Source organism: Pseudomonas sp. NPDC098740, from assembly GCF_044760065.1.
GTDB classification, from domain to species: Bacteria; Pseudomonadota; Gammaproteobacteria; order Pseudomonadales; family Pseudomonadaceae; genus Aquipseudomonas; species Aquipseudomonas rossensis.
In genome coordinates this window covers 1-115343 of record NZ_JBIWAM010000002.1, presented here as the reverse complement: position 1 = coordinate 115343, position 115343 = coordinate 1, and the positions used below count along the sequence as shown (strand labels likewise).

The following is a 115343-nucleotide window of genomic DNA, read 5'->3' as shown; positions in this document are numbered from 1 at the left end:
GCTGATTCAGGTGGCGGAGCAGATTATCGCCATGAGCGAGTTGTTGGGTTGAAGAGCAAAAGATCGCAGCCTTCGGCAGCTCCTACATCGGATGCGTACACCCTGTAGGAGCTGCCGAAGGCTGCGATCTTTTTGCCTTAACAAAAATTCCGGATGTGGCACAGATCTCGCTAGGTAATCACTACAGGTAACCAACGGCGGTTGCCCCACCTACGACAAAGACGTCGCTCACCTCATTTGCCCTTTGGCGAATCCGGTGGCGGCGTTTTTTTGTTTTGGCCCCACAGACCGGGGCCGGTGGTGCGGCCGATGCGGCGCCCCACCTGCAAGCTCATGACTCCTTCTCGAGACTCCTAACAGCTGAGGTGCGCGATGAATTCAAGCTTCTGGAAATCCGGCCATACCCCGACACTGTTCGCGGCCTTCCTCTATTTCGACCTGAGTTTCATGGTCTGGTACCTGCTCGGTCCAATGGCGGTGCAGATCGCCGCCGATCTGCAGCTGACCACCCAACAGCGCGGACTGATGGTGGCCACGCCGATTCTGGCCGGGGCGGTATTGCGCTTTGTAATGGGCTTGCTGGCTGATCGCCTGTCGCCGAAAACCGCCGGGCTGATTGGCCAGGTGATCGTCATCTGCGCGCTGTTCGGCGCCTGGAAACTCGGCATTCACAGTTACGAACAAGCGCTGGTGCTGGGCCTGTTCCTCGGCATGGCCGGCGCATCCTTCGCCGTCGCCCTGCCGCTGGCCTCGCAATGGTATCCACCACAACACCAAGGCAAAGCCATGGGCATCGCCGGTGCCGGTAACTCGGGCACCGTGCTCGCTGCACTGATCGCCCCGGTACTGGCCGCTGCATTTGGCTGGAGCAACGTGTTCGGCTTCGCCCTGATCCCGCTGATTCTGACCATCATCGTCTTCGCCTGGCTGGCCAAAAACGCACCTGAGCGGCCGAAAGCCAAGTCCATGTCCGACTACTTCAAGGCCTTGGGCGACCGCGACAGCTGGTGGTTCATGTTTTTCTACAGCGTGACCTTCGGCGGCTTCATCGGCCTGGCCAGCGCCCTGCCCGGCTATTTCAACGACCAATATGGCCTCAGCCCGGTGACCGCCGGTTACTACACCGCCGCCTGCGTGTTCGGTGGCAGCTTGATGCGTCCGTTGGGCGGCGCTCTGGCCGACCGTTTCGGTGGCATTCGCACCCTCTTGGGGATGTACACGGTAGCGGCGGTCTGCATCGCAGCGGTGGGTTTCAATCTGCCGAGTTCCTACGCGGCACTGGCACTTTTCGTCTGCACCATGCTCGGTTTGGGTGCCGGTAACGGCGCAGTTTTCCAATTGGTGCCGCAGCGTTTTCGTCGGGAGATCGGTGTGATGACCGGTTTGATCGGCATGGCCGGCGGTATTGGTGGATTTGCACTGGCTGCGGGCATGGGCGCGATCAAGCAAAGCACCGGCAGTTATCAACTGGCCTTGTGGTTGTTCGCCAGCCTTGGCGTTCTGGCCTGGTTCGGTCTGCACGGCGTGAAACGTCGCTGGAGAACCACTTGGGGTTCGGCAGCCGTGACCGCCGCTCGGGTCTGAGGCCTCAATGAGCCTGCAACTGAGTTTTGCCGAAGCGAGCGCCATCGGCCCTCGCGAGGAGAATCAGGACGCCCTGCGCCTGGTGACTCCGGCCCCGGCGCTGGCGGCGAGCAAGGGTTACCTGTTCGCCATCGCCGATGGCGTCAGCCAGTGCGCCGATGGTGGCCTCGCCGCCCGCTCGACGTTGCAGGCTCTGGCGCTGGATTACTACGCCACGCCGGAAACCTGGGGCGTCGCGCAGGCATTGGATCGCCTGCTGCTGGCACAAAATCGCTGGTTGCAGGCCAATGGCGGTGGGCAACCGTTGCTCACCACCGTCAGTGCTTTGGTCATGCGCGGCAGGCGATTTACCTTGGCCCATGTCGGCGATTGCCGGGTTTATCGCTGGCACGCCGACACTTTGCAGCGGGTCAGCGAGGATCACGTCTGGGACCAGCCGGGCATGCAGCATGTGCTCAAACGGGCGCTGGGGCTCGATCAGCATTTGGTGCTGGATTTTCTCGATGGCGAACTGCGGCTGAACGAAAGTTTCGTACTGCTCAGTGATGGCATTTGGGCCGTGCTGGGCGACACCGCAATTGCGGCAATTCTGCGCGATCAACCGGATCTGAACAGCGCTGCGCAGACCTTGGTCAATGCAGCGCATCTGGCCGGCAGCCAGGACAACGCCAGCGCCTTGTTGGTGCGGGTCGATGCCCTCGGTGAAACGAGCATCGGCGATGCGTTGATTCATTTGCAGCAATGGCCGCTGCCGCCAGCCTTGAAACCAGGTCAGACTTTTGAAGGTTGGCAGGTCGAAGGGATACTCGGTCAGAGTCAGCAGTCGTTGCTCTATCGGGTGCGCGATGGGCAACAACAACCCTGGCTGCTGAAAACCTTGCCCGGTGCACTGCGCGACGATCACTTGGCCGGGCAGGCGCTGCTGTCGGAAGAATGGTTTCTCAAGCGCGTGGCCGGGCGGCATTTCCCTGAAGTCCATGCCGCCAGTCAGCGTCAGCATTTGTACTACGTGATGCGGGAATATTCCGGATCTACCTTGGCGGAACTGCACGCCGATGTCGGACCGCTGCCTCTGCCCCAATGGCAGGATTTGGCCGAACGCCTGCTGCGCGCCGTTGGCATGCTGCATCGACGGCAGATTCTCCATCGCGACATCAAACCGGAGAACCTGCTGCTGGGGGACGACGGCGAATTACGCCTGCTGGACTTCGGTCTCGCCTACTGCCCAGGCCTGTCCGAAGACCAGCCTTCTGCCCTGCCCGGAACGCCCAGCTATATCGCGCCGGAAGCCTTTCGCGGGGAAGCGCCGACACCGCAACAGGACTTGTATGCCGTCGGCGTGACCTTGTATTTCCTGCTCACCGGGCATTATCCCTACGGCGAAATCGAAGCCTTCCAGCGCCCACGGTTCGGGGTCTCTGTCAGCGCCAGTCGCTATCGACCCGACCTGCCGGAATGGATTGCACAAAGCCTGGAGCGCGCCGTGGCGGCGGATCCGGCTCAACGCTTTGAAACGGCGGAAGAATGGTTGCTGCTGCTGGAACAGGGCGAGCGGCGCAGTTTAAGCGTGCGACCCAGACCGCTGCTGGAGCGCGAACCGTTGAAGGTCTGGCGGACCTTGGCGCTCGTGTCGTTACTGGTGAACCTGGTGCTGCTGTTTTTACTGTTTCATGGCTGAGTTTTTCACTGCACCCAAAAGATCAAAAGATCGCAGCCTGCGGCAGCTCCTACGGGTGCCCACGATCTCCTGTAGGAGCTGCCGTAGGCTGCGATCTTTTGACTTTTCTGCTTCAAAACCGGGCATCGCGCATTGAACCGGTGCACGGAAATACCCTCCCCCCATGCCAAGAGCCCATAAATTCCGCATTTTTGCGACTTGGCACAACCACTGCATTACATCTTTCAACTTACATAAAGCCCAGCCTTCAACGACGAAGGATGCGCTTCCCGAGAGAACGGGACCAGGACAAAGGCGTCCTCGCTAGGCAACTAGCGGGACGCCTTTTTTTGTTTGCGCAAATTTTGTCGAGCAAGACCTGAAAGCCCTGATGAGGCGGGTCTGAGCTCCCCGGAGAACCTGATGAAAAAACTAAAACTGGTGATGATCGGCAACGGCATGGCCGGGGTTCGCACCCTGGAAGAACTGCTCAAGCTGAGCAATGAGCTGTACGACATCACGGTCTTCGGCGCCGAACCCCATACCAACTACAACCGCATCCTGCTATCACCGGTGCTGGCCGGTGAACAGACCTTCGAAGAGATCGTGCTCAACGATCTGGACTGGTACCTGGACAACAACATCAAGCTGCTGCTCAACCGCAAAGTGGTGGAGATCGACCGGGTCAAACGCCGCGTGATCGCCGAAGACGGCAGCGAGGCCGAATACGATCGCCTGCTGATCGCCACCGGCTCGACTCCGTTCATCCTGCCGATCCCCGGCAACACCTTGGACGGTGTGATCGGCTACCGCGACATCGCCGACACCCAGGCAATGATCGACACCGCGAAAACCCACAAGCACGCCGTGGTGATCGGTGGCGGCCTGCTCGGTCTGGAAGCCGCCAACGGCCTGATGCTGCGCGGCATGCACGTCACTGTGGTGCACATCGGTGAATGGCTGCTGGAACGGCAACTGGACAAAACCAGCGGTCAGTTGCTGCAAACCGCCCTGGAAGCCCGCGGCCTGCACTTTCGTCTTTGCGAGCAAACCCAGGCGCTGCACGATGCCGGCAATGGCCGGGTCGGCTCGGTTGAGTTCAAGAACGGCGACATCATCCCCGCCGACCTGGTGGTGATGGCCGCCGGTATTCGCCCCAACACCGAACTCGCGGAAAAATCCGGCATTCCCTGCAACCGCGGGATTCTGGTCAACGACACTCTGCAAACCTACGACCCACGCATCTACGCCATCGGCGAATGCGCCAGTCACCGCGGCATCGCTTACGGTCTGGTGGCGCCGCTGTTCGAACAGGCCAAGGTCTGCGCCAACCACCTCGCCCAACTGGGCTTCGCCACCTACAAAGGCTCGGTGACGTCGACCAAATTGAAAGTCACCGGCATCGACCTGTTCTCCGCCGGCGACTTCATGGGCGGCGAAGGCACCGAAACCATCACCCTCTCCGACCCTATCGGCGGGGTCTACAAAAAACTGGTGATCAAGGATGACGTGCTGGTCGGGGCCTGTCTGTACGGCGATACGGCAGACGGTGGCTGGTATTTCCGGCAGATCCGTGAGAACCACGCCATCGACGAGATCCGCGATCATTTAATGTTTGGTGAAAACTCCATTGGCGACGTAGGACATCAAGGCCAGGACAAAGCCATGAGCATGGCCGACACCGCCGAAGTCTGCGGCTGCAACGGTGTGTGCAAAGGCACCATCGTCAAGGCGATCCAGGAACACGGGCTGTTCAGCGTCGATGACGTCAAGAAACACACCAAGGCTGCCAGCTCCTGCGGTTCCTGCGCAGGCCTGGTGGAGCAGATACTGATCAACACCGTGGGCGGCGCAGCAGACGTCAAACCGAAAAGCGAAAAAGCCATTTGCGGTTGCAGCGACTTGAATCACGGGCAAATCCGCCAGGCCATCCGCGAGCAGCATCTGCTGACCATCGCCGGCACCATGAGCTATTTGAACTGGCGCACGCCGAACGGCTGCGCCACGTGCCGCCCGGCGCTCAACTACTACCTGATTTCCACCTGGCCGGGTGAAGCCAAGGACGACCCGCAATCGCGCCTGATCAACGAACGTGCCCACGCCAACATTCAAAAAGATGGCACTTACTCTGTAGTCCCACGGATGTGGGGCGGTGTGACCAATCCCTCGGAACTGCGGCGCATTGCCGACGTGGCCGACAAATACAACGTGCCAATGGTCAAGGTGACCGGCGGTCAGCGTATCGATTTGCTGGGGATCAAGAAGCAGGACCTGCCGGGCGTCTGGAAGGACCTCGACATGCCGTCCGGCCACGCCTACGGCAAATCCATCCGCACCGTGAAGACTTGCGTCGGCAGCGAGTTCTGCCGCTTCGGCACCCAGAATTCCACGCAACTGGGCATTGAGCTGGAGCACGACCTGTTCAACATGTGGTCGCCGCACAAAGTGAAACTGGCCGTCTCCGGTTGCCCTCGCAACTGTTCGGAAGCGGGCATCAAGGACGTCGGAATTATCGGCGTGGATTCAGGCTGGGAGATGTACATCGGTGGCAACGGCGGGATCAAAACCGAAGTCGCGGAATTCTTCGTCAAGCTCAAGACCGCCGAAGAAGTGCGTGAATACAACGGCGCGTTCCTGCAGCTCTATCGCGAAGAAGCTTTCTACCTCGAACGCACCGTGCACTACCTGCAACGGGTCGGCATGGAACACATCAAGAAAGCCGTGCTGGAAGACCCGGAGCGGCGCAAAGCGCTCAACGATCGCTTGCAATTCTCCTTGTCGTTCGAACAGGACCCGTGGAAGGAACGCCTGGAACAACCGCTGCTGAAAAAAGAATTCGACGTCATCACGGTGAAGAATCTGGAGGTGCCGGCATGAACTGGCTGGATATCTGCGCACTGGAAGAAATCAATGCCCTGGGCTCCCGGATCATTGCCGGCCCCAAAGGCGACATCGCGATTTTTCGTACCAGCGATGATGAGGTTTTCGCACTCGACGACCGCTGCCCGCACAAGGGCGGACCACTGTCCCAAGGTTTGATCTACGGCAAACGAGTCGCCTGCCCGCTGCATAACTGGCAGATCGACCTGGAAACCGGTGAAGCCCAGGCCCCGGACATCGGTTGCGCTCACCACCATTCGGCACGGGTCGAGAATGGCCGGGTGTTGCTGGCCCTGCGGGAAGCAAGCTGATGAACCAGATCACCGCTTCCACCTGCTGCTATTGCGGGGTCGGCTGCGGCGTGCTGATCGAGCATGACGGCGAGCGCATTCTCGGCGTCAGCGGCGATCCGGCCCACCCGGCCAACTTCGGCAAACTGTGCAGCAAAGGCTCTACATTGCACCTCACCGGCGACCTCGCAGCCAGGGCGTTGTATCCCGAACTGCGCCTGGGCAAAGGCCTGGCCCGCAGCCGCACCGACTGGGACACCGCCCTCGATCACGCCGCCAGCGTTTTTGCCGAGACCCTCTTCGAACACGGCCCGGACAGCGTGGCGTTCTATATCTCCGGGCAATTGCTGACCGAGGATTACTACGCCTTCAACAAACTGGCGCGAGCGCTGGTGGGCACCAACAACATCGACAGCAATTCGCGCCTGTGCATGTCTTCGGCAGTGGTCGGTTACAAGCGCAGCCTGGGCGCCGACGCACCGCCGTGCAGCTACGAAGACCTGGAATTGAGCGACTGCGTGATGATCGTCGGCAGCAACATGGCCTACGCCCACCCGATACTTTTCCGTCGTCTGGAGGAAGCGAAATCCCGCCGACCACAGATGAAAGTCATCGTCATCGACCCGCGTCGTACCGACACCTGCGATCTGGCTGACCTGCACCTGGCGATTCTGCCAGGCACCGATGTCGCCTTATTCCATGGGATTTTGCACCTGCTGCTGTGGGAAGACTGGGTCGACCGCGACTTCATCAAGGCCCACACCGAAGGCTTGGCCGAACTGAAAAACCTGGTGCGCGATTACACGCCGCAGATGGTTTCGCAGCTCTGCGGGATCAGCGTCGAGCAACTGCAGCAATGCGCCGAATGGGTTGGCACTTCACCGAGTTTCCTGTCGCTGTGGTGCATGGGCTTGAACCAGTCCACCGCCGGCAGCGCGAAAAACAGCGCACTGATCAACCTGCACCTGGCCACCGGGCAAATCGGCCGCCCCGGCGCAGGACCTTTCTCGCTGACCGGTCAGCCGAATGCCATGGGTGGCCGCGAAACCGGCAGCTTGTCGAACCTGTTGCCAGGCCATCGCGAGGCTGCCAATGCCGAACATCGCGCGGAAGTGGCAGCCTATTGGGGCGTTGAACAACTCCCCGAAAACACCGGGCTTACCGCCATTGAACTGTTCGATCAGGTGCGCAGTGGCAAGATCAAGGCGCTGTGGATCGCCTGCACCAACCCTGCGCAATCAATGCCGGATCAAACCGCCGTGCGCGCGGCACTGCAAGCCTGCCCGTTCGTGGTGTTGCAGGAGGCCTTCCGCACCACCGAAACCGCCGCGTTTGCCGACCTGTTGCTGCCCGCCGCCAGTTGGGGCGAAAAGGACGGCACGGTGACCAACTCTGAACGTCGCATTTCCCACGTTCGCCGAGCCATCGTCGCGCCCGGTGAAGCACGCTCTGACTGGTCGATCACGGTGGATTTCGCACAGCGCCTGGAAAAATATCTGCGTCCCGGGCAAACCAGCCTGTTTGCCTTTGAAAACCCGGCGCAGGTCTTCGACGAGTACAAGCAATTGACCCGCGGGCGTGATCTGGACTTGTCCGGCATCAGTCATGAACTGATCGACCGCCTCGGTCCGCAGCAATGGCCCTTCCCCACTGGCGCCAGCGAAGGCACAGCTCGACTGTATCTGGACGGAGTTTTCCCGACTGCCAGTGGACGTGCGCAATTCGTGGCCGACCCGTATCGCGCAGCCAAGGAACAACGCGACGCGCGCTTCCCGCTGACCTTGATCACCGGCCGCCTGCGGGATCAATGGCATGGCATGAGCCGCACCGGCACCGCCGCGCAGCTATTCGGCCATGTCAGCGAAGCTGTGTTGAGTTTGCACCCGGATGAACTGCGCCGGCATCGGCTGCAATCGGGCGACCTGGTCAGCCTGAAAAGTCGCCGTGGCGCAGTGATTGTCGCCGTCGGCGCTGACGATAGCGTGCGACCCGGCCAGGCATTTCTACCGATGCATTGGGGTGATCGCTTCCTCAAGGGCGGCGTAAATACCCTCACTCTTCCCGCCTTCGACCCGCTATCCAAACAGCCCGAACTCAAACACAGCGGCGTGCGCCTGGAACCGGTGCAACTGCCGTGGAACCTGTTCGCCCTGATCGAGGGCGATGTTCAACAGCACTTTGAGACGCTACGACCGCTCTGCGAGGCGTTTTCCTACGTCAGCCTCAGCCTGACTGGCCGTGAACGCCCCGCGCTACTGATACGCGCTGCCAGCTCCGTCGCGCCCGATCCGCAACTGCTGCGTGATATCGATCAATGCCTGGGACTCAACGATGGCCCGGTTTTGGCTTACGACGACCCACGGCGCTCCATCGGTAAAAGGGTTCGGATCGAAAATGGCCGGATCACCGCGATTCGCCTGGCCGGTGAAACCCTTGCCCGACACTGGCTGCAAAGCCTGTGGCTGGAAGGTCGCGCCGACGAACAATTGAGGCGCTGGTTGCTGGCACCGCTGAGCGCCCCACCGGGCAACGCCAATACGCCGACCGCCGGTAACAAAACCCTGTGCAACTGCAAAAACGTCAGTCAAAGCGCGGTCTGCGCCGGCATTAGCCGCGGCATGGACCTGCAGGGTTTGAAACAAGAATTGGGCTGCGGCACGCAATGCGGCTCCTGCGTCCCGGAAATCAAGCGTTTGCTGGCCGCCACTACGCAGCCGGTCGCCGTCACCTCGTGAGGAAAACACTATGAGCGCAAAAGTCTGGCTGGTGGGTGCGGGTCCTGGCGATCCGGAATTGTTGACCCTCAAGGCCGTGCGGGCGTTGAGCGAAGCGGATGTGGTGCTGATCGATGACCTGGTCAACGACGCGGTGCTGGAGCATTGCCCGCAGGCGCGGATCATTCCCGTGGGCAAGCGCGGCGGCTGTCGCTCCACACCTCAGGCATTCATTCATCGCCTGATGCTGCGTTACTCCCGCCACGGTAAATGCGTGGTGCGGCTCAAGGGTGGCGACCCGTGCATTTTTGGCCGGGGCGGCGAAGAGGCGCAGTGGCTGCGTGAACATGGGGTCGAAGTCGAACTGGTCAACGGCATCACTGCCGGGCTTGCCGGCGCAACGCAATGCGATATTCCGTTGACCCTGCGGGGTGTTGCGCGCGGCGTGACGCTGGTCACCGCCCACACTCAGGATGGCAGCAGTCTGAACTGGCAAGCCCTGGCCCAAGGTGGCACGACGCTGGTGGTGTATATGGGTGTCGCAAAATTGAGCGAGATTCGTGAGCAGTTGCTCGCCGGAGGAATGGCGGCGGATACACCGGTGGCAATGATTGAAAACGCTTCCCTGCCATGCCAACGGGAATGTCGGAGCGACCTGACGGCGATGGAAGAAGACGCCTGCAGCTTCGAGCTCAAAAGCCCGGCGATCCTGGTGATCGGTGCGGTCGCGGCCTGCGAAGAAAGTCAGAAGATCGCAGCCTTCGGCAGCTCCTACACAGCTTCTGCGTTCAACCTGTAGGAGCTGCCGCAGGCTGCGATCTTTTAAAAGCGACGCAAACCCCAATCTGAAACCCAAAATCGCAGACAAAGAAAAGCCCGGCCTAAGCCGGGCTTTTCAGAGCTGCGCGCTAATTACTTAGCGTTAGCTTCAACCTGCGCTTCTACGCGACGGTTTACAGCGCGACCAGCGTCAGTTTTGTTGTCAGCAACTGGGCGGGATTCGCCGTAGCCAACAGACTGAACGCGGGACGATTCAACACCGTACTGGTTGGTCAGAACTTGCTTAACGGCGTTTGCACGACGCTCGGACAGTTTCTGGTTGTAAGCGTCAGGACCGACGGAGTCAGTGTGACCTTCAACAGTAGTGCTGGTGGATGGGTACTGCTTCATGAAGTCAGCGAGGTTTTTGATGTCGCCGTAGCTGTTAGGCTTGACTACCGACTTGTCGAAGTCGAATTTCACGTCCAGCTCAACACGAACAACTTCAGCAACTGCTGGGCAGCCATCAGCGTCAACAGTTACGTTGGCTGGGGTGTCCGGGCACTTGTCAACGTTGTCGCAAACGCCATCGTTGTCACTGTCGGAGCAGACTTCAGCTGGTGCTGGAACTGGAGCAGCAGCAGGCTTGGAGCCGCCACCGAAGTTCACACCGATACCGACGCTTGGAGCCCACTCGGTGTCGCCCTGGTCGATGTTGTATTGAGCTTCAACGCCAGCACGGGCGTAGAAGTTCTCGGTGAAGTACAGCTTGGCACCGCCGCCAACGTTGGCGAAGGTGGAACGGTTACGACCGCCGGAGCCGTTCTGACCGATGCTTTGATCGGAGAAGCCAGCCGATACGTACGGACGCAGCATGTCGCCCGGGTTGTTGAAGTGGTACAGAGCGTCCAGAGCGGTGTTAGCGCCCTTGATGTTACGACCGTCGTCGGAACGCACGTTGTGCACTTCGTCGTAGCCCAGACGCAGTTCAACGTCGTCGGTCAAGAAGTAACCAACCGAACCACCGAACAGGTTGCCGTTGTTCTTGAAGTTACGAGCGCTGTCGAATTGTTCTTTCTTGGCGAAGCCTTCGATTTCAACTGCGCCTTGGCCTTGTGCCAGAGCGCCGAACGAAGTGGCGGCAATCAAAGAACCAATGGCCAAGCCCAAGGTGTTTTTCAGTTTCATCCGTTAAATCCCCATCTGGTGATTGTGAAGCAGTCCCGCAACCCGGGGGACAACTCGGCGGCAAGTCTATCAGAACTTGCCTACACGTAAGAGATATTTGCGCCGAACTAAGTTTCAGCAATGCCTGCAAATTTCTCACGCAATTTATCTAGAGCGCGTTTGTAACGCATTTTTGTCGCACTCAAACCCATATGCATGATATCCGCGATCTCTTGAAATTCCAGCTCTGCGACAAATCGTAGCACCAGAATTTCACGGTCAATCGGGTTCACATACACTAACCAGCGATCGAGTCCACCCTTGTCCTCGGGTTTCGGCGCCTTTTCTTCAGACGCTTCCTCGAGGGGGTCCAGACTCAAAGCATCCATCAAGCGACGCTTTCGCCGTTCTTTCCGATACTGCGTGATGCACTCGTTGTACGTGATGCTATATAGCCATGTCTTGAACTTCGATTTGCCCTCGAAGTTCTTCAGGCCATACAGCACCTTCAACATCACTTCCTGACAGACATCGTCTGCGTCACGATCGTTCCCAAGATACCGTGCACAGACGTTAAATAATGTTCGCTGGTAACGCCGCATCAGTTCTTCATAGGCGCGCGTTACGTGAAACAGCTCGGTATGCGAGCGCGCGACCAACTCCTCATCAGAGAGCTCGCGGGGGTCGTAGCGCGTGGACAGCGATTGAGCTTTATTCAAAACAAGTCGGGCCGACAGTCAGGTCAATGTCCGCCGCAACCCTTTTCAGGGCATTTTTGCGGCGGCATACATTAGCAGGGTTTGCCGGGTTAGCGGCTACTCACATGCTGTTCCAGGAGGATCCGATTGGAGAGAGAGACTAGCTCACCCTCATCGGTCAGCAATGTGGTTTTAACCGTGCCGATCTCTTCGATCTGACCTTCGACCTCGCCAACACGCACTTGTTGCCCAACCTGATACAACTCACGCACATAGATTCCCGCAAGAATCTGACCGGCAATTTCCCGGCTTCCCAACCCCATGGCCAGCGCAACCGCCAGACCAACGGTAATCAATACGATCACAATTACGTGGTTGAGCAGGTCAGTCTTGACCTCCAACTGGCTGATTGCGACCGAAATACTGATGATAATCACCAGGCCCTGGGCAATTCTCCCCAGTCCCGCAGCGTAATCCAGCCCTACGCCCTCTGCCGCACCCCGCACCAGCCCATTGGCCAGTTGCGCGAGCAAAACACCCACCAGCAGCACCAGCGCAGCGCCGAATACTTTCGGCAAATACAGCGCAAGCATGTCAAGCGTAGCCGAAACCCGCTCAAGTCCAAGGGATTCTGCGGCAGAAACCAGAAAAATAAGCAGAACGAACCAATAGACAATCTTGCCGATCAAGGTCGAGATCGGTACCTGAAGGCCGGCGCGGGACAGTAATTTTGTCAGACCGGTACCGCCCATCAGGCGATCGAGCCCCAGCTTGGCGAGCAACTTGGACAACAAAGTGTCCAAAAGTTTCGCAACGACGAAACCCAACAGCAGCACAACCAGTGCGCCGAACAGGTTCGGGATGAAATTTGCAACCTTGGTCCATAACGCGGTCATTGCAGTGACGAGGCTCTGAGTCCAGAGATCAAGTTCCATATTCAATCAGCCTTATCAGCAGTGCGAACGGTAGGTTTACGGTGGCGGGAAACCGGAGCGACATGGGCCGATCCGTTATTCAGGGCGATCATCAGCGCGGGCAGCCAGCGGCCCAGCAGGCTGAACAGATCACCGGCGCCGACCTGGCGGTTGGCGGTTTTCAGTACACGCCCAAGGCACGCATCATCGTCCCGGGTGGACGGTGATGCCTTGAGCATGTCACGCAAAGACTGTTCAAACGGATCGTGCATACGCACCTCTCGTGATGTCTGTGAAAGACGCGGTCAAATTTGCTCGGGTCACATGGCTCACCCTCAGACCCAGCGCAAACGTCGGAATAACCACCACTGCCCCAGTGCCACCGAGACCATCATCAGGCACGCGATCAGGAAGCCATAGGGGCTTGCAGAGAACGGAATTCCTCCGACATTGATACCTAAAAGACCCGCCAGAAAACTCATCGGCAAAAAGATCCCGGTGATGATCCCGAAGCGGTACATCGTGCGGTTCATTCGCACGCTCAAACGTCTATCTTCGGCCTCGAGGACCAACCCCACCCGCTCCCGGGTCAATTCCAGCTCCTCGAGATGCCGGGTCAGGCTGTTGTTCAATTCGTTCCAGTAATCACCGTCGTCTTCGACGAACCAAGGCAGTTTTATCCGTGTCAGCTGTCCGAATATTTCCCGCTGCGGCGCAAGAAAACGTTTCAGCGCAGCGGCCCTGCGACGGATCTGCAAAACGGCGCCGTGCTCGGGTGTATACCGTTCGTCGGCATCCAGCTTTTCTTCTTCCTCATCGACTACTTCCGAGAGGCAACTGACCAGATCCTGCACCTTGTTGGTGAGGTATTGCGCCATATAAAGGATGAGTTCTGACGCCGTTTTCGGTCCTTTGCCTTCGGCGAGCTGCACCAGCAAATCATCGGTGGCGCGCAACGGACGCAAACGCAGAGAAATAACCCGCTGGGCTGACCCAAAAATCCGCACCGAAACCATGTCTTCCGGCTCGGCGCCCGGATTCAGGTTGACCCCACGCAAAAATAGCAGCAGTTCGCTGTCCGAAAGCTGTAAAAGACGCGGTCGGGTATTTTCTTCAAGCAACAGATCACAGCTGAATTCGCTCAGACCGCTGGATTTTCGCAACCAGGTCCGGGTTTGCGGGTGACTGCGATCCCAATGCAGCCACAGGCTTTCATGGGCCTGCAGCTGCAAGCCATCGAGTTCAGTCCGGGCTATCGAACGCGCACCGCCTTTACCGTCCAGCACCAGAGCATGCACCAGCCCCCACTGCGCGTTTTCTTCCTCGAACATCCTCATCCCTATTCTTGAAACAAAAAGTCAGCGGTGCTTTATTCAGGCATCGCAAGCGGACTTGGCGAGATGATCACGCCGTTGTTGTCCGCATAGATGTAGTGACCTGGATGGAAGGTCACGCCAGCAAAGGTTACGGCTACGTTGAGATCGCCGATGCCGCGTTTGTCGGTTTTCATCGGGTGGCTGGCAAGGGCCTGAACCCCCAGGTCGGTTTGCGCAATGACGTCGACGTCACGGATGCAACCGTAGATCACCAGCCCTTCCCAACCGTTTTTCGCGGCTTTCTCGGCGATCAGGTCGCCCAGCAGCGCACGACGCAGGGAACCACCACCGTCGACCACCAACACCTTGCCATTGCCCTTGAGCTCGGCTTGTTCTTTGACCAGCGAGTTGTCTTCGAAGCATTTGATGGTCACGATTTCGCCGCCGAAAGAATCACGGCCACCGAAATTGCTGAACATCGGTTCCAGCACCTGCACCAGCTCCGGATAGGCGTCGCACAGGTCAGGCGTGAGGTAATGATTCATCGAGAAACTCCTGTAAAGAGGAAGACAATCGAGGGTGTCGAAACGTGACCAGAACAGCTCAATGCGTCATATCTTAGCCGCAAGCCGAACAGAGCGAAATGCCCTTGTTAGAGCATCAGGCTCAGACCGCCGCAGCCAGATCCGGTTTTTCATCCAGCAATGGCGTCTGCTGATCTGCCAACCAGCGCGCCACCAGCGGCCAGACTTCAGTCTGGGCGGCTTTGCTGACGAGCATCTCCACATGACCGAAATTATCGCCAAAGCCCTGCTCGCGACCCAGGTTGATAAATTGCTTATGCTCGGAACCCACCTGATCGAACAGCTTGCGACAAGCCCAGGTCGGGTCCTGATGGTCACCTGCGGCACTCACGGCCAATACCGGTAACTGAACGTCGGCCAATCCGGCCCACCAATCCTTGTCGGCATCGCCAAAGCGCCCGAACAGGCCATACCAGCGCATGCTTTCCAGGGCCAGGCCAATGGGCTCGTCCTCCGGGCCGCGCTTAAGCCGGGAACCGGACAGCTGGGCAAAGCGTTTGAGAATGAAGCGCCCGCTCCACTCCACCGGCGGAATCTTCAATGGCCAGTAGGTGCGACTCACTTGCGTACCGAAAAACGCCGCGGAAGCCACCACCGGCTCGCCGATGTACTCACCACCCAACGCCGCCGCCAGGGTAATCCCGCCCAGCGAGTGACCGATCCAGTGCGGGATCTGGCCGCTCTGCTCGCGCACGAACGCGCCAATGGCCGGCAAATCGTAACGGGCGTAGTCGGCAACGCGGTTCTTGCGGTAGTTCTGGTTACGCTGGGACAGGCCATGGCCGCGCATTTCGGGAATCCATACATCGAATCCCAGACGCGTCAGATAGGCGCCCAGCCCGAGCCCCTTCGGGGAAAACCAGAACCGGCGATTGGAAAAGCTGCCGTGAAGCAAAATAACCGGAACGCCACGCGCGTCTGAGCCATCCGCCATGCCCAGGCGCGTCACAGCCAGTTCGACGGTGCCGTCAGGGCTGTTGCCGGGTTTCAGACGATAGACGTCTTCGCTCAGATCGCCGCGCCGCTCGGCGCTGATCAGGGCGACAGGAAATAGGTTGCTGCTGCTTTGCATAATGCTCTTGCACAAAAAAGGGCGGCATACAAAGGAGCCCGCCCTACTTGATTCTTAAAGCCTCGGCCACTTGACCGAGGCTTCATTCACATCAAGCCGAAGCTTGACCTTCAGCCAGGAAGAACCAGGTTTCCAGTACGGAATCGGGGTTCAACGAAACGCTTTCGATGCCCTGCTCCATCAGCCATTTGGCCAGATCAGGGTGGTCCGAAGGACCCTGACCGCAAATACCGATGTACTTGCCAGCCTTGTTGCAGGCCTGAATCGCGTTGGCCAGCAGCTTCTTGACCGCCGGATTACGCTCGTCGAACAGGTGCGCGATGATCCCGGAGTCACGGTCCAGGCCCAGGGTCAACTGGGTCAGGTCGTTGGAACCGATGGAGAAGCCGTCGAAGAATTCGAGGAACTCTTCGGCCAGGATCGCGTTGGACGGCAGCTCGCACATCATGATGATGCGCAGACCATTCTCGCCGCGGGCCAGGCCATTTTCGGCCAACAGATCGATCACTTGGCTAGCTTCACCCAGTGTACGGACGAACGGCACCATGATTTCAACGTTGGTCAGGCCCATCTCGTTGCGCACACGCTTGAGGGCGCGGCACTCGAGCTCGAAGCAGTCACGGAACGCTTCGCTGATGTAACGCGAAGCACCGCGAAAGCCCAGCATCGGGTTTTCTTCTTCCGGCTCGTAGAGCTTGCCGCCGATCAGGTTGGCGTATTCGTTGGACTTGAAGTCCGACAGACGCACGATGACCTTTTTCGGGGTGAACGCAGCGGCCAGGGTGCTGATGCCTTCAACCAGTTTGTCGACATAGAAGCCGACCGGATCGTCGTAACCGGCGATGCGCTTGTCGACGCTGTCCTTGATGTCCTGCGGCAGACCGTCGTAGTTCAACAGCGCTTTGGGGTGAACACCGATCATGCGGTTGATGATGAACTCCAGACGGGCCAGGCCCACACCGGCGTTCGGCAGCTGTGCGAAATCGAAGGCGCGATCCGGGTTGCCGACGTTCATCATGATCTTGAACGGCAGATCAGGCATGGCGTCCACGGAGTTTTTCTTGATGTCGAAGCCCAACTCGCCTTCGAAGATGTAACCGGTGTCACCTTCAGCGCAGGAAACGGTCACGCCCTGGCCGTCTTTCAACAGCTGGGTGGCGTTGCCGCAACCGACCACGGCCGGGATGCCCAGCTCGCGAGCGATGATCGCCGCGTGGCAAGTACGGCCGCCACGGTTGGTGACAATGGCGCTGGCGCGCTTCATGACCGGTTCCCAGTCCGGGTCGGTCATGTCGGAGACCAGTACGTCGCCGGGCTGGACTTTGTCCATCTCGGACACGTCCTTGATGATGCGAACCTTGCCCGCGCCGATGCGCTGGCCGATGGCGCGACCTTCAACCAGCACGGTGCCGGTTTCTTTCAACAGGTAGCGTTCCATGACATTGGCCGAGGTGCGGCTCTTCACGGTTTCAGGACGGGCCTGAACGATGTAGAGCTTGCCGTCGTCGCCGTCTTTGGCCCATTCGATGTCCATCGGGCACTTGTAGTGCTTCTCGATGATCATCGCTTGTTTGGCCAGTTCGCTGACTTCGGCGTCGCTCAGGCAGAAACGTGCGCGGTCAGCCTTGTCGACGTCGATGGTCTTGACCGACTTACCGGCCGTGGCGACTTCGCCGTAGATCATCTTGATGGCTTTGCTACCCAGGTTGCGACGCAGGATGGCCGGACGACCGGCTGCCAGCGTGCCTTTGTGGACGTAGAACTCATCCGGGTTCACCGCGCCTTGTACGACGGTTTCACCCAGGCCGTAGGCGCCGGTGATGAACACCACGTCACGGAAGCCCGATTCGGTATCGAGGGTGAACATCACGCCGGCGGTGCCGGTTTCGGAGCGGACCATGCGCTGCACGCCGGCCGACAGGGCCACCAGCTTGTGGTCGAAGCCCTGGTGCACGCGGTAGGAAATGGCGCGGTCGTTAAACAGCGAAGCGAACACCTCTTTGGCGGCGCGAATGACGTTTTCGACACCACGGATGTTCAGGAAGGTTTCCTGCTGACCGGCAAAGGAAGCGTCCGGCAGGTCTTCGGCGGTAGCGGAAGAGCGCACGGCAACGGCCATGTCAGGGTTGCCGGCCGACAGCGTGGCGAACGCGGTGCGGATCTCGGCGTTGAGCTTCTCGGGGAATTCGGCTTCCATGATCCATTGACGGATCTGGGCGCCGGTCTTGGCCAGGGCGTTGACATCGTCGACGTCCAGGGCGTCGAGGGCGGCGTGGATCTGATCGTTCAGGCCGCTCAGCTCGAGAAAATCACGATAAGCCTGAGCTGTCGTGGCGAAGCCACCGGGCACCGATACACCGGCACCTGCAAGGTTACTGATCATCTCGCCCAGGGATGCGTTCTTGCCCCCTACGTGCTCTACATCATGGACGCCGAGCTTATCGAGGGAAACTACGTACTCTACCAAGGTGATCTCTCCACTAACTGTGTTGGAAAAGCTCAGAAGCTGGCTGCTCTAAGGAGCGTTTGCCAGCTGTATGGCCTGGACCTGGAAAATAAGTGAGAATGCGGGCCACTGGCGGCCGGCAAATCGCGCCTACTATATCCAAGATTCGTCACAAGTGTCCTGTGTCGCAAGTGCGTGCCTTTTTGGCGAGTGACTGTTGTTGCCAGACAAGGCGCCGTGACAAGTCATAGCTGGCTATGGCGAGGAGCGGCAACGTAGTATGGCGACAACAGGCGCCGCCAAAAAGGTACGCACTTGTGATACAGGACACTCACTTAAGGCCCAAGGTGCAAATGAAACGATCTGCTTTCTTTATTTCCGACGGCACCGGCATCACAGCCGAGACCCTCGGCCAAAGCCTCCTGGCGCAGTTCGAAAACATTACCTTCAGCAAATTCACGCGGCCATACATCGACAACGTGGATAAAGCGCGGGCCATGGTACAACAAATCAACAAAGCCGCCGAAACCGACGGCTTTCGGCCGATCATCTTCGACACCATTGTCAATCAGGACATCCGTGAGATCCTCGCAACGTCCAATGGTTTCATGATCGACATTTTCTCGACCTTCCTGGCGCCTCTCGAACAGGAACTGACCGAACATTCTTCCTACACCGTCGGCAAGTCCCACTCGATTGGCAGCAACTCCAATTACATGGAGCGGATCGAGGCGGTGAACTTCGCCCTCGACAACGACGACGGTGCGCGCACGCATTATTACGACAAGGCGGACCTGATCCTAGTGGGCGTGTCGCGTTGTGGTAAGACGCCGACGTGCCTGTACATGGCCATGCAATTCGGCATCCGCGCGGCCAACTACCCACTGACCGAAGACGACATGGAACGCCTGCAACTGCCTGGCACCCTGCGTGCCCACCAGCACAAACTGTTCGGCCTGACCATCGACCCGGACCGCCTCACCGCGATCCGCAACGAGCGCAAGCCCAACAGCCGTTATTCGAGTTATGCCCAGTGCGAATTCGAAGTGCGTGAGGTGGAGAATCTGTTCCGTCGCGAGAACATTCCGCACATCAATTCCACGCACTTCTCCGTTGAAGAAATTTCCGCGAAGATTTTGGTGGAGAAAGGTGTGGAGCGGCGCTTTAAGTAGGTTTTCGGCGACAGCAACACCGCTATCGCGAGCAAGCTCGCTCCCACAGGGGGATCAATGTCGAACACAACCTCTGTGTTCACTGAAGATCAAATGTGGGAGCGAGCTTGCTCGCGAAGAACGATTACACGGTCTCTGCCAATGCTGCCGCCAATGCGTCAAACCCACCCAGCAACAACCGATCATCCCCCGCCGAATTACAAACACTCGCCCTGATGAACTGCGGCACCGCCCCATGCCCGACCGCAAACATCTCGGCAGTAGCCACCAGATAATTTTTTTCCTTAAGCTCCTCAGAAATCTGCGAAGCCCGCCACGGCTCTGGCACCTCGACCCAGAAGTGCGGGCTATGGGAATGGGTTTTGTACGCCAAACCCTCCAGCACACCACTCACCAACGCCTTGCGCCGACCGATCTCGGCAATCTGCTGGCCCAGCAACTGCTCGGCAATGCCGTTTTCTATCCACAGACTCGCCACCTCCAGCGACAGCGGGCTGGCCATCCAGCACGTCCCGCGCACGGCTGCGCTCAAGCGTCCGATCAACGGTTGCGGCGCATGCAGGTAACCGACTCGCAAACCCGCCGAAACCGCCTTGCTCAGACTGCCGATCAGCACCGAGCGCTCCGGGGCGAAATGGCTCAAGGGTAACGGTCGCTGTTGAGCTAATACCGCGTGGGCTTCGTCTTCAAAGATCAACAGATTGTGCTGCCGACAGACCTCTGCAATCGCCTCCCGCCGTGCGACGGACATCACGGCAGCCGTAGGATTCTGGATCGTAGGTGTGCAATACAGCGCCGACACACGATGGTGGCGGCAAACCTCCTCCAGGGCATCGGGCATCAGTCCTTCATCATCCATCTCGACGCCGATGAGTTTTATCCCGAGCTGGCGTGCGACGCTGATCAACCCCGGGTAGGTCAGGTGCTCCGTCACCAACGTATCACCTGCCTTGAGCAACCCCATCAAGGCACACAACAGACCGTGCTGACCGCCGTTCACGCAAACGACCTGCTCGGCATTCGGTACAAACTCTTTATGCCTGAGCCAGTGCGCGCCCGCCGCACGATAGCGTGGCAAACCGACATCGGCGGTGTAGCCGCTGATGTGTTGCAACGCCTCAGGATCAAGGGACAACGCTTGCAGGCTCTGACTCAAAAAAAGCGTTTCCTGCCCCGGAATCGGTTGATTGCGGCTCATGTCAAAAAACGCCCGAGGCTCATCACTGACATTGCGAAAGCCACCGTCCCGCGGTCGTTCCATCCCGCGCTGACGCACATACGTGCCGTCTCCTACTCGCGCGACCACCAATCCCACACGTTCGAGTTCACCGTAAGCGCGGCTGATGGTACCGATGGTCACGCCGAGGCTATCCGCCAGCAACCGATGAGGCGGCAATTTGCAGCCGGGCTCGATCAGCCCTTCAGCGATGCCTTTTTCGATCGCGTCGGCGAGGCGTTTGTATTTCACACCCAGACCGTTCGCCAGGCCGTCGCGCAGGATTGACACCATGGCAATACTTGTTTTGACAGTCATTCCAGCCCCGAATAGCGTGCTTGAAACAGGTCAATCAGGGATAGACCTTTTGCAGATGAAGGTCAATTCCGAACACAAAAGGAGCTCGCTCATGTCCATTGCCGTCAGTGCACCTTCATGTACTGCAAAACCCTGGCTCGCCGCCTTGGTCACCAGCGTGCTGTTCCTGATCGTGTGCCTGAGCTGGGGCACCACCTGGCTCGGGATCAAGATCGCCGTTGAAAGCGTCCCGCCGCTGACCGCCGCCGGCCTGCGGTTCCTCATCGCCTTCCCACTCTTTCTCGGCTTCGCCCTGATCCGTCGTGAACCGCTGCTGTTTCCCAAGGAAAGCCGCTGGTTCTTTGTCTTCGTCACGTTGACGTATTTCAGCCTGCCGTATTACTTGCTCAACTACGGCGAGATGCACGTTTCGTCCGGCCTGACGGCGCTGCTGTTCAGCTGCATGCCGGTGTTCATCCTGCTGTTTTCCGCGCTGTTTCTGCGGGAGAAAATCTACCCCTCGCAAGTGCTCGGCATCGCTATCGGTTTCGGCAGCCTGTTCATGATCATCCGCCGCCAGGGGTTGCATCTGGACCATGCTGAATTGTTCGGGGTGTTGGCGATCCTCTTCGCCGCGGTGATGCATGCGCTGTGTTACGTGGTGACGAAAAAACACGGTACGGCGATCAGCGTCATCACCTACAACACGCTGCCCATTGGCATCGCCGGGCTGATGCTGCTTGTCGCCGGATTGAGTGTCGAAGCACCGGTGTTCGATGCCATCACCGCGCGTTCGTGGAGCGCCCTGCTTTATCTGGGACTGGTGGCGTCGGTGGGCGGGTTTATCGTTTACTTCCTGCTGCTCAAGCGACTGAGCCCGATCATTCTGTCGTTTGTGTTCATCATTTTTCCGGTGTTCGCGGTGGTCATTGGTGCCTGGTACGAGGGGCAAGCTTTATCCCAGGAACTGATGATGTACTCGGCGATTTTGCTGACGGGGTTTGCGATCACCAAATTGCCTGTGGAAAAGTGGCTCAACGGATAAGCACGCTCCCCCGTAGGAGCTGCCGAAGGCTGCGATCTTTTGATTTTGCTTTTAAAAACAGGATCAAAAGATCGCAGCCTTCGGCAGCTACAGGGTTTTTTGCATCATCCAAATGGGTTGTCCCGATCAAATGACTAACATGTCCATGAAGCGGTTGACCGGTGTCGCCTCAAGCGCAGCCGGGTCCTTGCACAACGCAAAAATCTCGGCGCATCGCTGGGCGGTGAAGCGCGTCGCCAGGTTGGCCTTGAACTTGTCTTCCAGCAGCGGAATGCCGTCGGTGCGGCGACGGCGATGGCCGATCGGGTATTCCACCAACACGTTCTCGGTGCTGGAGCCATCCTTGAAGAACACCTGTATTGCATTGGCGATGGAGCGTTTGTCAGCCTCCAGGTATTCGCGGGTGTAGCGCGGGTCTTCGACGATGACCATTTTTTCGCGCAGCACGTCGATGATCGGATGCGCCGCGTGGAAGTCGTCCTCGTACTGCTCGGCCACCAGATTGCCGAACGCCAGCGGCACGGCGGTCATGTACTGGATGCAATGGTCACGGTCCGCAGCGTTGGCCAGAGGGCCGACCTTGGAGATGATGCGGATCGCCGATTCGTGGGTGGTGATGACGATTTTGTCGATTTCGTGCAGGCGATTTCTGACCTGCGGATGTAACGTCACGGCCGCTTCGCAGGCCGTTTGTGCGTGGAATTCGGCAGGAAAGCTGATTTTGAACAGCACGTTTTCCATCACGTAGCTGCCGTACGGCCGGGAGAAGCTGAACGCGCGTTTGTCTTCAGGCTTGAGCGCCAGGTTGTTGTTGGTGTGGCTGAACAGCACGTCGTAGAAGCCCCATTGTTTGGCGGTCAGTACGCCGGGGATGCCCATTTCGCCGCGCATCGCGATGTCCGCCAGACGCACGCCACGGCTGGACGCGTCGCCGGCCGCCCAGGATTTACGCGATCCGGCATTCGGCGCATGACGGTAAGTGCGCAGCGCCTGACCGTCGGCGAACGCATGGGACAACGCGGACAACAACTGCTCGCGATTGGCGCCCATCAGCTTGGCGGTGACAGCGGTCGAGGCGACTTTCACCAGAATGACGTGATCCAGGCCTACGCGATTGAAGGAGTTTTCCAGCGCGATCACGCCCTGAATCTCGTGGGCCATGATCATGGCTTCGAGCACCACGCGAACGGTCAGCGGCGCATCGCCATTGGCCAGGCGTTTTTGCGACAAGTGGTCCGCCACCGCGAGAATGCCGCCGAGGTTATCGGACGGATGGCCCCACTCGGCCGCGAGCCAGGTGTCGTTGTAGTCGAGCCAGCGAACGATGCAGCCGATGTCCCACGCTGCCTTGACCGGGTCGAGGCGATAACTGGTGCCGGGGACGCGCGCGCCGAACGGGACGACGGTGCCTTCCACCATGGGGCCAAGGTGTTTGGTGCACTCGGGGAAGCGCAGGGCCAGCAGGCCACAGCCCAACGTGTCCATCAGGCAGTTGCGGGCGGTGTCGAGGGCTTCGACGGATTGGATCTTGAAGTTGAGGACGTAGTCGGCAATGTCCTGCAGGACCGTGTCGTAGTCGGGGCGGTTGTTCTGGTCGACGTTGGTGCTCATGTTCGATTCACTCTTGAAGTGGTTCGTTGATGGGACCTCGGTTCAGGGATCTAACTCAGTCGGTTACTGCTTTCTTATTTTGGCAACGGGATCAAATGTAGGAGCTGCCGAAGGCTGCGATCTTTTGATTTTGCTTTTAAAAGGCAAGATCAAAAGATCGCAGCCTTCGGCAGCTCCTACAAGGTATGTGTCGGTTAGAAAGAATCGCCGGGAATACGGACAAACCCTTCCATCAACACCCGCGCGCTGCGGCTCATGATGGCTTTGTGCACGGTCCATTCACCGTTCACCTGGCTGGCTTCAGCACCCACGCGCAAGGTGCCGGACGGATGCCCAAAGCGCACGGCATTGCGTTCGATACCGCCCGCTGCGAGGTTCACCAGCGTGCCGGAAATCGCAGCTGCCGTACCAATCGCCACCGCCGCCGTGCCCATCATCGCGTGGTGCAACTTGCCCATGGACAGCGCCCGCACCAGCAGATCGACATCACCCGCCGCAATCGCTTTGCCACTCGAAGCAACGTAGTCCGCAGGCTTGGCCACAAAGGCAACCTTAGGCGTGTGCTGACGCTTGGCCGCTTCGTCCAGACCCTTGATCAGGCCCATGCGCAATGCGCCGTAAGCCCGAATGGCTTCAAACATCAGCAACGCTTTCGGATCACTGTTGATCGCGCCTTGCAGCTCGGTGCCGGTGTAACCGATGTCTTCGGCATTAACGAAAATCGTGGGAATACCGGCATTGATCATGGTCGCCTTGAAGGTTCCGACACCGGGCACTTCGAGGTCATCCACCAGGTTGCCGGTAGGGAACATCGAACCGCCGCCGCCCTCTTCTTCCGCCGCTGGGTCCATGAATTCGACCTGCACTTCAGCGGCCGGAAAGGTCACGCCGTCGAGTTCGAAATCGCCGGTTTCCTGCACTTCACCGTTGGTGATCGGCACGTGGGCGATGATGGTCTTGCCGATGTTGGCCTGCCACACGCGAACCACGGCAACGCCGTTATGCGGGATACGGCTGGCGTCCACCAAACCATTGCTGATGGCAAACGAACCGACCGCCGCCGACAGGTTGCCGCAGTTGCCGCTCCAGTCGACGAAAGGCTTATCGATGGACACCTGACCGAATAGATAGTCGACGTCGTGATCGGCCTTGATGCTTTTCGACAGGATCACGGTTTTGCTGGTACTGGAGGTCGCGCCACCCATGCCGTCGATTTGCTTGTCGTACGGGTCGGGGCTGCCGATCACGCGCAGCAACAAGGCATCGCGCGCCGGGCCTGGAACCTGTGCCGCTTCGGGCAGGTCTTTCAGGCTGAAGAACACGCCTTTACTGGTGCCGCCACGCATGTAGGTGGCGGCGATTTTAATTTGAGGGGCGATTTGAGGTGCGTGAGCCATGATGTTCCTTTTAGGATCGAGCGGGACCGCATGGCCCCGCCCGAACTCATCGTGTTAAACGGCAACCGCCGATTCTTCGAGGAAGTCCTGAGCGAAGCGTTGCAGCACGCCGCCCGCCTCATAGATCGACACTTCTTCGGCAGTGTCGAGGCGGCAGGTCACCGGCACTTCGACGCGTTCGCCGTTCTTGCGGTTGATCACCAGCGTCAGCTCGGCACGCGGGGTGCGCTCACCGATCACATCGTAGGTTTCGCTGCCATCGATGCCCAATGTCTTGCGGTCGGTGCCCGGTTTGAATTCCAGCGGCAACACGCCCATGCCCACCAGATTGGTGCGGTGAATGCGCTCGAAGCCTTCGGCTGCAATCGCTTCCACACCCGCCAGACGCACACCTTTGGCCGCCCAGTCGCGGGACGAGCCCTGACCGTAGTCGGCGCCAGCGATGATGATCAGCGGCTGCTTGCGCTCCATGTAGGTTTCGATTGCTTCCCACATGCGCATGACCTGGCCTTCCGGCTCGACGCGAGCCAGCGAACCCTGCTTGACCTTGCCGTTTTCCTGAACCATTTCATTGAACAGTTTCGGGTTGGCGAAGGTGGCGCGTTGCGCGGTCAAGTGGTCACCGCGGTGCGTTGCGTAAGAGTTGAAGTCCTCTTCCGGCAAGCCCATTTTCGCCAGGTATTCGCCGGCGGCGCTGTCGAGCATGATCGCATTCGAAGGCGACAGGTGATCGGTGGTGATGTTGTCCGGCAGCACCGCTAGCGGGCGCATGCCCTTGAGCGGACGAGCCCCGGCCAGCGCGCCTTCCCAGTACGGCGGACGGCGGATGTAGGTGCTCATCTCGCGCCAGTCGTACAGCGGCGTCACTTTCGGACCGGTGTCTTCGTGGATGGCGAACATCGGGATGTAGACCTGACGGAACTGCTCAGGTTTGACCGATGCCTTGACCACCGCGTCGATTTCTTCGTCGCTCGGCCAGATGTCTTTCAGGCGAATTTCCTTGCCCTCGGCGTCCAGGCCCAGCACATCTTTTTCGATGTCGAAACGGATGGTGCCGGCGATGGCGTAAGCCACGACCAACGGCGGCGAAGCGAGGAAGGCGTTCTTGGCGTACGGGTGGATCCGGCCGTCGAAGTTGCGGTTACCGGACAGCACCGCAGTGGCGTACAGGTCGCGGTCGATGATTTCTTGCTGAATCACCGGGTCCAGCGCGCCGGACATGCCGTTGCACGTCGTGCAAGCGAAGGCGACGATGCCGAAACCGAGTTGTTCCAGCTCGCTGGTCAGGCCGGCCTCGTCGAGGTACAGCGCCACGGTTTTCGAACCCGGCGCCAGGGACGACTTGACCCACGGCTTGCGGGTCAATCCGAGCTTGTTGGCATTGCGCGCCAGCAGGCCGGCGGCGATGACGTTGCGCGGGTTGCTGGTGTTGGTGCAACTGGTGATGGCGGCAATAATGACCGCGCCATCCGGCATCTGGCCGGGCACTTCGTCCCACTGACCGGAAATACCTTGAGCGGCGAGGTCTGAGGTAGCGACGCGGGCGTGCGGGTTGCTTGGACCCGCCATGTTGCGCACTACCGAGGACAGGTCAAAGGTCAACCCACGCTCGTATTGCGCACCCTTCAGGCTGTCAGCCCACAGGCCCGTGGTCTTGGCGTAGCTCTCGACCAATTGCACCTGCTCGTCTTCGCGGCCGGTGAGTTTCAGGTAGTCGATGGTCTGCTGATCGATATAGAACATCGCTGCAGTGGCGCCGTACTCCGGAGCCATGTTGGAAATGGTCGCGCGGTCGCCGAGGGTTAGCGCGGAGGCGCCTTCGCCGAAGAACTCCAGCCACGCACCGACGACTTTTTGCTGACGCAGGAACTCGGTCAGCGCCAGCACCATGTCGGTGGCGGTGATGCCCGGTTGCAGCTTGCCGGTCAGTTCAACGCCGACGCTTTCCGGCAGACGCATCCACGACGCGCGGCCGAGCATCACGCTTTCCGCTTCCAGACCGCCGACACCGATGGCGATCACGCCCAGTGCATCGACGTGCGGAGTGTGGCTGTCGGTGCCGACGCAAGTGTCGGGGAACGCCACGCCGTCGCGCACCTGGATCACCGGAGACATTTTCTCCAGGTTGATCTGGTGCATGATCCCGTTACCCGGTGGAATCACATCAACGTTCTTGAACGCTTTTTTAGTCCAGTTGATGAAGTGGAAACGGTCTTCGTTGCGACGGTCTTCGATGGCGCGGTTCTTCTCGAACGCCTCCGGATCGAAACCACCGCGTTCAACGGCCAGGGAGTGGTCGACGATCAATTGCGTCGGCACCACCGGGTTCACTTGCGCCGGATCGCCACCTTGCAGAGCAATGGCGTCACGCAGGCCGGCGAGGTCGACCAGTGCGGTCTGGCCGAGAATGTCGTGGCACACCACACGGGCCGGGAACCATGGGAAGTCGAGGTCGCGTTTGCGCTCGATGAATTGCTTCAGGGATTCGGTGAGCGTGGCCGGGTCGCAGCGACGCACCAGGTTTTCCGCCAGCACGCGGGAGGTGTACGGCAGGGTGTCGTAGGCGCCAGGCTGGATGGCTTCGACAGCCGCGCGGACGTCGAAGTAATCCAGATGGCTGCCGGGCAGCGGTTTGCGGAATTCAGTGTTCATCGTCAGGACTCGGTCACGGTGGTTACAAGAGGTGGGGCCTGACGCTAGCTCTGAAATTCACACAATCCACTGTGGGAGCGAGCTTGCTCGCGATGACTGAGTCACATCCGACATTGATGTCGACTGACCCGACGCTATCGCGAGCAAGCTCGCTCCCACAGGGATCTTCGTTCAATTCAGATCCCGGCTTGGCCCCCACCATTCAGCGTTGTTCGATTGGCACGAACTTGCGCTGTTCGACGCCGACGTACTCGGCGCTCGGGCGGATGATGCGGTTGTTGGCACGTTGTTCGAACACATGCGCCGCCCAGCCGGTCAGGCGCGAGCAGACGAAAATCGGGGTGAACAACTTGGTCGGGATGCCCATGAAGTGGTACGTCGACGCATGGTAGAAGTCGGCGTTCGGGAACAGTTTTTTCTGCTCCCACATGGTCTTGTCGATGGCTTCGGAAACCGGGAACAGCACGGTGTCGCCCACTTCGTCAGCAAGTTTTTTCGACCAGCCCTTGATCACCTCGTTGCGCGGATCGTTGTCCTTATAGATCGCGTGGCCGAAGCCCATGATCTTGTCCTTGCGCTCGAGCATGCCGAGGGTGCCTTTGATCGCCTCTTCCGGCGAGCTGAAGCGCTCGATCATTTCCATCGCCGCTTCGTTGGCGCCGCCATGCAGCGGACCACGCAGTGAGCCAATGGCGGCCGTGACGCAGGAATACATGTCCGACAGGGTCGAGGCGCACACCCGTGCGGTGAAGGTCGAGGCGTTGAACTCGTGTTCCGCGTAGAGGATCAGCGAAACGTTCATCACTTTGACGTGCAACTCGCTCGGCTTCTTGTCGTGCAGCAGGTGCAGGAAGTGGCCGCCGATGGATTGTTCGTCGCTCACGCAGCTGATGCGTTTGCCGTCATGGCTGAAGCGATACCAGTAGCACATGATCGCCGGGAATGCCGCCAGCAGGCGGTCGGTCACGTCGTGTTGTTCGCTGAAGTCTTTCTCCGGCTCGATGTTGCCCAGGAACGAGCAACCGGTGCGCATCACGTCCATCGGGTGGGCGTCGGCGGGGATGCGTTCCAGCACTTCTTTCAGCGCTTGCGGCAGGTCGCGCAGCTTGCTCAGTTTGCTGATGTAAGCGGCGAGTTGTGTTTTGGTCGGCAGTTCGCCGTAAAGCAGCAGGTAGGCCACTTCTTCGAATTGTGCGTCAGCCGCCAGTTCGCGAACGTCGTAGCCACGATAGGTCAGGCCTGCGCCCGACTGGCCCACGGTGGACAGTGCGGTTTGCCCGGCAACCTGGCCACGGAGCCCGGCGCCACTGAGTACTTTTGCTTCGGCCATTGCTGTCTCCAATCTTGAATTTGTTAGGGAATCGGCAAGTTCTACACGGTTACATTCTTTTCGTAGCAGCTGTCGAGCCTGCGAGGCTGCGTCCGGCTGCGCAGCAGTCGTAAACCTGCTTACGCGATCGCCCGGCTTGGCGAGTCCTTCGGCCTCGAACGCAGCCTCGCGCTGCTCGGCAGCTGCTACAGAAGTGCGTTCGTCATTACTTCTTCGCTGCAAACAACGCATCGAGCTTCTGCTCGAAGGTGTGGTAGTCGATGCGATCGTAAAGCTCCATGCGGGTCTGCATGGTGTCGATGACGTTCTGTTGCGTGCCGTCGCGGCGGATCGCGGTGTAGACGTTTTCTGCGGCTTTGTTCATCGCGCGGAACGCCGACAGCGGGTACAGCACCAGCGACACATCGGCAGCGGCGAGTTGCTCGGTGGTGTACAGCGGCGTCGCGCCGAATTCGGTGATGTTGGCCAGGATCGGCGCTTTCACGCGGTTGGCAAACAGCTTGTACATGTCCAGTTCGGTGATGGCTTCCGGGAAGATCATGTCGGCGCCAGCCTCGATGCAGGCGGCGGCGCGATCCAGTGCAGATTCCAGACCTTCCACTGCGAGGGCGTCGGTACGGGCCATGATCACGAAGCTGTCATCGGTGCGCGCATCAACAGCAGCCTTGATCCGATCGACCATTTCCTGCAGGGACACGATCTCTTTATTAGGACGGTGACCGCAGCGCTTGGCGCCGACCTGGTCTTCGATGTGGATCGCCGCCGCGCCGAACTTGATCATCGACTTGACGGTACGCGCGACGTTGAACGCCGAGGAACCGAACCCGGTGTCCACGTCCACCAACAGCGGCAGGTCGCAAACGTCAGTGATGCGGCGCACGTCGGTCAGCACGTCGTCCAGGCCGGTGATGCCCAGGTCCGGCACGCCGAGGGAGCCGGCAGCCACCCCGCCACCCGACAGATAAATAGCCTTGAAACCGGCGCGCTTGGCCAGCAGCGCGTGATTGGCGTTGATCGCGCCGACCACTTGCAGCGGATGTTCGCTGGCGACCGCATCGCGGAATCGCTGGCCTGGAGTGCTCTTGTTGGAACTCATGACTCACCTCGTTCAGTGGCTGTCGGGTTAGCGCCGTCCTGGTAGTGACGAGCGATATTGCGTTTGGAGGCGCCGATATGGCGGCGCATCAATAACTCGGCTAACTCACCGTCACGGTCGGCGATGGCGTCGAGAATTCGGTGGTGCTCGGCAAAGGCCTGACGCGGGCGATTGGGCGTGGTGGAAAACTGAATGCGGTACATGCGCACCAGTTGATAGAGCTCGCCGCAGAGCATCTGCGTCAGGGTGCGGTTGCCGCTGCCCTGGATGATTCGGTAATGGAAGTCGAAATCGCCTTCCTGCTGGTAGTAGCCGACACCGGCCTGAAACGCCGCATCGCGCTCATGGGTTTCGAGGACCCGGCGCAGTTCGTCGATTTCTTCGAGGGTCATGCGTTCGGCCGCCAGACGGCAGGCCATGCCTTCGAGGGACTCGCGGATTTCGTAGAGTTCCAGCAGCTCGGCATGGCTCAACGAAACCACCCGCGCCCCGACGTGCGGCACGCGAACCAGCAGGCGCTGGCCTTCCAGACGGTGGATCGCCTCACGCAGCGGCCCGCGGCTGATGCCATAGGTGCGCGCCAGTTCCGGCTCGGAGATCTTGCTGCCCGGGGCGATCTCGCCCTTGACGATGGCCGCCTGAATGCGCCGGAAGACGTTCTCGGAAAGTGTCTCTGAATCGTCTTGGGCAATGACCGGGGGATCGAGTTGATCCAGCATATTGTCGACACCTTGAAAGCTGATGCCGCAAAAACTAGCGAATACAGACCTTTTAGTCAAAGGATAAATAGGTATTGTCGACAATCGTCTAATAACCGACTGCACCTTAACGATGCGGCCCCTCTGTTTATAGCCGCCTCCCGGCGCTGGCGCCATAAAACCACCGTGCTAGAATGCCGGCCGCATTTGTTTGTGACATCTGCACTGCTTGTCATAAACAGGTGATAGGCATACGAGGGAGCTTGCGCAGCGATGCCAGGGCCTTGAATCGAAGTACGGACCGCTGCGCACCAGGATTTATGAGACTCAAGCCCTTCCCCACCTTCCTTTATCTTCTTTGCCTGCCCGGTTTCGCCGCGGCGGGGGAAAAGACCGTGTACGGCCTCAACGAGTACGCTTCACTGGACGGCATTGACCTGGAAGTCGCCGCCAAACTCGACACCGGGGCGAAAACCGCGTCCCTGAGTGCCCGCGACATCAAACGTTTCAAACGCAATGGCGAGTCCTGGGTGCGCTTTTATCTGGCGATCGACGCTGCGCACTCGCACCCAATCGAACGGCCACTGGCCCGCGTCAGCAAGATCAAGCGCAGGGCCGGCGACTACGACCCGGAAGAAGGCAAGAAGTACACCGCCCGTCCGGTGATCGAGCTGAACATCTGCATGGGTTCGGCTTTACGCAGTATCGAAGTGAACTTGACCGACCGTAGCGCTTTCCAATACCCGCTCCTGATCGGCTCCGAAGCGCTGAAACGCTTCGATGCGCTGGTCGACCCCAGTCTTAAATACGCTGCTGGCAAACCCGCCTGCGCCACCGACGCTCATACCGCAGAGTAATTCCAATGCGCTCTCTTACCCTTCACCTGAAATTCCTGATCGCCATCCTGGTGGTGCTGGGTATTTCAGTCACGGCCTATCAGATCTTCGTGCTCGGCATCCCTGTGACCGAAGACGCCACCGACGACTTGTGGAACATCGACGCCAAAGTCGAGTTCGTCGCCAGTACCAAGGACCCGGTCAAGATCCAGATGTTCGTGCCGCCGCTGAGCCGCGATTACGTCAGCCTCAACGAGAGCTTCATTTCCAATAACTACGGCGTGGCCGTGAACCGTGCCGACGGCAACCGCAAAGTCACTTGGTCGGCACGTCGGGCCAAGGGCAATCAGACCCTTTATTACCGCCTGGTACTGACCAAGCGCTACACCGGTGAAAAATCCAAGATCAAAGGCCCGACCTTCCGCGACAGCATCGCCGTCGAAGGCGCGGAAAAAATCGCCGCCGAAGCCCTGCTCGCACCGATCCGCCAGCACTCGGCTGACGTTGAAACCTTCATCGGCGAAGCCATCAAGCGTGTCAATAACCTCAACGACGACAATGTGAAGCTGTTGCTGGGCGGCGATCCGTCCCCCGGGCACAAGGCGAAAATCGTCGAATTGGTGCTGTCCATCGCGCACGTGCCGGTGGAAAAGGTCCACACCATTCGTCTGGTGGCCGACCAACCGCAAATGCCGGAACTGTGGTTGCGCAGTTTCAACGGCACCGATTGGCTGTACTTCAACCCGGAAACCGGTGAACAGGGCCTGCCGACCGACCGCCTGCTGTGGTGGACCGGCGACGAAAACCTGATCACCGTCGATGGCGGCAAGAAGGCCAACGTGACCTTCAGCCTGAACAACAGCGAAATGAACGCCATTCGCCTGGCCAAGCTGACCGACGAAAACACCGACGCCAACTTCCTCGAATACTCGCTGTACGGCCTGCCGCTGCAAACCCAGCAGACCTTCATGATCATGGTGATGATCCCGATCGGTGTGCTGGTGATTTTGATCCTGCGCAACCTGATCGGCATTCAGACCCTCGGCACCTTTACTCCGGTGCTGATCGCCCTGGCGTTCCGGGAAACCCAGCTCGGCTTCGGTATCGTGCTGTTTACCATCATCACGGCATTGGGCCTGTCGCTGCGCTCCTACCTTGAACACTTGAAGCTGCAAATGCTGCCGAGGCTGTCGGTGGTGCTGACCTTCGTGGTGGTGCTGATCGCGACGATCAGCCTGCTCAGCCATAAACTCGGCCTGGAACGCGGGCTGTCGGTGGCGCTGTTCCCGATGGTGATTCTGACCATGACCATCGAACGCCTGTCGATTACCTGGGAAGAACGTGGTTCCGGCCACGCCATGAAAGTGGCGATCGGTACGCTGTTCGCCGCATCGCTGTCGCACCTGATCATGAGCGTTCCGGAACTGGTTTACTTCGTGTTCACCTTCCCGGCGATCCTGTTGATCCTGGTGGGTTTCATGCTGGCGATGGGGCGCTATCGCGGTTACCGCCTGACCGAACTGGTGCGCTTCAAGGCGTTCCTGAAAAAGGCTGACGCCTGATGTTCGGCTTCTGGAAGACCTGGAAGGCCCTGGAAGCCCGGGGCATCATGGGGATCAATCGGCGTAACGCGGACTACGTGCTCAAGTACAACAAGCGCAGTCTGTACCCGATTGTCGATGACAAGATCATCACCAAGGAACGCGCCATCGCCGCCGGCATTCATGTGCCGGAACTGTATGGCGTGATTTCCACCGAGAAAGAAATCGATAACCTCAACGACATCATCGGCGGGCGCAACGACTTCGTGATCAAACCGGCCCAGGGCGCGGGCGGTGACGGCATCATTGTGATTGCCGACCGTTTTGAGGGCCGCTATCGCACGGTGTCCGGCAAGATCATCAGCCATGAGGAAATCGAGCACCATATCTCCAGCATCCTGACCGGCCTCTATTCCCTGGGCGGTCACCGGGATCGGGCGCTGATCGAGTACCGCGTGACCCCGGACCAGATCTTCAAGAGCATCAGCTATGAAGGCGTGCCGGACATTCGGATTATCGTGCTGATGGGCTATCCGGTGATGGCCATGCTGCGGCTGCCAACCCGCCAGTCCGGCGGCAAGGCCAACCTGCACCAGGGCGCCATCGGCGTGGGCGTGGACTTGGCCACCGGCCTGACCCTGCGCGGCACCTGGCTGAACAACATCATCACCAAACACCCGGACACCACCAACGCAGTGGATGGCGTGCAACTGCCCTACTGGGACGGTTTCATGAAACTTGCCGCGGGCTGCTATGAGCTGTGCGGGTTGGGTTATATCGGTGTCGACATGGTGCTGGACCAGGAGAAAGGGCCGCTGATTCTTGAGCTCAATGCCCGGCCTGGGCTGAACATTCAGATTGCCAATGATTGCGGGCTGACGTTGCGCACCCATGCGGTTGAAGCGCGGCTGGAAGAGTTGAAAGCTCGCGGGGTTGTTGAGACGGTGCAGGAACGGGTTGAGTTCGTTCAGGAAATGTTTGGGCATATTCCTGCGGTTGAGGGCTGACCCGGGACCGAGCCTGCTCGCGAAGACAGATCCCCAGTCACTACAGCCCCTCCCCTGCCCCCAAATCTACCAATCCCCGACATCCCCTCTAGGAGCAATTCCCCGAGGGGACTACAATCGCCACCCCCGCCTCGATGGCTGATCTGCCCCGCCCATGTTGACCTGTTCCGTACACCCGCTCCCCTATCGCGCCAACCCCGCCGAGTACTTCGCGGCGATTCGTCATGCCCCCGGTGCCGTGCTGCTCGACAGTGGCCGGCCGAGTGCCGAGCGTGGACGTTATGACCTGCTCAGTGCCTGGCCGCTGGAGCAAATAGCAGTATTACCTGACGAAAGTGGCAGCGATTTCCTGCAACGCCTTCGCGACAATCTGGCACGACTCGGTGAAGCGGCTGTTCCTTACGATTTGCCCTTCGCTGGCGGCCTCATCGGTTACCTGAGCTACGACTTCGGTCGGCATCTGGAAAACCTGCCCAGTCAGGCGCAGGACGATCTGCAATTGCCCGACGCACGTTTCGGGCTGTACGACTGGGCGCTGATCAGCGATCACCAACTGAGTACAAGTCAGTTGGTCTTCCACCCGTCGCTGATCGACAGCGAACGTCAGCGTCTGATCACGCTATTCAGTAAGCCTACGGCTGAAGCAGTCGAGTCTTTCACGTTGAAAGCCCCGATGAAGGCCGACCTGAGCGCTGACGAGTATCGCAACGCGCTAGAACGCATTCAGCAGTACATCCAGGCCGGCGACTGCTACCAGGTCAATTTCGCCCAGCGTTTCCGCGCGCAGTGCCAGGGCGATCCTTGGGCCGCGTATTGCGCGCTGCGGGCGGCGTGCCCGACGCCGTTTTCCGGTTTTCAGAGCTTGCCTGACGGCGGTGCGGTACTGAGTCTGTCGCCAGAACGCTTCGTCAAAGTCAGCGAACGCCATGTGGAAACCCGCCCGATCAAAGGCACCCGTCCTCGCGGACTGACCGCCGCCGAAGATGAGGCAAACGCCGCCGAACTGCTGGCCAGCCCCAAGGACCGCGCAGAAAACCTGATGATCGTCGACTTGCTGCGCAACGACCTCGGCCGTACTTGCCGGATCGGTTCCGTGCGAGTGCCGGAGTTGTTCAGCCTGGAAAGCTACCCGAACGTGCATCACCTGGTGAGCAGTGTCACCGGAGAACTGGCGGATGACCGGGACGCGCTGGACCTGATCGCCGGCAGCTTCCCCGGCGGCTCGATTACCGGTGCACCGAAAATTCGCGCAATGCAGATCATCGACGAACTGGAGCCGACGCGTCGCGGGTTGTACTGCGGGTCTTTGCTCTATCTGGACGTGCGCGGCGAGATGGACAGCTCCATCGCCATTCGCAGTTTGCTGGTCAAGGATGGGCAGGTGTGTTGCTGGGGCGGTGGCGGGATCGTCGCGGACTCGGAGTGGCAGGCCGAGTATCAGGAATCGATTACCAAGGTGAAGGTCCTTCTCGACACCCTGCAAAACCTGTAGGAGCTGCCGCAGGCTGCGATCTTTTGATCTTGCCTTTTAAAGCAAAGTCAAAAGATCGCAGCCTGCGGCAGCTCCTACATGAATGTGTTTACAGGCTCAACGCCCGATTCGAAGCCTTGATGAACTCCTGCTTCAGCTCTTCAAAGCTGTGCACCGCCGGGAACTGCGGAAACTCGCGAATCACATTGTCCGGCGCATGGAACAGAATCCCCGCATCCGCCTCACCCAACATCGTGGTGTCGTTGTAGGAATCCCCCGCCGCGATCACCCGGTAGTAAAGGCTTTTGAAGGCCAAAACCGACTGGCGCTTGGGATCTTTCTGACGCAACTGATAGCTCGTCACCCGACCGGAATCGTCAGTAATCAGACGATGGCAGAGCAAGGTCGGGAAGCCCAGTTGACGCATCAGCGGCTGGGAGAACTCGTAGAACGTGTCCGACAAAATCACCACCTGAAAGCGCTCACGCAGCCAGTTGACGAACTCGATAGCGCCATCCAGCGGCTTGAGCGTGGCGATCACTTCCTGGATGTCGGTGAGTTTCAAGCCGTGCTCGTCGAGAATCCGCAGACGCTGCTTCATCAGCACGTCGTAGTCGGGGATGTCCCGGGTGGTCGCCCTCAGGGACTCGATCCCGGTTTTTTCGGCGAAGGCGATCCAGATTTCCGGGACCAGTACACCTTCAAGATCCAGACAGGCAATTTCCACAAGACACTCCCATTTGTATTGATTATTGAGTCGAGCGAGCAAAAGGACTGCCGAACTCTAGCGACTCAGGCCGGCCGGTGCAACGCAGAGGGCGCGCCAGTTGCCGTAGGTTTTTGTTACCATCAGGGCCATATAGAGCGCCCAGCGCCACCGACCTGTAGGAAGCCGCCCTGATGAGCCCAACGTTCGACGTCGTGGAACTCGCCACGACCTATGCCAACAAATCCGCCCAGGACATCCTGAAACTCGCGTTCGCCGAGTTTGGCGATGACCTGTGGATATCTTTCAGCGGCGCCGAAGACGTGGTGCTGGTGGACATGGCCTGGAAGCTGAACAAGAACGTCAAAGTGTTCAGCCTCGACACCGGCCGCTTGCACCCCGAGACCTACCGCTTCATCGATCAGGTACGCGAGCACTACAAGATCGACATCGAACTGGTGTCGCCGGACTACACCAAGCTCGAACCTTTCGTGAAGGAAAAGGGCCTGTTCAGTTTCTACAAGGACGGCCATGGCGAATGCTGCGGCATCCGCAAGATCGAGCCGCTACGTCGCAAGCTCTCGGGAGTGACGGCCTGGGCCACCGGTCAGCGTCGGGATCAGAGCCCTGGCACACGCAGCGCCGTCGCGGTGCTGGAAATTGATACCGCGTTCTCCACCCCGGAACGCACCCTGTACAAATTCAACCCGCTGGCGCAAATGACCAGTGAAGAGATCTGGGGTTACATCCGCATGCTGGAGTTGCCGTACAACAGCCTGCACGAACGCGGGTTCATCAGCATCGGCTGCGAGCCCTGCACCCGTCCGGTGTTGCCGAACCAGCACGAGCGCGAAGGTCGTTGGTGGTGGGAAGAAGCGACGCAAAAAGAATGCGGTCTGCATGCGGGCAACATCATCAGCAAATCCAAGGCCTGACCCCAGCCTTGTGGAGATCCCCTGTGGGAGCGAGCTTGCTCGCGATAGCGGTGTATCAGTCGACATGAATATTGAATGTCAGTCCGCAATCGCGAGCAAGCTCGCTCCCACAGGGTTACACCTCCAGCTTCTAAAATGTGTACACACGAATGTCACCATAGGTGCCATTTGTGTGTGCACTTATAATTTCAGCGCCCCAAAAAGTTACACGCCCCTGCCCTGACTTCCTCAGTCGACTTTTCGTACAAATCCCGCTGAAAAACAAATACCTGTTCACTCGGTCAATTTATATCGCCTTTATTTCAGTCCCTTACGGCGAATAGATAACAAAACGAAATTAGAGGAGGAATTCATAGATCGCTGACTGGCATGGTTCTGGCTTAAGTGCATACATGTTTTGTATACAATCACATCAAAACATACACACACTTTAGATCCGCAAGCCTGAAGCGCCCTATCCCGTACAGGCTGCAGATGCCCCGTAACCAATGATGCTGACTGCCCGCGACGAAGATTTGTCGAGGCAACGCTCATGCACAGTCATCGCGACGCCAAGCTCGGAGCCTGCCGGAATGCGTACTAGCCTCTCCAATAACAACATCGCGCTGGATCTGCCCTCCTTCCCACCCACTTCAACCCTTCACGACCAAACGTTTCAAGAACCCGTCGTACTCAGCCCTCGCCTGCACAACAAGGACCTGGCGCCGACCAAAGCCGAAGGTCGACGCTGGGGCCGCTACAGCATTTTCGCCCTGTGGACCAACGACGTTCACAACATCGCCAATTACTCATTCGCCATCGGGCTGTATGCGCTCGGACTGGGCGGCTGGCAAATCCTGCTGTCCCTGGGGATCGGTGCGGCGTTGGTGTATAGCTTCATGAACCTCTCCGGTTACATGGGGCAAAAGACCGGCGTGCCGTTTCCTGTCATCAGCCGGATCAGTTTCGGCATTCACGGGGCGCAGATTCCTGCATTGATCCGCGCCGTTATCGCCATTGCCTGGTTTGGGATTCAGACATACCTGGCCTCGGTGGTCTTTCGTGTACTGCTGATAGCGGTTCATCCAGGTTTCGCTGACTACGACCACAACTCAATACTCGGTCTATCAAGCCTGGGCTGGGTGTGCTTCGTGGCGATCTGGTTCGTGCAACTGGCGATTCTCGCCTATGGCATGGAGATGGTGCGGCGTTACGAGGCGTTCGCCGGGCCAGTGATTCTGCTGACCGTCGCCGCCCTCGCCGCGTGGATGTACTTTCAGGCCAACGCGACCATCGCCTGGTCGATCCGCGAACCGCTGACCGGCGGCGAGATGTGGCGCAACATCTTTGCCGGTGGTGCGTTGTGGCTGTCGATCTACGGCACGCTGATCCTCAACTTCTGCGACTTCGCCCGTTCTTCGCCGTGCCGCAAGACCATCAAGGTCGGCAATTTCTGGGGCCTGCCGGTGAATATTCTGGTGTTCGCCAGCATCACCGTCCTGCTCTGCGGCGCTCAATTTCAGATCAATGGACGGATCATCGAAAGCCCGACGGAAATCATCGCCTCGATTCCCAACACCTTCTTTCTGGTGCTCGGTTGCCTGGCGTTCCTGATCGTCACCGTGGCGGTGAACATCATGGCCAACTTCGTCGCCCCGGCCTTCGTGCTGAGCAACCTGGCGCCAAAATACCTGACGTTCCGCCGCGCCGGGCTGATCAGCGCGACCATCGCGGTGCTGATCCTGCCGTGGAACCTCTATAACAGCCCGTTGGTGATCGTGTATTTCCTGTCCGGCCTCGGCGCCCTGCTCGGCCCGTTGTACGGCGTGATCATGGTCGACTACTGGCTCGTACGAAAAGGTCAGGTCAACGTGCCGCAGTTGTACAGCGAAGACCCCAACGGCGCTTATTACTACAGCCGCGGAGTCAATTTACGCGCCGTCGCGGCGTTCATTCCTGCCGCGCTGATCGCCATTGTCCTGGCGCTGGTACCGGGCTTCGACAGCGTATCGCCCTTCTCCTGGCTGATTGGGGCCGGGATTGCCGGCATGCTCTACCTGATCATCGCCAAACGGCAGCCCCATTACGCAGACGTCAGCGGTGAAGCCATCGCCGTCGATAACGTCAGCCATTAATCCTTAGGCGGCCCGGCACCGTCGGGCCGCAGAACCACCCGTTATAAGGACTTCCCATGCGAATTCTCGTGGTCAACGTCAACACCACCGAATCCATCACGCAGGCCATCGCGCGTTCGGCTCAGTCAGTGGCCGCGCCCGGCACGGAAATTATCGGCCTGACGCCCTACTTCGGTGCCGACTCCATCGAAGGCAATTTCGAAAGTTATTTGGCCGCTATCGCGGTGATGGACCGGGTGATGTCCTACGACCAACCCTTCGATGCCGTGATCCAGGCCGGTTACGGCGAACACGGCCGCGAAGGTTTGCAGGAGTTGCTCAACGTGCCGGTGGTGGACATCACCGATGCGGCGGCCAGCACGGCCATGTTCCTCGGCCATGCCTACTCGGTGGTCACCACGCTGGACCGCACCGTGCCGCTGATCGAGGATCGCCTCAAACTGTCCGGACTCTGGGACCGTTGCGCGTCGGTACGGGCCAGTGGTTTGGCGGTGCTGGAACTGGAATCCGATCCTGAGCGTGCCTTGGAGGCAATTATTCGTCAGGCGGAATTGGCCGTGCTTGAAGACAAGGCCGAGGTGATTTGCCTGGGCTGCGGCGGCATGGCCGGGCTGGATGAACAGATTCGTCAGCGCACTGGCGTGCCGGTGGTGGATGGTGTGACGGCGGCGGTGACGATTGCCGAGTCGTTGGTGCGGTTGGGTTTGTCGACGTCCAAGGTGCGGACTTATGCGACGCCGCGGCCGAAGAAAATTATCGGTTGGCCGGGGCAGTTTTGCAGGTAGACCGCGTCATCGTTCATCGCGAGCAGGCTCGCTCCCACAGGGCTCTGCGTCGTTTACATCATTGTGGAACGACGCATAACCCTGTGGGAGCCGAGCTTGCTCGCGATGGCAACACCTCGGTTTTGAGCCTGACTCAAAGAGCACTAAACCGCTGCCCCAACCCCTGCTCCGCAAACTGCTCAATGACGAAATCCACAAACGCCCGGGTCTTGCCGGGCAGCAGTTTGTGCTCCGCGTAATAGATCGAAATATTGCCATCGTCGACATACCAGTCCGGCAGCACCCGCTGCAAGGTGCCGGCCTCCAGATAACCCACGGCGAACGGCATGCTCACCAGCGCAATGCCCAACCCTTGGGCGGCCGTGGCGCAGGCCGCCTCCGAATCACTCATGGTCATCCGCGCCTTGAGCGTCAGCGGGCTGTGTTGCTGGGTGCGACTGGTCAATTGCCAGGAACGCACACGGCCCGTCTGTGGTGATCGAATCAGAATGCCATCGTGATACTTAAGATCGTCGGGCTCGGCAATCACCTCACGCCCCGCCAGATACTCGGCTGACGCCACCAGCACCCGGTGGGCCGGGGTCAGCTTGCGCGCCACCACCCCCTGCGGCAGCTCGAATCCCCCACCAATCGCCGCATCGAAACCTTGAGCGATCAGATCGACCTGACGGTTATCGAAATGCCAGTCCGGGTTGATCGCCGGAAAGCGCCGCAGAAACTCCCCGAGCAACGGCACGATGTACAAACGCCCGAACACCGTGCCCATGCTGACCTTCAACGTCCCCGCTGGTAGCCCCTCGGCGCTGGCCAGATTGGCCACGGCATTCTGGATCGTGTGAAGACTGGAACTCACTTCGCCGAGAAAAACATGACCCGCTTCAGTCAGCGTCAGGCTGCGAGTGCTGCGCTGAAACAGCCGTACACCCAGACGCGCCTCAAGCTTGGCGACGCTCTTGCCCACCGCCGCCGGGGTCAGACTCAAGCGGCGCGCGGCTTCGGCGAAGCTGCCGACCTCGGCACTGCGCACGAAGCATTCGATACTGCTGAAGGTTTCCATAAGCGACACTATAAACTTTTGGTTTACACAGACTATCGCAATTACCGCCTACACAGCCGGTAATCCTGAATCGATACTAGGCTCCATCAACCGACGCATCTCGCCTCGGGACTTTGGAGATCGATATGACTACTCAGAACCTCAGCGGCAAAGTGGCTTTGATTCAAGGCGGATCCCGCGGTATCGGCGCCGCCATCGTCAAACGCCTGGCCGCTGAAGGCGCGACAGTCGCCTTCACCTACGTCAGCTCCACGGCCAAAGCCGAAGAATTGCAAAACACCATCACCGGTAACGGCGGCAAAGCCCTCGCCATCAAGGCTGACAGCGCCGACGCCGAGGCCATCCGCAACGCCGTGACCGCCACCGTAAAAGCCTTTGGCCGCCTGGACATTCTGGTCAACAACGCAGGTGTGCTGGCCGTTGCCCCCTTGGAAGATTTCAAACTCGAAGACTTCGACCAGACCCTCGCGATCAACGTGCGCAGCGTATTCATCGCCACCCAGGCCGCAGCCAAACACATGACCGAAGGCGGTCGCATCATCAACATCGGCAGCACCAACGCCGACCGCATGCCCTTCGCCGGTGGTGGCCCATACGCCATGAGCAAGTCGGCGCTGGTCGGCCTGACCAAAGGCCTGGCGCGCGACCTCGGCCCGCGCGGCATCACCATCAACAACGTGCAGCCGGGCCCGGTCGATACTGACATGAACCCGGCCAGTGGTGACTTCGCCGAAAGCCTGATCCCGTTGATGGCGGTGGGTCGTTACGGTAAAGCGGAAGAAATCGCCAGCTTCGTCGCCTACCTCGTCGGTCCCGAAGCCGGCTACATCACCGGTGCCAGCCTGACCATCGATGGTGGTTTCGGCGCCTGATGTTCTGAATCACGCATAAAGAAACGCCGGCAACCCTGATCAGGGTGTCGGCGTTTTCATGTACGCAGCTTTAAGCCCATTCGAGCGCCGGCAAACCGCAAGCGCTCGGTTTGAACGCTTTCAGCGTACGAAGAATGCCGTCGGCGTGTGCGTATTTTTCGTCAGCCATCGCCGCATCCGGGATCGCAATCGCGGTCATTCCCGCCGCTTTCGCCGCCGTGACACCGAACGGTGAATCCTCGAACACCAGGCAATCCTCAGGCGCGACACCCAGGCGCCGCGCCGCCGTGAGAAAGATGTCCGGCGCCGGTTTTGCCGCGCCGACTTCCGGATCGTCAGCCGTCACGATGAAATCGAACAGCGCGAACCAGTCGCGGTGCAAGGTGGTTTTCTGGCCGAACGACTGACACGAAGAGCTGGTGCCCACCGCGATCGGAATGTTGTTGGCCTTCAAGTGCCGAACCAGCTCCTGCGCGCCAGGCATTGCCAGCGCCGTAGGAAAACGCTCGCGCATCAGCGGTTCGCGGATCACCAGAAACTCTTCGGCGGTAATCGGCAGGTCCAGCGCCTCGACCACATAACGCGCCAGATCACCCGCGCCACGGCCGATGATGTGCTGTTTGACGCTCCAGTCGAAGACCCGACCGTAACGCGCAGCAATCATGGACGTGACCTCGGTGTAAATGCCCTCGGTGTCCAGCAACAAGCCGTCCATATCGAAAATCACGGCCTTGATCGGGCCGAATTCATTCAGTGGTGCATTCATCGCATCTGATCCGTTTTCTAATGACATCCCAGAGGCGGCTCAGGTACGGCCGGGTCCGCGATCGATTAAAGGATTCAGCAGCATAGCGAGCGCGGCGGGCATAGGGCAACGGGCAATGCCTGATCGGTACTAAAACCTGCGCCGAAGTGCTCTCCGTCATTTAGCGATTTCCCCTACACCAAACACTTACTTTCCCGACTTCTTTCCCCGCCGATCCCACGCAAAGTCTCGCGCTCTGAATTGATCCGCGCGAGGGACTGCGAATGTTCATACCTGACAACCTCCTGGCCTTGAACAACACCATCGGGCTGCTGGTGGTCGCCGCCATGGATCCTGACCAGCCGGGTATCGAAGCGCTACTGAGTGATTTTCGACTGTGCCTGAACGACTACGACGCCTGGGCTGAAAGTTTCTGGACCGGTAGGGCACTGGATGTCGAGCAAGTGTTCAAGGTCGGCAATGAAGTCCGTCTAAGCGCACCGAATAGTTCGACCACGCCTGTCAGTGCGACAGTCGCCGCGTGCCAGGCCAGCGGTCCGTTGACCCTGGTGCATATGTTTGAGGCAGCGCGTTTCGTGCCGATCGGCAATACGCCGGTGATGCTTGAACCTTTGCTTTCCGACGTGGCGGGTGAACAGACGTTTGGCGAGCCGATCTACGATGTGATCGGCCCCAGCGGCATCCTGGAAATCCCCGATTGCCAGCGCGGCCAGCGTTATCGCATCACGTTCTTTCCCGATGTATCCGCTGATCACGTCAAAGCACTTTACGCCTCCTATCAGGGCGTCATCGGCGAACTGGAAGGTTGGTTGCGTAACGAGTGGACGACCGAGTTCGAACCAGCGAGGGCCGGGTTCTCCCAAGCCAGTTTCATCAAGCGCTACGGCATGCTGCAACAGGCCGACTGGCGCGGCTTCGAGAACTCGCTGAACGGTTTGTGGGATGACGTAAAACAGATTTACACCCTGATCGCGGACCTGCAGGCCAACAGCGAAAAACTCCTTGAATACCTGACCCGATCCGAGCTTGAAACGCTGCTGAACGCTTCGGCGGAGTCCATCGCCAACGTGTTGCTGATGCTGAGCGACGAGCCGTTGATGTTCATTCATCTCGCGGCGTTCACCAGTTGGCTGAGGATGCTGCCGCCGCAGTACATCGCCGAGGTCGTGGCGGAAATTCGTACGGAGATATTGATCAGTTTCCTGCTCATGTGCCTTACCGGTCCTGCGGGACTGGAATTGCGCCTGAGTGAGAAGGTGCTGTCCAGGATCAAGTCCCCGCAGACCCGGCAATGGCTGGCGGCCGCCAGCTTGCGATTGGCTGAGCTCACCGCCAAGTCCGACCTGACAGCCCACGCTGGCGCGCTCAAACCGCTGATGGTCAATGCCCGGAATGCACCGATCCATCCTGCGCCCGCAGTGTCATTGCAGATCACCGCGGGGGTTGCGCCGGTTTTGTTGGTGAAGAATCCGGTGGCCATTGCTCGCGACAAGTCTGAAGCCATGACCAGGATTGGCAGGCAGGAACATCGCGACGATGCCCCGGATCAAGCGAAAAACCCTAACGGTGACAGCGCCGATTGCGGACCGTTGACCTGTACCAATGGCTGTCCGGTATCGATGGTCACGGGCGAGGAACTGCTCACACTGTCCGACGGTGCGCTGGACGGGATTTTGCCGTTCGACTTCACCCGGCTCTATCGCACCAGTGCGGTGGAGATCGATTGCGGACTCGGATTCGGCTGGAGTCATTCCCTCGCGCATCACCTGGAAATCGATGGCGACACCGTCATTTGGATCGACCACGAAAACCGCCGTACGACCTTTCCGCTACCCAGTATCGAGCGCCCGACGATTCACAACAGCCTGTCGCGGGCAGCGATTTATCTAGGCGACGAGCCGGAAGAACTGATCCTCGCGCTGGCTGGCGAAAAATCGCAGTTTTTCTACTTTCGTACAGGACGTCTAACGGCCATCAGCGATGCCTATGGCAATCGGCTGACAGTGCAGCGGGACTCTTCTGACAGGATCAAGCGCCTCGATAACGGCGCAGGGCGCTCCCTTCTATTGCGCTATGAGCGCCGGCACATGGTCGCCGTCGAGTATCAGCGTTTTCATCCGGCCGACACCCTGGAAGACGCCTGGCGTACTGAGCAGACGCTGGTTGCCTACCGCTACGACGCTTGTCATCGCTTGATCGAAGCAACCAATGCCGCCGGCGAAAGCGAGCGCTACGACTACGACGAGCAGCACGTGATTCTGCAGCGGCAATTGGCCGGTGGGGCGAGTTTCTTCTGGGAGTGGGAACGGTCCGGCAAGGCGGCCCGATGTGTCCGCCATTGGGCGTCGTTTTCGCAGATGGACACGCACTATGTCTGGGACGACAACGGCAGTGTGGTGGTTAAAAACGCCGACGGCAGTGAAGAGGTTTACGTCCACGACGACCGGGCGCGGCTGGTACGCAAGGTCGAGCTGAACGGCGGCGAACACCTCAAGGCTTACGACGACAACGGTCGGCTGATTGCCGAGCAGGACCCGCTAGGCGCCGTCACCGAATACCGTTACGACGAGGTCGGACGGCTTATCGCACTGATTCCGCCGCAAGACGAACCGACGGCCTACGAGTATCGCAACGGTTTCCTGCATGCGCGTTATCGCGGCAAAGCGGTGTGGAAATATCAGCGCAACGCCCAGGGTGACATCACGGAAGCGACCGATCCCGACGGTCATGTCAGCCACTATCACTACGACGAAAAAGGGCAGCTGCTGTCAATCCGTTACCCGGACACCAGCCGGCAGGTGTTCGTCTGGAACGCCTTGGGGCAACTGCTCGAAGAGACCTTGCCGGACGGTGGCCAGCGGCGGTTTTCCTACGATGCGTTGGGGCGGCAGATTACCCGTCAGGACGAACATGGCGCCATCACCCACTACCAATGGGATGCCGTCGGCCGACTGATCCAGACGACGCTTCCTACAGGCGCCCGCCGCGCGTTTAGCTACAACGCCTACGGCAAGATCACCGCCGAACGCGATGAGCTGGGTCGCATCACCCGCTACGAATACATCGACGACCTGCACCTGGTCAGCCGTCGGATCAATGCCGACGGCACCCAACTGAAGTACCGCTACGACAACGCGCAGCTGTTGCTCACGGAAATCGAAAACGAATCCGGCGAAAAATACCTTCTGGACTACACGCACAATGGCTTGATCCGACAGGAAACCGGATTCGACGGCCAGCGCACGGCGTACGCCTACGACCTCAACGGCCAGTTGCTGGGGAAAACCGAGTTCGGTGATGACGGCTCGCAACGGGTGACGGCTTATGAGCGGGACTCGGCCGGACGCCTGCTGGTCAAAACCCTGCCCGATGGCATCAAGGTTGAATACCGCTACGACAGCCTCGGCCGCCTGGTCAGCGTCGAGGACGGTCACGACCACCCGCTGGAGTTCGAATACGACCAACAGGACCGGCTGATCACCGAACACCAAGGCTGGGGCACGTTACGTTATGGCTACGACGCCTGCGGCCAACTCAATCGCCTGCGCCTGCCGGACAACAGCAAACTCGATTACCACCACGCCAAGGGTGGCGCGCTGACGGCCATCGACCTCAACGGCACCCGCCTGACGTCGCATACCTTCTTCGCCGGGCGCGAACTAAACCGCCAACAAGGACTGTTGCTCAGCGATTATCAGTATGACGACCAGGGCCGTCTGAAAGCCCACGCTGTCAGCCAACACCTCCAACCGCTGTATCGCCGCGACTATGCCTACAGCACCAACGGGAACCTCGACTACATTGCCGACACGCGACACGGCCAACGCAGCTACCAATACGATCCACTCGACCGCCTGATCCGTGTCCGCCACTCCCGCGATCAACAACCGGAAAGCTTCGCCCACGACCCGGCGGGCAATCTGCTGATGCAGGATCGTCCCGGCCCGACCACCGTCAAAGGCAATCGCCTGCTCATGCAAGGTGACCGCCACTATGACTACGACGCCTTCGGCAACCTCATCCGCGAACGGCGCGGAACCGGGCAAAAACTCGTCACCGAGTACCGCTACGACTGCCAACATCGGCTGATCGGCGCCACCCTGCCCAACGGGAGCCAGGCGACCTACCGCTACGACGCCTTCGGCCGCCGCATCAGCAAAACCGTCGACGGCAAAACCACCGAGTTCTTCTGGCAGGGCGACCACCTCGTCGCCGAACACAGCCAGGATCACCACCGCAGTTACCTCTACGAACCCGGCACTTTCCGCCCGCTCGCCATGCTCGACGGCAAAGGCCCACACCAGGCCTGCCCGTTCTACTACCAACTCGACCACCTCGGCACACCGCAAGAACTCACCGACTACAGCGGCGACATCATCTGGGCCGCCCGATACACAGCCTATGGCCGCCTGACTCGACTCAACCGCGACACCCATCAGGTGCTTGATCAGCCGTTGAGGTTTCAGGGGCAGTATTTCGATGCGGAAACGGGCCTGCATTACAACCGGCATCGCTACTACAATCCGGATGTTGGACGGTATTTGACGCCGGATCCGAGCAAGTTGGCGGGTGGGTTAAACGGGTATCAGTACACGCGGAACCCGACGGGGTGGGTTGATCCGTTGGGGTTGAGTGAGTGTCCGGGTGGGGATGGGTGTAAGAAGCCATCGTTTGGGGATGAGGATCCGGCGGGGAAGGTTGGGGTTGATGAGGGGGAGCCCGGCGCTCCATCCACGAAACCAAAAAATCGGTACTTGTACCGCGGAGACTCCCGAGAAGACTGGGAGATTTTTGAAGGGGGGTTTGAGCCCCAGGGAGACAGCATGGATCTCTACTTACATGCCTTGGACAACCGGAACCCTCCCAGTTTTTTTGTCAGCACTTCGACCTCGGAAAAGGAGGCCATAAAGTTCGCAACTGGATACGGTTTTGATGATGGCTTCGTTTATGTAATAAAAAACATTCGCGGAATAGATGTGAATAAAAGGCTCGGCATGATTTCGCCTCACCGCAAGGAGGTTGAAATTGCGTTTCCAGGAGGAATAGACAGCCACGACATCCTCGGCGTTACCCCCGTCAACGCCGATGGCAGCTATAAGGGCTACTCAACCCCTAACCCGCGCAGGAAGTAGTCATGAAAACAATAGAAATATCTATCAACGCCCACGGAGTTACTCAGAAGGCCGCTATCGAATGCGATCGACAAAAACGGACCTTAACTTACATATTGGAAAACGGCTTAAGAAAAACATATACAGCCCATGATCTTTACGTATGCCTTGGACTGTTACGAGCCGACTTTCCAGAAACAAAATTTTTATGCAAAGGGGCCAAACTCAACGTTTACCCCTCGCGTATGTCATCGCAAATGTCTGCTGGGGTAGTGGCATATGAACTACACATGGGCAAACCCGCCGAATTGGAAGATATCGTAAATATTTTCGACTATGAAGAAAACGACATAACACAGGATATTCAACAACAAAGGGATTACTACAAGCGATGGATTGAGTCACTTACAGAATAAATCCAACTTATATCTGCCTAAAATCACCCAACACAAAAAGGTCATTGATGGCGTTGAATGGCAAGTGATCAAAGAAACGATCAGATCACCTCATCCTATCCAATGGGAGGTAAACCGTGAGGAAAGAAGATAAGAATGGCATTTTTCAGAAGCTTGAGGCCTGGACTGGTGATTCAGAAAACTCCAACTGAACTGCGTATTCCAACGAGCTTGTGGCCAGCGTGGTGCTGTGTGATTTTTACAGCCGAGGATTGGATTAAGCTTGCAGCAACAGTGTTGAACTACTCCACGCCAAACCCAAGCAGGAGATAAAATGGAAACCACCAAAATAAACATAGTCGTTGACGGCCATAAGGAGCAGGCACAACTGCAATATGATGCTGCCAAAATATTTATAATCTTCACAATGAAAAATGGTCTCCGTAAAAAATATGAAAGCGAAGATCTCTATTTATGCCTGGCAAAAATCAGACATGATTTTCCACATATAAAATTCCTATGCAAAGGATCCAAACTTAATGTAACCCCATCCAGAATGTGTTCTCAAATGAGTGGTGGATTCGTCGCATACGAACTAACTATGGGAAAATCCGCAACATTCAACGACATAGTTCACATATTCAATTACGAGGAAATGATATTGCACACACATTGGAAGAGCAGAAAGAGTTTTATAAGATTTGGCTACAATCGCTAAAGGCGGAATAATAAAAAAATGGACAGAACTATTTATTATGTGCATCGAGCCAAGCGCCCTGATCGCCGTTCAAAACATAATCAACAAGGATTATTCTCTGCGGTCAAAATCCATCTTGGCGCCACGAAAGCCCAGCAATTTGCTGGGCTTCAAATTGAGATGCCTAACAACTTAACCACCCGAACTACCGGATCCTCCAGACCCACTCCCAGAACCGCTCCCACTCGAACCTCCACCACTCATCGCCCCGCTTCCCGCCTCCGGGGCGGTGCTACTTCCGTTTGCATCATTACCATTCCCACCACCAATGGTGCCAGGCGGCAACGCATTCCCGTCAGCGGAACCCGCATTCATTTCTGAGTAAGGCGGCATCCCGCCCTTATCCACAGGTGCATCTTTGCCGGAGGACTGAGCAAACGCCGACATTGAGCCGGCCACCATCACGCCGATAACCGTCAGGGTCGTCAATTTTGACCTGATCATGGTGTATCTCCTTTAATAAGGTGCGTACCTGAATTCTGGCAGCCATCGCTTTTTAAAGGTGCCGCACAATCGACGAGCGGCGCTGCGCCACAGCGTATCGTCAGCTCGGTTCGTTTGAGCCGTCGTCACCGGCGATGTCCGGGTCGTCAGGGTGAGCTTCAACATCCCCGCGTTTCACTTCATCAGACGGCAACTGCTCTACAGCGGTGTCGTCATCAGGCGGACGTTGATCGCGACTCAGGGAATCGGTCGGTGAAGGCAACGGATATTCGGGGGTTTCGTCGATGTCGGAGTCTTTCGGATCCGCGTTCATAAAGCACCTCTCGTGGGGCCTGAAAAGCAGGCCCTGAAGTTTCGAGGATTGCGCCTGCATTGCGTTCGATCAGAGAGACGATCGGTCGAGTCCGTCGCACAGCAGGGTCAATCTTCATCCTCTTCCTCCTCGTCTTCGAACTCGATATTTCCAACGTCGCCCGCATCATCGGAATCATTGAGCGGCACTGTTGCGTCATCCATCAGTGAGCCTGGGTCTTCGTTTCCTGGATCGTTAATGAACGGAAGCCCGCTCGGGCCTTTTTCTTCCTTGCCTTCGGTTTCAGGAGTCATGGCATGCCTCACAACATTCTGGGGTGTATGAAGTTCGAGGCGGCCCAGGACCAAACGTTCCAGAGTCCTACTACCAGGAACGAAAAACCCGGCGCTGGGCCGGGTTTCTGGTGGGGTTCGATGTCGAATCAGTGATGTTTGTTCTTGTGCTTGTTTTTATGCTTATTCTTGTGGCCGCTACCGGAATGCGAACTGCCGCTATCGCTACCCAAGTTGTTGCCTACCGCCCCACCCGCCGCGCCGCCCAGGCCTGCGCCAATGGTCGAACCGGTAGAACCACCGAGGCTATTGCCGATCACCGAGCCACCGGCCGACCCCAAACCACCACCAATAGCCGCTTCTGTGCGACTGCCTTTGTTCGCGCCGACCGCGCTACCTGCCGCGCCGCCTACACCGGCGCCAATTGCGGCACCCGTGCTGCCGCCCATTTGCCGGCCGACCACGTCACCTAGCGCACCGCCAATACCACCGCCAACTGCAGCGGTGCCGTCACCGGCTGCCATTGCACCTTGAGCGACCAAAAGTCCCAGAACCAACGTGGACAATGTCAAACGCATGATATGAACCTCTAAATTCCGTATCGGGGGTAAGAGAACGCGTTACGGATGGCGTGAGTCTAGCTTTTTCATCACGCCAGCGCTGATCTTTGGACAGCTGTAAATTCGAAGAGCGCGAAGAAGAAATGTCCAGATACAAAAAGCCCGGCATCAAGTCGGGCTTTTTGAGCTGATCAATCAGGATCAGTGACGCTTGTGACCTTTGGCCAGATTGCTGCCCACGCCGCCGCCCAATGCGCCGCCCAAGCCTGCGCCGATGGTGGAACCGGTCTTGCCGCCCAGGCTATTGCCAATGACCGAACCGCCGGCCGCGCCGACACCACCACCAATGGCTGCTTTAGTGCGGCTGCCTTTGCGTGCGGCAACAGCACTGCCGGCCGCGCCCGCTACACCAGCACCAATCGCTGCACCGGTGCTGCCGCCCATGCTCTGGCCGACCACATTACCCAGCGCGCCACCCAAACCACCACCGATGGCGGCAGTGCCATCACCCGCAGCCATCGCACCTTGAGCAACCAAAAGCCCCAGAACCAAAGCAGGCAGTGTTAAACGCATGACAAGAACCTCAAAAAAAGGGGTAACCGAAAGGGGCGAGATTGAATGCTTTAGAGGAGACAAAGTCCAGACACGCACGAGTACAACCTCGCAATAGGCGACGGTTGGACAGCGTTTTTAGAAAAGGTTTTATGACAGGCAAAAAAAAGCCCGCTGGGGAACGGGCCAGGTACTGCTTTCTAACGGATGAGTTGAGCCTACGTAGGTAGGTGTGAAAAGTTTGTGAAAAAAAAACACCTACAGCGGGTTGTGTATCTGTAGTCCAAATCTCAACAGCCGACCTTGTGAAAATGAAAACCCCGCTCAATGGCGGGGGCTGTCCGGTTGACGGTTACTTCCTGGAATGCCTCGCCACCTTGGGCAAGAAATTCGCCTTGTCGGTTCGGGGCTTCTTGGATTTCACTTTGGCGACCTGGACCGGGTCTTCACCAAAGCCCGCCACATACTCCGCTTGACCACACTGCACGCAATTGTTGATCGGAAACTCAGTCCCGTCGTCTTCGATATACGAATCAGCCATACCTTTCCCCTCTCAAAAAAGGGTCGACACCGGCAAGCCCTATTTGCCTGAAAAATATCGACCTTCAACGCTTTTGAGACTAGCCAGTCATTACTGGACTTGTAGTTCAGATTATTGCATCCCCGACGAACGGCTTCGTGACCCACTCACCTCAACTTGACCGCCGTTCCGGTCACGAACACCACCACCATCCCGCCCTTCCCGGCCGGCATGCTGATCTCATAATCAAGCCCCACCACCGCATCAGCTTGAAGTGCCCGCGCCCGTTCCTTCAACTCGTCGGTTGCCTGAATCCGTGCTTCCTTCAACGCCCGCTCCAATGTCTGAGAGCGCCCACCGAAAAAATCCCGCATCCCGGCGAACATATCTCGGATAACGTTGACACCCTGCACCGACTCGGCACTGACGATGTCCAGATAGGCGGTGATTTGTCGGCCTTCGATGGTGTGGGTTGTGGTGGTGATCATTAAATTTCCTTCTTCATGGCCCCGGGATAATTACTCAAGGCAACCTGGACAGATGTTGAGCCAACGCATCAAACGCCGGCAAGGTGACCGGATCGTTAGCCGAGTTACTGGCGACCGGATGGGAGGCGTAGCGAACAATCAACATCTCGGCTTTCGGGTCGACATAGATGCGTTGCCCATGGACCCCGCGCGCCATGAAAGCTCCGCCCTCTTTGTTGGTCACCCACCACATTGAACGGTAGCTCCAACCCTTCAACAAATCGTAACCCGCATGGGCGAATACCTGCTTGTAATCCACCGTGAAATAGACGTCCTGCTCAGCACCCAAACGGCTCCAGATCCGCTCCGACAACAACTGTGCGACGTTGCGACCGGTCGCTCGAGCGATGATCCAGCCCAGCACATCGGTATTGACGGTCTTGTAGCCGAACGCGCTGCCGTGTTCGCCTTGCGGTTGAACCGTCTACAAAAACTCGTAGTAACTTCGCGGACCGCTGTAGTCCTTTGGCTTGGGCAGAGGGCTGCCAGCTTTTGCATGGGCCCAGACCTCGGCGTTCGGGTCGGCGTAGTCCTCGCTGTACTTGAGGCCGGTCGTCATATCGAGGACCTGGCGCACCGTGGCGCTGCCAAACCCGGAAGCCGCCAGTTCGGGGACGTATTCGGCCACGTGCTTGTTCGCATCGATTCGCCCTTCCGCCACCAACATCGCCCCCAACGTGCCGATCACGGACTTGGTCACCGACATTGCCGCGTGCTGGCCGTCAGGCTTCAGCACGCCAAAGTAACGCTCGTAGACAACTTTCCCGCGATGCATCACCACAATCCCGTCGGTGTAGGTGGCCGCGAGGGATTGATCCCAAGTCATCGGAGCCTTCGCGTCAAGCGGGACGAAGCTGATCGCATCGATGTCTTTGTGCAGCGCAGATATCAACGGAACCGGTGCGCCGAGCCCCCGTGAAACGTTGATCGTAGGCATCAGTTGACGGAAGTTCGAGACACTCCAGCGCATCGCCGGGAACTGGAAATAGCTGCCATCTTCGAAACGCACGGTGCGATTTGCAGGTGGTGGCGAGCCGACCATCCAGCCTAGTTTTGCGGGGTCGCTGGCTATGGCATCGGGGAAAGTCTTAGTCGTAGATGCGGTAGCGAATAAAGAGACGGTACTCATCAACACGGCGGTGAGGGAAATAGCTATGCGGTGGGAAGCGGCGCGAGGGTGAGACATTGTGTCGATTCCATTCGAGAGGGCTTGGACAGTCCAACAGGTTAGAGCAGCTTGACCAACACAGTTGTGACAGTGGCCACCGTGCCAATCAACCCAGTCGCTACAGCCACCGGATACCAAAAAGTTTCACGGGTCATCTTCCCGGCCTCGGCGTTCAGCTTGCGCTGCTCAGCCATCAGCTTGACGATCTCCACATGAACCTTTTCCAGTTCTGCCTGTTCCATGGTGAATTCCTGCATAACGTGCGTTCGTCCTTCCAGATAATAGGCCGCGTCATGTGCCTTGCCGTTGATTCATTTTGTACCCTAAAGGCGCAAAGCGAATACCCCTCCCGAAACGGCTAGTGTCAGGTGCTAAAACTTATGGAAGCACCCAACTACCTGGCTTTCCAGCATTACTTCCCACATGCCTATCACCCGTCCTACATGAATTTCGGAAGCGCCTTCGCCGATGGGCTTGGGTCAATAACATTGCCATCCCCAAAATCCAGACGCCAGAAACCACAAAACCCCTGACTTCTCTCGAAATCAGGGGTTTTGGTTACATCGAATTTGGCGGTGAAGGAGAGATTCGAACTCTCGATACAATTTCTTGTATACACACTTTCCAGGCGTGCTCCTTAAGCCACTCGGACACTTCACCGTATCTCGTCAAACATGTTCTGTCTGTCGAGGCGCGCTAATGTAGTCGAAAGCTTTTCCGATGGCAAACTTTTTTTGCAGAATTTTCATGCGCTTAGCGTTTTAGTCGTTCGAGCAGGTTCCAGTCCATGGCAAACCCGCCAATCTCCGGCTTCGCGCCCTCCTCTATATAGAGGGGAATGCGCGGCTGACGTGGCGGGCGACGCTTGCCGGGCGGGGAAAGGGTGACTGGGTGGTCAGTCACGGCGCTTTACCTGGCCTGCGGCGGTGGGTAACGTCTGCCCTACTTTATTGAAAGGAATAGCGTCATGAGTGAGTTGATTTCCTACCATCTCGAAGACGGTATCGCGACCCTGACCTTGAGCAATGGCAAGGTCAATGCCATCTCTCCGGACGTGATTGCTGCGTTTAACGCCGCGCTGGATCAGGCGGTGACTGATCGTGCGGTGGTGATCATTACCGGCACGCCCGGGATTCTGTCGGGCGGTTATGACTTGAAGGTGATGACCTCCGGCCCTAAAGAAGCCGTGGCGCTGGTGACTGCCGGTTCGACGCTGGCCCGTCGTCTTTTGTCGCACCCGTTCCCGGTGATCGTCGCGTGCCCTGGGCATGCGGTGGCCAAGGGCGCGTTCCTGCTGTTGTCGGTGGATTACCGCATTGGTGTCGACGGCCCGTTCAGCATTGGTCTGAACGAAGTGCAGATCGGCATGACCATGCACCACGCCGGTATCGAACTGGCCCGTGATCGTCTGCGCAAGTCGGCGTTCCACCGCTCTGTCATCAACGGTGAGATGTTTAATCCGCAAAGTGCCGTGGATGCCGGTTTCCTCGACCTGGTGGTGTCGGCCGAAGAGCTGCAAGGCGCGGCGCTGGCGGCGGCTCGTCAGTTGAAGAAGATCAACATGACCGCTCACAAGAACACCAAGCTCAAAGTGCGCAAAGCGCTGCTGGAGACGCTGGACAACGCGATCATCCAGGATCAGGAGATTTTGGTTTAAACCCAAACGTGCCACACCGAAAAGCCCGACCGTCGTGTCGGGCTTTTTCTTACGCGCGCCGTTGAAAAGCCTACAACCGCTCTAGATCGCGTCCGACCCATAAGTCGGAAACATGCGCTCAAACATCGCCTATCTCCCACCTCTATAGTGATAATTGCCGAAAACAGTGCACATCCGTACACTGCGCCACCTTTTGTCCCGGTGGGGCCTGTAAATGCTGTTTGTGTTTCGTATGTTATTGATGGGCCTGCACTTTATTCTGGCCGGTGTGCTTGGAGTGATTCTCGGCCTGTGCCGACCGTTCAATCCGGACAACAGCCGTTTGTGCGCGCGCCTTTATGCATGGCCGGCGATGTGCATTTTGCGTCTGCGGGTGAAGGCCGACGTCGGACCGCTGATGGATAAACCCGACAGCTGCGTGATCATCGCCAACCACCAGTCCAACTACGATCTGTTTGTGTTCGGCAACGTGGTTCCCCGCCGCACCGTGTGTATCGGCAAGAAGAGCCTGAAATGGGTTCCGCTGTTTGGTCAGTTGTTCTGGCTGGCGGGCAATGTGCTGATCGATCGCGGCAATGCGCAGAAAGCGCGCCAGTCGATGCTGACCACTACCCACACGTTACAGAATGAAGACACGTCGATCTGGGTCTTCCCGGAAGGCACGCGCAACCTGGGCGAAGAGTTGCTGCCGTTCAAGAAAGGCGCCTTTCAAATGGCCATTGCCGCCGGGGTGCCGATTGTTCCGGTGTGTGTCAGCAGTTACGTTAAACACATGCGATTGAACCGTTGGCGCAGTGGGAAGATTCTGATCCGCTCGTTACCGGCGATTCCTACGGCTGGATTGAGCCTGGATGACATGCCGCTGCTGATAGCCCAGTGCCGCGAGCAGATGCGCGAGTGCATCGCTTCGATGGATCGGCAACTGCAAGCCGCGTAAAAGAAACCCGCCCGGTGCGGGTTTTCTTTCGCCTGCGAGCTTTTGCCTGCGAACTCAGCAGATTTCATTGACTCTCAAGCAGCAGACAAGGCTAAGCTGGACACTGCCTGCCACTGCCATCTTTGCTTATAGAAAGCTGCCAATAAGAAGTGAATCACTATCATGGGTAGAGTTGTTGCTGCTGCGGTTTACAGCGCCGGTAAGAAAGTCACCAATATCACCCTCGACGAAGGCGCTGCCTGGGCTGCAAAACCTGGCCACTTTGTCTGGATCGGCCTCGAAGAGCCGAACGCTCAGGAGCTGTTCAATCTGCAACGCCAGTTCAACCTGCACGAACTGGCCATCGAAGACGCCCTGGAAAAACACAGTCGACCGAAACTGGAAACCTTCGGCGACGCACTGTTCATCGTCACGTATTCGCCGATCCGGAATGAAGGCAAACTGGAGTTCATCGAGACTCACATCTTTGCCGGCAACGGCTACATCATTACCGCACGCAATGGTCATTCAGCGTCCTACGCCTATGTCCGCCAGCGTTGTGAGGCGCGTCCGCTGTTGCTGGAGCACGGGGAAGATTTCGTACTCTATGCCATCCTCGACTTCGTGATAGAAAACTACCAGCCAATGGGCGAAGCGATCCATGCCGAGATCGATGAGCTCGAGAGCAACGTCATATGTGGCTCCCTGAACGAGCGCGACATTCAAAAACTCCATAGCTTACGCCGCGATGTATTGCGCTTGCGTCGGTATGCGGCGCCGATGGTTGAGATCGGTGAGGAATTGCAGAAGCTGAGCTTCCCGTTCATCGACAAGAACATGCGCCCGTACTTTCGCGATGTGCAGATCCACGTGACGCGGCAGATGGAAGACCTGACGACCCTGGCAGACATTGCCAGTCAGACCATCCAGGTCGGGGTGTTGCTGGAGGCGTCACGCCAAAGCGTGGTGCAGCGTAAATTCGCGGCGTGGGCGGCGATTCTGGCGTTCCCGACGGCGGTGGCCGGGATCTACGGGATGAACTTCGAGAACATGCCGGAGTTGACGTGGCAATACGGGTATTTCGGGGTGGTGGGATTTATTACGGTGGGTTGTGTGGGTTTGTGGGCGAGCTTCAGGAAGTCGGGGTGGCTGTAGCCAAAACCGCGTTGCCTGCGAAAATCGCGAGCAGGCTCGCTCCCACACTGGATCGTTGGTGTTGCGCAGATCATTGTGGGAGCGAGCCTGCTCGCGATGCTTTTAGCTTCAAACAGCTTCTGGCTTGTGCGCCACAAACCGCATCATCCACTCCGCAACGGTAGTGCCGTGATGGTCGTGCTCAAGGCTCGCCATACCTTTCGAATAAATCTGCTCGCCCAGCGCTTCCTGACGAATATCCAACAATGCGCGCGAGTAATCGTGAATGAACTCCGGATGTCCCTGGAAGCACAACACTTGATCGTTGATGTGGTACGCGGCAAACGGGCAGAAATCGCTGGAAGCAATGACCGTGGCGTTTTCCGGGAGCGCGGTGACCTGGTCCTGATGGCTGATCAACAAGGTCAGTTCTTCCCTCACCGGGCTCATCCACGGCGCCTTGGCGGCGAGTTTGTACTTGTGGGTGCCGACGCCCCAGCCTTGGGTCGCACGTTCGCTCTTCCCGCCCAGCAGCAGCGCTAACAGTTGGTGACCGAAGCACACGCCCAGCAGTTTGTCGCCACGCTCGTAGCGGGTCAGCAGGTAAGCCCTGAGGGTTTCAATCCACGGGTCGGTGCCGAAGGAATCGGCCTTGCTGCCAGTGACCAGATAGGCGTCGAAGGTCAGCTCATCGCCGGGATATTCGCCCTGCATCACGTTGTACACGGTGAACTCGGCAGCGATGGGTTGCTGCGAAAACAGATGCTGGAACATCTGCCCGTAACCCTGATATTGATCGACCAGTTCCGGACGCAGGATGTCGGTTTCCAGAATGCAGATGCGTAACGACATAAAAAATACCTGACACTTGATGGGAATAATGCACACCCCTGAGCCTGCCTTGAAACACAGTGGCAAGGCAAGCCCCGGAATGCGTCACCCGTCCCCTAGAACGCCTCCCCTTTAGCCGCTTTCTCCAGCAATAGCGCAGGGGGTGCGAATCGCTCGCCGTACTGCTCCGCCAGGTACTGGGCGCGGGCGACGAAATCTTTCGCGCCGTACTGATTGATGAACTGCAGCGCGCCGCCAGTCCAGGCGGCGAAGCCAATCCCGAAGATCGAGCCGACGTTGGCGTCCGCCGTCGAGGTCAACACCCCTTCCTCCACACAGCGCACGGTTTCGATGGCTTGCACGAACAGCAGCCGATCACGCACGTCCTTCGGCGAAATCTGCCCGTCAGCCTTCTCGAAACGGCTTTTCAGCTCTGGCCACAGATGCTTCTGCCCACGGGCCGGATAATCGTAGAAACCACCACCAGCAGCCTTGCCCGGACGTTTGTATTCGTTGAGCAGCAAGTCAATCACTGCGAACGCCGGGTGCTCAATCAGCGGTTTCCCTTCTGCTTGCAGGTCTTTAGCGGTTTGCTTGCGGATATGGCTCATCAAGCTGAGGGAAACTTCGTCGGAGATCGCCAGAGGTCCGATCGGCATGCCGGCCTTGCGTGCTTCGGTCTCGATCATCGGCGCGCTCACGCCTTCGCCCAGCATGGCGATACCTTCGTTGGTGAATGTGCCGAACACCCGCGAGGTGAAGAAACCGCGACTGTCGTTGACCACAATCGGCGTTTTCTTGATTTGCAGGACGAAATCGAACCCGCGAGCCAGGGTTTCGTCGCTGGTGTGGGCGCCTTTGATGATTTCCACCAGAGGCATTTTCTCCACGGGGCTGAAGAAATGCAGGCCGATGAACTTGCTCTGATCCGGCACGGCGGTTGCGAGGCCGCTGATCGGCAAGGTCGACGTGTTGGAAGCAATCACCGCATCCGGGCCAACGACTTTTTGCGCCGCCGAAGAGACGTTGGCTTTCAAATCGCGATCTTCAAACACCGCTTCAATGATCAGATCACAACCGGCCAGATCGGCGTCGCTTTCAGTGGGGTGAATTCGCGCCAGCGTTGCATCGCGCTGATCGGCACTCAATTGGCCACGCGCAACCTTCTTGTCCAGCAGCGCCGCCGAATGAGCCTTGCCCTTCTGTGCAGCCGCAAGATTGATGTCCTTGAGCACCACGTCGATGCCGGCCGACGCGCTGACAAAGGCGATTCCGGCGCCCATCATGCCTGCGCCCAGCACGCCCACGCGACGCGTCACGTAGGGCGAAAAGCCCTGCGGCCGCGAGCTGCCGGCATTGATTTCGTTGAGCTGGAACCAGAACGTGCCGATCAGGTTTTTCGACACCTGGCCGGTGGTCAATTCGGTGAAGTAACGGGTTTCGATCAGGTGCGCGGTGTCGAAATCCACCTGAGCACCTTCCACCGCGGCGCAGAGAATTTTCTCTGGCGCGGGCAGGCAGCCCTGGGTTTTGCTGCGCAGGATCGACGGCGCGATGGCCAGCATTTGCGCGACTTTCGGGTTCGACGGCGTACCACCGGGAATCTGGTAACCCTTCACGTCCCAGCGCTGCACAACCGAAGGGTTGCCGATAATCCAGGCGCGAGCCTTGGCCAGCAGTTCGTCACGATCCGCCGCCAACTCATCAATCAAACCTGCCCGCAACGCCTGCTGCGGCCGGACTTTCTTGCCCTCGAGCAGATAGGGCAAGGCTTTTTCAATACCGAGCATCCGCACCATGCGCACCACTCCGCCGCCGCCCGGCAACAGGCCGAGGGTCACTTCCGGCAGGCCGAGTTGCACCGAAGAATCGTCCAGCGCCACCCGGTGATGGCACGCCAGGCAGATTTCCCAACCGCCGCCCAACGCGGCGCCGTTGATCGCGGCGACCACCGGTTTGCCGAGGGTTTCCAGGGTGCGCAGCTGCCCTTTGAGTGTCAGCACCATGTCGTAAAAGGCTTTGGCTTCAGGCTTGCCGACCTTGATCAGTTCATTGAGGTCGCCGCCGGCGAAAAAGGTTTTCTTGGCCGAGGTGATGATCACGCCGGCGATGGTGTGTTTGTCGGCAACGAGTCTGGCAACACACGCGGCCATGGCTTCGCGGTAAACCGCGTTCATGGTGTTGGCGCTCTGGCCCGGCATGTCGATGGTCAGGACGACGATCTGGTCCTGACCTTTTTCGTAACGAATGGCTTCAGTCATGATGAAAGTGCTTCCCTTGAAGTCGGTCGGGGCTCAGAGGCGTTCGATGATGGTGGCAATGCCCATGCCGCCGCCGACACACAGCGTCGCGAGGCCATAGCGCAGGCGTCGGGTTTCCAGTTCATCGAGCAACGTGCCGAGGATCGCGCAGCCAGTGGCACCCAGCGGGTGGCCCATAGCGATGGAGCCGCCGTTGACGTTGACCTTGTCCGGGTCGATCGCCATGTCCTTGATGAATTTCAGCACCACCGAGGCGAAAGCTTCGTTGACCTCGAACAAGTCGATGTCTTCGACCCGCAGTCCGGCTTTGGCCAGTGCCTTGCGGGTGGCCGGCGCGGGGCCGGTGAGCATGATGGTCGGGTCGGTGCTGGTGATGGCGGTGGCGACGATTCGCGCCCGCGGTTGCAAACCCAGCGCCCGGCCCTTGGCCTCTGAACCGATCAGCATCAGCGCCGCGCCATCGACGATCCCGGAGCTGTTACCCGCCGTGTGCACGTGGTTGATCCGCTCAACATGGCTGAAGACCCGAAGCGCGGTGGCATCGAAGCCCATTTGCCCGATCATCTCGAAGCTGGGCTTGAGCTGGCCCAAGGCTTCCATGGTCGATTCGGCGCGGATGAATTCATCGTGATCGAGCAGGATGATGCCGTTCTGGTCCTGCACCGGCACCAGCGATTTGTTGAACGAACCGTCGGACCTTGCCCGCGCAGCCTTTTGCTGGGAGTGCAGCGCATAGGCATCGACGTCCTGACGGCTAAAGCCTTCGATCGTGGCGATCAGGTCAGCGCCCACGCCTTGAGGGGCGAAATGGCTGTGAAAACTGGTCTCCGGGTCCAGCGCCCAGGAGCCGCCATCGCTGCCCATGGGCACACGGGACATGGACTCGACGCCGCCGACCACCACCAGGTCTTCGAAGCCGGAACGCACCTTCATCGCGCCGAGGTTCACCGCCTCCAACCCCGAGGCGCAGAAGCGGTTGATCTGCAAACCCGCCACGCTGACGTCCCAATCCGCCACCTGGGTCGCGGTTTTGGCGATGTCGGAACCCTGGTCGCCGATGGGCGTCACGCAGCCAAGTACCACATCGTCGACCTGACTGGTATCGAGAGACGTGCGCTGTTGCAGCGCTTTGAGCAGCCCGGCTACCAGGCTCACCGGTTTGACGCTGTGCAAGGCGCCATTGGCCTTGCCTTTGCCGCGGGGCGTGCGTAACGCGTCGAAAATCAAAGCTTGGGTCATGACGTCCTCGAACCTGAGCGGGGAGTAAATGCAGAGCCTCCACCTTAGGCCGAGCGGCCCTGGATTCAATGACCGCAGCGCTCACGGACGTTGACGGTCACGCTCAGACGGACGGTAGGCAACCACCGGATTAACCGATTCAGGACACCAAGCTGTCTAGCAAACGGGCGCCCAAGAAGCTGGCAATAGGCCTCATGCCTTTTTAAAAGCAATTTATGTGAAGTCCATACGAAATGGATCTAAACCAAGCGTGACGCGGGCTCTAAGGTGAACTTGTACGAAGTTGTCGTCGGGTTTTGCCGAGGCGCTCGTCAAACAGGAAGTGCAACGCTCTGCCGTCATGGAGAAATGCAGGCAGGCATCAGGAAATAACAATAAAGGCGGTCAAGCCATGTTCAAACAATCGAAAGTACGTCAAGCCGGGCTCATTCTTTTCGCCACTACGCTGTTGTTGATTTTGCCGAACCTGACCAAGGTGATCGGCTAGTCGGTCAATAAAAATACGGCGCCAGGTTTTATATCGCCCTCTAAAAATGTGACAGGCTCGCTACCCGGGCCAGCGTGGGTGTGCCAACCTTTGCGGCACTTCCACGACATGGACGGCGATCACTTGAAAACGCTCATTCTGTTCGGGGCCTTGCTGCTCAGCACGCCTCTGTCTGCCACACAGCTGAACCTTGAGCTGGGCGCGAGCAGTCGCACCTGGCAAACCGAGGAATTGCTCAAGCATCCTCAGGTTCAGACCATCACCATCAGCAACGACGTTTCCTACAAACGGGACATGAGCTATCGCGCTGTTCCGGTGGCTGCGTTGTTGACGGGCATCAAGCCTGAAGACCACTTACAGGCTGTAGCCCTGGATGGTTTTGCCGCAGAACTGTCGGCTGCACCGTTGCTCAATACCCAAGGTGCGCGCGCATGGTTGGCGATTGAAGAACCCGCCAAGCCGTGGCCACCGCTGTCGGAAGGCAAACCCGGCGCCGGGCCGTTCTATCTGGTCTGGACCGATCCGCAGGCGGGCGAAATCAGCCCCGAGCAATGGCCATTTCAAGTGGCGAGCATCAAGCGCATGGCGCCGGTGGCCGAGCGCTTCCCTGCCCTGTTGCCAGATCCGGCGTTGAAGGCTGACGATCCGGTGAATAAAGGCTTTGCGCTGTTTCAGAAGAATTGCCTGGCGTGTCATCGATTGAACGGCGCCGGGGATGCGCAGTTCGGGCCTGATCTGAATATTCCGTTTAACCCGACCGAGTACTTCGGCGCGGATTTCCTTAAGCGCTACATTCGTGATCCGCAGAGCTTGCGCCAGTGGCCACAGGCGAAGATGCCCGGGTTCTCGGCGACGGTGTTGCCGGACGGGGATCTGGAGAGGTTGGTGGGGTATTTGAAGCATATGACTGGGCGAAAAGTTAAACCCTGACACCATTCCCCTGTGGGAGCGAGCTTGCTCGCGATGGCGCCTGTTCAGTCAGAACTGCTGCGACTGACACACCGCCATCGCGAGCAAGCTCGCTCCCACAGGGGTTCTTCGGCATCCCTGATTACTGCTGTTGCACTGAGATCACTGGGGTCGGTGTCGGTGAAACAAACACTTTCGCATGCATCTGCTCGCAACCACCGCCACGCCGCATGCCACGCACCGGGCAGGCATCCAGGTAATCCAGGCCGACCGCCAGTTTGAGATGACGCTCAGGCCGCGCCAATTCATTGGTCACGTCAAAGCTGTACCAGGCGTCATCGAGCCAGGCTTCCGCCCAGGCATGACTGGCCAGGTGTTCGCTGTTCTCGCTGTACAAATAGCCCGACACATAACGCGAAGGGATGCCCAGGCTGCGAGCGCAGGCGAGAAAGGCGTGGGTATGATCCTGACAGACGCCCGAACGCCCGGCGAAGGCCTGGGCGGCGCTGGTGTCCACTTCGGTGGAGCCCGGCGTGTAGGTCATGTGCTGGTTCAGTCCATGCATCAAGTCGATCAGCGCCGTGCGATCCCGGCGCTGCTTGCATTCTTTCTCGGCGAACGCACGCAGGGCTTCGTCGGCTTCGGTCAGGCGCGTGAAGCGCAGGAACGGCAGCGCCGACTGGCTTTCATGCTCCGCCTCACGCAATTCGTCGATGTCCACCTGGCCCCGGGCGCCGATGATGATCGCCTCGTGAGGCTCGTCCAGGGTCAGCACGTGCAGGATGTTGCCGAACGGATCGAGTTGCGCGCGCACCGGGCGCGGCAAGTCGAGCTGCCAGCTGAGCACGTGCTGACGCTCGCTGTCGTGGGGTGTCAGTCGCAGGTACTGGATGCTCGCCCGCACCTGATCTTCGTAGTGATAGGTGGTCTCGTGGCTAATGGAAAGTCTCATGCAGCCTCCAGGTAGGAACTGTGTATGGCGTTACCCAACTGGCGCACCAGCGGGATGAACTCGGTCAGCCAGGCATGAAGGCCTTCGTCGAGAATTTCGGTGATGCCGGTGTAGCGCAAGCGTGCGTCGATTTCCGCGGCCAGGCGTTGCGCGGGACGACCGTTGGCCCCTGGCAGTTGCGCGAGGATCTGGTCAATTTCTTCGGTGCAGGCGCGCAGGGAACGCGGGACGTCGGCCCGCAACAGCAGCAGTTCTGCCACATGCCGGGCGCCGGGGGCGTCGCGATAGATTTCGGTGTAGGCCTCGAAAGAGGACAACGCCCTTAGCAAAGCACTCCACTGGTAGTAAGCGTGCGCCGTGCCATCGCTGACCGCCTCTGCCTGATCGCCAGCCATTTCGTAGCGGGCGTCGAGCAGGCGCAACGTGTTGTCAGCCCTTTCGATAAACGTCCCCAGACGAATAAAGCGGAACGCATCGTTACGCATGATCGTGCCGTAGGATGCGCCGCGGAACAGGTGGGAACGCTCCTTGATCCACTCGCAGAATCGACTCATGCCGTAGCGACTCAAGCCTTGATCAGCTATCCCGCGAATTTCCAGCCAGGTGGCGTTGATGTTTTCCCACATGTCGGCGGTGATTCGCCCACGCACCGCATGGGCACTGGCCCGCGCGGCGCCGAGGCAGCTGTAGATGCTCGCCGGGTTGGCCGCGTCCAGGGCGAAGAAATGCAGCAGCCGTTCAGCGTGCAATTCGCCGTGGCGTTCCAGGTAATCGTCCAGGGTGCCGGTGATCAGCAACGGCATGGCGAGTTCATGCAGGCCATCACCTCGGCCATCCTGCGGCATCAGCGACAGCGAATAACTGATGTCGAGCATCCGTGCGAGGTTTTCCGCCCGCTCCAGGTAACGCGACATCCAATACAAATCCGAGGCAGTTCTACTTAACATGGCAGGCTTCCTTCAATCCTCGACCACCCAGGTGTCCTTGGTTCCACCGCCCTGGGATGAATTCACCACCAGGGAGCCTTCGCGCAGGGCAACACGGGTCAAACCGCCGGGCACAACCCGGGTTTCGCGGCCAGACAATACAAACGGACGCAGGTCGATGTGGCGTGGAGCGATGCCGTTTTCGACAAAGGTCGGACAGGTCGACAGGGACAACGTCGGTTGGGCGATGTACGCATGGGGCTTGGCTTTGATCCGCGCGCGGAAAGACTCGATTTCCGCCGCCGTCGCCGCCGGCCCTACCAGCATTCCGTAACCACCGGAGCCCTGGGTTTCCTTGACCACCAGTTCCGGAAGATTGGCCAGTACGTGGGACAGTTCGGAGGGATTACGGCACTGCCACGTCGGCACATTCTTCAGGATCGGCTCTTCATCCAGGTAGAAACGGATCATGTCCGTGACGAATGGATACACCGACTTGTCATCCGCAACCCCGGTACCGATGGCATTCGCCAGCACCACGTTGCCGGAACGGTACGACGACAGCAGCCCAGGAACGCCAAGCATCGAGTCCGGGTTGAACGCAAGCGGATCGAGGAACGCATCGTCGAGGCGACGGTAGATCACGTCGACGGCTTTCGGCCCGTCCGTGGTGCGCATGAACACCTTGTCATCCCGCACGAACAGGTCCGCGCCTTCCACCAGCTCAACGCCCATTTCCCGCGCCAGAAACGCATGTTCAAAGAACGCGCTATTGAAACGGCCCGGCGTCAGCACCACTACGCTCGGGTTATCAATCGGGCTGGAGCTTTTCAGGGTGTCGAGCAACAGGTTCGGATAGTGGTCGATAGGGGCAATGCGCTGGGCCGCGAACAACTCGGGGAACAACCGCATCATCATCTTGCGGTCTTCCAGCATGTAGCTGACGCCGCTCGGTGTACGAAGGTTGTCTTCGAGCACGTAGTACGTGCCGTCGCCGTCGCGTACCAGATCGACCCCGGAGATGTGGGAATAGATATCCCGGTGCAAATCCAGCCCTTGCATCGCCAACTGGTATTGCTCGTTGGCCAGCACTTGCTCGGCCGGAATGATGCCGGCCTTGATAATGCGCTGCTCGTGATAGAGGTCGGCGAGGAACATGTTCAACGCCTTGACCCGCTGAATGCAGCCTCGCTCGACAACTCGCCATTCACTGGCGGGGATGCTGCGGGGGATGGTGTCGAAGGGAATCAGGCGCTCTGTCCCTTGCTCATCACCATAGAGCGTGAATGTAATCCCGGCGCGATGAAATAACAGATCGGCCTCGCGTCGCCGTTGTGCCAAAAGCTCGTCAGGCGTTTCGGCCAGCCAACGGGCAAACTCCCGATAATGCGGGCGGACCTGGCCGCCGGCATCGTACATCTCATCAAAATAGGTGCGGATCATGCCGTACTCCTTGTCACCCGGACATCTGGGCTTCGCAAAGCCCGTGCCATCGGCATAAACGCTTTGATATCAATCAGTTGGATAATCGCACTGCACGCACCGCACCAATCCTGTGCGGTAAATGCCCCCACCTGATCGCCCCCGCTTCATTGCGAAGCAATGTTGTCGCCTATCACCAGCATAGCCAGAGTTGATTTCACTGCCCGGGAGTCGATGCGGATAATCCGCGCATTCGCTGGAAAACTTGATGAACTTCCCTTTAGCCGCCTGCTCAGGCGGTTTTTTTTGCGTTTTTGAAACGTTATGAATCAAAAACACGATCAAGAGATCGCAGCCTCGTTTCACTCGACAGCTCCTACAGGAGAAAACGAGGCTGCGATCTTTTATCTTTTCAAACCGCGAAAACGAAAACGGCCAACCCTGAGGTCAGCCGTTGCTGAGTGTTGTCACTGTTCATAAGTTATGCGAGTCGCCCTCGTACCTCCTGCTTGACGCCCCATCCTTCGATGATGCCGCCCAAAGGCTCGACCACCGCCTCGAAATCCTGCTCAAAGTCGCCGATGCCGTCATAGGTGGCGTACATCACTTTGCTCAGTTCCAGGTACCACGCGCCGTCGTCGCGCACGCTGATTTGTGCATTCAAGGATTCACCGCAGTAATGCCCTGCCGCCCTGCGCGCCCGCTCCTCGTCCGGAAAAATGGCGTAGAACTCGATGGGATGGAATCGTGAAAAGTCGAAGCCGCCTTCTTTCATGCGGCGCAAGACGCTGGTGCTGATGTCTTCTTGATAGGCTGTGCTCATGAAACGTCCCCCTCAGACTGATGGATAGACTTTCCGTATTCCCGGCACGCGCAACCGAATGGGGCGAGCGATGCGGCAACAACGTTGCCGGTGGGAAGCAAGCATGTAGCTGACAAGACCAGACCTTAGCGATCCGTTCGCTGATCTCGATTGCAGAGTAGCCTCAAGATAGAGCCGCTGCCAAGGCCTGGTTAGGAATGTGACAGGAGATGTTCAGATTGGCGTGATGCTGAGGATTTCAATGCTGTACTGGGTCTTCAGACTTTTGACAGTCGGATCATCGGTGCGCCCTTCCAGATCGTTGAGGTCCAGTTCGGCAGCCACAGGCAAACACCGGGCGCGAATGAGCTTCGCGGCTTGCTCGTTGTTCGGGCATTCATCGCTCTCGAACACCTCGTCAACTTGTTCACCGTGATCATCAACGAAAGTGACTTTCCACTTTTGCATCAGGTGCCTCCTCGATAAAACCCATGGATGGGCTTACATGTATCTCGACATTCTTCCCCGGCCAATCGTTCAACCGGACCTTCTATAAGTGAAGCACGAAAAAAGGGCCGTCTCCGGTGTGTTTTCACACAACCTGAGAGGGCCCTTTCTGGATTGCTCGATATCAGTCGTTGCTAGGCTTGTTCACAGCCTGCAGGACGTATTGCGGCAAGGCGAACGCGCCGATGTGGATTTCCGGGTTGTAGTAGCGGGTGATGATGCCGCTGCCGGCGAAGCGCTGCTGCAGGGTTTCGCGGGACAATTTACGATAGGCGGTATTGGTCGCGCCCCAGGCGAAGGTCATGGCGCCGCCGATGTAGGTCGGCACGGCCGCCTGATAGAAGTGCCAGTCCGGGAACAGGCTGCGCAGGCGCCCGGCGGTGGTTTTGACTTCTTCGATTTGCATGAACGGCGTGCCGTTCTGGGTCACCAGGATGCCGCCTTCGTTCAGGCAGCGACGGCAGGCCTGGTAGAAGTTTTCCGAGAACAGCACTTCGCCCGGGCCGATCGGGTCGGTGGAGTCGGAAATGATCACGTCGAATTTTTCGGTGGTGGTGGCGACGAAACGCATGCCGTCGTCGATCACCAGGTTCAGGCGTGGATCAGCGAACGCACCCTTGGAGTGGTTCGGCAGGAACTCCTTGCACATGTCGACCACGGTGCCGTCGATCTCGACCATGGTGATGTGCTCGATGCTGCGGTGCTTGGCCACTTCACGCAGCATGCCGCCGTCGCCGCCACCGATGATCAGCACGCGCTTGGCGGTGCCATGCGCCAGGATCGGCACGTGGGTCAACATCTCGTGGTAGATGAATTCGTCGGCTTCGGTGGTCTGGATCACGCCGTCCAGCGCCATGACGCGGCCCATGCGCGAGTTTTCGAAAATTACCAGGTGCTGGTGTTCGGTGCGTACTTCGTGCAGCAGTTTTTCCATGCGAAAACGCTGGCCGTAGCCTTCGTAGAGGGTTTCCAGGTACTCGCTGGTTGGGGTGTTGCTCATGGGAAGTGCTCCGATGAATGCGGGTGGCAAGGCGCGAATTCTACGTCGCGGGACATGACAGGTCGAACCTCGCTTGACGCCTCGACACAATCACCTGTGGGAGCTGGCTTGCCTGCGATGGGATCGCCGCGGTATGCCTGACAGACCTTGCCGCCTGAATCGCAGGCAAGCCAGCTCCCACAGGTTCGGTGTCGTTTTCGGGGATGCAGTCAGATTCGGACGTTGCCTCGTGGCCCGGCGATGGCCCAGATGATCAGGCCCAGCACCGGCAGCAGCAGGATCAGCAGCACCCAGATGATTTTCATCCCTGTGTCGGCACCACTTTTGAGCACGTTGATGATTGCCCAGATATCCAGGGCAAGAATAATCAGGCCAATCAGACCGTTGAACGTGGAACCCATGGTGTTGCTCCCTAAGAGTGGTATGCACTCTTAGGATAGCCGGGCCTTGCGAGGGTTCCGCTTTTTAAACGTGGACGGCAATTTTGAGGGCTTCCAGCGAGGGTGCGGCAGCGATGCCGACTTTGGCGCACAACTCGAGTACGCGCGGCACGTCGTTGCCGTAGACCAGCACCACTTGCAGTTCGTCGTCGAGCAACTGACTGAAGTTCATCAGCGTGTAACCACCGTTTTCCTTGTTCATGCTGCCCATCTGCACCTGAATGCGATTGAGCGCCGTCAGGGCTTCAGTCTTGGCCAGTTGCTTGGGTTTGATATTGAAATCAACGCCGGGCCCGAACGAGGAAACGATCTGGGCGAACAGGTCCACATAGGTGTCGGCCTGGAACAGCACGGTCTCCGGCAAACTGCCGACGATGACCCATTCGCCTAGCGGAATCGGGAACGTTTCGTCGTAGTTGATATCCGGATTGGCCGTCAGAAAAGCATCGGGATCGGCGTAGGCCTGGGCCGCTTCGTCAGCGACTTTCAGGATTTCGTCATCGCTCATGCACCCGGAGCTGATTTTGCTGATGAGTTCAACGAGTGCGGCTTTCATGGGGCGGAATCCTGTAGCGAGGGAATTTTGAAGGCGCGAAGAATAGCGCATTACGCCCCGCAATTCCTGTGCGCGAGCATGGCGGGAACGTTGACCCACATCAAGATCCGGCGCCCTGAGTAGCGGCACAATACTGGCACCTTGCCGAAACTGTTTCCGCTATCAGAGAAGACCTCCATGGGTGCCTGGCTTAGCAATATCTCGCTGAAATACAAATTCTGGGCGGTCAACGCCGTCGCCTTCGTCACGACCTTGCTGCTGGTGTTGTACGCCGTACAGCTCGAACAACAGGCCCGCAGCCATGCTTATCAGGCATCGGCACAAGCCCAGGCGCGATTGCTCAACGCCTGGCCTGCCGGGCAACCGCTCCCCAAAGCCGATAACGTGCTGACCTTCAGTCGCGGGCAGGCACCGTTGCTGAACGGGCAGCCGGTTCTGGAACTGGCCGATACCAACGGCTGGGTCGGGATCAATGCCATGCCGCTGTTTGGCAACAACCCGTTGATGGGCGCCGAAGTGTTTACGCGCACGGATGGCAGTCAGGTCGCGGTAATTGCCCATGGCCCGAGCCTGACCCAGGTATTTGGCGAGCGTTTTCCCAACTACGCCGTGGCGGTGGCGATCCTGATGCTGGCGATGCTCGGCGCTTCGCAATTGTTGATCCGCTTTCTGCTCAGCCAGCTCAATACGCTGAAGGACGTGATGCTCCACGTCGAGAAAACCGGTGACCTGTCGGCCCGTGTGCCGCTGGCCTGCACTGACGAAGTCGGGCAGATGGCCAATGCCTTCAACGCCATGCAGGCCGGTTACCAGCGGGTGGTCAACACCGTCGCCAGCACCGCCCGGCAACTGGATGTCGGCGCGGCGCGGCTGGCGTCGAGCATGAACGAGGTACGTCACGGCATGCTCGGCCAGCAAAGCGAAACCGATCAGGCCGCCACGGCGATCAACGAAATGACCGCCACGGTCTATCACATTGCCCAGCACGCCGGCGCCACCCGCGACCTCTCTCAAACCGCCGACACACTGGCCGGCAGCGGACAGGAAGTGGTCAGTCGGGTGCAGAAGTCGATTACCGGCCTGTCCAGCGGGGTGCAACAGACTGCCGAGATGATTCAGCGTCTGGCCGAGGACAGTCAGAAGATCAACGGCGTGGTCAGTGTGATTCACAGCATCGCCGAGCAGACCAATCTGCTGGCGCTGAACGCAGCGATTGAAGCGGCCCGTGCCGGTGAAATGGGTCGCGGTTTTGCGGTGGTCGCCGATGAAGTGCGTAACCTGGCCAAACGTGTCCAGACCTCCACTGACGAGATCACGATCATGGTTTCGGCGTTGCAGGCCGGGACTCGGGACGCGGTGGATTTCATGCAGGAAAGCTCGTTCAAGGCCGACGATTGCGTGCAGCAGGCTCAGGAGGCCGGTGCAGCGTTGGCAGAAATCACCAGCGCCGTGGCGCAGATGCGCGAAAGCAATACGCAGATCGCGGTGGCGGCCGAGCAGCAGAGCCACGTGGCCGAAGAGATGAATCGGTCGGTCGTGAGCATTCGGGATGTGACCGAGACCACTGTGCAGCAGACTGTGAATTCGGCGACCACCAGTCATGAACTGGCGGCGTTGGCCGGGGAATTGAGCAAGGCTATCGGGCAGCTGAAGCTGTGATAACGCCATCGCGAGCAAGCTCGCTCCCACAGTGGATCTCTTTTGTACCAAAAATCAATGGTCACTGAAGATCCCATGTGGAAGCGAGCTTGCTCGCGATAGCGTCAGCCCGGTCACTATCAATATTGACCATGACACCTATCACTTCGATAGCCAACCTTGATTCGCCGCCCGTAAGTGCCACGCCTATTCTTCAATCATGTGTTCAACATGGATCGAGGATTACCATCATGGGCAAACGTCACCCCAACCTCCCCGTCTGGCAATGGCGAGCGTACCCGAACAATCACCAGCACCCGACCAATCTGGTGCTGCACCTGATTGCCGTGCCGCTGTTCATCGTGGCGTTTCTGCTGATTGTCTCGGGGGTATTCAGTCTGAGCTTCGCAAATGTCGCGATCGGTGTGATCGGCCTGCTCGCAGCGCTCGGCCTGCAACGCCACGGTCACCGTGAGCGCCACCGTCGTCACTGATCAGGCGAAAATCGTCACCGTCTGCCGGCTCATGGCAATCAACTGACCGTCCGCGTTCCACAATTTCGCGGCCGCATGACCGTAGCCGTCAGCGGCATGCTCGATCTCGACGAGGTATTTGCACCAGTCCAGCGTGCTCAGTTCAAGCAACGGCTGGACGAATTCGATGGTCCAGGTCAGCGTGCTGCCCATCGCCGGTTTTTTCAGGTGCGGCAACAGCGCCGGAGGCCAGGCGTCGACCAGCGCCAGGATATGCGACTCGCTGACTGCTTCTTCCTTCACGTCCCCACGCAAGCGCACCCAGCCGCCCATCTCGCGGGATTTGTTGCCGGTGAACGGCAGACCGCCGACGCTCCAGCGCATCGCCAGATGCCGCATGAACTCTGGAGTCACGCCTTTGATGTAAGGCAATTCCTGGCAGTCGTCCCAGTGCTTCATCTCGGGCGCCGGTTCGGCGATCACCGCCACTTCCGACGGCCGCGAGGCGCCGAAGCTGCCCTGGACCAACGTCACCACCTGGCCCTTCTGCATCGCCCGACCCAGCACCTGGCTGACCGCTTTGCCTTCACGCAACACATCGACTTCAAAGCTGACGGGCACTTCAGGCTCGACCGGGCCGACAAAGGTGATCGCCAGCGAGCGCACCGGACGATCCGCCGGGACTTTTGCGCGCATGGCTTCGTACTGCAAGGCGGCCACCAGGCCACCGAAACTGGCACGCCCCTGAGCCCATTCGGCCGGAATAGACAGCTCCAGCGGCTGGCTGCGGACAGCGTCGAGCAGATCGGAAAAGCGCATGGAAACCTCAGAGCGGGAAAAGGATGAAGGATCTTAACCAGCCTGCGAGGATGGCACAGCGCTTATTCCGGCCAAAAGCACTGACAGATGAGCCGGATGTGCATGCCCTGTGTAGGAGCTGCCGAAGGCTGCGATCTTTTGATCTTTAGCGTCAGCGATTATGCCGAAAATCAAAAGATCGCAGCCTTCGGCAGCTCCTACAGGGCTACGGTGGTTTCAGGATTTGAAACAGGCAGCGCTGAGTTTGTCGAGGACGCGGTCGGCGCGGCCTTCGGCCTTGGCCATGGCGGTTTTCCAGGCAGCGACGCAGGGCTGCAAATCGGCTTCCTGTTCGGACCTGGCCAGCCATTGCCAGCAGTCGTGCCAATCGCCCAAGGCACCTTGCGCGGACTTCAAGCGCGGCATCGCGGCTTTCGGCAGTCGATCCAGTTCGGGATAGGCTTCGATGCCATAGCGCACGCGCTTGATCAGCAGGCGCAAACGGTGGCGATCATGCGCCGGATCGTGCAGGGCTTTGTCGAGTTTTTCCCACTGTTTGGCCAAACGTTTTTCGATGCGCTGACGCAAGCCCTTGAGCAAGCCCTGACGTTGGGAGGCCCGCAGAAAACGCGGAAAGGCGTCGAGGATCATCAGCAACTGCGCCACTTCAGGACTCGTCGCGACCGCCGGGTAAGCCTCGGCCATCTGCCCCATACGCCGATGGGCAGCCTCGGGTTGATCATGCTCGAGCAGGTACGCCGCCAGCACTTCGCGATCGCGCAACGGCGTGGTTAAGTCGCCGACCCGGGACGCCGCCGCTTCCAGCTGTTCGACCCCGGGCAAGCCGCGCAATGGCCGCAGCAGACTGCGCAAACGGCGAACCGTGGTACGCAGGTCGTGCAGCGCTTCAGGGTCGGTGCGGGCACTCAAGCGTGCCTGACAGGCCAGCAAACGGACTTCCAGGCCCAGTACATGGGCCACCAACCGGTTAATCATGGGGGTTTTACTCCGTAAACAGCTGCAAGCCGCCAGCCGAAATCCGGGGCGACCGACTTATTGCTTGCAGCTTAGAGCTTAGAGCTGCTTTCAGCGCCCCGCGCGCGATTCACGAATATAAAAACGCGCCTTCTCGGCCTTCTTGGTGCAGCCTTCGAACGCTTCGAATTGCTGCTGGGTCTTGGCGCCGGTCAGCAGCGACAGGGCCTTGGAATAGCTGACAGTTCCGGCAAAACCTTCAGCCTTGGCCAGATCCAATTCACGCCACGCGGCATCGATCCCGCTACCGCAGCTGTCACGGTAAGCGGTTTTGCCGGCACATCCGGCGAGTGCTAGGGCAATCAAAGGCACACAGATCCAGGCTTTCATTACTCACACCTCAAAGATAGTAAACAGTCGTGCAGTTAAGACGGTCTGGCGCGTGAAAAGTGCCTTGGCCCCGCCTCGGAAACTCTAGTGCTCGCGAGAATACCCATCTGCCGCCAAAGAGTGTCGAAAAAACGACGCCCTCGCCTCGCGCAACGACCTTAGCGATTGAAGCGCGCCCCTCGATGGGTGCATTGTTGAACCTTGTCAGACGAGGGCGATTCATGAAAAAGCGTGTCGCGCTGGTGCTGGGCTCAGGTGGAGCCAGGGGCTACGCCCATATCGGGGTCATTGAAGAGATCGAACGGCGTGGCTACGACATCGCCTGCATCGCCGGATGCTCCATGGGCGCAGTGGTCGGAGGGATCTATGCCGCCGGTAAACTCGATGAATATCGCGACTGGATCGAGAGCCTGGATTACCTCGACGTTTTACGTCTGGTGGATGTCAGTTTTCGTCTGGGCGCGATTCGCGGGGAGAAAGTCTTCGGGCAGATCCGCAAGATCGTCGGCGAGATCAATATCGAAGACTTGCGCATCCCCTACACGGCGGTGGCCACCGACCTGACCAACCAACAGGAAATCTGGTTTCAGGAAGGCTGCCTGCACCAGGCCATGCGCGCTTCGGCGGCGATTCCCAGCCTGTTCACCCCGGTGATGCAGGGCAACCGCATGCTGGTGGACGGCGGCATCCTCAACCCTTTACCGATCGTGCCGGTGGTGTCGAGTCATTGCGACCTGATCATCGCGGTCAACCTCAACTCCACCAACCAGCGCCACTATCAACTGCCGGTGATCCAGCGCCCGGCGGCGTTCAAGACCCGCTTCGACAGCCTGATCAACTCGCTCGGTTCAAAAATGCCCTTCCGCCGCAAACAGGCGGAACAATTGCTGCTGCTGGAAAAGGAAGCGTTGATGGCAGAAGCGGCCGAGATCAACCCGTGGATCGAATCCGCCGAACCCGAAGCCCAGCAACCGGCCGCCGCCCCTGAACGCGACGGCGCGCCGAAGTCCGCCACCGGCTCGTTCATCATCGACAACGTCGGACCGGCGTCTTTGCTGGACCTGATTAACCAGAGTTTCGAGGTGATGCAAACCTCATTGGCGCAGTACAAGATCGCCGGTTATCCGCCGGATATTTTGATCAACGTGCCAAAGCGGGTGTGCCGGTTTTTCGAGTTTTACAAAGCGCCGGAATTGATCGCGCTGGGGCGGGAGATTGCGCGGGATACGCTGGATCGGTATGAAAATGAACGGGATTCCTGAGATTCTCGAGCGAATGATAAGGCTCCTTCGCGAGCAGGCTCGCTCCCACATTGGAATGCATATCCCTGTGGGAGCGAGCCTGCTCGCGAAGAGGCCGGAACTTTCAACACTAAAACTAAAGGCTGCCCTCACTCAATAACCGATACCCAACTCCCGCCTCGGTGACGATAAATCGCGGCTGAGTCGGATCATCCGCCAGTTTCTGGCGCAGGTGCCCGACCACAATCCGCAAATAGTGAGTGTCCTCGGTATGGGTCGGCCCCCAAATATCCTTGAGCAATTGCTGCTGGGTGATGACCCGCCCCGGATGTCGCGCCAGTTGCGCCAGCACCGCGTATTCCTTGCGGGTCAGCGCGACTTCGGTGTCGTCGAGCAACACCCGGCGATAAGCCAGATCCACGGTCAATGGGCCGAACGTCAGCGCCGCGGCTTGAGCTTCTCCCGCCGGTGCCTGACGCAACAAGGCACGAACCCGCGCAAGAAACTCCTGAATGCCAAACGGCTTGGTCACGTAGTCGTTGGCGCCGTTGTCGAGCGCTTCGACTTTCTGCCCTTCACTGGCGCGCACCGAGAGCACCAGCACCGGCACTGTCGACCACTCGCGAAACTCGCGCAGCACTTGCTGGCCGTCCATGTCCGGCAAACCGAGGTCGAGCACCAGCAGGTCTGGCTTATTCAGCGCGGCCTGGGCCAGGCCTTCGGTGCCGGTGCCGGCCTCCAGCACTTTGTAGCCCTGGGAGGCGAGGCTGATGCGCAGGAATTTACGGATTTGCGGTTCGTCGTCGATGACCAAAATGGTCGCGGTCTGGCTCATGAATTCACATCAACACAAAGAAGTGGCAAGAGAGTAGCGCAAGCGGGATCAGGCTTCACTTTCAAAACCCGGTTGTTCCTGCAGTGGCAAGTGAAGGGTGATGCAGGTGCCGCGCCCTTCGATGCCATCGGCGACGCTGATCCGCCCGCCGTGAGCACCGACCATGCCCTGACAGATCGCCAGCCCTAACCCCGTACCCTGCCCGCCACGATCACCGCGTGCGGCGGTGTAGAACATGTCGAAAATCTTCGCACGCTCCTCCTCCGGTATCCCCGGCCCCTCATCGCTGACCGAGAAAAACAGCTCGCCATCGTCGGCCCCGGCACGCAATTGCAGGCGGCCATGAGACGGTGAAAACCGCGCGGCGTTTTCCAGCACGTTGACCAGCGCCTGTTCGATCAGCGCGGCGTGGACGTAAAGCAGCGGCAATTCCGGCGGCACTTCGGTGGTCACCTGCAACGGTGCCAGCACGGCACGCAGACGATTAAGCGAACTGCCGACGATGTCAGCCGGCGACACCCAGTCCCGCGCCAGCTTCAGCGCGCCATGCCCGAGACGGGTCATGTCCAGCAGGTTCTGGATATAGCGATCGAGGCGCTCGGCTTCATCGCGAGTGCCTTCGAGCAGTTCGCGGCGATCCTCCAGCGGGATCGCTTCGCCGAGGGCCAGCAGGCTGTCGATGCTGCCGCGCATGGAGGTCAGCGGCGTGCGCAAATCGTGGGACACCGAGGCCAGCAAGGCACTGCGCAGTTGCTCGGTTTCGCCGTGCAGCCGGGCGGCTTCCAGGTCTTCGGCCAATTGCGCCCGGGCCAGCGCCTGGGCCAGAGGCTGGCTCAGCGCGGTCAACAAACGCCGACGCTGACCGCTCAAGGTCTGCCCCTCTTTGGCACACACGCCGAGCAGCGCCAGTGGCCCGTCTTCCACCGACAACGGCCACCACCACCAACGTCCGAACGGCAGCGTGCCGGTGCCCGCGCCGGCCGGTTGATCGTGTTGCCAGGCCCAATCGGCGGCAGCGCGCTCGGCTTCGGAAAATTCCAGCGGGCCACCGGTTTCGACTTTCCAGCCGCCCTGCCCGTCTTGATTGAGCAGGCAAAGTTGCAGATCACTCCAGCCATCGAGGTGCTGGGCCGCTGCGCTGACCACCGCCTGGCGGTCGGTGGCGGCCGTGAGTTTGCGCGACAGGTCTAGCAGTTCGGTGGTCTCTTCCTGAGTGTCGCGCAGCGCCTGCAATTGCCGCCGTTGCCGGGCCGCGAGGTTACCGGTAAGCGCCGCCATCAGCAGGAAGAACAGCAAGGTCAGCACGTCTTCTTCGCGCTGGATGCTGAAGGAGAAAGTCGGCGGGATGAACAGAAAGTCATAGGTCAGAAACGACAACGCCGCACAGGCCAGCGCCGGGCCGAGGCTGCTGCGCACCGCCACCAGCAACACGGCGGCGAGGAACACCAGCGAAATGTTCGGCAGCGGCAAAACACTCGCCACTGCCCAGGCCAGAGCAGTGGCCAAAATCGTAGCAACAACGGCCAACGCGTAGTCGAACCACACCAGTGACTGCGCCGAACGCTGACGCGGCTGATGTTGTTCGTGATCGCTGTCGAGGACGTTGATTTCCAGCCCACGCGCATCGCGCAGCAAGCGTGACGCCAGACCGCCGCCGAACAACCGCCGACGCAAACGCTGCCGGGACTGACCGACCAACACCAGACTCGCGCGGCGTTCGGCGGCGTGCTGAATCAGGGTTTTCGCCACCTCACCAGCCCGCAGTAGCACCACTTCGCCGCCGAGGCGTTCGGCCAATTGCTGGGCACTTTGCAGACGCAGCCGTGACTGCTCGTCACGCACGCGGCCGTTGTCCACATGCACCAGGCTCCACGGCAAATGCCGACGCTGAGCGACGCGACTGGCGTGACGCACCAGACGCTCGGCCTGTGCATCGCCATCGACGCCAACCAGCAAGCGACCGCGTACCGCTGGCGCGGCTTGTCCCAACTGGCGATAGCCCTGGGCCAAATCATCATCGACCTGAGCCGCCGCCGTTTGCATCGCCAGTTCGCGCAGGGCAGTGAGGTTGGTCTGGGTGAAAAAGGCGTCGATGGCCGCCCTCGCCTGCTCCGGCACGTAGACCTTGCCATCGCGCAGACGCTCGAGCAGCTCGCGCGGCGGCAGGTCGATCAGCAGCAGTTCGTAGGCTTCTTGCAGCACCCAGTCGGGCAGGGTTTCGCGGACCTGCACACCCGTGATGCCACGCACTTTATCGTTAAGACTTTCCAGGTGCTGGACGTTGACCGTGGTGAACACGTCAATGCCCGCAGCGAGCAGTTCCTGAATGTCTTGCCAGCGTTTGGCGTGGCGGCTGCCGGGGGCGTTGGTGTGGGCCAGTTCGTCCACCAGCACCAGTTTCGGTTTGGTGGCCAGCAAGCCGTCGAGGTCCATTTCTTCAAGCAATACGCCACGGTATTCCGAGCGCACCAACGGCTGCTGCGGCAAGCCGCCGAGCAGCGCTTCGGTTTCGGCGCGGCCATGGGTTTCGACCACGCCGGCAATGACTTTCACGCCCTGGCGCAATTGGGTGTGAGCCGCTTGCAGCATGGCGTAGGTCTTGCCGACACCGGGCGCGGCGCCGAGAAAAACCTTGAGCCGGCCACGGCCATCGCGGGGCAGGTCTGCTAACAGCGCGTCGGCGCGGCCGGAGTCACTCATGCTTGAAGTTCTCTCTCATTCTGATGTTGATGCAGTGACTGTCAGGGCCTCTTCGCGGGCAAGCCCGCTCCCACAGGGATCGATGGTGGTCACAAATTCTGTATCCACCATCGCCTCCTGTGGGAGCGGGCTTGCCCGCGATTAGCGGCGCCACCGATTTACAGGTTTTCCAGCGCCATATTCAGCGCCAACACGTTCACCACCGGCGGCCCCACCAATGGCTGCTCGATATGCGCATCCATCAATTGTTGAAGGGTCGCCACCGGCAAATTGCGCGCGGCCGCAACACGCGCCAGTTGATAGGTAATCGCAGCCGGTGGCAAGTGTGGATCGAGGCCGCTGCCGGAGGTGGTGACCATCGCCAATGGCACCGGACCCTGGCCCGGCACCAGCAGCTTGTTGGCATCATCGGTTACCCGAATGGCCAGGGCCGGGTTGCTCGGCGAAAGGTTGCTGGCCCCGCTCGACACGGTGGCAAATGCACCGGCCGATGGCCGTGGATGGAACCAGGCGTCGCCGACGAAATCCTGGGCGATCAGTGAGGAGCCGCGGACCTTGCCATCGGCGTCGTGGACCAGACTGCCATTGGCTTGATCGGGGAACGCGACCTGGGCGACACCGGTGACGACCAGTGGGTAGGCGACGCCGGTGATCAGGGTCATCAGGACGAGCAGGCTCAGGGCCGGGCGTATCAATGTGGACATTTCAAAATCCTCGAATTCGCAGAAAGCGGTGTGCCTGGCACACCGCCCCAGGGTCAAACCAGATGCAACGCGGTCAACAGCATGTCGATCGCCTTGATCCCCACAAACGGCACCAGAATCCCGCCCAATCCATAGATAAGCAGATTGCGTCGCAGCAACGCCGCCGCACTCGCCGCCTGCACCCGCACACCACGCAATGCCAGCGGAATCAGCACCACAATGATCAAGGCGTTGAACACAATCGCCGACAGAATCGCGCTCTGCGGGCTGCTCAGGTGCATGACGTTCAGCACACCCAGTTGCGGGTAGATCGAGGCGAACAGCGCTGGCAGAATCGCGAAGTATTTGGCCACGTCGTTGGCGATGGAAAACGTCGTCAGCGCACCGCGGGTCACCAGCAATTCCTTACCGATTTGCACCACGTCCAGCAGCTTGGTCGGATCGCTGTCGAGGTCGACCATGTTCGCCGCCTCGCGCGCCGCTTGCGTCCCGTCGTTCATCGCCATGCCCACGTCCGCCTGGGCCAGGGCCGGGGCGTCGTTGGCGCCGTCGCCGCACATGGCGACCAGACGACCGTCGTTCTGCTCGTGGCGAATGCGCGCCAGTTTTTTCTCTGGAGTGGCTTCAGCCAGCACGTCATCGACGCCTGCCTCGGCCGCAATCGCCGCAGCGGTCAGTGGGTTGTCGCCGGTCACCATGACGGTGCGAATCCCCAGCTTGCGCAGCTCGGCAAATCGCTCGCGGATACCGGGTTTGACCACGTCCTTGAGGTGGATCGCGCCGAGCAATTTACCGTCGGCGCAAACCAGCAACGGGGTGCCACCGCTCTGGGCGATCTTGTCGATTTCCCGGGACAGCGGCGCGGCCAGATCGGCGCGTTTCAGGCCAACGAAGGCCAGCAACGAATCCACCGCGCCTTTGCGATAAACACGGCCCTGATAGTCGACACCAGACAGACGCGTCTCGGCGCTGAACGGTACGGCAGTCAGCAGCTCAGCGCTTGGTTCAGGCTGCGGATGCAGACCGCGCAGGTACTCAACGATGGATTTACCTTCGGCCGTGTCATCGGCCAGCGAGGCGAACAATGCCCCCTCGGCGAGTTCCCTGGCAGTGACGCCAGGTGCCGCGTAAACCGCGGTGCAACGACGGTTACCGAAAGTGATGGTGCCGGTTTTGTCGAGCAGCAGGACGTGCACGTCCCCCGCCGCTTCCACGGCGCGACCGGATTTGGCGATCACATTCAGGCGCACCAGACGGTCCATCCCGGCGATACCGATGGCCGACAACAGACCGCCAATGGTGGTCGGAATCAGCGTGACCAGTAACGCCACCAGGAACACCAGCGGCAGGCTGCCGTTGGCGAAGTGGGCGAACGGTTGCAGGGTGACGACCACCAACAGAAAGATCAGGGTCAGGCCGATCAGCAGGATGTCGAGCGCCACTTCGTTCGGGGTTTTCTGGCGTTTGGCGCCTTCGACCAGGGCGATCATGCGGTCCAGTGTCGACTCGCCCGGGTTGGCGGTGATGCGCACCAACAGCCAGTCGGAGACCAGTCGGGTGTTGCCGGTGACGGCCGAACGGTCGCCGCCGGATTCGCGAATCACCGGCGCGGATTCACCGGTAATCGCCGCTTCGTTGACCGCGGCGATACCTTCAATCACCTCGCCGTCACCGGGGATCATTTCCCCCGCTTCAACGCGGACCACATCGTCCTTGCGCAGGCTGGTGGCCGGCACCACTTGAAAGGCGCCGTTGCTGGTTTTGCGGCGGGCACTCAGACCTTCGCTACCGGCCTTGAGGCTGTCAGCGCGAGCCTTGCCGCGACCTTCGGCCAGTGCTTCAGCGAAGTTGGCGAACAACACGGTGAACCACAGCCACAAGGCGATTTGCGCCGCGACAAAGGTCGGCACGCTGCTGTCGGGAATGAAGCACAGCACGGTGGTCAGGATCGCGGTCAGTTCGACCACCAGCATCACCGGCGCACGCTGCAATTGCCGAGGGTCGAGCTTGACGAAGGCTTGCACCAGCGCCGGACGCCAGAGGGCCGAGATCGCGGTTTTCGGTTGTTCCGGCGCCTTGACGGTGGCGGTTTTAGTTGCGGGCATATTCATCATTGATTCCTCAGAAGCCCAAGCTCAAATGTTCAGCAATAGGACCCAGCGCCAATGTCGGCAGGAAGGTCAAACCACCCACCAGCAAAATGGTCACAGTCAGCAAGGTCACGAACAGCGGGCCGTGAGTCGGGAAGCTGTTCTGGCCGATCGGTGCGGTTTTCTTCATCGCCAGGCTGCCGGCCAGGGCCAGTACCGGGAGGATGTAACCGAAGCGACCGATCAACATGCCAAGACCCAGCATCAGGTTGTGGAACGCGGTGTTGGCACCGAAGCCGCCAAACGCCGAACCGTTGTTGGCACTGGCCGAGGTGTAGGCATAAAGCAACTGACTGAAACCGTGGGGACCGGGGTTGCTCACCGCCGCCACCGGTCCGGGCAGACTCGCGGCAATCGCGCCGAGTACCAGCACGCCGACCGGCATCACCAGCAAGGTCACGACCAGCAACTGGACTTCTTTGGCTTGCAGCTTTTTGCCGAGGTACTCCGGGGTACGGCCGATCATCAGGCCGGCGAGAAACACTGCGATCAACACGTTCAGCAACATGCCGTAGAGCCCGGCACCGACGCCGCCGAAGATCACTTCGCCGACCATCATGTTGACCATCGCGACCATGCCGCTCAGCGGGTTGAGGCTGTCGTGCATGCCGTTGACCGAACCGTTGGACGCCGCAGTGGTGGTCACCGACCACAGCACCGTGGCGGTTGTGCCGAAGCGTGCTTCCTTGCCTTCCAGCGGCGCGGTCTGTTCGACGGCGACATTGTTCAGGGTCGGGTTCGGCTGGTATTCAGCCCACAGCGAAGTCGCGCCGCCGATCAGGAACAGCGCCAGCATGCAGGCGATGATCGCGCGGCTCTGACGCAGGTCTTTCACGTAGTGGCCGAAGGTGAACACCAGCGCCACCGGGATCAGAATGATCGATCCGACTTCAAACAGGTTGCTCCACGCCGTCGGGTTCTCGAACGGGTGCGCCGAGTTGACGCCGAAGAAGCCACCACCGTTGGTGCCCAGTTGCTTGATCGCAATCTGGCTGGCGGCCGGACCGAGCGGGATCACCTGATCGATGCCTTGCATCGTTACGGCATTCACGTATTGAGCGAAGGTTTGCGGCACGCCCTGCCAGACCAGATACAGCGCCAGCAGCAGGCACAACGGCAGCAAGCCGTAGAGGGTAGCGCGGGTCATGTCGACCCAGAAGTTGCCGAGGGTCTTGCTCGACTTGCGACCAATACCGCGACACAGGGCTACCAGCACGGCGAGGCCGGTGGCGGCGCTGACGAAGTTCTGCACGGTGAGGCCGACCATCTGACTCAGGTAGCTCAGGGTCGCTTCGCCGCTGTAGGACTGCCAGTTGGTATTGGTCATGAAGCTGACGGCAGTATTGAACGCTTGCGTCCACTCCTGACCCGGCAGGTTCTGCGGGTTCAGTGGCAAGTGGTCCTGGAACAACAGAATCGCGAACAACAGCAAAAAGCCCGCGAGGTTGAAGGCGAGCAAGGCCAGGGTGTATTTCTGCCAGCTCTGTTCGGTCTGCGGATCTACGCCGGCCACCCGATAACACCCGCGCTCCACCGGTCCGAGAATCGGCGAAAGCCAAGTGCGCTGACCTTCCATCACCTTGTAGTAGAAGCGCCCCAGAAACGGTGCCGGAATCAGCACCAGGGCGAAGAAGGCGAGGATCAGCCAATAGTCATAACTGTGCATAGCCGCTCCTAGTTCCGGTCCGCGCGCAACAGCGCAACCAACAGATAAATGAACAGCCCCACTGCCAATAGCAGTGACACCCCGTCCAGAACGCTCATGGAAGTTCTCCGTGTTACGGCGTATTGCCGCGTGTGGAGTCATTGTCGGGAGAGAGGCTGTAAAGGAGCGAGATCGAGGGGTGTGGCGGGAAATAAAGAAAGCGTAAAGAGTGGGTTTATGCCTTCGTTACAGCGGTGTCCGGGCGGGCGCCATCGCGAGCAAGCTCGCTCCCACAGGGGATCAGTGTTGTTTGGGCGAACGCATTCCAAATGTGGGAGCGAGCTTGCTCGCGATGGCGGCATAACAGACACCACTGCCCCCAACTGGCGCACAAAAAACAGTCATTCGGGGGCAAACATCCCCGATACGACGCCTTTCTGCACTTTACGACCGCCATCACAACACTGGCACGCCCACTGCAAACACCCTCCCCCGAGCTTTCCAAACCGTTCAGGGAGCAACGCATGAACACACAACTCAAACCCACGCTGGGCACGCTGCACCTGTGGGGCATTGCGGTCGGGCTGGTGATTTCCGGTGAATACTTCGGCTGGAGTTACGGCTGGGGCGTGGCGGGCACACTCGGTTTTCTGGTCACCTCCTTTATGGTCGCCACGATGTACACCTGCTTCATTTTCAGTTTCACCGAGCTGACCACCGCGATTCCTCACGCTGGTGGTCCCTTTGCCTACAGCCGCCGCGCTTTTGGAGAGAAAGGCGGATTGATCGCGGGGCTGGCGACACTGATTGAATTTGTCTTCGCCCCGCCGGCCATCGCTCTGGCGATCGGTGCCTACCTCAACGTGCAATTCCCCGCACTCGACCCGAAACACGCAGCGGTCGGTGCCTACATCGTGTTCATGGGCCTGAACATCCTCGGGGTGAAACTGGCCGCAACCTTCGAATTGGTAGTCTGCGTTCTCGCAGTGGCCGAACTGCTGGTGTTCATGGGCGTGGTCGCCCCGGCGTTCAGCTTCAGCAATTTCGCACTCAATGGCTGGGCCGGTTCCGATGTGTTTGGCGCCCCGGCGATTGCCGGGATGTTCGCGGCGATTCCGTTCGCTATCTGGTTTTTCCTGGCCATCGAAGGCGCGGCCATGGCCGCCGAAGAAGCCAAGGATCCGAAACGAACCATTCCGAAGGCCTACATCAGCGGCATTCTGACGTTGGTTTTGCTGGCCATGGGCGTGATGTTCTTTGCCGGTGGCGTCGGTGACTGGCGCACCTTGTCGAACATCAACGACCCGCTGCCGCAAGCGATGAAAACCGTGGTGGGTGAAAGTTCGGGCTGGTTGCACATGCTGGTGTGGATTGGCTTGTTCGGGCTGGTGGCGAGTTTCCACGGAATCATCCTCGGCTACTCGCGGCAGTTCTTCGCCCTCGCCCGGGCCGGTTACCTGCCGGCGTCCCTGGCCAAATTGTCACGTTTTCAGACCCCACACCGAGCAATCATCGCCGGTGGCGTGATCGGCATTGCCGCGATCTACAGTGATGGTTTGATCAACCTGGGCGGCATGACGCTGACGGCAGCGATGATCACGATGGCGGTCTTCGGGGCGATCGTGATGTACATCATGAGCATGCTCAGCCTGTTCAAACTGCGCAAAACCGAACCGAATCTGGAGCGCACCTTTCGCGCGCCGTGCTATCCGCTGGTGCCGTTCATTGCACTGGTGCTGGCGGTGGTCTGCCTGGTGGCAATGGTCTGGTTCAACACGTTGATCGGGTTGATCTTCCTGGCCTTCATGGCGGTGGGGTTCGTGTACTTCATGCTGACGGCGCAACTGCGTGCCGATGCACCGGCGGACGCGATGCTGACCGGGCTCTAACCTCCCCTGTAGGAGCTGCCGCAGGCTGCGATCTTTTGATTTTGGCGATGCAACTGACGCTAAAGATCAAAAGATCGCAGCCTGCGGCAGCTCCTACAAGGATGTACGGTGTCTACGGCAGATCAGGCATAGAATGGAACCACTGCGAAAATTAATCGCTCAAAGTGGTATGCACGATCGATTGGCGAAACCCGCCCATCGCCCTGCCCTTAAGGAGAGCCCTATGCCCTGGTATGCCTGGTTGATTCTGATCGTTGCAATCGGCTCGATCGTTGGTGGTTTGATGATGTTGCGTGACACCGCCAACAAGGTCGAACTGACCGAGGAGCAACGCAAACGCGTCGCTGAACGCAACGCGGAAGCGGATGCCAAGGATGCGCAGGACCGCTAAAACAAACATCGCCAAACGGCTCACCTGTAGCAGCTGGCGAAGCCTGCGTTCGGCTGCGCAGCAGTCGTAAAATCAGTGAACGCGGTATGTCAGTTAGACCGCGTGCATCGAATTTACGACTGCTTCGCAGCCGAACGCAGGCTTCGCCAGCTGCTACAGGTAGGTGTGTTTTTCGGTTATTCCCAATCGGCCTTGGCAATGTGCAAGCCATGCAGCCCTTTGTACGCAGCACGTTCAGGCTGACTCCAGCCCTCAAGCAACGAATCCTCCAACCGATAAATCTCCACCCCGAGCGGGCGACACACGCTTAGCGGATCCTGTGCATCCGGCCCCCACATGGCCAGCGACAGGTCACCGCCCGGGCAGGTCGAGAGCGCGCAGAGCAGATCGATTTCGGCAAAAAACTCCAGGTAATCGCCCTTCTGCGCCGGACAGGCTTTCATGAAGTACATGTCGTCGTGGTTAAGGCCCGTGCACTGGAAAATGTTCAGCACGTCATGCACGTCGAATTCGGTCAGGCCATGAGGCAGCACTGCGCGGGTAAGGTTCGAGTGGCAGTGATGGTGAAAGTCTTCGCCAGTGAGCATTTTGTTCACATAGGGATCGCAGCGAGTGCCGAGCAAATCGTGCAAGCGACCGCCATGTTCGTCGATCCCGTAACCGGCCAGGCTGTCATCGGTGATGGTCACCAGCGGCCGCAGAAAAGGCAGGTTCGACCAGAGCCGGTCATGGGTGCTGACGTGTGCGCCCTGTAACTGCCGGGTCCGTGCCGCCCACAAACGCTCCCGTGGATCGTTGGCATTCCAGACGTTGAAATCGCCCACTTGCGGACCGACGGGAGTGGTCACCCGGAACACGTGCCCGGCCGGCACTTTCCAGGCGCGACCGGTGCGGATCGGCACCTCGAATTCCTCGATCAGCGTGCGCCCGTCCTTCTTGTCGCGGATCCGCTCGTAGAAGGCTTTGTCCACCTGCAAGGCGGAACCTTTGCTGACTTGATAGGCCGCCGGATAGTCTTTGTACATGGCACGAATCCTCGATCAGTGATGGGAAACTGGAGCAAGCATTTGCAACAGGAGGTGTTCGGAATCGTCGAGATACAGGCTCATGGCGTCTTCGGCCGCGCGTTTGTCGCCCTCGGCCAACAACTCATGAATCTGCCGGTCGCGCGCCAGCCAGGGCGCCTGAAAACGTGATTCATCGGGGGCGGTGCAGAACACCAGGCGCAATTGCGCGACGACGTTGGTGAAGAACTCATCAAACAACGGACTGCGCAGCAATCCGACGATGTGTTGATGAAAGGCCAGGCTGTGGGTGCCGACAGCGCGCCAGTCTTCGCGCTCCCGGGCAAGCTCGGTGGCTTCCAGGGCTTCGAGCATTCGGTCGGATTGATAGTCGCGCAGCGGCTGACTCGCGCTGATGGCCTGCAGCTCCAGGGTGCGCCTGACCTTGAACAGATCCCGCACGTCCTCAACGCCCAGCCTGCGCACCATCACGCCCTTATTGCGCACATAACGGGTCAGACCTTCCTGCCCCAGGCGATGCAGCGCTTCGCGAATGGTATTGCGGGAGGCGTTGTAGGCAGACACCAGATCGTTTTCCACCAACGCCATGCCGGGCAGCAACCGGCCACCAATGATGTCGGCGCGCAACTCAAGTGTGATGTGGTCGGCCAGGGACAGTCCGCTGTTCATACTCATTGCCTCGTGATTGTTCAACAATCGTCAGTTAATGAGTAATCACTATTCGTGCCAGATCATTCTAAACAGCAGGACGGAGTTGGACTCATCTGCATGCTTTTTAGAAGTAGAAGTACAATCACCATCCCATTTTCATTGGTTAATATGGCGCATTGTTGCGGAGATACCCGATGCGTTACTCGCAGGACCATAAAGCCCAGACCCACCAACGCATCATCAAGGAAGCGTCAGCGCGCTTTCGCCGCGATGGCATTGGCGCGACAGGTCTGCAACCGCTGATGAAAGCACTGGGCCTGACTCACGGTGGTTTCTACTCGCATTTCAAGTCCAAGGACGAACTGGTGGAAAAGGCTTTGCAAGCCGCAGGCGAGCAGGTCGATGTGATTTGCGCCGAGCTCTTCGCTCAAGATCGTCCGCTGGAAGCGTTCATCGACGCCTATTTGTCCGAATGGCACCAGACTTCACCCGATGAAGGTTGCCCGTTGCCGACCATGTCATCGGAACTCGGCCTGCGCGGGCAGCAAAGCCCGACCACTGACGTGGTGCTCAACGCACGGCTCGAACAAGTGCAAGGCACTCTTGAAGACGAGGACGCCGCCGACCAAAGCATCGTCATCATGTCGACACTGGTCGGGGCTTTACTGCTGTCACGCAGTGTCGAGAACCCCGAGCTGGCGCAGCGGATTCTCGACGTGACTCGCGCCTATCTCAAACAGCCCCGGGATTAACCCTCCCAACGCTTGAACAGCACGCTGGCATTCACCCCACCAAACCCGAAGCCGTTGGACAGCGCGTATTCGATAGCCATCGGCCGCGCCTGGCCGTGGACGATGTCCACGCCTTGGGCGGCGGGATCCGGGTTATCGAAGTTGAGGGTGGCCGGCACGACCTGATCGCGAATCGCCAACAGCGTGAAGATCGCCTCGATACCGCCCGCTGCGCCGAGCAAATGCCCGGTAGCCGATTTGGTCGATGTCACGGCGATTTCATTATCCGTGCCGAACAACGCCTTGATGGCTGCCAACTCTCCCAAGTCCCCGACCGGGGTCGAGGTTGCGTGAGCATTGAGATGCTGCACCTGCGCCGGCGAAATGCCCGCCTGGGCCAACGCCAGCGACATTGCCCGTCGCGCACCGCTGCCATCCTCGGGACCTGCCGTCAGGTGATAGGCGTCAGCACTTGTGCCATAACCGACCAATTCCGCCAACGGTTGAGCACCGCGGGCCAGGGCATGTTCCAGGGATTCGATCACCAGAAGGCCCGCGCCCTCCCCCATGACGAAGCCATCGCGGTCACTGTCGAACGGCCGCGAGGCACGCTCCGGGGTGTCGTTGTAACCACTGGACAAGGCGCGAGCAGCGGCAAACCCGGCGAGACTGACGCGATCGATCGCCGCTTCGGCGCCGCCACATACCGCGATGTCTGCCTCGCCACAACGAATCAACCGCGCCGCATCACCAATCGCCTGGACCCCGGCCGCGCAAGCTGTCACCGGCGCACCCAATGGGCCCTTGAAACCGTGCTGGATCGATACATGACCCGCGGCGAGGTTGACCAGAAATGAAGGAATGGTGAACGGCGACAAACGTCGCGGCCCGCGGCTGTCCGTGGTGCGCACCGCATCCGCTATCGCACCGAAACCACCCACGCCGGAACCGATAATGGTTGCCGTACGCTCCTGGGCATTGGCGTCCGCCGCTTGCCAACCGGCCTGCTCCAGCGCCTGACGCGCCGCTTCCATGGCAAACATAATGAAGCGGTCCATCTTCTTCTGCTCTTTGGGCGCCGTCGCCCGACCCGGGTCAAAACCCGCCTCGGGATCGTCAGCCAGCGTCGGCACTGCACCGCCGACCTTGGCCGGCAAATCGGCAACCACCTCGTCCGGCAAATTGCGCAACCCGGAACGCCCTGCCAGCAGACGCGCCCAGACGGCTTCGACGCCAGAACCCAATGGCGACACCAAGCCCATGCCCGTTACAACTACTCGACGATCACTCATACCGCAAATACCTCAAGCCGATTCATGACGCCTCACGTGTAACGCGCGGCAGCCTTACTTTTGGAAAGATTCGGCGCCAGTACATGACGCGCCGCAACGAAGGCATCCCAGTCGGCCGCATCCGGCAACGAAGGAATGGTGATCAACTCACCCTGGTCCAGACCCGACAACGCCGCATCGACCATATCATCGGCTTCCATGACCATATCCGCCGGAATCTGGGTCGCGTCGATACCGGAGCGCTCCCAGATTTCGGTGCGTGTTACGCCTGGCAACACGGCCTGCACCTTGACCCCGGTGCCCTCCAGTTCGGCGTTCAACGACTGCGTCAGACTTAACACATAAGCCTTACTGGCGCTGTAAGTGGCATTGAAGCGCTCGGGGAACAACGCAACCACTGATCCGATGTTGATGATCGTCCCCCGGCCCGCCTTGGCAAAACTGGCGGCCGCTGCCGAGGCCAACCGCGTGACCGTTGTCACGTTCAGTTGAATCAAACGTTCCAGCTGATCCATGTCGGCATTGGCCAACAAACCATCCGCTGCAACACCGGCGTTGTTCAGTAACAGGCTGATACTCGAATCGCTGCGAAGACGCTGTTCAAGCTTCAGCACATCATCCTTTTGCGTCAGATCCGCCTTGAACACCTCCACCTGAACGCCATGCTCGCCGCGCAACTTGCTCGCCGCTGCTTCCAGCCGCTCTTGATCACGGGCAACCAACAACAAATCAAAACCACGCGCCGCCAACCGCTCAGCGTAAATAGCACCGATACCGGAAGAAGCACCGGTGACGAGGGCCGTACCTTGGGACTGGACAGAATTCATGACTGTGCTCCTGGGAGATGCCTATGGGAAAGACAAGCGCCTGAACCTCAGAACGCTTTGGCGAATGATTGATTTATTATAGGCATAATCTTATCCGGATATGATAGCCGTAATTTTTCTCGCATCGACGGAAGGTCCGCATTTGTAGGAGCTGCCGAAGGCTGCGATCTTTTGATCCACTCTCGCCAGAATGCAAAAAAGGCCGGTCAATGACCGGCCCTCTTGGCGTTGATCTACAAGCTTAGTTCACCTCAAGCTTCTCGCGATTCTTATCCAGAATCGCTTTACCGATTCCCTTCACTTCAAGCAATTCGTCCACGGACGCAAACGGCCCATTACTCTCACGATAGGCAACAATCGCCTTGGCCTTGGCCTCGCCCACACCGGCCAACTCGCGCTGAAGGGTTGGCGCATCAGCCTGATTCAGATCGACCTTGCCGGACTGTGCCTTGGGAGAAACTTCCAGCACCAAGGGTGCATTGCCAGCCTCGGGCTTGACCGCCGGCGCAGCAATGGCAGCAATAGAGGCGCTGGTGAGCAGGGCGAAAACCAGAGAGTAGAAATAGCCAGTACGCATAAATGAAGCTCCATGACATCGATTGAGAAAGCAGCTTTTCCGAAGCTGCCTTCCAAACTTAGGCGATGTCTGGAGCCTGTCAAAAATGTGTCCGTTACAGGATGTGAAACAATCAGGGTTCGAGGCGACGTTGCTGGTAGATCCAGTCAACGATATCGCCGTCGGGGGTGTAGCCGCTGACGGTTTCGCGCAGGAGCTGACGGACACGACTGTAATCGTCATGATCGACAGCAATCAGCAACTCCCTCAATCGGCCTTTGAGAACATCCCAGGGCAAATGATCTTCGTTGGCGCTCATGATCATCGGATGTTGCGTCGCTGCCACGTTGTCGCCGATCAGCAACTCCTCGTAAAGCTTCTCACCGGGACGCAGACCGGTGAATTCGATGGAGATGTCGCCTTGCAAATTCTTGTCCGAACGAACGCTCAAACCGGACAGGTGAATCATCTTCTCTGCCAGCTCGACAATCTTCACCGGCTCGCCCATGTCCAGAACAAACACATCACCGCCCAGCCCCATGGAACCCGCCTGGATCACCAGTTGTGCGGCTTCGGGGATGGTCATGAAATAGCGGGTTATTTTCGGATGCGTAACCGTCAACGGGCCGCCGGACTTGATCTGTCTGTGGAACAGCGGGATCACTGAACCGGAGGAACCCAGCACATTGCCAAAGCGCACCATGGTGAAACGGGTCTTGTTGACCCGGGAGACATTGGCCTTGTCGCCGAACATCACCGGGGCGATTTCACGACTCAACGCTTGAAGCGTCATTTCGGCGAGACGCTTGGTACTCCCCATCACATTCGTGGGGCGTACGGCCTTATCGGTGGAGATCAACACAAAGTTGGAGACACCTGATTGCAACGCAGCCTGAGCAGTGTTGAGCGTGCCAATGACGTTATTAAGCACGCCTTCGGCAATGTTGTGCTCGACCATCGGGACATGCTTATAAGCGGCAGCGTGGTAGACGGTGTCCACTCCCCAGGTTTTCATCACATCCAGAAGTTTGTCTTGATGACGGATGGAACCGAGAATTGGCAACAATCTGACCGTAACAGACTTACGAGAAGCGCGTTGCTCCAGTTCCGAGAGAATGCTGTAGAGGTTGAATTCACTGTGCTCGAATAGCAAAAGCGTAGTCGGGCCCAGTGAGAAAATTTGCCGGCACAGTTCCGCACCGATCGATCCACCGGCGCCAGTGACCATGACTGTCTTGCCTTTGATACAGCGTTCGAGCAGGTCTGGTTGCGCTGGTACCGAGTCGCGACCCAAAAGGTCCGCGATATCCACTTCCTGGATGTCTTCGACCTTTACCCGGCCGCTGGCCAGATCGGTGAAGTTGGGTACGCTTCGGATATGAAGCGGGTAACGCTCCAGGATAGTGAGAATTTCCCGACGTCGTGCGCGGGTTGATGACGGCAGAGCCAGAAGGATTTCCTGCGCGCCTGATTCATCAATCATCTGTTGGATGTGTTTGGGTTTGTAGACTTGCAACCCGGCTATCGAACGATCCGCGATGCTTGGATCATCGTCGATAAACGCCACGGGACGCATGACCCGGCCCATACGAAGCGCCGCGACCAGTTGATTGCCTGCTACGCCTGCGCCATATATTGCAACCTTGGTGAGACCGTCATTTCGATTGGTAAAAGGCACATGCTGAGCGCCGGTGAACCAATCACCCATAAAGTATTGGCGCATGCAAAGACGCAGACCACCAATGATGACAAGGCTGAGCCACCAGTAATTGAAGATGATGGACCGCGGCACTACGGCTTCATGGTTGCTGTACCAGTAGACCACGACCGCAAGGATCAACGAGGACAGGCTCACAGCCTTGATAATGGCGATCAACGCATCGTTGCCAAAATAGCGCATGACCGCTCGGTACATGCCGAATCGGATAAATAAAGGAATGGCTACAACCGGCGCACATGCGAAGAGCCAGAAGTGGACCTTCAAGGGGTTGTACATGTCGTCGATGCCGAGGCGGACGATGAAGGCAAGCCAAAGAGCCATCCACACCAGCACAACGTCGGTGGCGACTTGAATCAGCCGTTTTTTCCGGCGAGGAAGACTAACCAAAAAAACCCTGAGTCTATCCGTAACGTCATCGAACACTATTCCCGCTCCCTCTCTCGGACGTTGCTACAGTGTACCTGCGCGAGCACTTCGATCACATGGAAATGCCCGACTGCCCCAACAACATGACCGATTTCAAGGCGAATGCCAAAATTTCATTCACGAACATGAGCGGGCATCCTGTTTTCGCATGACAGCGATCAGCGCCCCTCGTAGCATGTGTATCACGACCCTCACCACCTAATCCGTAGAGCACCGCTTTCACAATGTCGCGGACGCATGGAATTGATCATGCAAAAGGGGCGAAGTGCCGCTGACACAGACATTTTGAGCAATCCACCTTAAAATGCCCAACGCCTCACTTTTTCCACGGATAAAAATCTCGATGAGCTAATGCCTTACCTCAAAAAATCCAATATCCAAAATTGTGCATCCTCACCGAGTTCAACTGAATTAGAAGTCTAATCTCCTGTTGAGACTAGTACGACTCGGCAATGCTTGAGATTTAAAAATGAACACGCAGCCACATCGCTCGAGCTCAAGTCAGATGACTCATGATTCTCTAGCGGTCGAGACATCCAGGGCGAAAGTCGCTATTTTGCTTTGCACATATAACGGATCCAGGTTTCTTGGTGAGCAACTCGAGTCGTTTCTCAGGCAAACGCATAAAAACTGGATTGTTTACGCTTCCGACGATGGGTCGAACGATGACACGCTAGTCGTGCTGAACAACTATCAACAGGTGCTGGGCAAGGACCGTCTGATCCTATTGAGCGGACCGCGTCAAGGCTTTGCCAGAAACTTTCTATCGCTGATTAAAAATCGGTCAATCATCGCCGACTACTACGCGTTCAGTGATCAAGATGATATCTGGTTCGAGGACAAGCTCGAACGAAGTATTGCCAAAGCTGCTATTCCCCGAAGCATTCCTGCCCTTTATTGCTCCAGGACACGCCTGATTTCAGCTGACAAACAGGTACAAGGCTACTCTCCCCTTTTTTCCGCTGCGCCTGGGTTCGGTAATGCCTTGGTTCAAAGCATTGCCGGGGCAAATACCATGCTCATTAACACCCAAGCACGCGAATTGCTGGCCAAGACGCCGGACGACGCAGTGATCGTCGCCCATGACTGGCTGACCTATCTGCTCGTCACTGGTTGCGGCGGAAAAGTCTTCTATGACCCTCAGCCCACTCTTGATTATCGCCAGCACAACGAGAACCTCATCGGCGCAAACAACGGGTTGCGGGATCGATTGGTCCGCCTGGCAAAAATGTGCACGGGAAGATTCAGTGAATGGAGCACTCAAAACCTGCGAATCTTGAACAGCTTCCGGCCAAAGCTGACACCTCAAAGCCAACAGACGATGGAGCGATTTGAACAAGCTCGCCAAAGCTCGTTTTTTACGCGGCTTTACCTGATGAAAAAATCAGGAATCTATCGTCAAACGCTGCCAGGCAACATCAGCCTCTTCATCGCAGCGTGCTTGAACAGAATCTGAGACGCACATTCAAGGGTCAACCCGTATGGGGCATGGATGCCTCTGCGTCTCACATATGGTAAGGTGCCGCCCGCCATCGGCGAAGGGTCGTTGAGGGATCGCCACGCCATGCGAAAATAAGGGCAATGCTCAGTCAGTATCAGCCCGACATCCCGCACAGAGCTTGCCCGATAATATTGCCGAGGCGCCACTACCTTCGGTAGGCAGCGATGGACTCAAGACCTTTATGTAAACCAGTCGTTACATTCAGTTCCGCCATTGGGCAGCATTTAATACAGGTTCTTCGAAAAAGCAACGAAAACCGTCGAATAGACACAATATTGATTAAACTTGGTAACCACTGAAGGAACGAAATGAAGCGAGATGGAGTGATTCCCACTGCACTGTCAGGTGGCAACAAAACTATGCGTGGGATCAGCCCCTTCAACTTTCCATCAGCACGCCCAAAAGAGCCGGTGAGTGCCTACTCGCCAGAACCTGTCCCTGCCAGGACAGGTTCGCTCCTCAAAGTTCTGTTGACACTGCCAATGCGCCTCTTGCAGATGGCCATCGCAGTGACATCACCCTTTTTTCTGGTTGAGAATCCATGACGATAAAAACAACATTGCTGGCCATCCCGGAGGTCATCCTTTTTGAGCCAAAAATCTATGGTGACGACCGCGGCTTTTTTTATGAAAGTTTCAACAAAAAAACCTTTGATGATGCAGTAGGCCGCGACGTCCAGTTCGTCCAGGACAATCACTCAAGCTCGGTAAAGGGTGTGTTACGCGGACTCCATTATCAGATCAAACAACCTCAGGGCAAACTGGTCCGCGTAACGGTGGGCGAAGTCTTTGATGTTGCCGTTGACCTGCGCAAAAGCTCACCCACTTTCGGTAAATGGGTCGGCGCCTATCTAAGCGCTGAAAACAAACATCAGCTATGGGTACCTGAAGGGTTCGCCCATGGCTTCGTTGTTCTGTCGCCAAGCGCCGAATTCTTGTACAAAACCACCGAGTACTACGCACCTGCCTATGAACGCAGCCTGGCATGGAACGATCCTGCCATCGGTATCGAGTGGCCACTTGAGGAAGCACCTACCATGTCCGTCAAGGATCAGGCAGCAGCCCTGCTCAAAAATGCTGAGGTGTTTGCCTAGTGAATCCACATCTGTCTCCGGCAAGCGGACCTGCCAGCCTCGTCAAAAGCTTGTGGCATAACCGGCAACTTATCGCGCAAATGACCACCCGCGAAGTCGTCGGGCGCTACCGTGGCTCGGTAATGGGCTTGGCTTGGTCCTTCTTCAATCCGATATTGATGCTGGCCGTATACACCTTTGTTTTTTCCGAGATCTTCAAGGCCCGCTGGGTCGGCATGGATACAGGCAAAGGTGGTTTTGCCATCCTGTTGTTCGTCGGCATGATTGTTCATGGCTTGTTTGCCGAATGCGCAAACCGCGCGCCGTCGCTGATTCTGACCAACGGCAACTACGTAAAAAAGGTCGTTTTCCCTCTGGAAATTCTTCCGGTCATTACCTTGGGTTCGGCCTTGTTCCATAGCAGCATCAGCCTGCTGGTCCTGTTGATCGCCCAGGTGATCCTAACGCATACGATGCAATGGACGGCTCTGCTGTTCCCATTGATTCTGGTGCCGCTGCTATTGGCAACCCTAGGCTTCAGCTGGTTTCTCGCATCCCTTGGGGTGTTTCTGCGCGATGTCGGGCATGTCATCGCGGTACTGACAACCGTGCTGCTGTTTTTGTCACCTGTGCTGTACCCCGTTGCGGCGTTACCCGAGGTTTATCAGCCTTGGCTGAGGCTCAACCCGCTGACCTACATCATTGAAGAAAGCCGAAACGTTCTGCTTTTCGGACATTTGCCTCAGTGGGACAGCCTGGGCATAGCGATGATCATTGGCGCACTCATCGCCGCTGCCGGGTTCTGGTTCTTCCAAAAAACACGAAAAGGGTTCGCTGATGTCCTCTGATAATGTCGCAATCAGCGTACAAAACATCTCGAAGTGTTTTTATACCTATGACAAACCCCGGGATCGCCTGAAACAGGCAATCATGCCGCGCCTGCAACGCTGGGCGGGTGACGAGATCACCACATACGGCAAGGAATTCTGGGCATTACGCGACATCAGCTTTGATGTAAAAAAAGGCGAAACCGTTGGTATCGTGGGTCGCAACGGCTCTGGTAAATCCACGCTTCTGCAAATCATCTGCGGCACCCTGACGCCCACGACCGGTTCGATCGAAACCCGAGGACGTATTGCCGCGTTGCTGGAGCTTGGCTCCGGCTTCAACCCGGAGTTCACCGGACGCGAAAACATCTATCTCAACGCCGCAGTATTGGGCCTGACCCGGGATGAGGTTAACGAACGGTTCGACGCGATCGCAGGCTTTGCAGACATCGGCGAGTTCATTGACCAGCCCGTGAAAGCCTATTCAAGCGGCATGGCCGTGCGTCTGGCGTTTGCTGTACAGGCCCAGGTAGATCCCGACATTCTGATCGTGGATGAAGCCCTTTCCGTTGGCGACGCCCGCTTCCAGGCCAAGTGTTTTGAACGCCTGCGGCAACTCAAAGACAACGGGACCAGCATTTTGCTCGTCACCCACGCCAGTGAGCAGGTGGTTACTCACTGCTCTCGTGCGATTCTGATCAACGACAGCAGAATCGAACTCATCGGCGAATCTCGGCCGGTGGTCAACCGCTACATGGACATTCTCTTCGGCCGCGAAAAGCGTCCGGAAAAAAAGGAAGCACCCGAGCCACTGGCTGCGCTGCCAGCCCGATCTTCTGAAGCGGTGAAGCTCAGCTTCGAGCAAAATGCCTATGCGAGTCGGCCCGGTTACAACTCCCATGAGTATCGCTGGGGCGACGGCGCTGCCAGACTGCTGGACTTTCATTTGAGTGCTGCGGGACGCGAGTACCCGAACACGATTGAAACGGGTGAAGAAATCGAACTTAATCTCGCGATACAATTTAATCATATGGTTGTCAGTCCGATACTTGGCTTCACCATCAAGACCAAGGAAGGGGTAACGGTTTACGGTACGAATTCATACCTGCTTGATTGCGAATCGATGCAAACGATCGGTTCCGAAGGCTCCCAAGCTACAGCCTGTTTGAAGTTTGTTAACCGGCTTGCAACAGGTGATTACTTTATTTCCGTAGGGATCGCATCCAGGTCCGGTGAAGATATCTTGCCTCACGACCGACGCTACGACTCTATTCACTTTGTCGTAGCCCCCACTCCACAAGTGTTGGGCTTGATAGATTTAGGTGCATCCTTGGAAATCAAATTGGTAACTGAAAATGTTTGAACTTGATCGCTACGGGTATACCCGCGACGAACAGACCGGCGTATGGGTGCGTTCCGATTACCAAGGTATCGCTTACAGCGACGGTGATGTGACTGAAAACAAACTCGCCGCGATTATTCGCGATGCCGGGGATGTATCCGTCCTGTCTGAAGAGTTACCTCAACACTGCACCGACTGGGCGACGCTTTACCACCTAAGCTCCATTCGCGGCAATATCCTGCGCCCGTTCGAACATCTGCTCAAAGGCAAGGTCCTGGAGATCGGTGCAGGCTGCGGTGCAATCAGCCGGTTCCTGGGCGAATGCGGCGCACAGTTGCTGAGCCTCGAAGGCAGCCCGCGACGCGCGTCCATTGCCGCCAGTCGCACCCGCGGACTGTCGAATGTGACGGTTTTGGCAGAGCGCTTCGACGACTTCAAGACTGACGAACAATTCGACGCCATCACGCTTATCGGTGTGCTGGAGTACGCCAGCATGTTCAGCTCTGATGCTGACCCTGCCTATGCCATGCTCAAACGTATTCGCGGCTTGCTCAAACCTGATGGGCATCTTTTTATTGCCATTGAAAATCAGCTTGGCTTGAAGTATTTCGCCGGTGCGCCGGAGGACCATGTCAGCGTCCCAATGTATGGCATCGAAGGCCGATACGCCGCAGGCCAACCCAAAACCTTTGGACGTAAAGAGCTGGCGCGACTGATCGAGAGAGCAGGCTTCAAATCCTCGACGTTCCTGTCCCCGAGCCCGGACTACAAACTGCCGAACTCGATCATCACCGAGGCGGGTTTCGCGTCAGAAGACTTCGACGCTGCAGCGCTGGCCTGGCAGAACGTAAAAAAAGACCCGCAACTGCCCGAATTAACCCATTTCAATCTGGAAAAAGCGTGGCCGGTTGTCATCGATAACGAGCTGGGCATGGATTTGGCCAACTCGTTCCTGGTGGCAGCTTCGTGTGCCGGAACCGCTGCGATCTCGGATACAACGCTCGCTTACCATTACAGCACCGGCCGAAAAGCGGCGTACTGTAAGGAGTCGCTGTTTGTTCAGTCGAACCAAGGTATTGAAGTTCAATATCGACGCTTGGGGACAGAAATAGACCCCGAACAGGATAAGACTTTCAAGTACGTACTTCCAGCAACAGATGCCTACGCCAAAGGAAAAATCCTCAGCCTGCAGTTTTTAGAAACGGCCACCACCATTGATTGGACGACCCTCAGTTTCAATCCATTTCTCACGGTGTATCTCCAACATTTGAAAGTACTCCTGGCAAAAGAAGGGGTTGATCTTGGTCTTGAAAACATCACGGATCTGTTGCCTGGGCGATACATTGATGCAGTCCCCCACAACATCGTTATTGATGACAACGGCAACCCTTCCCTGATCGATGTCGAATGGGAAATGTCCGATGGTGTGGAGCTGGGTCATCTTTTGATGCGCGGCCTGCTGCTGCTGCTGGCGTGCGCCAACCCCCTTTCTGCCAGCGCCTCAACCCTGAGCAGACAGGCGTTCATCATCCAGTTGTTAGAAAGCGTGAACATTCACATCACGCCTGAAGACCTTGAGCGTTACATTGTCAAAGAGGCTCGTTTCCAGGAAAAAGTGACAGGCCGCAGTATCACCAATTTTCTTGACTGGTCTCCCGACAAGACGATTAATACGTTTGGCTCAGCTCAAATCAAGCGGCCGCGCGCCACCCTTTATTACAGCAGCTCATCAGACTCGTTCTCTGAGCGTAAGACAATCAGCCAGGAAGTACAAAACGGCGAACAAACACTCGCTTTTTCGATGGCTGCGATTTCCACTGACAGCAACGTACTGAGATTTGACCCGATCGACGCTCGACAGTCATTTACCATCAGCCGAATGAAAATTGTCCGTGACGCTCAAACCGTTTGGCTGTGGCAAGGTGAACACACGTCCGATTCTGGCGTAATAAAGTTCAGACGCGCCGACAAGAGCGCGCTGTATCTGTCCCTCAACAGCGACCCGTATCTGGTCTTGCCTGTCGATCTTCAAACACTGGGAAGTCTTGAACAGCTGACACTGGAAATAGACTTGACATTACTTATGGATGAGCAAATCGCTCAAGAGATTACCGTGCTTAGTGAAACAGCATTGAACGAAGCCTCAGCCAGGCTGACAAAACCGCTGGAGCGGGAACTAGAAGCGGCAAACATCAGATATGCAGAATTGCAACAGTCCACGCAGAAACAGTTAGAACTGCTAAGTCAAAGGAATTTGGAGTTGGAGCAACTGCAACTCAATAACTCTCAGGCCGACGAGCTCAATGAAAGAGCTCTGCACATTCAGAACCTGGAAGGCAAGCTCACGCTTCAACAGGTGCAAAAAGATACACACATCCATAATCTGAATTTACAGATTATTAGTATGCAAAGCTCTTCCAGCTGGAAGATGACTGCCCCCCTGCGCCGATCTATTCTGATCATGCGCCGCCTGCGTAAAATACTTCGGATACTGCCTTCAACCATCCGTCGGGGCGGCGGCATTCAAAGCACGGCTCAAAAAGCTTTGGCTGTCTGGAAACTCCAGGGAACGGCAGGCCTTATCGCCCGTCTTCGGTGGCTCAATGGTGCAAGCGAGTTCGCATTTATTGGACAGGAAACTCGCGAAGTACCGGACCGTCACGATTATTCAAGGTGGGTCGCGTACTACGATACTGTTGATGACAACGGTCGCTGGCGCATGAATGAAGAAATCAGAAAGTGGGCAAGGAAGCCTTTGATTTCGATCATCATGCCCGTGTATAACCCGCCTATCGACCTGCTTCGTGAAGCTGTAGAAAGTGTACAGGCTCAGTTGTATCCAAACTGGCAGCTATGCCTTGCTGACGACGCGTCGACACAACCCGCTGTGCATGAATATCTTAAATCGCTGACAAAGGAAGATAAGCGCATCAAAGTGGTTTTCCGCTCGGAAAACGGCCACATCTCCCGCGCCAGTAACTCTGCGATTGAAGTTGCCACAGGGCAGTACATTGCTCTGATGGACAATGATGATCTGCTGCCCGAGCACGCACTCTACTGGGTAGCTCGCACAATCATTGAAAATCCAGACGTAGGCCTGATTTATTCCGATGAAGACAAGATCGATACCGACGGAAAAAGAAGCTCGCCTTATTTCAAATCAGACTGGAACGAATTTCTGTTTCGCTCGCAGAATATGGTTTGCCACCTGGGTGTCTATCGCAAAGATCTGGTGGAAAAAGTCGGTCAATTTCGCCCAGGCTTTGAAGGTGCACAGGACTACGACCTGGCGCTACGTTGCAGCGAGCAGTTGGAACGCGAGCAAATCATCCACATCCCGCGAGTGCTGTATCACTGGCGCATACATGCTGGCAGTACTGCAATGGCGGGCGATGAGAAGCCCTACGCAGCCTTGGCTGGTGTGAAAGCACTGGACGAACATTTGCAACGTAAGGGTAATATTGGTTCGACAGAACTTCTGCCAATGGGTATGTACCGTGTTCATTATCAGTTGCCTGAACAGTTACCATTGGTCAGTTTGATTATTCCGACCCGTAACGCCCACGGCTTGGTAAAGCAATGCATCGATAGCATCAAGACGCTGACCACCTATCCTAGCTACGAAATCATTCTGATCGACAACGGCTCTGATGATCCCGAGTCTCTGGAGTATTTCACTGAAATAGATCGGGAAGACAATATCCGCGTCCTGCGCGATGACGGCCCCTTCAACTACTCAGCTCTGAATAATGGTGCTGTACGCCAAGCGCGCGGGGAGTTGATTGGCCTGATTAACAACGACATCGAAATCATCACCCCGGAATGGCTTGATGAGATGGTATCTATCGCTCTGCAACCTAACGTCGGAGCTGTGGGCGCACGCCTGTGGTATCCCGACGATCGCTTGCAACATGGCGGCGTAATCGCGGGTGTTGGCGGCGTTGCAGGGCATTCACATAAATATCTGCCCAAGGGTGATTACGGCTACTTCTGCAGAGCAGCACTGATTCAAGAACTCTCAGCAGTAACTGCAGCTTGTTTGATTATTAAAAAATCAACATTTGATCAAGTCCATGGACTAGACGAAGAAAATCTGAAAATCGCATTTAATGACGTGGATTTCTGCCTACGCATTCAAGAGGCTGGCTACATCAATGTATGGACGCCATTCGCCGAAATGTATCACCACGAATCAGCCACACGTGGGCTTGAAGATACGCCCGAAAAGAAAGAGCGTTTTATGAAAGAAGTAACTTACATTCAAGCGCGTTGGCCAGACATACAAAATGATTATGCATACAATCCAAATCTGACGCTTGACCATGAAGATTTCGGGCTTGCTTGGCCACCAAGGGTAAAACTATGACCATGCAAACGCATTAAGTTTGGCGCGCCTTTTTAGGCTCCTTGCCAACTTAACTCAACTATCCCTTGAGACGCCCGGACAACAATTTAGGTACTTCAATGCACCAACAACAAATAGCTCTTGATTCCAATACGCGGGAGAAATTGATAGTTTTTTTAAGCTATTTATTGATTGCGCTTCCAATCCTCAGCCTGATCTTGAATTTGACTTCATGGTTACGATTCGGCATTGACATGCCACTTATGGATGATTGGCGTCAGTATCGTAACAACACAATGGGAGACATCGAGCCAAGCTATTTATTTAAGTCCGTCAATGACACATTAAGCCCCGTTGGTTTATTTCTGGATGCGATGGCGTTCAAGTTTTTGGACGGCAACACAATTGCATACCAATTTATATCCATGCTGACAATACTTGGATCACTGCTACTTCTACAGTGGAAACTACTAAAAATATGCGTAGAAAACATATTCGTTAGATCCTGTGCATTCAGTACAACAATTCTGATGCTCCAACCTGATACCTATTGGGGATGGTCAAACTTAGCTTATCACCAAGCCATTCCATTAGTTTGCATTTTAGCATGTCTATATCTGACATTATCGGAACGGTGGCCGGTCAAAAAAACGATCCCTTTAATTATCGGCATTGGTTTTATTTCAGGACTTTCATATATCAGCGGTGCCTTCGCTATTTTAGGATTGAGCCTCACCTTTATTATTACACAGATTTTTATAGCAACATCTAACAAGAGGAGGTTATTAACATCAGGCTTAAGTCTTCTCATTCCAGCAATAGTTACGACTTGTGCGCAACTTTGGGTGATTGTTGGCGTTCAACACGGTACGCATCGAGCCGATGCGCCTATGGCATATCCATGGGAGAGTGATTTCTGGTTTTTTTTGTTAGGCAAAGTCGCACGTTCTTTGATGCTGCCCGTCAACCATCCTCTTTTGTCTCTTAGTGTGACTCTTGTCGCTTTAGCAATTGTTGCCATTACTGTCGTTATTCTCATAAAACAGTGCCGTCGAAAAACTCAATCGCCTGTAAACGCCTCTCTCACTACCGTTATCTCAAGTTTGATTGCAACCATCTCCCTATATTTGTTGTTGATAGCGGCCGGCAGAACAAACCTAAGACCTGAGAATATCACAACCTTCTTAGATATCTTTTCTTTTGGATTTTATCGCTTTCACTTTTACTGGGTAACTTTACTATGGCCATGGATGACGGCAGCCATTTTGATTTGGCTCCTACGAACCAAGCCTAGCGGCATAGCAAAAAACACCACCGCCATTATCTTTACGGCACTGATGCTTTCCGGCATCAAATACACAAATATATTTGAACATAAAGAGTTTTATTTGGCGACAATGCAAAGCCGCCTGGACGGAATCCAATGTCTACAAAACAAAATCCAAGCCAATGAAAACTTGCTTTGCAAACAACTGGAATTGAGTGATTTAAATAAAGCCATCGCAAATGGCAAGCGTACTGGCGCATCATTCTCACGCAATCTTTTCTATATCCCAATTGCACTTGGAACAAATACACCAGCACCACTATATAGACTTTCTGAACATACAAATGAAATCCACCTAACTAATGCTCAGCGGACAAATAATTCGTCCAATGAGATAAAAATCCGGACAGAGATCGATCCTAACTTACTAATAAGGACGGGGAAGCCTGACCAACTCCTTAACTGCCGCTCACTCGAAGTAAATGTCAAAATAAATACTATGGAAAATGATCTCTCTCAATTATTTTTCCTGCCTATTGGAAAATCATCTTTCACTGAGACGGACTCAAAAACCATACCCATCAGCCATAATGACGGTGTGATTTCGTTCAATATGACGAGCGAGAGTGGATTCTTAGATACCCTGCGCTTCGATCCAGTTACAAGTCCGCAACTGCTATCACTGAGCGATCTAGAAGTACGTTGCCGCGAAAATATAACTCACTAATACCTTTTACACTTGACACACAGGGTTCTACAACCATGACCAACAGTAAAGTCATCCCCCTTTTCTCCGCTCCAATAGCTAACGCAGGATTGGACTTTTCTACGCCTATCAAAAATGTTCTAAACAGTCACTGGTATATTCTTGGGGAGGAAGTGAATAAATTTGAAGATGAATTTTCAAATTTTGTTGGTGTGGCGCACTGTATTAGCGTCGCTAATGGATCAGACGCCTTGGAACTCGCGCTTAGAGGTCTTGGTGTACAGCCCAAAGATCGTGTCGTCGCTGTGGCAAACGCTGGTTTCTACGGCAGCACAGCGATTCACGCTGTGGGCGCAACCCCTCTCTACGTTGAAATAGATCCGGTGTCTTTGACACTTTGCCCCAAATCTCTTTCTGCGATTATTGACACTAAACCATCGGCCATTATTGTCACTCACCTCTACGGGCAGCTTGCCAACATCGAGGAAATAGTCAGAATAGCCTCAGCCGCTGGCGTACCCGTTCTTGAAGACTGCGCACAGTCTCACGGGGCACGCCGAAATGGAAAACAAGCCGGCAGTTTTGGTACGGTTGCCTGCTTCAGTTTCTACCCAACAAAAAACCTTGGTGCTTTGGGTGATGGCGGTGCAGTGGTTACGAACGATAGCGATCTAGCCGCAAAAATTAAGCAGCTTCGCCAATACGGCTGGTCACAAAAATACCAGGTAGCAATCCCTGGAGGCCGAAATAGCCGTCTTGACGAGATTCAAGCAGCCATTCTTCGAGTAAAACTACCGCATCTGGATGGCTGGAACGCCCAGCGGCGGTCTATTGCCAAACGCTATAATAATGCCTTTTCCGGGCTCGACCTGCAGCTGCCATCGTCAGTCGCAGAAGACTATGTTGGTCATCTTTATGTTGTGCGGGTCAAGAATCGAACCGCGTTTGCAGCGGCACTTAAAGAACAACTAATAAGCACCGACATGCATTACCCGATCGCCGATCACAACCAACCTGCGTACGTCGTTACCGGATTAACCTCGTTGGAAGAAACTGAGCGTGCATGTGAAACGGTTATTTCACTACCTTGCTTCCCTGGTTTGACTGACGAAGAAGTTGAGCGTGTAATCAACGCAGTAACCGCTTACTTTTCCAAGGAGAAATGACCTTGTTAACGCTGGTGATCCCTGTCTATCGCAACGAGGGCTCAATTCCGGACCTGCTTTCGGAGTTGAGTTCGATGAATAAAGAACTCAACTCTGAATTGGAGGTTGTTTTTGTAATCGATGGCAGCCCTGATCGTTGTTACGAAATTCTGCGTGAATCGCTTCCTAGTGCCGCGTTCAAATCAAAACTGGTGCTTTTAAGCAGGAATTTTGGATCTTTTGCAGCCATTCGAGCAGGGTTGGAAGTCGGTATTGGTGACCGTTTTGCGGTGATGGCTGCAGACCTTCAAGAACCACCCGAATTGGTCGTAACCATGAATACCCGGCTAATCGAAGATAGTTCGACTGATGTTGTCGTAGGGGTAAGAGAGGGTCGTAATGACCCGCTTTTTAGTCGATTGGCGGCTGGATTATTTTGGGGACTCTATCGTCGTTATATCGTTCCTGAAATCCCACCGGGTGGGGTTGATGTCTTTGCGTGTAGCCTGGCCTTCCGGGATGCACTGCTACGGCTGGAAGAAAGGCACAGTTCGCTGATTGCACAAATTTTCTGGTTGGGTTACAAACGTCAGTTGATTACTTATACGCGGCAAGAGCGGCAACATGGAACATCGGCTTGGACACTGAGAAAAAAAATCAATTACTTAATGGATAGTGTTTTTGCCTTTACAGATCTACCTATACGTCTACTGACTAGAGTAGGAGGTGGGACGGCAGTTCTCGCTGCTCTCTTTGGTTTTTTTGTTATATTGTCCAAACTCATAGGTGAGATAACAGTTCCAGGGTATGCCGTTACTATTCTGTCAATTGTATTTTTTGGATCAGTAAATTTATTCGGACTGGGTATCGTAGGTTCCTATGCTTGGCGCACCTATGAAAACACCAAACAACGACCTTTAAATGTGGTTCTTAACACACATGAATTTATGGGTAAACATCCATGAAACATTCAGGTTTTCTTATTGCGCAAGCGGCTCAGTTTAGCCCTACTAGTTTTTTCCATAAGTTTCATAACTCTCTGGGCAATGACCTACTGTTAAGTTTGGAGATCGATGTCGAAAAAGGAAATATCGAACTATTTTCTGACAATGAAAACCAAACAACAGTCTATTATCGCCACCTTCAATGGGACTCTGATTATTTTGGAATTCCAACCTATCGCATTGAACTAATGTGCAGCGAGTCTGTTGCAAAACCGGCAATTGACTCTTATAGAAAATGTATCAGCGAACTTTCAATAAAACTTAAAGAGATTCATGGGAACGCATATTTATTTTGTGAAATTCCCTCCGAAGCCATCTTCGCAATTCAGGCACTTTGCCTATCAGAGTGGCGACTCGTTGAGACTCGCCTGACTTATTATACAGATCAGATCCAAAGTTATAACTATCCAAAGCGCTTTCCTGTAAGAAACGCAACACCAGTTGACATTGAAAATTTGAAATCTACAGCAATGAAATCACGAAATGATTTTGATAGATTTCACGCCGACTATTTTTTCAGTGAGCTGACTGCAGATAAATTTCTAGCAACGTTCGTAGAAAATTCCGTGCATGGATTTGCTGACATCACACTTGTACCCAATCCAGATAAAAACAGCGCAGATGCCTTTCTAACTGCCAATCTACTTCCGGCCAATCCATCAATACCGGATAAATCATCAGCACGCATGATACTGTCTGCCGTAGGTGAAAAACGGCGAGGTTGGTATGTCAAACTTATTTCCGAAATGTCTTACATTTTTAAAGATAAGGGTATAGATGTAGCGTTCATGACTACACAGTCGACGAACAAGGCTGTCATTAGAACATGGGAAAAGCTTGGATACTCCTACGGAAAATCCTCGCACGTATTCGTTAAAGTCATTTGAGGTGTCTTCGTGAACATAATCAAAGCAGGTGCATACATTGCAGATTCCACCATTCTTGAAGATCAAATTAAAATTGGTCACAACGCCGTAATTCTCTCGGGCACAGCCGACAAAATTACAAGAATATGCTACGGAGTAATCATTGGTAGTAACTCGACGATTTATGAGGGCGTAACTATCGGGTCCAAGGCCCTTGTACGGCCTGGATCAGTTGTCAATCGTTCCATCCCTCCACTTGCTGTCGTTGAAGGTAACCCAGCAAAAATCGTGGGCTATGTCGAAACATCTACTTCTCAAGTAGATACTAAAGTCGATAGACTTCCCTTGCCTGGCGTTACTCGAACTTCAGTTAGTGGCGTAAACATTCACAATTTGCCAAATGTACCTGACATTCGAGGTAACCTTACGGTCGGAGAATTTGAAAAGCAGATTCCCTTTTGTACTAATCGCTATTTTTTAATTTATGATGTTCCTACAGCCGAAACGCGGGGCGAGCACGCGCATATCGAATGCCATCAATTCCTGATTGCAGTTAAGGGTACTGTTCATGTTGTGGCCGATGATGGAAAAAGCCGTGAGGAGTTTATACTAGATCGTCCCTCGATGGGAGTTCACTTGCCTCCGATGACATGGGGAATACAGTATCGTTACTCCAATGACGCAGTTTTATTAGTCTTCGCCTCACACTATTACGACTCTGCCGACTATATCCGCAACTATGAAGAATTCGTATCAATCAAGAAAAACATGTTCTTCCAATGACCAACTTATTAAAGAAACTTCACGATTTTAGTTTTACGCGCTTCTTAGCCTCAGGAGCCTTTAACACATTGGTCACATACGCATTATATTTAGCACTGCTAAATATAATGAACTACAAAACCAGCTATACCATAACGTATCTCTTCGGAATTTTATTATCATACATTCTTAATCGACATTTCGTATTCAAAAGCACCGCAGGAGCCCGCTCTATATTGTTATACCCATTAGTATATCTAGCACAATACTTGGTTAGCATGGGAGTGCTGTGGCTGTGGGTTGACTATCTACATCTTAATGAAAAAGCCGCCCCAATTATTGCAGTTATAATTACGATTCCGCTTACTTATTTATTATCCAAGGCTATTTTTTCGAATAAAAAAATCATTAACGGTGAATAACGCTCAATGCTGGAATCAGTGATTTTCGATGATATCTGGCAAGCTGATTTCGGCGAGCGGGCTATCGAGACCCAGTATTTTCCGGCATTCCAGCGTTGTACTTCCATACAAGACAACACACTGGCACATAAGCAAGTATTAAACCTAAGCAACCATCTATTCCTTGCACCCCTACCCACATAGACATGGGAAACAGCCAAAGAAAATTAAGCCCGACCACCCCAAGTGTAACTGTCTTATGTTTTTTAAGTTGCCGAGATGCATACTGGTAGGCGTGACTGCGATGTGCCTGATATACCTTTTCCCCTCGAAGCAAGCGCCGTACGAGTGTCCACGTAGCATCAACGATGAACACACCTAGTAATATCAACCAACTCCAAAGCAGTTGGGGCGCAGCCCACATCGCCTGAATAGACAAGAGCGCAAGAACGATACCAAGAAATCCACTGCCCGCATCCCCCATAAATATCTTCGCTGGTGGAAAATTCCAGCAAAGAAACCCTGTAACTGCTGCCGCCAAAGTCAATGGAGCCCAGATCAGCTCGACATAACCATTAAACCAATAAACCAGGCAAATACCGAGACACACGCTAATCGCCTCAGCGCTGGCCAAGCCATCAATACCGTCCATGAAGTTATAAAGATTTAATACCCAGACCAGATAGAATAGTGCCAGGATATCTCCCACCCAACCTAGATCAACCGAAACATCGAAGATTAAAACAGGAGGGAGGCCATTCAACCAGAACAATGTCCAAGCTCCCGCGATAAAGTGACCCAGCAGCCGCCATCTGGCAGCTATATGTCCGTGATCATCGGCAAACCCAATGACCGCTACCAGTAATCCTGAGCCCAAGAGCGCGATTAGCGCGGGTGCACTTAACAAGCCCAAGGCCGTCAACACAGGAAGAACCAAGGTAAACGCGACGACGATAGCCACCCCTCCTCCACGTGGCGTGGGGACGGAATGAGAGCTGCGCTCGTTAGGTATGTCCATCAAACTCTTCGCCAAAGCATAGTGGCGCAAGACTAGCGTCAAGACCCAGGAAACGGCGAATACCGCTAATAGAAGCCACCAAACAGTCATTTCGTTTGCTTTTCCAGGTAATGGCCAGCGGTCTGACGCATGGCTTTGTCCATGTTGACGGGTGGGGTCCATCCCAGTAAGTCGCGATTTTTACTGATATCGACTTGTAGCGATCCACAAACCCTCTGTGTGACGGCCTGCTTGCCCATTATTGAGGCTGCCAGTTTCAACAACCACTCGGATAGCGGCAGAAGTCTGGCAGGCTTACCCAGCGCCTTGGACAGACGACGCAGCAGGTGAGTTGTAGATAAGTCTTCACCGTCGCTTACCAGAAAGGTTTGGTTGGCGGCTGCAGGATGATCAATACACGTAACAATGAGGCTCACCAGATTTCCGATCGAAACCAGGCTTCGCTGATTTCTAATCGCGCCTAAAGGCAAAGGAATACCTTTGCTAAGCCAGGTCAGCATGCTCAGGAAATTGGCTTTCACGCCAGGACCATAGACCAGCGGAGGACGGATGATCACCACCTCCATGCCGGTATCTCGACCTAATTGCTTTAAACCCTCCTCAGCTTCGTACTTGGATACACCGTACGGATCCTGCGGATTGGGTCGGTCATCGGCTTTGAACGGTTTGCCCGCAACGGTACTTTCGCCATTGACCTTGATTGAACTGACGAAGATGAAGCGCTTTACCCCTGATGCTGCGGCGCGTTGCGCCAAACTGAGGGTGCCTTCCACGTTGATCTTACGATACTCGGCCAACGCGTCTAATGCGGTTTCATTCATGACATGCACTCGAGCAGCGGCATGAATGACTACTTGAACATCATCAAGCGCAGGCAGGGCCTTGGCGTGGATCAAGTTGAACGGTTGGACCGGACAAAGTCCGTTCAAGCGCGTGGCACCGCGTGCAGCTGCGATCGGATAGAACTTCTTATCCACCAACAGCCTGAAAACCACTGCTTCTCCAACAAAACCGCTTGCCCCTGTAACCAATACCTTCAGGGCGGTCATCTAGCCTTATTCCCTATCAACGCAGTAACCCAGCAAATACAAAAGAAAAACACTTTATCCCGCACCCGCCGTCGGCAACGCCAGGCACTGAAGGAAAGCGTCATAAGTTGCCTGCGCCGCAATTTCAGCCAGGTTTGCACAAAAGGATCAGTACCCTGCCCGACCAAGTGCGCAATCAACCGCACCTGATTGAACCACCAACCGTCATGGATGGTTTTGTAACGGGAAATCAGCGGACTCAAACCCTTGTTGGCGCCTACCTGGTTACGCTCGTGTTGGCGATAATCCATGGACGGTTCAGGGTCGATGTACCAGCGGTAACTATGGCTACGGGCGAAGGCGTAGCAATACCAGTCGTGCAAGGTGACATCTTGTAGTTGCTGCCAGTTGGTAAGCATCGAAGCCTTTAGAGAATCCGCGAGGCTTTTGCTCATAACGTAAGTACAACCAGGCCCTGCAGCTTCGAACAAGAAATCCCATTCAACCTGAGGCTGCGCCTTGTCCAGCAAATGGGTTTTACCATCTGGCCAAAAAGCCGTGACGTTACTGGAGTAGGCATCAACATGACGGGATTGAATGACATGGGTCGCACGCTGAAGCTTATTCGTATGCCAGATGTCATCCTGGTCGGCAAAGGCAACGAAGTCGTAACCTTCAAAGTCGACATCGCGGATGAGTCGGAAGAAGTTGCGAGATGCACCACCAAAACTGCCGGTAGCCGGCAAGACCAGAACTTCGGGGTGTTTAGCAGCGTAAGCCGCGCACCACGCTTCGGTACCGTCAGAGGAGGGGTCGATACTGATATGAACGGTGACGTCGACAGCTGACTGGCCGAGGATCGAGGCCAACTGCTCCTCGATCCACTGCATGCCATTGTAGGCAGCCAGCAAAACCGCAACCTTGGGATGTTTTACTGGCATGCCATTCCTGCTTGCACCGGTTAAACGCTACTGCTCGAAAGGATTGATCTTTCGAATCAGTGGGAAGGCGAGTCCAGCAGCTTCTGCAGGTACTGACCGTAGCCAGTCTTCTTCAGGGCGTCGGCTTGAGCGCCCAACTGCTCGGCAGTAATCCAACCGTTGTGGTAGGCAATCTCTTCCAGGCAAGCCACTTTAAGGCCTTGGCGCTGTTCGATGGTGTGCACGAAGTGACTGGCTTCCAGCAACGAATCATGGGTACCGGTATCGAGCCAGGCGAAGCCACGGCCCAGCATTTCGACATTGAGTGTCTTACGCTCCAGGTACGCACGGTTAACATCGGTGATTTCCAGTTCGCCACGCTCGGACGGCTTGATGCTCTTGGCGATCTCGACAACATCGTTGTCGTAGAAGTACAAGCCGGTCACCGCATAGTTGGATTTTGGCTTCAGCGGTTTCTCTTCGATACTCAGCGCCCGACCGGTTTTGTCGAACTCGACAACACCGAAGCGCTCCGGATCGGAAACGTGGTAGCCGAATACGGTAGCGCCATGTTGTTGAGAGCTGGCGGAGCGCAAGTTATCCGAGAAGTGCTGACCGTAAAAGATGTTGTCGCCCAGGATCAGACAGCAAGGATCTTCGCCGATGAACTCTTCGCCAATGATGAAGGCCTGTGCCAGACCATCAGGACTAGGTTGCTCGGCATAAGTCAGCTTGATACCGTACAGGCTTCCGTCACCCAGCAACTTACGGAAACACGGCAAGTCTTCAGGCGTGGAGATAATCAGGACTTCACGCATGCCCGCAAGCATCAATACCGACAGCGGATAGAAGATCATCGGCTTGTCGTAGATCGGCAGCATCTGTTTGGACACGCCGAGGGTCAACGGATGCAGGCGCGTACCCGAGCCGCCAGCGAGGATGATGCCTTTACGATTTGTCGTGCTCATTTATTCAGGACTTCCCTAAGCATTCGGGTTACACCACTTTGCCAATCCGGCAAGTGTAGAGAAAAGTTGTCACGCAGCTTCTGAGTATTCAAACGCGAATTCAGAGGGCGGCGCGCAGGTGTTGGATAAGCCGTCGTTTCAATCGGATTGATCGCCGTTACGGCGAGCTGCTCGCCGTTGTCTTGGGCGAAACCGATCACATGGCTAGCATAGCCGTGCCAGGACACTTCGCCACCGGCCGCCAAGTGATACAAGCCCGATAGCTCGGGACGTTGCAGAACTTGCGGAATGGCCAACGCAGTCACGTCGGCAATCAGGTCTGCACCCGTCGGGGCTCCGATCTGGTCGGCGATGACGCTAAAGGTTTCGCGATCTTTGGCCAGATGCAGCATGGTCTTGGCGAAATTCTTGCCGCGAGCGCCATAGACCCAACTGGTACGGAAGATCAGATGCTTGCAGCCCGACGCGGTAATCGCCTGTTCACCAGCCAGTTTGCTGGCGCCGTAGTGATTCACCGGCGCGACTGCATCTGACTCTTGCCACGGCGTTGAACCCTGGCCGCTGAAGACGTAGTCAGTCGAATAGTGAATCAGCCAAGCACCCAGAGTCTTAGCCTCTTCGGCCATGACTTTGCTTGCCTGACCGTTCACACGGTCGGCCAACTCGGTCTCGGATTCGGCTTTATCGACAGCGGTGTAGGCCGCAGCATTGACGATGACATCGGGTTTGACCTGGCGGATCGTCGCGCGCAAAGCGTCGAGATCAGACAGATCGCCGCACAAACCATCGACAACATGACGGTCCAACGCGATCAACTCGCCAAGCGGCGCGAGGGAGCGTTGCAGCTCCCAGCCCACCTGGCCGTTTTTTCCCAGCAGGAGTATTTTCATGCCTTGTTCGAACGATCTGCGTAGTTCTGATCGATCCACTGCTGATAGCTACCGCTCTTCACGTGAGCGACCCATTCAGTGTTGGTGAGGTACCACTCGACCGTCTTGCGGATGCCGGTTTCGAATGTTTCTTCCGGCGTCCAACCTAGTTCACGCTGAATTTTGCTGGCGTCGATCGCGTAACGCTGGTCATGGCCCGGGCGATCCTGAACGTAGGTGATCAGGCTGGCATGTGGACGGTAAGCAGAATCGGGACGCAGTTCGTCGAGCAGCGCACACAGGGTATGCACCACTTCGATGTTTTGCTTTTCGTTATGACCACCGATGTTGTACGTCTCGCCGATCACGCCTTCGGTCACGACTTTGTACAGTGCGCGAGCGTGATCTTCGACGTACAGCCAGTCGCGGACCTGATTGCCTTTGCCGTAGACCGGCAGCGGCTTGCCTTCCAGTGCATTGAGAATGATCAGCGGGATCAACTTCTCTGGGAAGTGGCACGGACCGTAGTTGTTCGAGCAGTTGGTGACCAAGGTCGGCAAGCCGTAAGTACGGCTCCAGGCGCGAACCAGGTGATCGGAACTGGCTTTGCTGGCGGAGTAAGGCGAGCTTGGCTGATACGGTGTGGTTTCGGTGAAGAGGTCTTCCGGACCCTCGAGGTCTCCGTAAACTTCGTCAGTCGAAATATGGTGGAAACGGAAGTTGGCTTTACGCGCATCATCCAGCGCCGCCCAATAGTGGCGTGCAGCTTCCAGCAGGGTGTAAGTGCCGATGATGTTGGTCTGGATGAATTCAGACGGGCCGGAGATCGAGCGATCGACGTGAGACTCTGCGGCCAGGTGCATGATCGCATCCGGTTGGTGTTCACGCAGGACACGGTCGACCTGATCGCGGTCGCAGATGTCAACGCGCTCGAAAACGTAACGCGAGTTCTGGCTAACTTCGGCCAATGACTCAAGGTTACCGGCGTAAGTAAGCTTATCGACGTTAACGACAGCGTCGGTAGTGTTGGAGATGATATGACGGATGACTGCCGAGCCGATAAACCCGGCGCCGCCGGTTACTAGAATTTTCACGCGAGAACCATACCCTTGAGTTACTGACAGGGCCGCCAACCGAGCACTGTCTAATCCATGAATGCAGAAGCCATCAACTCAGCTGAGGCCTCTGACAGAGTCAGTTTGAACCGACATGGGCATATGCCACTATCGGACAAGCGCAGCATTTTACAGCTTAATGACGGTTTTACTAATGGATATAGACAAGCTGTGGCTAAAGTTTAGTGCGCCTTGCGCGTCATGCCGCAATCAGACAAGGCGCTTGCGTGAGACTCTGGCCGTACGCCCCAGAAACCAGCCCAGAATCGGCCCAATCACCATCCCGATCAGCAGCGCAACAACCATGATCAGCGATACCGGAAGTTGCGGCCCCGCCCAACCCAGGAACAGCAGGGAAACCGATTGTTGATTTTCCAGGACAAACGCCAGAACCGCCAGAATCAGCAACAGGATAACTACGCCAAGGAGTACACGCTTGAGGTTACGCATGCGCCGACCCTTTAGTTATGGAGGTCAAAACCTTCCTCCTCTTCCTCGTTCACCCGATCACGCAGTTCCTTGCCTGGCTTGAAATGCGGCACGAACTTGCCGTCGAGGCTGACGGACTGACCGGTTTTTGGATTGCGACCTACACGCGGCGCGCGGTAGTGCAAAGAGAAGCTACCAAACCCACGGATCTCGATGCGATCACCGGTGGCCAGGCATTGGGACATTTGTTCAAGCATGGTCTTGATGGCCAGCTCCACATCCTTGGATGAGAGCAGCCCTTGATGGGTGACAATTCGTTCGATCAACTCCGACTTCGTCATATTTTTCCCTTCTTTTTCAAGCAGCTAGATCAGCGCTTCAAAGGTTTTAGCACGCCCGGATCAATTTGAACAGCCCGAGTTTTTGACATTCTCCACCCGCAATGAGATGCCCTATTCCAGAGCAGCGGAACACTGGTCGTGCACTCTCGCCCTCATCTACAGATCACCAGCATGGTGCGCGTCAGATAACCCGCAGGATTAAAGCCAAAGGGGTACTCATCTTCGTCTTTGGCATCATCGGACCTGGCTACAACTTTGTATCCCGCCGCCTTGCACTCCTTGTTCGCTCGCTTGCGACACTTCTCCCATCCCGACCCCAGTCCTGAACAATCAATCTCGATACCACTGACCCCACGCACCGCGTGAGTCTTGGCATTAGTGCCACAACCTGCCAGTGTCAGTACCGCTATGACGACAATGAGCTTGTTCATTCACTTCCTTAGGCCGGACACGCCGCCCGACGGTCGTTCGCTTCAGGCTAAAGACTAGCTGCAAATAAATGATTGATCCGATTAAAGAAAGAGACAACTTGCGGGGACGATTGGTTTCACGGCAAACAATCGCAGCGCCGCGAAACCATCAGAATCACCAAATCACAGGCACAAAAAAGGGCGACCGAAGTCGCCCTTTTTCTATGGTCTGACAGAACTTAGTTCTGTTTTTCCATTTGTGCACGCAACAGGTCGCCCAGAGTGGTAGGACCAGCAGCGATGCTATCCGAAGGCTTGTCTTTCAAGCTCTGGATTGCTTCTTTCTCTTCAGCATCGTCTTTCGACTTGATGGAGAGCTGGATTACGCGGCTCTTGCGGTCAACGCTGATGATCTTGGCTTCTACTTCCTGGCCTTCTTTCAGAACGTTACGCGCGTCTTCAACGCGATCACGGCTGATTTCGGAGGCTTTCAGAGTCGCTTCGATAACGTCGGCCAGAGTGTTTATTGCGCCGTTAGCGGGAAAATATTTAACGATGCCGTTAAAGATTTCGCCATTGTGGTTGTCTTGAACCGAATCGGTGAAAC

Annotated in this window: 102 protein-coding genes, 1 tRNA gene and 2 pseudogenes (1 of these 105 running past the window's edge); 41 read left to right on the top strand and 64 right to left on the bottom strand. The window is 57.2% G+C overall.

All coding sequences use genetic code 11. The annotated features are described in order from the left end of the window. From ACIQU2_RS03085 to cobA, 7 genes are all read left to right on the top strand, one after another. Positions 1-52 carry the end of an ANTAR domain-containing response regulator gene (locus tag ACIQU2_RS03085; protein ID WP_008146285.1) on the top strand. 524 nt of this gene lie to the left of the window's left edge, so only the last 52 of its 576 coding nucleotides appear in the window; its start codon lies beyond the left edge, outside the window; the stop codon is at positions 50-52. A gap of 320 nt (positions 53-372) precedes the next feature. Next, complete coding sequence (locus ACIQU2_RS03080) at positions 373-1584, top strand: nitrate/nitrite transporter (RefSeq protein WP_347805925.1); 1212 nt, start codon at positions 373-375, stop codon at positions 1582-1584. A gap of 7 nt (positions 1585-1591) precedes the next feature. After that, complete coding sequence (locus ACIQU2_RS03075) at positions 1592-3262, top strand: protein kinase (RefSeq protein WP_403138490.1); 1671 nt, start codon at positions 1592-1594, stop codon at positions 3260-3262. 402 nt (positions 3263-3664) lie between these two features. Continuing rightward, positions 3665-6118 (top strand): nitrite reductase large subunit NirB, encoded by a 2454-nt coding sequence (gene nirB, locus ACIQU2_RS03070; RefSeq protein ID WP_403138488.1) that lies wholly within the window; start codon positions 3665-3667, stop codon positions 6116-6118. Continuing rightward, positions 6115-6432, top strand: coding sequence for a nitrite reductase small subunit NirD (gene nirD, locus ACIQU2_RS03065; RefSeq protein WP_008146292.1), 318 nt, complete (start codon positions 6115-6117; stop codon positions 6430-6432). The genes nirB and nirD overlap by 4 nt, the downstream gene beginning before the upstream one ends. Further along, positions 6432-9146, top strand: a complete 2715-nt coding sequence (locus tag ACIQU2_RS03060; protein ID WP_403138485.1) for a molybdopterin-dependent oxidoreductase — start codon at positions 6432-6434, stop codon at positions 9144-9146. Before nirD ends, ACIQU2_RS03060 begins: the two co-directional genes overlap by 1 nt. Positions 9147-9156: 10 nt before the next feature. Next, positions 9157-9924 carry a uroporphyrinogen-III C-methyltransferase gene (gene cobA, locus ACIQU2_RS03055; RefSeq protein ID WP_403138482.1) on the top strand — a complete coding sequence of 256 codons (768 nt, stop codon included), beginning with the start codon at positions 9157-9159 and terminating at the stop codon, positions 9922-9924. A gap of 113 nt (positions 9925-10037) precedes the next feature. On the opposite strand, the gene ACIQU2_RS03050 is transcribed toward cobA, so the two are convergent. The 8 genes from ACIQU2_RS03050 to ppsA form a co-directional block, all read right to left on the bottom strand. After that, a complete protein-coding gene (locus tag ACIQU2_RS03050; RefSeq protein WP_347804622.1) occupies positions 10038-11072 on the bottom strand; it encodes an OmpA family protein in 1035 nt (344 codons plus the stop codon). Between the two features lie 107 nt (positions 11073-11179). After that, positions 11180-11770, bottom strand: a complete 591-nt coding sequence (gene sigX / locus ACIQU2_RS03045; protein ID WP_008146300.1) for an RNA polymerase sigma factor SigX — start codon at positions 11768-11770, stop codon at positions 11180-11182. An 89-nt stretch (positions 11771-11859) separates the two neighbouring features. Continuing rightward, positions 11860-12684, bottom strand: a complete 825-nt coding sequence (locus ACIQU2_RS03040) for a mechanosensitive ion channel family protein (RefSeq protein ID WP_008027407.1) — start codon at positions 12682-12684, stop codon at positions 11860-11862. A gap of 2 nt (positions 12685-12686) precedes the next feature. Further along, positions 12687-12935: a hypothetical protein gene (locus ACIQU2_RS03035; protein ID WP_008146303.1), complete on the bottom strand. Its 249-nt coding sequence runs from the start codon at positions 12933-12935 to the stop codon at positions 12687-12689. A 63-nt stretch (positions 12936-12998) separates the two neighbouring features. After that, positions 12999-13994 carry a zinc transporter ZntB gene (locus tag ACIQU2_RS03030; protein ID WP_403138478.1) on the bottom strand — a complete coding sequence of 332 codons (996 nt, stop codon included), beginning with the start codon at positions 13992-13994 and terminating at the stop codon, positions 12999-13001. A 38-nt stretch (positions 13995-14032) separates the two neighbouring features. Then, entirely contained in the window at positions 14033-14524 is a 492-nt protein-coding gene (rraA, locus tag ACIQU2_RS03025; protein ID WP_347804620.1) for a ribonuclease E activity regulator RraA, read from the bottom strand. Positions 14525-14645: 121 nt separating this feature from the next. Then, a complete protein-coding gene (locus tag ACIQU2_RS03020) occupies positions 14646-15635 on the bottom strand; it encodes an alpha/beta fold hydrolase (RefSeq protein ID WP_403138473.1) in 990 nt (329 codons plus the stop codon). A 91-nt stretch (positions 15636-15726) separates the two neighbouring features. Then, positions 15727-18102, bottom strand: coding sequence for a phosphoenolpyruvate synthase (gene ppsA, locus ACIQU2_RS03015; protein WP_095128801.1), 2376 nt, complete (start codon positions 18100-18102; stop codon positions 15727-15729). 332 nt (positions 18103-18434) lie between these two features. On the opposite strand from ppsA, the gene ACIQU2_RS03010 reads away from it, so the two are divergent. Further along, positions 18435-19253: a pyruvate, water dikinase regulatory protein gene (locus ACIQU2_RS03010; RefSeq protein ID WP_046053150.1), complete on the top strand. Its 819-nt coding sequence runs from the start codon at positions 18435-18437 to the stop codon at positions 19251-19253. A gap of 124 nt (positions 19254-19377) precedes the next feature. Here ACIQU2_RS03010 and ACIQU2_RS03005 read toward each other — a convergent pair whose 3' ends face one another. Next, a complete protein-coding gene (locus ACIQU2_RS03005) occupies positions 19378-20787 on the bottom strand; it encodes a PLP-dependent aminotransferase family protein (RefSeq protein WP_403138470.1) in 1410 nt (469 codons plus the stop codon). 91 nt (positions 20788-20878) lie between these two features. On the opposite strand from ACIQU2_RS03005, the gene ACIQU2_RS03000 reads away from it, so the two are divergent. Then, positions 20879-21811 carry a DMT family transporter gene (locus ACIQU2_RS03000; protein WP_403138468.1) on the top strand — a complete coding sequence of 311 codons (933 nt, stop codon included), beginning with the start codon at positions 20879-20881 and terminating at the stop codon, positions 21809-21811. A 126-nt stretch (positions 21812-21937) separates the two neighbouring features. Here ACIQU2_RS03000 and prpD read toward each other — a convergent pair whose 3' ends face one another. From prpD to ACIQU2_RS02970, 6 genes are all read right to left on the bottom strand, one after another. Continuing rightward, a complete protein-coding gene (gene prpD, locus ACIQU2_RS02995) occupies positions 21938-23422 on the bottom strand; it encodes a 2-methylcitrate dehydratase (RefSeq protein ID WP_403138466.1) in 1485 nt (494 codons plus the stop codon). A 194-nt stretch (positions 23423-23616) separates the two neighbouring features. Then, positions 23617-24819 (bottom strand): 2-methylaconitate cis-trans isomerase PrpF, encoded by a 1203-nt coding sequence (prpF, locus tag ACIQU2_RS02990; protein ID WP_403138464.1) that lies wholly within the window; start codon positions 24817-24819, stop codon positions 23617-23619. A gap of 54 nt (positions 24820-24873) precedes the next feature. Then, the gene (acnD, locus tag ACIQU2_RS02985) at positions 24874-27471 is read right to left on the bottom strand and encodes a Fe/S-dependent 2-methylisocitrate dehydratase AcnD (protein ID WP_403138461.1); all 2598 of its coding nucleotides are present in this window, start codon (positions 27469-27471) and stop codon (positions 24874-24876) included. A 202-nt stretch (positions 27472-27673) separates the two neighbouring features. After that, on the bottom strand, positions 27674-28801 hold the full coding sequence (gene prpC / locus ACIQU2_RS02980) for a 2-methylcitrate synthase (protein WP_095128807.1): 1128 nt from the start codon (positions 28799-28801) through the stop codon (positions 27674-27676). A gap of 205 nt (positions 28802-29006) precedes the next feature. Continuing rightward, positions 29007-29897 (bottom strand): methylisocitrate lyase, encoded by an 891-nt coding sequence (prpB, locus tag ACIQU2_RS02975; RefSeq protein WP_010456549.1) that lies wholly within the window; start codon positions 29895-29897, stop codon positions 29007-29009. After that, a complete protein-coding gene (locus ACIQU2_RS02970; protein WP_178122757.1) occupies positions 29894-30613 on the bottom strand; it encodes a GntR family transcriptional regulator in 720 nt (239 codons plus the stop codon). Before ACIQU2_RS02970 ends, prpB begins: the two co-directional genes overlap by 4 nt. A 302-nt stretch (positions 30614-30915) precedes the next feature. Between ACIQU2_RS02970 and ACIQU2_RS02965 the strand changes: the two genes are divergently transcribed. The 4 genes from ACIQU2_RS02965 to pabB all read left to right on the top strand — a co-directional run bounded on the left by ACIQU2_RS02965 (position 30916) and on the right by pabB (position 35471). Continuing rightward, positions 30916-31452 (top strand): ATP-dependent zinc protease, encoded by a 537-nt coding sequence (locus tag ACIQU2_RS02965; protein WP_008146333.1) that lies wholly within the window; start codon positions 30916-30918, stop codon positions 31450-31452. 5 nt (positions 31453-31457) lie between these two features. Further along, on the top strand, positions 31458-32993 hold the full coding sequence (locus ACIQU2_RS02960) for an inactive transglutaminase family protein (RefSeq protein ID WP_347804611.1): 1536 nt from the start codon (positions 31458-31460) through the stop codon (positions 32991-32993). Further along, entirely contained in the window at positions 32993-33979 is a 987-nt protein-coding gene (locus tag ACIQU2_RS02955; protein WP_403138457.1) for an alpha-L-glutamate ligase-like protein, read from the top strand. Before ACIQU2_RS02960 ends, ACIQU2_RS02955 begins: the two co-directional genes overlap by 1 nt. Before the next feature lie 154 nt (positions 33980-34133). After that, positions 34134-35471 carry an aminodeoxychorismate synthase component I gene (gene pabB / locus ACIQU2_RS02950; protein ID WP_403138455.1) on the top strand — a complete coding sequence of 446 codons (1338 nt, stop codon included), beginning with the start codon at positions 34134-34136 and terminating at the stop codon, positions 35469-35471. Positions 35472-35559: 88 nt separating this feature from the next. Here the strand turns inward: pabB and thrH are convergent, their stop codons facing one another. Next, positions 35560-36177 (bottom strand): bifunctional phosphoserine phosphatase/homoserine phosphotransferase ThrH, encoded by a 618-nt coding sequence (thrH, locus tag ACIQU2_RS02945; protein WP_056744191.1) that lies wholly within the window; start codon positions 36175-36177, stop codon positions 35560-35562. 173 nt (positions 36178-36350) lie between these two features. Between thrH and ACIQU2_RS02940 the strand changes: the two genes are divergently transcribed. From ACIQU2_RS02940 to ACIQU2_RS02930, 3 genes are all read left to right on the top strand, one after another. Next, positions 36351-37091 (top strand): phosphoadenylyl-sulfate reductase, encoded by a 741-nt coding sequence (locus ACIQU2_RS02940; RefSeq protein WP_008027340.1) that lies wholly within the window; start codon positions 36351-36353, stop codon positions 37089-37091. 572 nt (positions 37092-37663) lie between these two features. Continuing rightward, complete coding sequence (locus tag ACIQU2_RS02935) at positions 37664-39205, top strand: NCS1 family nucleobase:cation symporter-1 (RefSeq protein ID WP_347804196.1); 1542 nt, start codon at positions 37664-37666, stop codon at positions 39203-39205. A gap of 56 nt (positions 39206-39261) precedes the next feature. Then, positions 39262-39990, top strand: coding sequence for an aspartate/glutamate racemase family protein (locus tag ACIQU2_RS02930; protein ID WP_403138452.1), 729 nt, complete (start codon positions 39262-39264; stop codon positions 39988-39990). A gap of 133 nt (positions 39991-40123) precedes the next feature. Here the strand turns inward: ACIQU2_RS02930 and ACIQU2_RS02925 are convergent, their stop codons facing one another. Further along, on the bottom strand, positions 40124-41047 hold the full coding sequence (locus ACIQU2_RS02925) for a LysR family transcriptional regulator (protein WP_403138450.1): 924 nt from the start codon (positions 41045-41047) through the stop codon (positions 40124-40126). Between the two features lie 125 nt (positions 41048-41172). Here ACIQU2_RS02925 and ACIQU2_RS02920 point away from each other — a divergent pair, with 125 nt between their 5' ends. Then, on the top strand, positions 41173-41919 hold the full coding sequence (locus ACIQU2_RS02920) for a 3-oxoacyl-ACP reductase family protein (RefSeq protein WP_347804199.1): 747 nt from the start codon (positions 41173-41175) through the stop codon (positions 41917-41919). A gap of 70 nt (positions 41920-41989) precedes the next feature. Here ACIQU2_RS02920 and ACIQU2_RS02915 read toward each other — a convergent pair whose 3' ends face one another. After that, entirely contained in the window at positions 41990-42685 is a 696-nt protein-coding gene (locus ACIQU2_RS02915) for an HAD-IA family hydrolase (RefSeq protein WP_403138447.1), read from the bottom strand. A 263-nt stretch (positions 42686-42948) separates the two neighbouring features. Between ACIQU2_RS02915 and ACIQU2_RS02910 the strand changes: the two genes are divergently transcribed. From ACIQU2_RS02910 to ACIQU2_RS02900, 3 genes are all read left to right on the top strand, one after another. Further along, positions 42949-47817 (top strand): RHS repeat-associated core domain-containing protein, encoded by a 4869-nt coding sequence (locus ACIQU2_RS02910; protein ID WP_403138445.1) that lies wholly within the window; start codon positions 42949-42951, stop codon positions 47815-47817. Positions 47818-47819: 2 nt separating this feature from the next. Then, a complete protein-coding gene (locus tag ACIQU2_RS02905; RefSeq protein WP_403138442.1) occupies positions 47820-48212 on the top strand; it encodes a hypothetical protein in 393 nt (130 codons plus the stop codon). 313 nt (positions 48213-48525) lie between these two features. Continuing rightward, positions 48526-48909 (top strand): hypothetical protein, encoded by a 384-nt coding sequence (locus ACIQU2_RS02900; RefSeq protein ID WP_403138439.1) that lies wholly within the window; start codon positions 48526-48528, stop codon positions 48907-48909. A 583-nt stretch (positions 48910-49492) separates the two neighbouring features. On the opposite strand, the gene ACIQU2_RS02895 is transcribed toward ACIQU2_RS02900, so the two are convergent. The 10 genes and pseudogenes from ACIQU2_RS02895 to ACIQU2_RS02850 all read right to left on the bottom strand — a co-directional run bounded on the left by ACIQU2_RS02895 (position 49493) and on the right by ACIQU2_RS02850 (position 54207). Further along, positions 49493-49705, bottom strand: coding sequence for a hypothetical protein (locus tag ACIQU2_RS02895; protein ID WP_347804203.1), 213 nt, complete (start codon positions 49703-49705; stop codon positions 49493-49495). A 107-nt stretch (positions 49706-49812) separates the two neighbouring features. After that, the gene (locus ACIQU2_RS02890; protein ID WP_347804204.1) at positions 49813-49998 is read right to left on the bottom strand and encodes a hypothetical protein; all 186 of its coding nucleotides are present in this window, start codon (positions 49996-49998) and stop codon (positions 49813-49815) included. A 128-nt stretch (positions 49999-50126) separates the two neighbouring features. After that, complete coding sequence (locus tag ACIQU2_RS02885) at positions 50127-50555, bottom strand: glycine zipper domain-containing protein (RefSeq protein ID WP_403138435.1); 429 nt, start codon at positions 50553-50555, stop codon at positions 50127-50129. Between the two features lie 183 nt (positions 50556-50738). After that, positions 50739-51110: a hypothetical protein gene (locus ACIQU2_RS02880; RefSeq protein WP_059404653.1), complete on the bottom strand. Its 372-nt coding sequence runs from the start codon at positions 51108-51110 to the stop codon at positions 50739-50741. A 331-nt stretch (positions 51111-51441) separates the two neighbouring features. After that, the gene (locus tag ACIQU2_RS02875; RefSeq protein ID WP_403138432.1) at positions 51442-51630 is read right to left on the bottom strand and encodes a hypothetical protein; all 189 of its coding nucleotides are present in this window, start codon (positions 51628-51630) and stop codon (positions 51442-51444) included. Between the two features lie 146 nt (positions 51631-51776). Next, a complete protein-coding gene (locus ACIQU2_RS02870; RefSeq protein ID WP_095130296.1) occupies positions 51777-52097 on the bottom strand; it encodes a YbjQ family protein in 321 nt (106 codons plus the stop codon). A gap of 34 nt (positions 52098-52131) precedes the next feature. Continuing rightward, positions 52132-53322: pseudogene (locus ACIQU2_RS02865) on the bottom strand (serine hydrolase domain-containing protein). A gap of 41 nt (positions 53323-53363) precedes the next feature. Then, positions 53364-53546, bottom strand: a complete 183-nt coding sequence (locus ACIQU2_RS02860) for a hypothetical protein (protein WP_082459027.1) — start codon at positions 53544-53546, stop codon at positions 53364-53366. A 328-nt stretch (positions 53547-53874) separates the two neighbouring features. Further along, positions 53875-53964 (bottom strand) — tRNA-Ser (locus ACIQU2_RS02855). A gap of 93 nt (positions 53965-54057) precedes the next feature. Then, complete coding sequence (locus ACIQU2_RS02850) at positions 54058-54207, bottom strand: hypothetical protein (protein ID WP_347804207.1); 150 nt, start codon at positions 54205-54207, stop codon at positions 54058-54060. 64 nt (positions 54208-54271) lie between these two features. Here ACIQU2_RS02850 and ACIQU2_RS02845 point away from each other — a divergent pair, with 64 nt between their 5' ends. From ACIQU2_RS02845 to ACIQU2_RS02835, 3 genes are all read left to right on the top strand, one after another. Further along, positions 54272-54961, top strand: coding sequence for a crotonase/enoyl-CoA hydratase family protein (locus tag ACIQU2_RS02845; RefSeq protein ID WP_347804208.1), 690 nt, complete (start codon positions 54272-54274; stop codon positions 54959-54961). Positions 54962-55175: 214 nt separating this feature from the next. Beyond that, the gene (locus ACIQU2_RS02840) at positions 55176-55898 is read left to right on the top strand and encodes a 1-acylglycerol-3-phosphate O-acyltransferase (protein ID WP_056744165.1); all 723 of its coding nucleotides are present in this window, start codon (positions 55176-55178) and stop codon (positions 55896-55898) included. 162 nt (positions 55899-56060) lie between these two features. Then, positions 56061-57032 (top strand): magnesium and cobalt transport protein CorA, encoded by a 972-nt coding sequence (locus ACIQU2_RS02835; protein WP_403138425.1) that lies wholly within the window; start codon positions 56061-56063, stop codon positions 57030-57032. 108 nt (positions 57033-57140) lie between these two features. On the opposite strand, the gene ACIQU2_RS02830 is transcribed toward ACIQU2_RS02835, so the two are convergent. From ACIQU2_RS02830 to ACIQU2_RS02820, 3 genes are all read right to left on the bottom strand, one after another. Further along, positions 57141-57863 (bottom strand): amidotransferase, encoded by a 723-nt coding sequence (locus tag ACIQU2_RS02830; protein ID WP_347804210.1) that lies wholly within the window; start codon positions 57861-57863, stop codon positions 57141-57143. Positions 57864-57958: 95 nt separating this feature from the next. Continuing rightward, positions 57959-60103, bottom strand: a complete 2145-nt coding sequence (locus tag ACIQU2_RS02825) for a 3-hydroxyacyl-CoA dehydrogenase NAD-binding domain-containing protein (protein ID WP_403138420.1) — start codon at positions 60101-60103, stop codon at positions 57959-57961. 33 nt (positions 60104-60136) lie between these two features. Continuing rightward, positions 60137-61342 (bottom strand): acetyl-CoA C-acetyltransferase, encoded by a 1206-nt coding sequence (locus ACIQU2_RS02820; protein ID WP_403138417.1) that lies wholly within the window; start codon positions 61340-61342, stop codon positions 60137-60139. A gap of 595 nt (positions 61343-61937) precedes the next feature. Between ACIQU2_RS02820 and ACIQU2_RS02815 the strand changes: the two genes are divergently transcribed. Further along, positions 61938-62759, top strand: coding sequence for a c-type cytochrome (locus ACIQU2_RS02815; protein ID WP_403138883.1), 822 nt, complete (start codon positions 61938-61940; stop codon positions 62757-62759). Between the two features lie 121 nt (positions 62760-62880). On the opposite strand, the gene ACIQU2_RS02810 is transcribed toward ACIQU2_RS02815, so the two are convergent. From ACIQU2_RS02810 to ACIQU2_RS02775, 8 genes are all read right to left on the bottom strand, one after another. Next, positions 62881-63690 carry a transglutaminase family protein gene (locus tag ACIQU2_RS02810; RefSeq protein ID WP_150655240.1) on the bottom strand — a complete coding sequence of 270 codons (810 nt, stop codon included), beginning with the start codon at positions 63688-63690 and terminating at the stop codon, positions 62881-62883. After that, positions 63687-64637 (bottom strand): alpha-E domain-containing protein, encoded by a 951-nt coding sequence (locus ACIQU2_RS02805; RefSeq protein WP_111450675.1) that lies wholly within the window; start codon positions 64635-64637, stop codon positions 63687-63689. Before ACIQU2_RS02805 ends, ACIQU2_RS02810 begins: the two co-directional genes overlap by 4 nt. A 12-nt stretch (positions 64638-64649) precedes the next feature. Then, on the bottom strand, positions 64650-66059 hold the full coding sequence (locus ACIQU2_RS02800; RefSeq protein WP_074874854.1) for a circularly permuted type 2 ATP-grasp protein: 1410 nt from the start codon (positions 66057-66059) through the stop codon (positions 64650-64652). 460 nt (positions 66060-66519) lie between these two features. Continuing rightward, positions 66520-66861, bottom strand: coding sequence for a ribonuclease E inhibitor RraB (locus tag ACIQU2_RS02795; RefSeq protein WP_008148805.1), 342 nt, complete (start codon positions 66859-66861; stop codon positions 66520-66522). Positions 66862-67074: 213 nt separating this feature from the next. After that, on the bottom strand, positions 67075-67308 hold the full coding sequence (locus ACIQU2_RS02790) for a hypothetical protein (protein WP_129442539.1): 234 nt from the start codon (positions 67306-67308) through the stop codon (positions 67075-67077). 163 nt (positions 67309-67471) lie between these two features. Further along, a complete protein-coding gene (gene speE, locus ACIQU2_RS02785; protein WP_347804214.1) occupies positions 67472-68347 on the bottom strand; it encodes a polyamine aminopropyltransferase in 876 nt (291 codons plus the stop codon). A 209-nt stretch (positions 68348-68556) separates the two neighbouring features. Beyond that, complete coding sequence (locus ACIQU2_RS02780; protein WP_008148797.1) at positions 68557-68748, bottom strand: PLDc N-terminal domain-containing protein; 192 nt, start codon at positions 68746-68748, stop codon at positions 68557-68559. A 64-nt stretch (positions 68749-68812) separates the two neighbouring features. Beyond that, positions 68813-69343: a hypothetical protein gene (locus tag ACIQU2_RS02775; protein ID WP_403138412.1), complete on the bottom strand. Its 531-nt coding sequence runs from the start codon at positions 69341-69343 to the stop codon at positions 68813-68815. Between the two features lie 177 nt (positions 69344-69520). Between ACIQU2_RS02775 and ACIQU2_RS02770 the strand changes: the two genes are divergently transcribed. Both ACIQU2_RS02770 and ACIQU2_RS02765 read left to right on the top strand, forming a co-directional pair. Next, complete coding sequence (locus ACIQU2_RS02770; RefSeq protein ID WP_403138410.1) at positions 69521-71002, top strand: methyl-accepting chemotaxis protein; 1482 nt, start codon at positions 69521-69523, stop codon at positions 71000-71002. Positions 71003-71232: 230 nt separating this feature from the next. Continuing rightward, positions 71233-71451, top strand: a pseudogene (locus ACIQU2_RS02765) (terminase); the annotation flags it as partial. Between the two features lie 24 nt (positions 71452-71475). Here ACIQU2_RS02765 and ACIQU2_RS02760 read toward each other — a convergent pair. The 3 genes from ACIQU2_RS02760 to ACIQU2_RS02750 form a co-directional block, all read right to left on the bottom strand. After that, positions 71476-72273, bottom strand: coding sequence for an acyl-CoA thioesterase II (locus ACIQU2_RS02760; protein ID WP_046047940.1), 798 nt, complete (start codon positions 72271-72273; stop codon positions 71476-71478). Between the two features lie 216 nt (positions 72274-72489). Continuing rightward, a complete protein-coding gene (locus ACIQU2_RS02755) occupies positions 72490-73248 on the bottom strand; it encodes a CHAD domain-containing protein (protein WP_403138407.1) in 759 nt (252 codons plus the stop codon). 90 nt (positions 73249-73338) lie between these two features. Further along, entirely contained in the window at positions 73339-73617 is a 279-nt protein-coding gene (locus tag ACIQU2_RS02750; RefSeq protein WP_017337340.1) for a hypothetical protein, read from the bottom strand. A gap of 221 nt (positions 73618-73838) precedes the next feature. Here ACIQU2_RS02750 and ACIQU2_RS02745 point away from each other — a divergent pair, with 221 nt between their 5' ends. Next, positions 73839-74879: a patatin-like phospholipase family protein gene (locus tag ACIQU2_RS02745; protein WP_347804218.1), complete on the top strand. Its 1041-nt coding sequence runs from the start codon at positions 73839-73841 to the stop codon at positions 74877-74879. Between the two features lie 115 nt (positions 74880-74994). On the opposite strand, the gene ACIQU2_RS02740 is transcribed toward ACIQU2_RS02745, so the two are convergent. The 6 genes from ACIQU2_RS02740 to kdpF form a co-directional block, all read right to left on the bottom strand. Beyond that, positions 74995-75693 (bottom strand): response regulator, encoded by a 699-nt coding sequence (locus ACIQU2_RS02740; RefSeq protein ID WP_403138403.1) that lies wholly within the window; start codon positions 75691-75693, stop codon positions 74995-74997. 48 nt (positions 75694-75741) lie between these two features. Further along, positions 75742-78393, bottom strand: coding sequence for a DUF4118 domain-containing protein (locus tag ACIQU2_RS02735; RefSeq protein ID WP_403138400.1), 2652 nt, complete (start codon positions 78391-78393; stop codon positions 75742-75744). 158 nt (positions 78394-78551) lie between these two features. Then, the gene (gene kdpC / locus ACIQU2_RS02730) at positions 78552-79097 is read right to left on the bottom strand and encodes a potassium-transporting ATPase subunit KdpC (RefSeq protein WP_403138397.1); all 546 of its coding nucleotides are present in this window, start codon (positions 79095-79097) and stop codon (positions 78552-78554) included. A 53-nt stretch (positions 79098-79150) separates the two neighbouring features. Further along, positions 79151-81208: a potassium-transporting ATPase subunit KdpB gene (kdpB, locus tag ACIQU2_RS02725; protein WP_403138395.1), complete on the bottom strand. Its 2058-nt coding sequence runs from the start codon at positions 81206-81208 to the stop codon at positions 79151-79153. Positions 81209-81218: 10 nt separating this feature from the next. Then, complete coding sequence (gene kdpA, locus ACIQU2_RS02720; protein ID WP_403138392.1) at positions 81219-82913, bottom strand: potassium-transporting ATPase subunit KdpA; 1695 nt, start codon at positions 82911-82913, stop codon at positions 81219-81221. A gap of 8 nt (positions 82914-82921) precedes the next feature. Continuing rightward, entirely contained in the window at positions 82922-83011 is a 90-nt protein-coding gene (gene kdpF / locus ACIQU2_RS02715) for a K(+)-transporting ATPase subunit F (RefSeq protein ID WP_007899818.1), read from the bottom strand. 405 nt (positions 83012-83416) lie between these two features. Between kdpF and eat the strand changes: the two genes are divergently transcribed. Together eat and ACIQU2_RS02705 are read left to right on the top strand one after the other, a co-directional pair. Continuing rightward, entirely contained in the window at positions 83417-84781 is a 1365-nt protein-coding gene (gene eat / locus ACIQU2_RS02710) for an ethanolamine permease (protein ID WP_403138389.1), read from the top strand. Positions 84782-85004: 223 nt separating this feature from the next. Continuing rightward, a complete protein-coding gene (locus ACIQU2_RS02705) occupies positions 85005-85172 on the top strand; it encodes a DUF2897 family protein (RefSeq protein WP_008006000.1) in 168 nt (55 codons plus the stop codon). A 176-nt stretch (positions 85173-85348) separates the two neighbouring features. Here the strand turns inward: ACIQU2_RS02705 and ACIQU2_RS02700 are convergent, their stop codons facing one another. Then, the gene (locus ACIQU2_RS02700; protein WP_403138386.1) at positions 85349-86197 is read right to left on the bottom strand and encodes an urea carboxylase-associated family protein; all 849 of its coding nucleotides are present in this window, start codon (positions 86195-86197) and stop codon (positions 85349-85351) included. 15 nt (positions 86198-86212) lie between these two features. Further along, positions 86213-86866 carry a GntR family transcriptional regulator gene (locus tag ACIQU2_RS02695; protein ID WP_046057107.1) on the bottom strand — a complete coding sequence of 218 codons (654 nt, stop codon included), beginning with the start codon at positions 86864-86866 and terminating at the stop codon, positions 86213-86215. 176 nt (positions 86867-87042) lie between these two features. Between ACIQU2_RS02695 and ACIQU2_RS02690 the strand changes: the two genes are divergently transcribed. Further along, complete coding sequence (locus ACIQU2_RS02690; protein ID WP_111450694.1) at positions 87043-87600, top strand: TetR/AcrR family transcriptional regulator; 558 nt, start codon at positions 87043-87045, stop codon at positions 87598-87600. Here the strand turns inward: ACIQU2_RS02690 and fabF are convergent. The 4 genes from fabF to ACIQU2_RS02670 form a co-directional block, all read right to left on the bottom strand. Continuing rightward, positions 87597-88871, bottom strand: a complete 1275-nt coding sequence (fabF, locus tag ACIQU2_RS02685; RefSeq protein WP_403138382.1) for a beta-ketoacyl-ACP synthase II — start codon at positions 88869-88871, stop codon at positions 87597-87599. The two genes, ACIQU2_RS02690 and fabF, sit on opposite strands and share 4 nt — an antisense overlap. Positions 88872-88903: 32 nt before the next feature. Further along, positions 88904-89698, bottom strand: a complete 795-nt coding sequence (locus ACIQU2_RS02680) for an SDR family NAD(P)-dependent oxidoreductase (protein ID WP_403138380.1) — start codon at positions 89696-89698, stop codon at positions 88904-88906. Positions 89699-89939: 241 nt separating this feature from the next. Beyond that, positions 89940-90275, bottom strand: coding sequence for a ComEA family DNA-binding protein (locus ACIQU2_RS02675; RefSeq protein WP_403138377.1), 336 nt, complete (start codon positions 90273-90275; stop codon positions 89940-89942). A gap of 112 nt (positions 90276-90387) precedes the next feature. Further along, positions 90388-92295 (bottom strand): polysaccharide biosynthesis protein, encoded by a 1908-nt coding sequence (locus ACIQU2_RS02670; RefSeq protein ID WP_403138880.1) that lies wholly within the window; start codon positions 92293-92295, stop codon positions 90388-90390. Positions 92296-92905: 610 nt separating this feature from the next. Between ACIQU2_RS02670 and ACIQU2_RS02665 the strand changes: the two genes are divergently transcribed. The 11 genes from ACIQU2_RS02665 to ACIQU2_RS02615 all read left to right on the top strand — a co-directional run bounded on the left by ACIQU2_RS02665 (position 92906) and on the right by ACIQU2_RS02615 (position 107659). After that, on the top strand, positions 92906-93856 hold the full coding sequence (locus ACIQU2_RS02665; RefSeq protein WP_403138375.1) for a glycosyltransferase family 2 protein: 951 nt from the start codon (positions 92906-92908) through the stop codon (positions 93854-93856). 592 nt (positions 93857-94448) lie between these two features. Then, positions 94449-94994: a dTDP-4-dehydrorhamnose 3,5-epimerase gene (gene rfbC / locus ACIQU2_RS02660; RefSeq protein ID WP_403138877.1), complete on the top strand. Its 546-nt coding sequence runs from the start codon at positions 94449-94451 to the stop codon at positions 94992-94994. Further along, entirely contained in the window at positions 94994-95821 is an 828-nt protein-coding gene (locus ACIQU2_RS02655) for an ABC transporter permease (RefSeq protein WP_403138372.1), read from the top strand. Before rfbC ends, ACIQU2_RS02655 begins: the two co-directional genes overlap by 1 nt. After that, positions 95811-97163, top strand: a complete 1353-nt coding sequence (locus ACIQU2_RS02650) for an ABC transporter ATP-binding protein (protein WP_403138369.1) — start codon at positions 95811-95813, stop codon at positions 97161-97163. The genes ACIQU2_RS02655 and ACIQU2_RS02650 overlap by 11 nt, the downstream gene beginning before the upstream one ends. After that, the gene (locus ACIQU2_RS02645; protein WP_403138367.1) at positions 97156-101508 is read left to right on the top strand and encodes a glycosyltransferase; all 4353 of its coding nucleotides are present in this window, start codon (positions 97156-97158) and stop codon (positions 101506-101508) included. The genes ACIQU2_RS02650 and ACIQU2_RS02645 overlap by 8 nt, the downstream gene beginning before the upstream one ends. Before the next feature lie 98 nt (positions 101509-101606). Continuing rightward, complete coding sequence (locus ACIQU2_RS02640; protein WP_403138364.1) at positions 101607-103481, top strand: hypothetical protein; 1875 nt, start codon at positions 101607-101609, stop codon at positions 103479-103481. Between the two features lie 35 nt (positions 103482-103516). Then, the gene (locus ACIQU2_RS02635) at positions 103517-104626 is read left to right on the top strand and encodes a DegT/DnrJ/EryC1/StrS family aminotransferase (RefSeq protein ID WP_403138361.1); all 1110 of its coding nucleotides are present in this window, start codon (positions 103517-103519) and stop codon (positions 104624-104626) included. Continuing rightward, on the top strand, positions 104623-105570 hold the full coding sequence (locus ACIQU2_RS02630) for a glycosyltransferase family 2 protein (RefSeq protein WP_403138358.1): 948 nt from the start codon (positions 104623-104625) through the stop codon (positions 105568-105570). Before ACIQU2_RS02635 ends, ACIQU2_RS02630 begins: the two co-directional genes overlap by 4 nt. Then, positions 105567-106496, top strand: coding sequence for a hypothetical protein (locus ACIQU2_RS02625; protein ID WP_403138356.1), 930 nt, complete (start codon positions 105567-105569; stop codon positions 106494-106496). The genes ACIQU2_RS02630 and ACIQU2_RS02625 overlap by 4 nt, the downstream gene beginning before the upstream one ends. A gap of 9 nt (positions 106497-106505) precedes the next feature. Then, positions 106506-107258 carry a WxcM-like domain-containing protein gene (locus tag ACIQU2_RS02620; protein WP_403138354.1) on the top strand — a complete coding sequence of 251 codons (753 nt, stop codon included), beginning with the start codon at positions 106506-106508 and terminating at the stop codon, positions 107256-107258. Beyond that, the gene (locus ACIQU2_RS02615; protein WP_403138352.1) at positions 107255-107659 is read left to right on the top strand and encodes a GtrA family protein; all 405 of its coding nucleotides are present in this window, start codon (positions 107255-107257) and stop codon (positions 107657-107659) included. The genes ACIQU2_RS02620 and ACIQU2_RS02615 overlap by 4 nt, the downstream gene beginning before the upstream one ends. A gap of 61 nt (positions 107660-107720) precedes the next feature. Here ACIQU2_RS02615 and ACIQU2_RS02610 read toward each other — a convergent pair whose 3' ends face one another. The 10 genes from ACIQU2_RS02610 to ACIQU2_RS02565 form a co-directional block, all read right to left on the bottom strand. Next, positions 107721-108746: a glycosyltransferase family 4 protein gene (locus tag ACIQU2_RS02610; protein WP_403138349.1), complete on the bottom strand. Its 1026-nt coding sequence runs from the start codon at positions 108744-108746 to the stop codon at positions 107721-107723. After that, positions 108743-109705, bottom strand: coding sequence for a UDP-glucose 4-epimerase family protein (locus ACIQU2_RS02605; RefSeq protein ID WP_403138347.1), 963 nt, complete (start codon positions 109703-109705; stop codon positions 108743-108745). The genes ACIQU2_RS02610 and ACIQU2_RS02605 overlap by 4 nt, the downstream gene beginning before the upstream one ends. Continuing rightward, positions 109702-110625 (bottom strand): glycosyltransferase, encoded by a 924-nt coding sequence (locus tag ACIQU2_RS02600; protein ID WP_403138344.1) that lies wholly within the window; start codon positions 110623-110625, stop codon positions 109702-109704. The genes ACIQU2_RS02605 and ACIQU2_RS02600 overlap by 4 nt, the downstream gene beginning before the upstream one ends. A 56-nt stretch (positions 110626-110681) precedes the next feature. Next, the gene (rfbA, locus tag ACIQU2_RS02595; RefSeq protein WP_272605244.1) at positions 110682-111572 is read right to left on the bottom strand and encodes a glucose-1-phosphate thymidylyltransferase RfbA; all 891 of its coding nucleotides are present in this window, start codon (positions 111570-111572) and stop codon (positions 110682-110684) included. Further along, a complete protein-coding gene (gene rfbD / locus ACIQU2_RS02590; RefSeq protein WP_403138341.1) occupies positions 111569-112462 on the bottom strand; it encodes a dTDP-4-dehydrorhamnose reductase in 894 nt (297 codons plus the stop codon). Before rfbD ends, rfbA begins: the two co-directional genes overlap by 4 nt. After that, positions 112459-113535 carry a dTDP-glucose 4,6-dehydratase gene (gene rfbB / locus ACIQU2_RS02585; RefSeq protein WP_403138340.1) on the bottom strand — a complete coding sequence of 359 codons (1077 nt, stop codon included), beginning with the start codon at positions 113533-113535 and terminating at the stop codon, positions 112459-112461. Before rfbB ends, rfbD begins: the two co-directional genes overlap by 4 nt. A gap of 231 nt (positions 113536-113766) precedes the next feature. Then, positions 113767-114006, bottom strand: a complete 240-nt coding sequence (locus tag ACIQU2_RS02580) for a LapA family protein (protein ID WP_403138337.1) — start codon at positions 114004-114006, stop codon at positions 113767-113769. A gap of 11 nt (positions 114007-114017) precedes the next feature. Next, a complete protein-coding gene (gene ihfB, locus ACIQU2_RS02575; RefSeq protein WP_054051920.1) occupies positions 114018-114326 on the bottom strand; it encodes an integration host factor subunit beta in 309 nt (102 codons plus the stop codon). 152 nt (positions 114327-114478) lie between these two features. Next, positions 114479-114757, bottom strand: coding sequence for a hypothetical protein (locus ACIQU2_RS02570; RefSeq protein WP_403138335.1), 279 nt, complete (start codon positions 114755-114757; stop codon positions 114479-114481). Between the two features lie 218 nt (positions 114758-114975). Then, the coding region (locus ACIQU2_RS02565) for a S1 RNA-binding domain-containing protein (RefSeq protein ID WP_403138333.1) at positions 114976-115343 on the bottom strand (368 nt) is incomplete at its 5' end.

Coding starts and splice junctions, on each gene's coding strand:
- ACIQU2_RS02745 (WP_347804218.1), top strand. CDS start 73,839: ATGAAAAAGCGTGTCGCGCTGGTGCTGGGCTCAGGTGGAGCCAGGGGC.
- ACIQU2_RS02615 (WP_403138352.1), top strand. CDS start 107,255: ATGACCAACTTATTAAAGAAACTTCACGATTTTAGTTTTACGCGCTTC.
- ACIQU2_RS02940 (WP_008027340.1), top strand. CDS start 36,351: ATGAGCCCAACGTTCGACGTCGTGGAACTCGCCACGACCTATGCCAAC.
- ACIQU2_RS02815 (WP_403138883.1), top strand. CDS start 61,938: ATGGACGGCGATCACTTGAAAACGCTCATTCTGTTCGGGGCCTTGCTG.
- acnD (WP_403138461.1), bottom strand. CDS start 27,471: ATGAACACTGAATTCCGCAAACCGCTGCCCGGCAGCCATCTGGATTAC.
- pabB (WP_403138455.1), top strand. CDS start 34,134: ATGTTGACCTGTTCCGTACACCCGCTCCCCTATCGCGCCAACCCCGCC.
- ACIQU2_RS02965 (WP_008146333.1), top strand. CDS start 30,916: ATGAGACTCAAGCCCTTCCCCACCTTCCTTTATCTTCTTTGCCTGCCC.
- ACIQU2_RS02600 (WP_403138344.1), bottom strand. CDS start 110,625: ATGCCAGTAAAACATCCCAAGGTTGCGGTTTTGCTGGCTGCCTACAAT.
- ACIQU2_RS02735 (WP_403138400.1), bottom strand. CDS start 78,393: ATGAGTGACTCCGGCCGCGCCGACGCGCTGTTAGCAGACCTGCCCCGC.
- prpC (WP_095128807.1), bottom strand. CDS start 28,801: ATGGCCGAAGCAAAAGTACTCAGTGGCGCCGGGCTCCGTGGCCAGGTT.
- rfbD (WP_403138341.1), bottom strand. CDS start 112,462: ATGAAAATACTCCTGCTGGGAAAAAACGGCCAGGTGGGCTGGGAGCTG.
- ACIQU2_RS02650 (WP_403138369.1), top strand. CDS start 95,811: ATGTCCTCTGATAATGTCGCAATCAGCGTACAAAACATCTCGAAGTGT.
- ACIQU2_RS02750 (WP_017337340.1), bottom strand. CDS start 73,617: ATGAAAGCCTGGATCTGTGTGCCTTTGATTGCCCTAGCACTCGCCGGA.
- ACIQU2_RS02780 (WP_008148797.1), bottom strand. CDS start 68,748: ATGGGTTCCACGTTCAACGGTCTGATTGGCCTGATTATTCTTGCCCTG.
- ACIQU2_RS02635 (WP_403138361.1), top strand. CDS start 103,517: ATGACCAACAGTAAAGTCATCCCCCTTTTCTCCGCTCCAATAGCTAAC.
- ACIQU2_RS02830 (WP_347804210.1), bottom strand. CDS start 57,863: ATGTCGTTACGCATCTGCATTCTGGAAACCGACATCCTGCGTCCGGAA.
- ACIQU2_RS02790 (WP_129442539.1), bottom strand. CDS start 67,308: ATGCAAAAGTGGAAAGTCACTTTCGTTGATGATCACGGTGAACAAGTT.
- ACIQU2_RS03010 (WP_046053150.1), top strand. CDS start 18,435: ATGAAACGATCTGCTTTCTTTATTTCCGACGGCACCGGCATCACAGCC.
- ACIQU2_RS02820 (WP_403138417.1), bottom strand. CDS start 61,342: ATGACCCAAGCTTTGATTTTCGACGCGTTACGCACGCCCCGCGGCAAA.
- ACIQU2_RS02645 (WP_403138367.1), top strand. CDS start 97,156: ATGTTTGAACTTGATCGCTACGGGTATACCCGCGACGAACAGACCGGC.
- ACIQU2_RS02775 (WP_403138412.1), bottom strand. CDS start 69,343: ATGAAAGCCGCACTCGTTGAACTCATCAGCAAAATCAGCTCCGGGTGC.
- ACIQU2_RS02700 (WP_403138386.1), bottom strand. CDS start 86,197: ATGTACAAAGACTATCCGGCGGCCTATCAAGTCAGCAAAGGTTCCGCC.
- ACIQU2_RS02695 (WP_046057107.1), bottom strand. CDS start 86,866: ATGAACAGCGGACTGTCCCTGGCCGACCACATCACACTTGAGTTGCGC.
- rraA (WP_347804620.1), bottom strand. CDS start 14,524: ATGAATCATTACCTCACGCCTGACCTGTGCGACGCCTATCCGGAGCTG.
- prpD (WP_403138466.1), bottom strand. CDS start 23,422: ATGAGCACCAACGTCGACCAGAACAACCGCCCCGACTACGACACGGTC.
- ACIQU2_RS02625 (WP_403138356.1), top strand. CDS start 105,567: ATGAAACATTCAGGTTTTCTTATTGCGCAAGCGGCTCAGTTTAGCCCT.
- ACIQU2_RS02610 (WP_403138349.1), bottom strand. CDS start 108,746: ATGACTGTTTGGTGGCTTCTATTAGCGGTATTCGCCGTTTCCTGGGTC.
- ACIQU2_RS02690 (WP_111450694.1), top strand. CDS start 87,043: ATGCGTTACTCGCAGGACCATAAAGCCCAGACCCACCAACGCATCATC.
- ACIQU2_RS02840 (WP_056744165.1), top strand. CDS start 55,176: ATGCTGTTTGTGTTTCGTATGTTATTGATGGGCCTGCACTTTATTCTG.
- ACIQU2_RS03000 (WP_403138468.1), top strand. CDS start 20,879: ATGTCCATTGCCGTCAGTGCACCTTCATGTACTGCAAAACCCTGGCTC.
- ACIQU2_RS02845 (WP_347804208.1), top strand. CDS start 54,272: ATGAGTGAGTTGATTTCCTACCATCTCGAAGACGGTATCGCGACCCTG.
- fabF (WP_403138382.1), bottom strand. CDS start 88,871: ATGAGTGATCGTCGAGTAGTTGTAACGGGCATGGGCTTGGTGTCGCCA.
- ACIQU2_RS02930 (WP_403138452.1), top strand. CDS start 39,262: ATGCGAATTCTCGTGGTCAACGTCAACACCACCGAATCCATCACGCAG.
- ACIQU2_RS03035 (WP_008146303.1), bottom strand. CDS start 12,935: ATGCACGATCCGTTTGAACAGTCTTTGCGTGACATGCTCAAGGCATCA.
- kdpC (WP_403138397.1), bottom strand. CDS start 79,097: ATGTCCACATTGATACGCCCGGCCCTGAGCCTGCTCGTCCTGATGACC.
- ACIQU2_RS02875 (WP_403138432.1), bottom strand. CDS start 51,630: ATGGCTGATTCGTATATCGAAGACGACGGGACTGAGTTTCCGATCAAC.
- ACIQU2_RS02825 (WP_403138420.1), bottom strand. CDS start 60,103: ATGACTGAAGCCATTCGTTACGAAAAAGGTCAGGACCAGATCGTCGTC.
- prpF (WP_403138464.1), bottom strand. CDS start 24,819: ATGGCTCACGCACCTCAAATCGCCCCTCAAATTAAAATCGCCGCCACC.
- ACIQU2_RS02755 (WP_403138407.1), bottom strand. CDS start 73,248: ATGATTAACCGGTTGGTGGCCCATGTACTGGGCCTGGAAGTCCGTTTG.
- ACIQU2_RS02920 (WP_347804199.1), top strand. CDS start 41,173: ATGACTACTCAGAACCTCAGCGGCAAAGTGGCTTTGATTCAAGGCGGA.
- ACIQU2_RS02810 (WP_150655240.1), bottom strand. CDS start 63,690: ATGAGACTTTCCATTAGCCACGAGACCACCTATCACTACGAAGATCAG.
- ACIQU2_RS03030 (WP_403138478.1), bottom strand. CDS start 13,994: ATGTTCGAGGAAGAAAACGCGCAGTGGGGGCTGGTGCATGCTCTGGTG.
- cobA (WP_403138482.1), top strand. CDS start 9,157: ATGAGCGCAAAAGTCTGGCTGGTGGGTGCGGGTCCTGGCGATCCGGAA.
- ACIQU2_RS02900 (WP_403138439.1), top strand. CDS start 48,526: ATGGAAACCACCAAAATAAACATAGTCGTTGACGGCCATAAGGAGCAG.
- eat (WP_403138389.1), top strand. CDS start 83,417: ATGAACACACAACTCAAACCCACGCTGGGCACGCTGCACCTGTGGGGC.
- ACIQU2_RS02890 (WP_347804204.1), bottom strand. CDS start 49,998: ATGACTCCTGAAACCGAAGGCAAGGAAGAAAAAGGCCCGAGCGGGCTT.
- nirB (WP_403138488.1), top strand. CDS start 3,665: ATGAAAAAACTAAAACTGGTGATGATCGGCAACGGCATGGCCGGGGTT.
- kdpF (WP_007899818.1), bottom strand. CDS start 83,011: ATGAGCGTTCTGGACGGGGTGTCACTGCTATTGGCAGTGGGGCTGTTC.
- ACIQU2_RS02905 (WP_403138442.1), top strand. CDS start 47,820: ATGAAAACAATAGAAATATCTATCAACGCCCACGGAGTTACTCAGAAG.
- ACIQU2_RS02960 (WP_347804611.1), top strand. CDS start 31,458: ATGCGCTCTCTTACCCTTCACCTGAAATTCCTGATCGCCATCCTGGTG.
- speE (WP_347804214.1), bottom strand. CDS start 68,347: ATGAGCAACACCCCAACCAGCGAGTACCTGGAAACCCTCTACGAAGGC.
- kdpA (WP_403138392.1), bottom strand. CDS start 82,913: ATGCACAGTTATGACTATTGGCTGATCCTCGCCTTCTTCGCCCTGGTG.
- ACIQU2_RS02680 (WP_403138380.1), bottom strand. CDS start 89,698: ATGAATTCTGTCCAGTCCCAAGGTACGGCCCTCGTCACCGGTGCTTCT.
- ACIQU2_RS03020 (WP_403138473.1), bottom strand. CDS start 15,635: ATGCAAAGCAGCAGCAACCTATTTCCTGTCGCCCTGATCAGCGCCGAG.
- ACIQU2_RS02925 (WP_403138450.1), bottom strand. CDS start 41,047: ATGGAAACCTTCAGCAGTATCGAATGCTTCGTGCGCAGTGCCGAGGTC.
- ACIQU2_RS02605 (WP_403138347.1), bottom strand. CDS start 109,705: ATGACCGCCCTGAAGGTATTGGTTACAGGGGCAAGCGGTTTTGTTGGA.
- prpB (WP_010456549.1), bottom strand. CDS start 29,897: ATGAGTTCCAACAAGAGCACTCCAGGCCAGCGATTCCGCGATGCGGTC.
- ACIQU2_RS02870 (WP_095130296.1), bottom strand. CDS start 52,097: ATGATCACCACCACAACCCACACCATCGAAGGCCGACAAATCACCGCC.
- ACIQU2_RS03040 (WP_008027407.1), bottom strand. CDS start 12,684: ATGGAACTTGATCTCTGGACTCAGAGCCTCGTCACTGCAATGACCGCG.
- ACIQU2_RS02630 (WP_403138358.1), top strand. CDS start 104,623: ATGACCTTGTTAACGCTGGTGATCCCTGTCTATCGCAACGAGGGCTCA.
- ACIQU2_RS02570 (WP_403138335.1), bottom strand. CDS start 114,757: ATGAACAAGCTCATTGTCGTCATAGCGGTACTGACACTGGCAGGTTGT.
- ACIQU2_RS02795 (WP_008148805.1), bottom strand. CDS start 66,861: ATGAGCACAGCCTATCAAGAAGACATCAGCACCAGCGTCTTGCGCCGC.
- ACIQU2_RS02670 (WP_403138880.1), bottom strand. CDS start 92,295: ATGGCTCTTTGGCTTGCCTTCATCGTCCGCCTCGGCATCGACGACATG.
- ACIQU2_RS03080 (WP_347805925.1), top strand. CDS start 373: ATGAATTCAAGCTTCTGGAAATCCGGCCATACCCCGACACTGTTCGCG.
- ACIQU2_RS02885 (WP_403138435.1), bottom strand. CDS start 50,555: ATGCGTTTGACATTGTCCACGTTGGTTCTGGGACTTTTGGTCGCTCAA.
- ACIQU2_RS02805 (WP_111450675.1), bottom strand. CDS start 64,637: ATGTTAAGTAGAACTGCCTCGGATTTGTATTGGATGTCGCGTTACCTG.
- ACIQU2_RS02580 (WP_403138337.1), bottom strand. CDS start 114,006: ATGCGTAACCTCAAGCGTGTACTCCTTGGCGTAGTTATCCTGTTGCTG.
- ACIQU2_RS02935 (WP_347804196.1), top strand. CDS start 37,664: ATGCGTACTAGCCTCTCCAATAACAACATCGCGCTGGATCTGCCCTCC.
- ACIQU2_RS02915 (WP_403138447.1), bottom strand. CDS start 42,685: ATGAATGCACCACTGAATGAATTCGGCCCGATCAAGGCCGTGATTTTC.
- ACIQU2_RS02770 (WP_403138410.1), top strand. CDS start 69,521: ATGGGTGCCTGGCTTAGCAATATCTCGCTGAAATACAAATTCTGGGCG.
- ACIQU2_RS02665 (WP_403138375.1), top strand. CDS start 92,906: ATGACTCATGATTCTCTAGCGGTCGAGACATCCAGGGCGAAAGTCGCT.
- ACIQU2_RS02860 (WP_082459027.1), bottom strand. CDS start 53,546: ATGGAACAGGCAGAACTGGAAAAGGTTCATGTGGAGATCGTCAAGCTG.
- ACIQU2_RS02955 (WP_403138457.1), top strand. CDS start 32,993: ATGTTCGGCTTCTGGAAGACCTGGAAGGCCCTGGAAGCCCGGGGCATC.
- ACIQU2_RS02910 (WP_403138445.1), top strand. CDS start 42,949: ATGTTCATACCTGACAACCTCCTGGCCTTGAACAACACCATCGGGCTG.
- ACIQU2_RS03060 (WP_403138485.1), top strand. CDS start 6,432: ATGAACCAGATCACCGCTTCCACCTGCTGCTATTGCGGGGTCGGCTGC.
- ACIQU2_RS02880 (WP_059404653.1), bottom strand. CDS start 51,110: ATGCGTTTAACACTGCCTGCTTTGGTTCTGGGGCTTTTGGTTGCTCAA.
- ACIQU2_RS02760 (WP_046047940.1), bottom strand. CDS start 72,273: ATGCGCTTTTCCGATCTGCTCGACGCTGTCCGCAGCCAGCCGCTGGAG.
- ACIQU2_RS03050 (WP_347804622.1), bottom strand. CDS start 11,072: ATGAAACTGAAAAACACCTTGGGCTTGGCCATTGGTTCTTTGATTGCC.
- nirD (WP_008146292.1), top strand. CDS start 6,115: ATGAACTGGCTGGATATCTGCGCACTGGAAGAAATCAATGCCCTGGGC.
- ACIQU2_RS02705 (WP_008006000.1), top strand. CDS start 85,005: ATGCCCTGGTATGCCTGGTTGATTCTGATCGTTGCAATCGGCTCGATC.
- ACIQU2_RS02895 (WP_347804203.1), bottom strand. CDS start 49,705: ATGAACGCGGATCCGAAAGACTCCGACATCGACGAAACCCCCGAATAT.
- ACIQU2_RS03075 (WP_403138490.1), top strand. CDS start 1,592: ATGAGCCTGCAACTGAGTTTTGCCGAAGCGAGCGCCATCGGCCCTCGC.
- kdpB (WP_403138395.1), bottom strand. CDS start 81,208: ATGAATATGCCCGCAACTAAAACCGCCACCGTCAAGGCGCCGGAACAA.
- ACIQU2_RS03005 (WP_403138470.1), bottom strand. CDS start 20,787: ATGACTGTCAAAACAAGTATTGCCATGGTGTCAATCCTGCGCGACGGC.
- ACIQU2_RS02675 (WP_403138377.1), bottom strand. CDS start 90,275: ATGCGTACTGGCTATTTCTACTCTCTGGTTTTCGCCCTGCTCACCAGC.
- ACIQU2_RS02835 (WP_403138425.1), top strand. CDS start 56,061: ATGGGTAGAGTTGTTGCTGCTGCGGTTTACAGCGCCGGTAAGAAAGTC.
- ACIQU2_RS02800 (WP_074874854.1), bottom strand. CDS start 66,059: ATGATCCGCACCTATTTTGATGAGATGTACGATGCCGGCGGCCAGGTC.
- ACIQU2_RS02740 (WP_403138403.1), bottom strand. CDS start 75,693: ATGAGCCAGACCGCGACCATTTTGGTCATCGACGACGAACCGCAAATC.
- ACIQU2_RS02640 (WP_403138364.1), top strand. CDS start 101,607: ATGCACCAACAACAAATAGCTCTTGATTCCAATACGCGGGAGAAATTG.
- rfbA (WP_272605244.1), bottom strand. CDS start 111,572: ATGAGCACGACAAATCGTAAAGGCATCATCCTCGCTGGCGGCTCGGGT.
- ihfB (WP_054051920.1), bottom strand. CDS start 114,326: ATGACGAAGTCGGAGTTGATCGAACGAATTGTCACCCATCAAGGGCTG.